The following is a 112,191-nucleotide window of genomic DNA, read 5'->3' on the forward strand; positions in this document are numbered from 1 at the left end:
GCCATTGCCGGGGCCGGCAATCTTGCTGGCCAGCACCCAGTCAGCACGATCACCGCGCTGTTTGAAGTAGTCACCGATGATCTGTTCGGTCTTGCTGTAGGTCTCGGCGCGCGGCGGTACCGGGTACATCTCGGCGGTATCGATGAAATTTACCCCGTAGGCCTTGGCGCGTTCGATCTGGGCGAAGCCCTCGCTAGAGCTGTTCTGTTCGCCCCAGGTCATGGTGCCCAGGCACAGACTGCTGACCTTGAGATCGGTGCGGCCGAGTTGGCTGTAATCCATTGCAAGCTCCTTAAAAATCGATTGGCATAATCGTGTTGAAATTCTCCGCGCAATCTGCATAATTGCGCACCTCTTTCTGCAGTGGAAGTGATGCGCCGCCTGCCGAAGAATCTTGCCGTATTACGGACGCGCTGACCCGAGCCCCCGATAGCGCCTGTTTTCGGCTGCCTTTGACCTTGTCAAAGTACGCACTATTCAGTAAGATCCGCCGTCTTATTTATCAGGGCGGCCCCTGAGGCTATAAAGAATGAAAACTTTTACTGCTAAACCGGAAACAGTTAAGCGCGACTGGTTTGTCGTCGACGCTGCAGGTCAGACCCTGGGTCGTCTGGCTACCGAAGTTGCAAGCCGTCTGCGTGGCAAGCACAAGCCTGAATACACTCCGCACGTCGATACCGGTGACTACATCGTGATCATCAACGCTGAGCAGATTCGCGTTACTGGTGCCAAAACCACTGACAAGATGTACTACTCCCACTCCGGTTTCCCGGGCGGCATCAAGTCGATCAACTTCGAAAAGCTGATCGCTAAAGCTCCTGAGCGTGTGATCGAGACTGCGGTGAAAGGCATGCTGCCGAAGAACCCGCTGGGTCGCGACATGTACCGTAAGCTGAAGGTGTACGCGGGCGCTGCCCATCCGCACACTGCTCAGCAGCCCCAAGAACTGAAGATTTAACGGAATAGTTCATTATGTCGGCGACTCAAAATTACGGCACTGGCCGTCGCAAGACTGCAACCGCTCGCGTTTTCCTGCGTGCGGGCACTGGCAAAATCTCCATCAACAACCGCTCTCTTGACGGTTTCTTCGGTCGTGAAACTGCCCGCATGGTAGTTCGTCAGCCGCTGGAACTGGTTGAGATGACCGAGAAGTTCGATATCTTCGTTACCGTTATCGGTGGCGGTGTAAGTGGTCAGGCTGGCGCAATCCGCCACGGCATCACTCGCGCCCTGATGGACTATGACGAAGCTCTGCGTCCTGCACTGCGTAAAGCTGGCTTCGTGACTCGCGATGCCCGTGAAGTTGAGCGTAAGAAGGTTGGTCTGCGTAAAGCGCGTAAGCGTCCGCAGTACTCCAAGCGTTAATTCGCTACCTGCGTTCACAAAAAAACGCCCAGTTTCCTTTCGGAGCTGGGCGTTTTTTATGGGCGCCTATTTGCTCTGCGGCATCATGCCGCATCCGTGAATGCCCTGATTTGTAAGGGGTTGCGTCCGCTCTGTCAGGGTAATTACCTTGTCAGTAGAGGGGCTTTTCTTTACCATTTGGCAAGTTTTTTGCGCGACTCGATTTTTACCTAGTATAGGCCTGACCAACAGGCCATAAAGCTGATGGGAGACGACTGAATGAGCAATGACGGCGTGAATGCAGGCCGGCGTCGCTTTCTGGTAGCGGCCACCTCTGTGGTGGGCGCTGCAGGAGCGGTGGGTGCCGCGGTCCCGTTCGTAGGGTCCTGGTTCCCAAGCGCCAAGGCTAAAGCTGCCGGAGCACCTGTAAAGGTGAACGTCAGCAAGATCGAGCCTGGCCAGCAGATGGTTGCCGAGTGGCGGGGGCAGCCGGTGTTTATCGTGCGCCGTACCGAGGAAATTCTCAGTAACCTGGTGAAGATCGAAGGTCAGCTTGCTGACTTCGACTCCAAGTCCTCCGAGCAGCCGAGCTACGTCGATCCGAAAACCCGTTCGATCAAGCCAGAAGTGCTGCTGCTGGTAGGCCTGTGCACCCACCTGGGTTGCGCGCCATCCTTCCGTCCGGAAGTTGCACCTGCTGATCTGGGTGCTGAGTGGGTCGGTGGCTATTTCTGCCCATGCCACGGTTCGCGCTACGACCTCGCAGGTCGCGTGTACAAGGCTCAGCCTGCACCCTTGAACCTGCCAGTGCCACCGCACACATACGAGTCGGATGATGTAATCATCATCGGTGTGGATCAGGAGCAAGCATGATGAGTAAATTCATGGAATGGGTCGATGCGCGCTTTCCCGCGACCAAGATGTGGGAAGACCATCTGTCCAAGTACTACGCCCCAAAGAACTTCAATTTTTTCTACTTCTTCGGCTCCCTGGCACTGCTGGTATTGGTCAATCAGATCGTTACCGGCGTTTGGCTGACCATGAGCTACACCCCATCGGCTGAGCAGGCGTTTGCTTCGGTCGAATACATCATGCGTGATGTCGAATACGGCTGGATCCTGCGCTACCTGCACTCCACAGGTGCTTCGGCGTTCTTCGTGGTGGTCTACCTGCACATGTTCCGCGGTCTGCTCTACGGCTCTTACCAGAAGCCGCGTGAGCTGGTGTGGATCTTCGGCATGCTGATCTATCTGATGCTGATGGCAGAAGCCTTTATGGGTTACCTGCTGCCATGGGGCCAGATGTCCTACTGGGGCGCCCAGGTGATCATTTCGCTGTTCGGTGCCATTCCGGTGATCGGTGCGGATCTGACTCAGTGGATCCGTGGTGACTACCTGATTTCCGGCATTACCCTGAACCGTTTCTTCGCCCTGCACGTTGTGGCTCTGCCGATCGTGATTCTGGGCCTGGTAGTGCTGCACATCCTGGCGCTGCATGAAGTCGGTTCGAACAACCCGGACGGCGTCGATATCAAGAAGAAGAAGGACGAGAACGGCATTCCGCTCGATGGCATCGCCTTCCACCCTTACTACACCGTGAAAGATATCGTCGGTGTCGTGGTGTTCCTGTTTATCTTCTGCTTCGTGATCTTCTTCTTCCCGGAAATGGGTGGCTACTTCCTCGAGAAGCCGAACTTCGAAGCGGCCAACCCGTTCAAGACGCCTGAGCACATTGCCCCGGTTTGGTACTTCACCCCGTTCTACGCGATTCTGCGTGCGGTGCCGGACAAGCTGCTGGGTGTAATTGCCATGGGTGCGGCGATTGCGGTCCTGTTCGTGCTGCCGTGGCTGGACCGTAGCCCGGTCAAGTCGATGCGCTACAAGGGCTGGATGAGCAAGGTCTGGCTGCTGATTTTCTGCGTGTCCTTCGTGATCCTCGGCGTGTTGGGCGTATTGTCGCCAACCCCAGGTCGTACGCTGCTGTCGCAGGTGTGTACCTTCCTGTACTTCGCGTACTTCATCCTGATGCCGTTCTATACCAAACACGAGAAGACCAAACCGGTTCCGGAAAGGGTGACTGGCTAATGAAGAAGCTATTTGCTGCACTCGTAATCGCTGCAATGCCGGCGCTGGCTTTGGGCGCTGGCAGTGGTTACCCACTGGATAAAGTGGATATTGATCTGACCGATAAAGTGGCTCTGCAGGATGGCGCGCGTACGTTCGCCAACTACTGCATGGGCTGCCACTCGGCGCAATACCAGCGCTATGAGCGTGTTGCTGATGACATTGGCGTTCCGCATGAAGTCATGCTGGAGAATCTGGTGTTCACTGGCGCGAAGATTGGCGAGCACATGAACATCGGTATGAAGCCGGCTGACGCAAAGGCCTGGTTTGGTGCTGCGCCGCCGGACCTGACCCTGGTTGCGCGTGTGCGTGGTAATGACTGGCTGTACACCTACCTGCGTACCTTCTATGACGATCCAACTCGTCCGCTGGGTGCCAACAACAAGGTATTCCCGAACGTCGGCATGCCGAACGTTTTGGTCGGTCTGCAGGGTAAGCAGGTGATTGGTTGCAAGCAGGTACAAGTGGTTGAAGATGGCAAGAAGCTGTTCGATCCGCTGACCGGTACGCCGATCACTCACGAGGCCTGTGACCAGCTGACTGTTGAGCCGAAGACTGGCCAGCTGAGCAATGAAGAGTTTGACGAGAAGATCCAGAACCTTGTGACCTTCCTTGCCTACTCGGCCAACCCGGTCAAGTTGAAAAGCCAGCGCATCGGTACCTACGTTCTGCTGTATCTTGCCTTCTTCTTCATATTCGCCTATCTGCTCAAGCGCGAGTACTGGAAGGACGTGCATTAATCCGCTGCATCTCCGTTGTTGACCTGCGCGCCCCTTTGGGCGCGCAGGTCTTTCTGCTTCACATAACTCTATAAGCGAGGAGGATCGCCATGGGCGTGACCAATCGGTTGGCCTGTTACTCCGACCCCGCCGACCACTATTCCCACCGCGTACGCATTGTGCTCGCCGAGAAGGGTGTCAGCGCCGATATCATCAGTGTCGAAAAGGACCGTTACCCGGCCAAGCTGCTGGAGGTTAATCCCTACGCCAGCCTGCCGACCCTGGTGGATCGCGATTTGGCTCTGTATGAGTCGACCGTGGTGATGGAATACCTGGATGAGCGTTACCCACATCCGCCATTGCTGCCGGTATACCCGGTAGCCCGCGCCAACAGCCGTCTGCTGATTCATCGCATCCAGCGTGACTGGTGCGCGCAGGTGGACCTGATTCTTGATCCGCGCAGCAAAGAGCCGGCACGTGCCCTGGCGCGTAAAGAGCTGCGCGAGAGTCTGACAGGCGTATCGCCGCTATTTGCTGATAAGGCGTACTTCCTCAGTGAGGAGTTGAGCCTGGTGGATTGTTGCCTGTTACCGATTCTTTGGCGTTTGCCGATTCTGGGGATAGAGTTGCCAAAGCCGGCTAAGCCGTTGCTGGACTATATGGAGCGCCAGTTTGCTCGTGAAGCGTTCCAGGTCAGTCTGTCGCCTGTCGAACGTGATATGCGTTAACCCGAGGAGGTAGTGATGAAGTCGAGTCGTCCTTATCTGGTTCGTGCCCTCTATGAGTGGATCGTGGACAACGACTGCACCCCGCACCTGCTTGTCAATGCCGAGTTTGCCGGCGTGCAGGTGCCTGCCGGTTTTGCCAGTGATGGGCAGATTGTCCTGAATGTCTCGCCGACTGCCGTGCGTCACCTGCATATGGATAACGAGGCGGTGAGCTTCGAGGGACGCTTTGCCGGGGTGCCGCAAAGCCTGTATATCCCTACGGCGGCCGTGCTGGCGATCTATGCGCGAGAGAATGGTCAGGGCATGGTGTTTGATGCGGAGTCGCCGATGCTGGATGGTGATGAGATCGAAGAGCCGGATGAGCAGAGCCCTCCGGATGATGAGCCGCCACGCCCCAGTGGCAGGCCCAGTCTGAAAGTAGTCAAGTAAATATAAAAAAGGCGATCCGAAGATCGCCTTTTTTATGGCCGCCGCACGGGCGGTTTGTTGAAGTTGTCAGTTGGTGTACTGAAACAGCTTCACTATTTTCTGTACGCCAGACACGCTTTGCACCAGGTTGGTGGCGTGAGTGGCCTCGGCGCGCGACACCAGGCCGAGCATATAGACGATGCCGTTCTCGGTGACCACCTTGATGCGCGAGCCTGGCACGGTGCTGTCGGCGAGCATCTGAGTCTTGATGCGGCTGGTCAGTAGCGAGTCATTGCTGCGCACCAGCAGCGAAGTGGGCTGCAGAACCTGCAGTTCGTTGTGCACCTTCTTTACGTTGTTGACGCGGCGGGCGGCCTGTTCGGCCATGCTCTTGAGCTCGTTGCGTGGTGTCTGGCCGGCCAGCAGGACGACGCCGTTGTAGCTGGTGACGACGATGTGTGACTTCGGGCTGCTCAGGTCGATATGCGCGCGGGCAACACTGGAGCTGACTTCCGAGGGGATGAACTGGTCGTCGATCTTGTTGCCGACGCTGCGGTTGCCGCAGCCGGCCAGGGCGAGTGTCAGGGCAAGGGCGGCAAGGATCAGTGGTGAGCGGGTCATTCTTCACTCCCAAACAGTTGGCTGTCGATCAGGTCGCACAGGCAGTGGATGGCCAGCAGGTGAACTTCCTGAATGCGTGCGGTGACTTTCGAAGGTACGCGGATCTCCACGTCTTCCGGCAGCAATAGTGAAGCCATGCCGCCGCCATCGCGGCCGGTGAGGGCGACTACAGTCATCTCGCGGTCGTGAGCGGCCTGGATGGCTTGGATCACGTTGGCTGAATTGCCGCTGGTGGAAATCGCCAGCAGCACGTCGCCCGGTTGGCCGAGGGCACGAATCTGCTTGGAGAACACCTCGTTGTAGCTGTAATCGTTGGCGATCGAGGTGATGGTCGAGCTGTCAGTGGTCAGGGCGATGGCCGGCAGGCTCGGGCGCTCGCGCTCGAAGCGGTTGAGCAGCTCGGAAGAAAAGTGCTGGGCATCGCCGGCTGAGCCGCCGTTGCCGCAGGAGAGGATCTTGCCTTCGCTGAGCAGTGCCTGAACCATGGCCTGGCTGCCTTGCTCGATAAAGGGGATGAGCACTTCCATGGCCTGCTGCTTGGTTTCAATGCTGGCTTGGAACAGGTGGCGAATACGGGCTTGCATGTCCATTGGAGATATAACCTTCAGTGTGGCTTCTGTTCAGGTATCAAAGGCGTTTTGAATCCAGTCCAGTTGCGCGGGGGCTTGGCTGTCGGCGTTTATGGCAATCACATCAAAACGGCATGGGTACTTGGCCCAGCGTGATTCTTGTTGTAGGAAGTGCTGAGCGGCGCGGCTGAGTTTCTCACGTTTGCGTGCATCCACGCTCTCTGCTGCGCCGCCCCAGGCGCTATGGCGTCGATAGCGAACTTCTACGAATACTACTGTATCGGTGTCGAGCATGACCAGATCGAGCTCGCCGAGACGGCAGCGCCAGTTCTGTGCCAGCAGGCGGAGGCCGTGTTGTTCGAGATGCTGCCGTGCCTGGGCCTCGGCAGCGTCTCCGCGCTGTTGCGTGCTAATGCGCTCGCTCAATTGATGCTATCGGGTAGCGGTTGTACCTGGCCATCACGGAACTCGGCCCAAGGCAGCTGGCGCTCGATGCGCTGGCTCGGGTTCAGGCTCAGGTTGCCGGACAGGCCCTGCAGGCGAGTCTCGGGCAAGGCTTTGAGTTGGTTCAGGCGTGGTGCCAGCTGGTAGGCATCGGCGCCCATGGCATACAGGCGGCCGAGGCTGCCACCGGCTTGTGGCCATTGTGTGCTGGCTTGCTGGCGCAGTGGGTCGTTGACGTTCAGCAGCCAGGGGGTTTCACAGAACATGATGCCGTTGAGGTCGATGTACTGTGCCTGGTTGTAGGTGCCGGTAAACAGGTGTGAAGTGGCATATACCGGTACATCGCCGGCGTATTGGAAGGCCAGGGTTGGCTTGATCTGTTGGGCCTGTTGTGGCGTGGCGGCGAGGAAGATGAAGTCGACATCGCGACGGCGCGACGGCGCGGCGGCTACCGAGGTGCCTAGGGTGTTTCGCAGGCGCTTGCTGCGCGTTTCGCTTTCGCGCAGCTGGAACAGATCGGCGATCTGTCGGGCCAGTTCTACGGGCTGATCAACATGTTCTGCCGCAATCAGGGTGCCGCCCTGGGCTTGCCAGCTCTGGCGGAAGGCCGCGAGTACGCGATCACCCCATTCACCATTGGGTACCAGCGCTACGGCGCGACGCATGCCGTCGGCCCAGGCGCGGCGAGCGGCTTCGCGGGCCTCATCCTCGGCGGCGAGGCCGAACTGGAACAGCTGCGCCGGGCCTTCCTGGCTGCCTTCGCTGTAGTTCAGGGCCAGGGTTGTGATGGGTAGCTGTTCGCGGCTGCTCAGCTGGCTGACCAGGTTCTTTTCCAGAGGACCGATCACCAGTTGCACGCCGGCGGCCTGGGCTTGGGTGTAGAAGGCGTCCATCGAGCCGATGCGCGAGCTGTCGAAAATCTGAATATTCGGAGGGTTCTGTCCGGCTTGCTGCGCCTGGTAGTGCGCGGCCAGGAAACCGTCACGCAGGGCGCGAGCCACGCTGGCCAGTTGGCCATCCTGTGGCAGTAGCAGGGCGATCTCGGTCAGTGGTTGGCTGGACAGCTTTTTCAGCTCGACCAGCGCCTGCGGTAGTTGTTGTGCAGCAGGGTGTTGCGGGTTGGCTGCAGCCCAGGCATCGATAGCGCGTTGCTGCTGTTCCAGCGTGCCGGCGCTCTTGGATGAACGGGCCAGCTCCAGCCAGCCGTCGAGGTCAGCGTCGCCGCTGGCTTGCAGTTCGCGTTGTGGCAGGCTGGAAACCAGTGCCCAGATGGCTTCCTGGTTGTCGGTGGCATTGGCACCATTGAGTAATGGGGCGATATAGGCGCGTTCGCGAGCGGCGGCCAGGGTCTGTCCGGTGGCTTGCAGGGCGTTGGCACGTATCAGTTGGCTGCGTACCTGCTGTTCAATAGGCAGCTCGCCGAGACGTTCCATGCTCGGGTGGCTGAGGGCGCGCAGGGCTGCCTTGGGTTTGCTGTGGCTCATGTCCAGTTCAGCGCGCAGGGTGCTGGCGTATATCTGCTGGGCCGGTTTCAGGCTTTCCAGTTGTACTTGCTCCAGAATGCTGCTGGCGCGGGCCAAATCCTTCTGTTTATAGGCCAGGTCTGCCGCCGACAAGCGCAGGGCCGCGGCTTGCTCTGCGGGGCTTTCGGTCGCTTGCTGCAGCAGTTGTTCGATGCTGGCTTGCGGCGTGCGTGGCAGCTCGCCCAGGGTCGATGAGGGCTGGCTGGCGCAGGCGGCGAGCAGGCCGGCAAGGCAGAGGATAAAGATGGGGCGCAGGCAGGCGATCATGTAAGCGTTCCTGATACTTGATCAAATTGAGCGTCGAATTGTACCCAAGCCCGCCGGGTGACGCGATGTTGAAGGTTGGAAGCGGGCTACAATGCGCGCTTTGCTGATTTTGAGAGGCCTGTGCTGTGACCACTTCCGCTGCTGCGAATTCGCCTTTAGGCAGTCTTTATGTGGTGGCAACGCCGATTGGCAACCTTGATGACATCAGTGCGCGCGCGCTGACTATCCTGCGCAGCGTGGCCCTGATCGCCGCAGAAGATACCCGTCATTCCGCGCGGCTGATGCAGCACTTTGGCATCGGCACGCCGCTGGCTGCCTGTCATGAGCACAATGAGCGCGATCAAGGGGGGCGCTTTCTCGCGCGGTTGCTGGCGGGCGACGATGTGGCGTTGATCTCTGACGCGGGTACGCCACTGATTTCCGATCCGGGCTATCACCTGGTGCGCCAGGCGCGTGCTGCTGGCATTGCGGTGGTTCCAGTGCCGGGCGCGTGCGCGCTGATTGCGGCACTGTCGGCTGCGGGTTTGCCGTCGGATCGCTTTATTTTCGAGGGATTTCTGCCCGCCAAGGCAGCAGGGCGGCGCGCTCGGCTTGAGCAGGTAAAGGAAGAACCGCGCACGCTGATCTTCTACGAGGCGCCGCACCGCATTCTTGAGTGCCTGCAGGATATGCAGGCGGTGTTTGGTGAGCAGCGTCCGGCGCTGCTGGCGCGCGAACTGACCAAGACCTTCGAGACGCTAAAGGGTATGCCGCTCTCCGAGTTGGTCGCCTGGGTGGCTGGCGACAGTAATCAGCAGCGCGGCGAATGTGTGGTGCTGGTCGCGGGTTGGCAGGCGCCGGAAGACGAGGAGGCTGTCAGTGCCGAAGCTATGCGCGTGTTGAATCTGCTCTTGGCGGAAATGCCGCTGAAACGCGCGGCAGCGCTGGCGGCGGAGATCACTGGGGTGCGCAAGAACCTGCTCTATCAGGTGGCGCTGGAGCAGCAGAAAGACGTTTAAACCTTGTTCTATAGGGCGCGGGCCGTTAACCTTGCCCGCGGAGAGTCGATCGGACAGTCGCTGCCGTGTTGCGTTCTGCGTAATGCGGGGGAGGAAAGTCCGGGCTCCATAGGGCGGAGTGCCAGGTAACGCCTGGGAGGCGTGAGCCTACGGAAAGTGCCACAGAAAATAACCGCCTAAGCGCTTCGGTGCCGGTAAGGGTGAAAAGGTGCGGTAAGAGCGCACCGCGCGACTGGTAACAGTTCGTGGCTAGGCAAACCCCACTCGGAGCAAGACCAAATAGGGTTCCATTGGCGTGGCCCGCGCTGGAACCGGGTAGGTTGCTAAAGGCGTGCAGTGATGTACGTCGTAGAGGAATGACTGTCCTCGACAGAACCCGGCTTACAGATCGACTCTCCACCTTCCTCATTCATCCGCTTCACTGTTTCGCCTCCTTTCTAAGACCGAAAAAATCTTACTCTTAACAAGTTACTTTAACTTCGTGTTTCAGCGTGCTGTGTTCGCTCATTTTTATATCCATTTCTTCGCGCTATTTCTCCGTTTTGCCCCTCTCAAAGTTCGCTAAATCGCCGTTCTATAAGGATTTTTCCCGCCAAGCGTGCCTTGACGGTGGGGGGCGTGCGTTCCTATAGTGTGCGCGAGTGGTAGGAAGTGGCGCAAAGTGGGTTTCTTGGGCGTGGATAGCCAATAAAAAGGGGTAGCGCGATCGTGTTTCGCGGAGCAAACGCCATCAGTCTCGACGCCAAGGGGCGACTCGCGATGCCAAGTCGGTATCGGGACGAGCTTGTGTCGCGTTGCGCCGGCCAGCTCATCGTCACGATTGATGCCATCGATCCGTGCCTCTGCGTCTATCCACTGTCCGAGTGGGAGCTGATTGAAGCCAAGCTCCGTGAACTCGCCTCCTTCCGCGAAGAAAACCGCCGCCTGCAGCGCTTGCTGATTGGCAACGCTGTTGACCTTGAGCTGGATGCCAGTGGTCGTTTCCTGGTGCCACCACGTCTGCGCGAGTATGCCAAGCTGGACAAGCGCGCGATGCTGGTCGGCCAGCTCAATAAATTCCAACTGTGGGATGAAGATGCCTGGAATGCTGTGGCCGATGCTGATCTGGCCGCGATCAAGCAACCGGGTGCTCTGTCCGACGACCTACGTGACCTGATCCTGTGACCATGACCAGCAATTTCCGCCACATCACTGTGCTACTCGACGAGGCTGTCGAAGGGCTGGCTGTGCGCGCGAATGGTTGCTACCTGGATGGCACCTTCGGGCGCGGCGGGCATAGTCGGCTGATCCTGGAAAAGCTCGGGCCAGATGGTCGCTTGCTAGGGTTTGACAAAGATCCCCTGGCAATCGCGACAGGGAATGCGCTGGCGGCCGAAGACGGCCGCTTTGTCGTTGTGCAGCGCAGCTTTGCCGAACTGGGCGACGAGCTGGCGCAACGCGCTCTAGGCGGCCAGGTCAGCGGCATTCTGCTCGATCTCGGCGTGTCCTCGCCGCAGCTGGATGACGCCGAGCGCGGCTTCAGCTTTATGAGCGACGGCCCGCTGGATATGCGCATGAATCCGGATGCTGGGGTCAGCGCGGCAGACTTCATTGCCAGCGCAACCGAAGAAGAAATTGCCCGGGTATTCAAGGAGTACGGTGAAGAGCGCTTCGCCAAGCGCATGGCCCGTGCCGTGGTGCTGCGTCGCGTCGAGCAGCCGTTTACCCGTACAGCTGATCTGGCTCAGGTGCTGACTGTTGCCAATCCAGCCTGGGAGAAGGGTAAGAATCCGGCGACTCGCGCCTTTCAAGGGCTGCGCATCTATATCAACAACGAGCTGGGTGATCTGGAGAGCGGCCTCGACGCTGCTTTGGAAAACCTCGAGGTGGGCGGCCGCCTGGTGGTGATCAGTTTCCATTCGTTGGAAGACCGCATCGTCAAACTCTTTATGCGCAAGCATGCCAAGGGCGAGATGGACAAGCTGCCGCGTGATCTGCCGATCATCCCGAAAGCTTTCGAGCCGCGCCTGAAACTGATTGGCAAGCCAGTGTTCGCTTCCGAGGCCGAGCTTGCGGCCAATCCGCGTTCGCGCAGCGCTGTGATGCGCATTGCCGAGAAAGTGCGATGAGCGCGCCCTTCGCCAAGCCATTGCCCGGTGGCAGCTTGCTGATGCTGCTGCTGTTTGTGGCTGTGCTGGTGTCTGCGGTAGGGGTTTCCTACAGCGCGCACTGGAACCGTCAACTGCTTAATAAGCTGTATGCCGAACTCAGCGTGCGCGACAAGGTGCAGGCTGAATGGGGGAGGCTGATCCTTGAGCAGAGCACCTGGACGGCGCATAACCGTATTGAAACCCTGGCCTCTGAACGCCTGAGTATGCTTATCCCGGATGCCGCCGAAGTACGCATGGTGGCGCCATGATGGGGCTTGAAGGCGCGCTCTATCCGTGGCGTTTCCGCCTGGTGCTGCTGCTGTTGGCACTCATGGTGGGCGCGATTGCCTGGCGTATTGTCGATCTGCAAGTGTTCGATCAGAGCTTCCTGCAGGCCCATGGCGACGCGCGCAGCGTGCGGCATATCCCGATTCCGGCGCACCGTGGGCTGATTACCGACCGCAATGGCGAACCTTTGGCCGTCAGCACGCCGGTGACCACTTTGTGGGCCAATGGCAAGGAGCTGCAGAGCGGCAAGGCCAAGTGGAATGAGCTGGCGGCCGCCTTGGGTCAAGAGCCAAAAGCCTTCAGCGTGCGCTTGCAGGCCAATGCCGAGCGCGAATTTATGTACCTGGTGCGCGGCCTGACGCCTGAGCAGGGCCAGCGCATTCTCGATCTGAAAGTACCAGGCGTGTACGGAATCGAAGAATTCCGTCGCTTCTATCCGGCTGGTGAGGTGGCCGCCCATGTGGTGGGCTTTACCGACATCGATGACCGCGGCCGCGAAGGCATGGAACTGGCCTTCGAGGATTGGCTGGCCGGCGTGCCTGGCAAGCGTCAGGTACTCAAGGATCGGCGCGGGCGGCTGATCAAGGACGTCCAGGTTGCACAGAATGCCAAGGCCGGTAAGGCCTTGGCATTGTCGATTGACCTGCGCCTGCAATACCTGGCCTACCGCGAACTGCGCAACGCCGTTACCGAGTTCGGCGCCAAGGCCGGCAGCCTGGTGCTGCTCGACGTGCAGACTGGTGAAGTGTTGGCCATGGTCAACCAGCCGACCTACAACCCGAACAACCGTCGCAACCTGCAGCCGGCTGCCATGCGCAACCGGGCGATGATCGATGTGTTCGAGCCTGGTTCGACCGTCAAGCCGTTCTCCATTGCCGCCGCCCTCGGTTCTGGCCGCTGGACCCCGGAAATGACCGTGGACACCGCGCCAGGCAGCCTGCGTATCGGCCGTTACACCATTCGTGACGTGTCGCGCGGCGGCGTGCTCAACCTGACTCAGATTCTGATGAGGTCGAGCAACGTCGGTATCAGCAAGGTGGCTTTCGATATCGGCGCCGAGCCGATTTACGCCGTGATGCAGCAGGTCGGCCTGGGCCAGGACACGGGCCTGAGCTTTCCCGGCGAGCGCGTCGGTAATCTGCCCAACTATCGCGTCTGGAAGCAGGCCGAGACCGCTACCCTGGCTTACGGCTACGGCCTTTCGGTGACCGCCGTGCAGCTGGCGCATGCCTACTCGGTGTTGGCCAATGACGGCAAGAACGTAAACCTGTCGATGGTGCGCCTGGATCGTCAGCCGGTTACTACCCAGGTGATTGACCAGCAGATCGCCAAAACCGTGCTTGGCATGCTCCAGTCCGTGGTTGAAGAACCGGGTGGCGGTGGTGCGCGTGCCAAGGTGCCGGGCTACCACGTCGGTGGCAAGAGCGGCACTGCACGTAAAGCCGCGACTGGCGGCAGCAAGGGCTATGTCGACAAGGCCTACCGGTCGTTCTTTGCCGGTGTTGCGCCCATTGATAACCCGCGTATCGCCGCCGTGATCATGATTGATGAGCCGAGCGAAGGTGGTTACTACGGCGGCCTGGTTTCCGCGCCGGTATTTGGCAAGGTCATGGCCGGTGCGCTGCGACTGATGAACGTCGCCCCGGACAACCTGCCGCCACCTGAGCCGGTCAAAGTTGAAACTGCAGCCGTTGATCCTCTTAAAGGAGGGCGTATCTGATGCCCATGCCCCTTAATCAGTTGCTGCCTGAAGCCGCCAGCTCGGCTCTGATTCGTGAATTGACCCTGGACAGCCGCAAGGTGCGCCCAGGTGACCTGTTTCTGGCCGTACCTGGCACCCAGCAGGATGGCCGCGTGCATATCGCTGATGCGGTTGCCCGTGGTGCTGCCGCCGTGGCCTATGAAGCCGAAGGCGCCGCTGTGATGACCGCGCACAGTGCCGAGCTGGTTGCGCTCAAAGGCCTGGCTAATCAGTTGTCGGCAATTGCCGGACGCTTCTATGGGGAGCCGAGCCGTGGCCTGCACCTGATTGGTATCACTGGCACCAATGGCAAAACCAGCGTCAGTCAGCTACTGGCTCAGGCACTGGATCTGCTTGGCGAGCGCTGCGGCATCGTCGGCACTCTGGGTAATGGTTTCTATGGCGCGCTGGAGCAAGGGCGTCACACCACACCAGACCCGATCGGCGTGCAGGCGACCCTGGCTGACATGAAAAACGCCGGTGCTCGCGCCGTGGCCATGGAGGTGTCGTCCCACGGCCTGCATCAGGGGCGCGTCGCGGCTCTGGCGTTCGATGTGGCGGTACTGACCAATCTGTCGCGCGATCACCTGGATTACCACGGTTCGATGCAGGCGTATGCCGAGGCGAAAGCTGCGTTGTTTGCCTGGTCGGGCCTGCGTTGCCGCGTGCTCAATCTGGACGACGCCTTTGGCCGTGAGCTGGCTGCTGCCGAGCACGAGTCGCGCCTGCTCAGTTACAGCCTGATCGACGCTGACGCCTACCTGTATTGCCGCGACGCACAGTTCGACGAGCAGGGCGTACGCGCGACCTTGGTCACCCCGCGTGGTGAAGGCAGCCTGCGCAGCTCGCTGCTTGGTCGCTTCAATCTGAGCAACCTGCTGGCAGTGGTCGGTGCGCTGCTCGGTCTGGATTACCCGCTGGATGAAATTCTCAAGGTGCTGCCACAGCTGCAGGGCCCGATTGGCCGTATGCAGCGCCTGGGCGGCGGTAAAAAGCCGCTGGTTGTGGTGGATTACGCACACACACCGGATGCTTTGGAAAAAGTCCTTGAAGCCCTGCGCCCGCACGTCAAAGGCCGTTTGCTGTGCCTGTTCGGCTGTGGCGGTGATCGCGACAGTGGCAAGCGCCCGCTGATGGCTGCGGTAGTCGAGCGTCTGGCCGATGGGGTGCTGGTGACCGATGACAACCCGCGCACCGAAGTACCTGCGCAGATTTTCAGCGATATTCGCGCCGGTTTTGCGGTGCCAGAGTCCGTGCAATTCGTCCATGGGCGTGGCCAGGCGATTGCTCAGTTGATTGCCGCTGCCAGTGCCGATGACGTGCTGGTCCTGGCTGGCAAGGGGCATGAGGATTATCAGGAAATCAACGGCGTGCGTCAGCCGTTCTCCGACCTGGTCGAGGCGGCTAACGCTTTGGCGGCATGGGAGGAGGCGCATGCTTAAGTCTCTGCGGTTGAGCGAAGTGGCTGCATCATTGGCTGCCCGGGTGATCGGTGCGGACGTCGCATTCAGCGCAGTCAGCAGTGACAGCCGTGCGATTCAGCCGGGTCAGCTGTTTGTCGCCCTCGCCGGTCCGCGCTTCGATGGCCATGACTACCTGGCTGAAGTCGCCGGCAAAGGCGCAGTGGCGGCCCTGGTCGAGCGTGAAGTCGTCGGTGCACCCCTGCCGCAACTGCTGGTCGCCGATACCCGTCTGGCCCTCGGTCAACTGGGGGAGCTGAATCGTCAGGCGTTCACCGCGCCACTGGTCGCCATTACCGGTTCCAGCGGCAAGACCACCGTGAAAGAAATGCTCGCCAGCATCTTGCGCGAGGGCCTGCAGGGCCCGGTGCTGGCCACCCGCGGCAACCTCAATAATGACCTTGGTGCGCCGTTGACCCTGCTGGAGCTGGCGCCTGAGCATGTCGCTGCAGTGATCGAACTGGGCGCCAACCATGTCGGCGAAATCGCCTACACCGTCGGCCTGACCCAGCCGCAGGTGGCCGTCATCAACAATGCCGGTAACGCTCATGTCGGCGAGTTTGGCGGCCCGGAAAAGATTGTCGAAGCCAAGGGCGAAATCCTCGAAGGCCTGAGCGACAGCGGCGTGGCCGTGCTCAACCTCGACGACAGCGCCTTTGCTATCTGGCAGCTGCGCGCCCAGGGCCGTGCGGTCAGCAGTTTCGCTCTGCGCAATCCGGCTGCTGACGTTTATGCTCGCGAACTCGCTCGCGATGCCCGTGGCTGCTCAGCCTTTACCCTGCACTGCGCCAGCGGTCAGGCACGTATTCAGCTCAATCTGCTCGGCGAGCACAACGTCGCCAATGCCCTGGCTGCTGCGGCTGCTGCCCAGGCGCTGGGCCTGGCCCCTGCGGCGATCAAGGCCGGGCTGGAAAGTCTGCAGCCGGTCAAGGGGCGCGCCGTTGCTCAGATCGCAGCGAACGGCCTGCGGGTTATCGACGACAGCTACAACGCCAATCCGGCATCCGTCTGTGCAGCCATCGATATCCTCGCCGGCTTCCCTGGTCGCCGCGTGCTGGTGCTGGGCGATATCGGCGAGTTGGGCGAATGGGCCGAGCAAGGCCATCGCCAGGTCGGCAGTTATGCCGTTGGCAAGGTTGACGCGCTGTATGCCGTCGGCCCGCTGATGGCTTACGCAGTGGCTGAGTTTGGCGCGGCGGCTCGGCATTTTACCGACCAGGCCAGCCTGATTGCTGCGCTGCAAGGCGAGCAGGGCGGCACCACCCTTCTAATTAAAGGTTCACGCAGTGCGGCAATGGAAAAAGTCGTCGCGGCGCTGTGTGGCACATCCGGGGAGATTCACTAATGCTGCTGCTGCTGGCGGAATACCTGCAACAGTTCCACAAGGGTTTCGCAGTGTTTCAGTACCTGACACTGCGCGGCATCCTCGGCGTGCTCACCGCTTTGGCGCTATCGTTGTGGCTCGGCCCGTGGATGATCCGCACCCTGCAGATTCGCCAGATCGGCCAGTCGGTGCGTAACGACGGCCCGCAGTCGCACCTGTCGAAGAAGGGCACGCCAACCATGGGTGGCGCGCTGATTCTCTCGGCCATCGCCGTCAGCACCCTGCTCTGGGCTGACCTGTCCAACCGCTATGTCTGGGTGGTGTTGGCCGTCACCCTGCTGTTTGGTGCCATCGGCTGGGTCGACGACTACCGCAAGGTGATCGAAAAGAACTCGCGGGGCCTGCCAAGCCGCTGGAAGTACTTCTGGCAGTCGGTGTTCGGTCTGGGGGCAGCCCTGTTCCTTTATATGACCGCGCAAAGCCCGGTGGAAACCACCCTGATCCTGCCGATGCTCAAGGATTTCGGTCTGGAACTGGGGCTGGGCTTCGTGGTGCTGACCTACTTTGTGATCGTCGGCTCGAGCAACGCGGTCAACCTGACTGACGGCCTCGATGGCCTGGCCATTCTGCCCACCGTGATGGTTGGCGGCGCGCTGGGGATCTTCTGCTACCTGTCAGGCAACGTGAAGTTCGCCGAATACCTGTTTATTCCCTATGTACCGGGCGCGGGTGAGCTGATTGTGTTCTGCGCCGCCCTGGTCGGTGCGGGTCTCGGTTTTCTCTGGTTTAACACCTACCCGGCACAGGTGTTTATGGGCGATGTCGGCGCGCTGGCGCTGGGCGCGGCCCTGGGCACCATCGCGGTGATCGTTCGCCAGGAAGTGGTGCTGTTCATCATGGGCGGCATCTTTGTGGTGGAAACCCTGTCGGTGATCATCCAGGTCGCCAGCTTCAAGCTGACCGGCAAGCGCGTGTTCCGCATGGCGCCGATCCATCACCACTTTGAACTGAAAGGCTGGCCCGAGCCGCGCGTAATCGTGCGCTTCTGGATCATCACCGTGATTCTGGTGCTGATCGGTCTTGCCACCCTGAAACTGCGTTGAGGACTGAGGATTTATAACAGCATGACCCTGATCGCTTCTGACCACTTCCGCATCGTTGTCGGCCTCGGCAAGAGCGGCATGTCCCTGGTGCGCTTCCTCGCGCGCCAGGGCCTGCCGTTTGCCGTGGTCGACACCCGTGCCAACCCGCCGGAACTCGCCACCTTGCGTGAGCAGTTCCCGCAGGTGGAAGTGCGTTGTGGCGAACTGGATGTGGAGTTCCTCTGCCGCGCCAGTGAGCTGCTGGTCAGCCCGGGTCTGGCCATCGCCACGCCGGCGCTGCAGGCGGCTGCTGCGCGCGGGGTCAAGCTGTCGGGTGATATCGACCTGTTCGCCCGTTATGCCAAGGCACCGATCGTGGCGATTACCGGTTCCAACGCCAAAAGCACTGTGACCACCCTGGTTGGCGAAATGGCCGCAGCGGCCGGTAAGAAGGTCGCCGTCGGCGGCAATCTGGGCACCCCGGCGCTGGATCTGCTGAATGATGAGATCGAGCTGTATGTCATGGAGCTGTCGAGCTTCCAGCTGGAAACCACCGACCAGCTCAACGCTGAAGTGGCGACCTGCCTGAACATCAGCGAAGACCACATGGATCGCTACGCCGACCTGCCGGCCTATCACCTGGCCAAGCACCGTATCTTCCGCGGCGCGCGGCAGGTGGTGGTGAACCGCGACGACGCGCTGTCGCGTCCGCTGGTGGCCGATCAACTGCCATGCTGGTACTTCGGTCTGGGCAAACCGGACTTCAAGCGTTTCGGTTTGCTTGAAGAAGATGGCGAGAAATCCCTGGCGTACCAGTTCGCTGCGCTGCTGCCGGTGCGTGAACTGAAGATTCGTGGTGCACACAACCAGTCCAACGCCCTCGCAGCGCTGGCTTTGGGCCATGCAGTGGGCCTGCCGTTCGAGCCGATGTTGGCCACTCTCAAGCAGTTCGCTGGCCTGCCGCATCGCTGCCAATGGGTTGGCGAGCGTAATGCCGTGAGCTACTACGACGACTCCAAGGCCACCAACGTCGGCGCAGCGCTGGCTGCCATCGAAGGCTTGGGCGCGGATATCAGCGGCAAGCTGGTGCTGATCGCTGGGGGCGATGGCAAGGGTGCGGATTTCTCGGCGCTGAAGGCACCAGTCGGCAAGTTCTGCCGCGCCGTGGTGCTGCTTGGCCGTGATGCGGAGTTGCTGGCTGAGGCGCTGGGCGACGCCGCCCCGCTGGTCCGGGTCAAGACCCTGGAAGAGGCTGTACAACGTGCCGCCGAGTTGGCTGAACAGGGCGATGCCGTGCTGCTGTCGCCGGCCTGCGCCAGCCTGGATATGTTCAAGAATTTCGAAGAGCGCGGGCGTCTGTTCGCCCAGGCCGTGGAGGGGTTGCAATGATGCTTGCCCGTCTGCTCGCCGCAGCTTCGCCGCTGCATACCCGTCGCGGTATCGACCTGGATTTCCCGCTGTTGGCCGGTTGCCTGGCGCTGCTCGGCTTGGGCCTGGTGATGATTGCCTCGGCCTCTTCGGAAGTGGCAGCTGTGCAGTCGGGTAACCCGCTGTATCACATGATCCGTCACCTGATTTATCTGGCCATTGGTACCGTTGCTGCACTGGCAACCCTGATGGTGCCGATGTCACTGTGGCAGCGTTACAGCGGCATGCTGCTGCTGGCGGCGGTGGTGTTGCTGATTCTGGTACTGCTGCCGGGCATCGGCCGTGAGGTCAACGGTGCCAAGCGCTGGATCGGCCTGGGCGTGTTCAACCTGCAGCCGTCCGAGTTGGCCAAACTGTTTAGTGTGATGTTTATCGCCGCCTACCTGGTGCGCCGTCAGGAAGAAGTGCGTGAGAAGCTCACCGGCTTTATCAAACCGATGCTGGTGCTGGGCCCGATTGCTGCGCTGCTGCTTGCCGAGCCGGACTTCGGTGCCACTGTGGTACTGGTTGGCGCGGCCATCGCCATGCTGTTCCTCGGGGGGGTCAACCTGCTGCGCTTTATTCCGCTGGCGGCCTGCGTACTCGGCCTTGGCGTGCTGGTGATGACCAGTCAGGCCTATCGCCTGGAGCGCCTGACCAACTTTGTCGACCCCTGGGCTGACCAGTACGGCGCCGGTTACCAATTAAGCCAGGCGCTGATTGCCTTCGGTCGTGGCGAGTGGTTCGGCGTTGGCCTGGGTAACAGCGTGCAGAAGCAGTTCTACCTGCCGGAAGCGCATACCGACTTCGTGTTTGCCGTGCTGGCCGAAGAGCTGGGCATGGTTGGCGCACTGATCACCGTAGCCCTGTTCGTTTTCGTTAGTGTGCGCGCCCTGTATATCGGCCTGTGGGCGGAGAAGGCCAAGCAGTTTTTCTCGGCCTATGTGGCCTACGGCCTGGCGTTTCTATGGATCGGCCAGGTGCTGATCAATATCGGCGTGAACGTTGGCCTGCTGCCGACCAAGGGGCTGACCCTGCCATTCCTCAGCTACGGCGGCAGCTCGCTGGTGATCTGCTGCGTCAGTCTGGCGTTGTTGCTGCGTATCGAGTGGGAGCGGCGCACCCAGCTGGGAAGCGAGGACGTCGACTTCAAAGAATCAGATTTCTTCGAAGGCCAGTCCGCCGAGGAGGTTCAGCATGCGCGGTAATGTGCTGATCATGGCCGGTGGTACCGGTGGGCATGTATTCCCGGCGCTGGCCTGCGCCCGCGAGTTCAAGGCGCGTGGTTACAGCGTGCATTGGCTGGGTACGCCGCGTGGTATTGAGAATGAACTGGTGCCGGCGGCTGGTCTGCCAATGCATCTGATCGATGTCACTGGCCTGCGTGGCAAGGGCAAGCTGTCGCTGCTGAAAGCACCGTTCCAGCTGCTTAAGGCGCTGTTCCAGGCGCGCAAGGTCATGCGCGAGCTGCAGCCAGTGTGTGTGCTGGGTATGGGTGGTTATGTCACTGGCCCCGGCGGCCTGGCCGCGCGGATGAGTGGCGCGCCGCTGATCATCCACGAGCAGAACGCCGTTGCCGGTACTGCCAACCGCAGCCTGGTGCCATTCGCCAGCCGTGTGTGCGAAGCCTTCCCGAATACCTTCGGCAACAGCGCCAAGCGCTGCACCACCGGCAACCCGGTGCGTGAAGAGCTGTTCCTGGAAACCCCGCGTGATTCGCTGCGTAATCGTCAGCCGCGTTTGCTGGTGCTGGGCGGCAGCCTGGGCGCCGAACCGCTGAATAAATTGCTGCCCGAAGCCCTGGCGCTGGTGGCGGCTGAGCTGCGCCCTGAAGTCTTCCATCAGGCCGGCAAGCAACATGACGCGATTACCACTGAACGCTATGCCGCGGTTGGCGTCGAAGCGACCGTTGCGCCGTTTATCAAGGACATGGCGCGGGCCTACGCCTGGGCCGACCTGGTGGTGTGCCGGTCCGGCGCGCTGACCGTCAGCGAGCTGGCCGCCGCCGGCCTGCCGGCGTTCCTGTTGCCGCTGCCGCACGCGATCGACGATCACCAGACCCGCAATGCCGATTATCTGGCCAGTGCCGGCGCTGCCGTACTGCTGCCACAACGTTCCACTGACGCCGCCAAGCTGGCCGCGCAGCTGACCGAGGTTTTGATGCACCCCGAACAACTTACTCAAATGGCGCAGACGGCTCGTCGCCTGGCCAAGCCCGATGCAACCTGCACCGTTGTCGATATCTGCCTGGAGGTGGCCCGTGGCTAAGTCTCCCGCCGCTGCACGTTCGGAAATCCGCCGGATGCGCCGCATTCGCCGTATCCACTTCGTTGGCATCGGTGGTGCCGGCATGTGCGGTATCGCCGAAGTGCTGCTCAACCTGGGTTATGAAGTCTCCGGCTCCGACCTCAAGGCCTCGGCCGTGACCGAGCGCCTGGAAACCTTCGGCGCGCAGATCTTTATCGGCCATCGTGCCGAGAACGCTGAACAGGCCGATGTGCTGGTGGTCTCCAGCGCGGTAAATACCAGCAATCCAGAGGTTGCCACGGCCCTTGAGCGTCGCATCCCGGTGGTGCCGCGCGCCGAGATGCTGGCTGAGCTGATGCGCTATCGCCACGGTATTGCCGTGGCTGGTACCCATGGCAAGACCACCACCACCAGCCTGCTGGCCTCGGTGTTCGCTGCTGGCGGCCTGGACCCGACGTTCGTCATCGGTGGCCGGCTGAATGCTGCCGGCACCAACGCCCAGCTGGGCAGCAGCCGTTACCTGATCGCCGAAGCCGATGAGAGTGACGCCAGCTTCCTGCACCTGCAGCCGATGGTCTCGGTGGTCACCAATATCGACATGGACCACATGAGCACCTATGGCGGTGACTTCAACAAGTTGAAGAAGACCTTCATCGAGTTCCTCCACAACCTGCCGTTCTATGGGCTGGCGGTGATGTGTGTGGACGACCCGATCGTGCGCGAAATTCTCCCGCAGGTAGCCCGTCCGACTGTGACCTACGGCTTTGACGAGGGCGCCGATGTGCGTGCAATCAATGTGCGCCAACAGGGCATGCAAACCTTCTTCACCGTGCTGCGCCGCGACCGCGAGCCGCTGGATGTATCGGTGAACATGCCGGGCAACCACAACGTGCTCAACGCCCTGGCCACCATCGCCATCGCCAGCGACGAAGGCATCAGCGATGAAGCCATCGTCCAGGGCCTGTCGGGCTTCCAGGGTGTGGGTCGACGCTTTCAGGTTTACGGTGAACTGCCGGTGGATGGCGGCAGCGTGATGCTGGTCGACGATTACGGCCACCACCCGCGTGAAGTCGCGGCGGTGATCAAGGCCGTGCGTGGTGGTTGGCCGGAGCGCCGGCTGGTGATGGTCTATCAGCCGCACCGCTTCAGCCGCACCCGCGACTTGTATGACGATTTCGTGCAGGTGCTCGGTGATGCCCAGGTGCTGTTGCTGATGGACGTCTACCCGGCCGGTGAGGCGCCGATTCCGGGTGCCGACAGCCGCAACCTGTGCCACAGCATCCGTCAGCGCGGCCAGCTCGACCCGATCTATATCGAGCGCGGTGTGGACCTCGCACCCATCGTCAAGCCGCTGCTACGCGCTGGCGACATTCTTCTCTGCCAAGGTGCCGGCGATATCGGCGGCCTGGCTCCGCAACTGTTGCAAAGTCCGCTGTTCGCGGCAGCTGAAGGTAAGACGAAATGAGTGCTGCCAGTCTGCAATCACAATTTCCGGTCAGCGCCTTCGGACGTGTGGCCGTGCTGTTCGGCGGCAAGAGCGCCGAGCGTGACGTCTCGCTGAAGTCCGGCAATTCCGTACTGCAAGCGCTGTTGGACGCGGGCGTGGATGCGTTCGGCATCGACGCGGGTGATGACTTGCTGCAGCGCCTGACGGCCGAGAAAATTGATCGCGCCTTTATCGTGCTGCACGGCCGTGGTGGCGAAGACGGCTCGATGCAGGGCCTGCTCGAATGCGCGGGGATTCCTTACACCGGCAGCGGGATCCTGGCTTCGGCGCTGGCCATGGACAAGCTACGCACCAAGCGCGTGTGGCTGAGCCTCGGCCTGCCGACCCCGGCCCACGCTGCGCTGGCTTATGAAGCTGATTGCCATGCGGCGGCTGCCGAACTGGGCTTCCCGTTGTTCGTCAAGCCGGCCCATGAGGGCTCGAGCATTGGTATGGCCAAGGTGGGCGATGTCGACGCGCTGATCGCCGCCTGGAAGGACGCCAGCCGTTACGACTCGCAGGTGCTGGTCGAGCAGATGATCGCCGGCCCCGAGTTCACCATCGCCATGCTGCGTGGCCAGGTGTTGCCGCCGATTGCTTTGGGCACGCCGCACAGCTTCTACGACTACGACGCCAAGTACCTGGCCAATGACACCCAGTACCGCATTCCGTGCGGCCTCTCGGCGGAGAAGGAAGCCGAGCTGAAAGACCTCACCGCCCGTGCCTGTGAAGCGGTCGGTACCCAGGGCTGGGCCCGCGCCGACGTGATGCAAGACGCCGACGGCAAGTTCTGGCTGCTGGAAGTCAACACCGTGCCGGGCATGACCGATCACAGCCTGGTGCCGATGGCGGCTCGCGCTGCGGGTCTGGACTTTCAACAACTGGTGTTGGCGATTCTGGCCGACAGCCTTGAGGCACGGGGTTAAGTCATGACGGCCACCTTGCGTCACCAGCCAGGCTCGAACCGCGCTCCCGTGCGCGGCAAGCCTGCGCAGCGCGGCGCCAGCCGTTTGGTGGCCAAGGAACCGATCAGCCTGCGCATGAGCCTGCCGAAAGCCCGTTTCACAGGTATGGGCAGCTGGCTGAAGCGCCTGACCTGGCCGCTGTTGCTGCTGGCGTTGGGCTACGGCACCTATGAGCTGTCGTTGCGCGCGCTGCCCTATGCCGACCAGCCGATTGCGCGGATCAGCGTTGAGGGTGACCTCAGCTACGTCAATCAGCAGGCCGTGCAGGAGCGTATTGCGCCTTATGCCAGTGCGAGCTTTTTCAGTGTCGACTTGCTCAGCCTGCGCCGTGAGCTCGAACTGATGCCGTGGATCGCCAGTGCCCAGGTGCGCCGCGTATGGCCGGATCAGCTGGTGGTGCGTCTGGAAGAACAACTGCCGATTGCCCGCTGGGGCGATGAGGCACTGCTGAATAATCAGGGCGAGGCGTTCGCGCCGCTGGAACTGGCGAATTACCCACACCTGCCGCAGCTGTATGGCCCCAAGCGTGCGCAGCAGCAGGTAATGCAGCAATACCAGGTGCTCAGCCAGATGCTTCGACCCATGGGCTTTTCCGTGGCGCGGCTGGAGTTGCGTGAGCGCGGCAGCTGGTTTCTCTCCACCGGGCAGGGCATCGAACTGCTGCTGGGGCGTGACCATTTGGTGGAAAAAATGCGGCGCTTCACGGCCATTTATGACAAGGCCCTGAAAGAGCAACAAGCGAATATCGCGCGGATCGATCTGCGTTATGCCAACGGCCTGGCCGTGGCATGGCGTGAGCCGGTAGCGCCCACGGCGGCACCAACCGCTGTCGTGCAGTGAATCAGGAGAAGGCAAGAGCCATGGCAAACGTGCAGAGCGGCAAGATGATCGTCGGCCTCGACATCGGTACCTCCAAGGTGGTGGCGCTGGTCGGTGAAGTGAATGCGGACGGCCAACTGGAAATTGTCGGCATCGGCACCCATCCGTCGCGCGGCCTGAAAAAAGGCGTGGTGGTGAATATCGAATCCACTGTGCAGTCGATTCAACGCGCCGTCGAAGAAGCCCAGTTGATGGCCGGCTGCCGTATTCACTCGGCCTTCGTCGGTGTGGCCGGCAACCATATCCGTAGCCTCAACAGTCACGGCATCGTCGCTATTCGTGATCGCGAAGTGAGCCCTGCGGATCTGGAGCGCGTACTCGATGCCGCCCAGGCCGTGGCCATTCCGGCTGACCAGCGTGTGCTGCACACTCTGCCGCAGGATTATGTGATCGATAACCAGGAAGGCGTGCGTGAGCCGCTGGGCATGTCCGGTGTGCGTCTGGAAGCCAAGGTGCACGTGGTCACCTGCGCGGTAAATGCCGCGCAGAACATCGAGAAGTGCGTGCGCCGCTGCGGTCTGGAAGTCGACGACATCATCCTCGAGCAGCTGGCCTCGGCTTATGCGGTATTGACCGACGACGAGAAAGAGCTGGGCGTGTGCCTGGTCGACATTGGTGGCGGCACCACCGACATCTGCATCTTTACCGAAGGCGCGATCCGTCACACCGCGGTTATCCCGATTGCTGGCGATCAGGTCACCAACGACATCGCCATGGCTCTGCGTACGCCGACTCAGTACGCCGAAGAAATCAAGATCCGTTACGCCTGTGCCCTGGCCAAACTGGCCGGTGCCGGCGAAACCATCAAAGTGCCGAGTGTCGGCGACCGTCCGCCGCGCGACCTGTCGCGCCAGTCCCTGGCTGAAGTGGTTGAGCCGCGCTACGACGAGCTGTTCACCCTGATTCAGGCCGAACTGCGCCGCAGTGGCTACGAAGACCTGATCCCGGCGGGCATCGTCCTCACCGGCGGTACGGCGAAGATGGAAGGCGCGGTGGAACTGGCCGAAGAGATTTTCCATATGCCGGTTCGCCTGGGCGTGCCGCAAGGCGTCAAGGGCCTGGCCGATGTGGTGCGTAACCCGATTTATTCCACAGGCGTGGGCCTGTTGCTGTACGGACTGCAGAAGCAGGCTGACGGCATCTCCATGTCTGCGCTTGGCAGCTACAGCGATGAACCCAAACAACCTGTGCTGGAACGGCTGAAACGCTGGGTCCAGGGCAATTTCTGATTTTGCAGTAGGCGTTACAACTAGAAAGTAAAGGAGAGGGAAAATGTTTGAACTCGTAGACAGCGCACCAACAAGTGCAGTCATCAAGGTCATTGGCGTGGGCGGCGGCGGCGGTAATGCGGTCAACCACATGGCGAAAAACAACATTGAAGGTGTGGAGTTCATCTGCGCCAACACGGATGCACAAGCACTGAAAAACATTGGTGCACGTACTGTTCTGCAGCTAGGCACTGCAGTGACCAAAGGCCTCGGCGCGGGTGCCAATCCAGAAGTCGGCCGTCAGGCGGCCATGGAAGACCGTGAGCGTATCGCTGAAGTGCTGCAAGGCACCGATATGGTCTTTATCACCACCGGCATGGGCGGCGGTACCGGTACCGGTGCAGCCCCAGTAATTGCTCAGGTGGCCAAGGAAATGGGCATCCTCACCGTTGCTGTGGTGACCCGTCCGTTCCCGTTCGAAGGCAAGAAGCGCATGCTGATCGCCGAAGAAGGTATCCGCGCGCTGTCGGAAAGTGTCGACTCGCTGATCACCATCCCGAACGAAAAACTGCTGACCATCCTCGGTAAGGATGCCAGCCTGCTGTCGGCTTTCGCCAAGGCTGACGATGTACTGGCCGGTGCCGTGCGCGGTATCTCCGACATCATCAAGCGTCCGGGAATGATCAACGTCGACTTCGCCGACGTGAAAACCGTGATGAGCGAAATGGGCATGGCGATGATGGGCACCGGCTGCGCCAGCGGTCCGAACCGCGCACGTGAAGCTACCGAAGCGGCGATCCGCAACCCGCTGCTGGAAGACGTCAACCTGCAAGGTGCGCGCGGCATCCTGGTGAACATCACCGCCGGTCCTGACCTGTCCCTGGGTGAGTACTCCGACGTGGGTAACATCATCGAGCAGTTCGCCTCCGAGCACGCCACCGTCAAGGTCGGCACCGTGATCGATCCGGACATGCGCGACGAGCTGCACGTCACTGTAGTTGCCACTGGTCTGGGTGCGCGTATCGAGAAGCCGGTCAAGGTTATCGACAATACTGTGCAAGTTTCTGCCAGCACTGGCAGCAACGCAGCAGCCCCGGCGCGCGCCGAACAGAGCGTCAATTACAAGGACTACGAGCGTCCGACCGTTCAGCGTCAAAGCCACGGCGGGGCTGCCACTGCGGCCAAGCTGAACCCGCAGGATGACCTGGATTACCTGGACATCCCGGCGTTCCTGCGTCGTCAGGCCGATTGATGAAATGTATCAGGAGTATTGGGGTGATTGGTGTTCAGCAAAGGCCGGTTCTGCTATCATCGCCGGCCATTGTTGAAAACAATTCGCAACTAGTGCTATAGCGGCCAAAGCCATGATCAGACAACGCACCCTGAAGAACATTATCCGCGCCACTGGCGTCGGCCTGCATTCCGGGGAAAAGGTATACCTGACCCTGAAGCCGGCACCCGTGGACACCGGTATCGTGTTCCGTCGTACCGACTTGAACCCTGTCGTGGAAATTCCCGCGCGCGCAGGTAATGTTGGTGAAACCACCATGTCGACCACGTTGGTCAATGGTGATGTCAAGGTGGATACGGTAGAGCACCTGCTTTCGGCCATGGCTGGCCTGGGCATCGATAACGCCTACGTCGAGCTCTCCGCGTCCGAAGTACCGATCATGGATGGCAGTGCGGGTCCCTTTGTATTCCTGATTCAATCTGCTGGTTTGCAAGAGCAGGATGCCCACAAGCAGTTCATCCGCATCCTTCGTGAAGTGACAGTTGAAGAGGGCGACAAGCGCGCCACCTTCGTGCCTTTCGAAGGGTTCAAGGTGACCTTCGAGATCGATTTCGATCATCCGGTGTTCCGCAATCGCACCCAGTCGGCCAGCGTGGACTTTTCTAGCACCTCGTTTGTGAAAGAAGTCAGCCGCGCTCGCACCTTCGGCTTTATGCGTGATATCGAGTTCCTGCGTTCACAGAACCTGGCACTCGGCGGCAGCGTAGATAACGCCATCGTGGTAGATGAGTTCCGCGTGTTGAACGAAGACGGCCTGCGTTACGAGGACGAGTTCGTCAAACACAAGATTCTCGATGCGATCGGTGACCTTTACCTGCTGGGTAACAGCCTGATTGGCGAGTTCAAGGGGTTCAAATCGGGGCATGCGTTGAATAATCGCCTGCTGCGCACCCTGATCGAGCAGCCTGATGCATGGGAGGTCGTCACCTTTGACGATCCCAACACTGCGCCAATCTCTTACATGCGCCCGGTTGCGGCCGTGTAACGCAATACCCTCCTTACTTTGCTTTTCGAGGCCACCTTCGGGTGGCCTCTTTTTTGCCTAAATCTTAGCGGCCATCCATGCGCTTATTCACTGGCCTTGCCATGTTTGGCGAGGCGCTCCAGGGCCGCACGTAGTTTGGGGTCGCTGATGCCGTCGGCGGTGGCTTGGATGTTTTCTGCGGCGCTGTTGGATAGGCTGATTGTGCGACCCGGTGCACGCCTTTCGGCAGTCGGAGGTTGCACCTTGAACAGAATCTTCGTTAAGGTCGCGAATTCTTCGAGTGCCTGCAGCTGTTTCAATAAGCGTTTTTGTTGATAGCGCAGGCGCGTGGCCCAGTGGCCGTCGGTGATTATCAGCAACAGGCAACCCTCGCGCCATGACGCCACATGGCAGTGTTCGCGAGCAGCAGGTTGCAGCTGGCTTTCCAGTAGGTGCTGCAGACGATCAATGCGTTGCGCTTGATTGAACAGCGCCTTCAGGGGTTTCGCTTCGCGCAACAGCGCGGCGGGAGCCCGGGCCGGCAAAGGACGAAAAGTCATGGCAGGACGCCTGAAAAAGTGGAGCCGCCATGGTAGCAGAATCGCTGCTGCCAACTGACGCTTCACCATTAGGGGAAGGCCGTGCACATCATTCTACTTAGTCGGCATCACGGTGCCGCACGTTCACTCAGTCTGGATCTGCGTTGGTTGTTGCTGGCGTTGCTGGCGTTGCTGCTTGCACTCGGCGCGGCATTGGCCAGCGGTGTGGCTGTGGGGGCCTGGTGGGCTCCGGCCACGGTTGCGGTTCAGGATGACTCGAAAATCAATCAGGTACTGGATGAACAGCGTGCCGAGGTGGGGGCTGTGCGTCTGGATGCGCAGCGCCAGCTGGATGCATTCGCTGTGCACGTGGCCGAGCTGCAGGCGCGTCTGACTCGCCTGGATGCGCTGGGCGCACGTCTGGCCGAGCTGGCTGATCTGGATGCCAGCGAATTCGATTTTTCGCTTAACGTTGGCCAGGGTGGTGCGGAAGATGCCTTGGGCGATGCGGCTTATGCACCGCCACCTTTTATGGATGAGCTGGATCAGCTGAGCCTGCGTCTGGACAGTCGCGAGCAGTTGCTGGAGGTGCTTGAGCAGTTGATTGGTGACCGCCAGTTGAGTGAAGCCGAGTATCTCTCCGGCATGCCGGTGCGGCATGGCTATATGTCCTCGCCATTCGGTCGCCGCGTGCACCCACTGACCGGGCGCAAAACCCAGCATAAAGGTGTCGACTTTGCTGCCAAGCCGGGTAGTGATGTGGTCGCTGTCGCTGCTGGCGTGGTGAGCTTTTCAGGGGTCAAATCGGGCTATGGCAATGTGATAGAGGTCAGTCATGCCGATGGCTATACAACGCTGTATGCGCACAACAAGCAGAATATCGTGCAGATTGGTGATCTTGTGCAGCGCGGCCAGACCATTGCCAAGGTCGGCCGCAGCGGTCGCGCCAGTGGTTACCATGTGCACTTCGAGGTAACCAAGGATGGCCGAGTGGTCAATCCAGCCAGCTATATAGCCCGGGTCAACGACGTCGAATAACGCCGCTTTCCTCGTTTGCGTTTCCGGGTAGAATGCCCCTTCGCACGCAGCCATAAAGGCTGCATGGGTCGCTGTTCAGCCGCCCTCAATCCATACGCCTGGAAGATCCTGTCGATATGTTTGCGCCTTTGTTGAAAAAACTCTTTGGAAGCAAGAACGAGCGTGAAGTCAAACGCATGCTCAAGGCGGTACAAGCCGTCAATGCCTTCGAGGAGCAGATGCTTGCCCTTTCCGATGAGCAACTGCGTGCCAAGACGGAGGAGTTCAAATCCCGTCTGGCCAAAGGCGAAACCCTCGACCAGCTTCTTCCGGAAGCCTTTGCCGTGTGCCGTGAAGCTGGTAAGCGCGTCATGGGCATGCGCCACTTCGATGTGCAGCTGATCGGTGGTATGACCCTGCACGAAGGCAAGATCGCCGAGATGCGCACCGGCGAGGGTAAGACCCTGGTGGCAACCCTGGCGGTGTACCTCAATGCGCTGTCCGGCAAGGGCGTGCATGTGGTCACGGTCAACGATTACCTGGCCCGTCGCGACGCCAACTGGATGCGTCCGCTGTATGAATTCCTCGGAATGAGCGTGGGTATCGTTACCCCCTTTATGCCGCCGGAAGAGAAGCGCGAAGCCTACGCCGCCGATATCACCTACGGCACCAACAACGAATTTGGTTTCGATTACCTGCGCGACAACATGGCCTTCAGCCTGGAAGAAAAATTCCAGCGCGAGCTGAATTTCGCCGTGATCGACGAAGTTGACTCCATTCTGATCGACGAAGCGCGCACCCCGCTGATCATCTCCGGCCAGGCCGAAGACAGTTCGCGCCTGTACACCGAGATCAACAAGCTGATCCCGCGCCTCAAGCTGCACGTTGAGGAAGAGGAAGGCGTGGTCACCCAGGAAGGCCACTACAAGGTCGACGAGAAGGCGCGCCAGGTCGAGCTGAACGAAGCGGGCCACCAGTACGTTGAAGAGATGCTCACCGAAGTCGGCTTGCTGGTCGAGGGCGAGAGCCTGTATTCGGCGCATAATCTGGGCCTGCTGACCCACGTCTATTCGGGTCTGCGTGCGCACAAGTTGTTCAACCGCAACGTTGAATACATCGTGCAGAACAATCAGGTGCTGCTGATCGACGAACACACCGGCCGCACCATGCCCGGCCGTCGTCTGTCTGAAGGCCTGCACCAGGCGATCGAAGCCAAAGAAGGCCTGCCGATTCAGGCCGAGAGCCAGACCCTGGCCTCGACCACCTTCCAGAACTACTTCCGTCTTTACACCAAACTGTCCGGCATGACCGGTACAGCGGATACCGAGGCGTTCGAGTTCCATCAGATTTACGGTCTGGCAGTGATCGTCATTCCGACCAATCGTGCCCTGGCGCGTAAGGACTTCAATGACCTGGTCTACCTGACCGCGGACGAGAAGTACGCCGCCATCGTCACCGACATCAAGGAAAGCATGGCCCTGGGGCGTCCGGTGCTGGTCGGTACGGCCACCATCGAAACCTCCGAGCACATGTCCAAGCTGCTCAGTCAGGAAGGCATCGAGCACAAGGTGCTTAACGCCAAGTTTCATGAGAAGGAAGCGGAAATCATTGCCCAGGCCGGTCGCCCGGGCGCGCTGACCATTGCCACCAACATGGCGGGTCGTGGTACCGACATCCTCCTGGGCGGCAACTGGGAAGTTGAAGTGGCCAGCCTGGAAAACGCCACACCTGAGCAGATCGCGCAGATCAAGGCCGATTGGCAGAAGCGTCATCAGCAGGTGATCGAGTCGGGCGGCCTGCATGTGATCGCCTCCGAGCGTCACGAATCGCGTCGTATCGATAACCAGTTACGTGGTCGTGCCGGCCGTCAGGGTGACCCGGGTTCCAGCCGTTTCTACCTGTCGCTGGAAGACAGCCTGATGCGCATCTTTGCCTCGGATCGGGTGAAGAACTTTATGAAGGCCCTGGGCATGCAGTCCGGTGAAGCCATCGAACACCGCATGGTCAGCAACGCCATCGAAAAAGCCCAGCGCAAGGTTGAAGGGCGTAACTTCGACATGCGTAAGCAGCTGCTGGAATTCGACGACGTGGCCAACGAGCAGCGCAAAGTGATCTATCACATGCGCAACACGCTGCTAGCTGCCGACAACATCGGCGAAACCATTGCCGAGTTCCGTCAGGAAGTGCTGGATCACACCATCAACCAGCATATTGCTCCGCAATCGCTGCCTGAGCAGTGGGATATCGCCGGCCTGGAAGAAACGCTGTACAGCAGCTTCAACCTGCGTCTGCCGATTCAGCAGTGGCTCGATGATGACCACAAGCTGTACGAAGAGACCCTGCGTGCACGGATTCTTGAAGAGCTGGTCAACGCGTACAACGAGAAAGAAAACGAAGCCAGCGCCGAAGCCCTGCGCACTTTCGAGAAGCAGATTCTACTGCGCGTCCTCGACGATCTGTGGAAAGACCACCTGTCGACCATGGATCACCTGCGTCACGGTATTCACCTGCGCGGCTATGCGCAGAAGAACCCCAAGCAGGAATACAAGCGCGAGTCTTTCACCCTGTTCCAGGAACTGCTGGATTCGATCAAGCGCGACACCATCCGCGTGCTGTCGCATGTGCAGGTGCGCCGTGAAGACCCGGCTGAAGAAGAGGCTCGCCTGCGTCGTGAGGCCGAAGCATTGGCCGAGCGCATGCAGTTCCAGCACGCCGAAGCCTCGGCGCTGCTGCCGCAAGCCGCCGAAGAAGAGGGTGATGTAGCGGTTGCCGTGGCGCCGGTGCGCACCGAGCCGAAGATCGGCCGCAATGAGCCGTGCCCCTGTGGTTCCGGCAAGAAGTACAAGCACTGCCACGGCCAGGTTAGTTAAACAGTCCGTGTAGAGCGGGTTGAGCCGACAGTGAAGTTGGCTATGCTTGGCCCAACTTGATTAACGCCGCGAACGGTCTGACCGCTCGCGGCGTTTTACCATCGCAATCAGTCCTACCACCTCAAGGAGCGTTCTCTATGGCTGTTGGTCTTGGCCCGTTGTCTACCCTGCACCCGGTTCCAGGTTTCGAACTGGGCATCGCTTCGGCGGGCATCAAGCGCCCAGGGCGCAAGGATGTGGTAGTGATGCGATGTGCCGAAGGCTCCAGCGTAGCGGGTGTGTTCACCCTCAATGCGTTCTGCGCCGCGCCGGTGATTCTGGCCAAGAAACGTGTGCTGGGCAGCGTGCGTTACCTGCTGACCAATACCGGTAACGCCAACGCAGGCACCGGCGAGCCTGGCCTGCAGAATGCCGCGCGCACTTGTGCTGCTCTGGCTCAGCTGGCTGGTGTGGATGAAGGCGCTGTGCTGCCGTTCTCCACCGGGGTGATTGGTGAGCCGCTGCCGGTCGAGAAGATCGAAGGGGCATTGCAGGCGGCTCTCGACGACTTGTCCGAGAACCACTGGGCCGAAGCCGCCACCGGCATCATGACCACTGACACCCTGCCCAAGGGCGCCAGCCGCCAGTTTGTCCACGATGGCGTCACCGTCACCGTGACCGGCATCAGCAAAGGCGCTGGGATGATCAAGCCGAACATGGCGACCATGCTCGGTTATATCGCCACCGACGCCAAGGTCGCCCAGGCCGTGCTGCAAGACCTGCTGCGCGATGCGGCGAACAAGTCGTTCAACCGCATCACCATCGACGGCGATACCTCGACCAACGACTGCTGCATGCTGATTGCTACCGGCAAGGCCGCCTTGCCGGAAATCAGCCAGGCCAGCGGCGACCTGTTCGCCAAACTCAAGGAAGCGGTATTCAGCGTGTGCATGGATGTGGCCCAGGCCATCGTGCGCGACGGTGAAGGCGCGACCAAGTTCGTCACCGTGCAGGTCAATGGCGGTGCAACCCATCAGGAGTGCCTGGACGTCGGTTATGCCGTAGCCCATTCGCCGCTGATCAAGACCGCACTGTTTGCTTCTGACCCGAACTGGGGGCGCATTCTCGCCGCCGTGGGCCGCGCTGGCGTGGCGCAGCTGGATGTCAGCCTGATCGACGTATTCCTCGGTGACGTGTGCATCGCCAGCCGTGGTTGCCGCGCCACCAGCTACACCGAAGAGCAGGGCGCGGCGGTAATGGCCAAGGAAGAGATCACCATCCGCATCGAGCTGGGCCGCGGTGGTTGCAGTGAGACGATCTGGACCACCGATCTGTCCCACGAGTACGTGAAGATCAACGCCGAGTACCGCACCTGATCCGTCACGTACCGGCTGTTTGACGCCCCGCATTCCCGTTGTTCATGCCCCCATGAGCAACGGGAATTTGCTATTGCGCCAGTCGCCTTTTAAGGTCATTCGACCTTCCCGCAGCGAGCGCAGCCCATGTCACTTACTCTGGTTATCGGCGACAAAACCTATTCGTCCTGGTCGCTGCGTGCGGCGCTGGCCCTGGAGCTGAGCGGCGCGCCCTATACCGAACAGCTGATTACCCTGAACCGGCCTGATACTCGCGCGCGGATTCTGCAGCACTCGCCGACCGGCAAGGTGCCGCTGCTGATCAGCGACGATGGCGCCATCTGGGATTCCCTGGCGATTGGCGAATACCTGGCCGAGTGCTTTCCCGCTGCCCAGTTGTGGCCGCAAGCCCGGGCGGCTCGCGCACTGGCACGCAGTGCCTGCGCCGAGATGCACAGCGGCTTTGTCGCGCTACGCAGCCATCTGCCGATGGATCTCAAGCGCAATCAGGCGTTGACGACGATACCGGCCGATGTCGTGGCCGATATTCAGCGCATCTGTGCGCTGTGGGTCGAGTGCCGGCAGCGCTTTGGAAAGGAAGGCGGCTTCCTGTTTGGCCAGCCAACCCTGGCTGATGCCTTCTTTGCTCCGGTGGCGGCGCGTCTGCGCGGTTATCAGGTGACGCTGCCGGCAGAGGCTGCCGCCTATGTCGAGACGATCTATCAGTGGCCGGCGTTTCAGCGCTGGTACCAAGCTGCCCAGGAGGAACATTTGGCGTGAAACGTATTCATGTGGCCGCAGCAGTTATTCGCGGTGTGGATGGGCAGATACTGCTCGCCAAGCGTCCTGATGATAAGCACCAGGGCGGCCTCTGGGAGTTTCCTGGCGGCAAGGTCGAGGCCGACGAAACGGTACAGGCGGCCCTGGCCCGTGAGCTGGAAGAGGAGCTGGGCATCCACCCAAGCGCCGCACGGCCGCTGATTCAGGTGCGCCACGATTACCCGGACAAGCAGGTGCTGCTGGATGTCTGGGAGGTCTCGGCCTTTACCGGTGAGCCCCATGGCGCTGAAGGTCAACCGCTGGCCTGGGTCAGCCCTCGGCAGTTGGGCGATTATGAGTTTCCCGCCGCCAATCGACCGATTGTCGCGGCCGCACGTTTGCCCGAGCGTTATCTGATTACCCCCGAGGGACTGAGCGGGCCCGAGCTGCTGCGCGGTATCCTGGCTGCCCTGAAGAGCGGCATTCGCCTGCTGCAACTGCGCGCTCCGGCGATGTTCGATGCGCAGTACCGCGACATTGCCGTGGATGCTCTCGGCCTCTGTGCGGGCAAGGCGCAGCTGATGCTCAAGGGACCGTTGGAGTGGCTGGGCGACTTTCCCGCTGCCGGCTGGCACCTGACGGCGCAGCAGTTGCGTGACTTGAGTGCTGGCGGTCGACCATTTCCGGAGCAGCGCTGGCTGGCGGCTTCCTGCCATGGCGCGCAGGAATTGGAGCTGGCCACACAGATGGGCGTGGATTTCATCACCCTGTCACCCGTGCAGCCGACTCAGACTCATCCCGATGCGCAGCCGCTGGGTTGGGCGCAGGTTGCCGAGCTGTTGCAGGGCTTCAATCAGCCGGCCTACTTGCTGGGCGGCGTTACCCCGGCCGATGCAGAGCGCGCCTGGCAGGTCGGGGCTCAGGGTGTGGCGGGGATTCGCGCGTTCTGGCCGGAGTAACTGCCACCTGCGAGTAAAGGGCGTTATAGTCGCGCCCTCAAATGGTGCGTTACAGGTGAGCGGTTGACGGTGCAAAGCATCAAGGCGTGGTTGAAGGGCTTTTGGCCTGCGCCCATGGCGGTCAGTCTGAATGAGCGGGCGCTGAGCTGTGTCGGCGCGGTGCTGGGACTGCTGTTCAGTGGTTGGCTTTGTCATGAGGTGCTGGGCAGTGCCAGCCCCTGGCTGATTGCACCATGGGTGCGTCTGCGGTGCTGCTGTTCGCCGTGCCGGCCAGCCCTCTGGCGCAGCTCTGGTCGGTTCTCGCCGGCAACCTGTTTTCCGCGCTGATTGGGGTGACCTGCGCCACCTGGCTCGGTCACGACGCATGGGTGGCCGCCTTAGCGGGCGGCTTGGCGATTGCCGGAATGTTTGCCTTGCGCTGTCTGCATCCACCCGGAGGCGCGGTGGCGCTGACAGCGGTGCTGGCCGGGCCAGAAGTGGCCCAGCTGGGTTACCACTTTGCCCTCTACCCGGTGGGGTTGAACTCTGTTGGTCTGCTGCTGATCGCGCTGCTGTTCAATAACGCCTTGCGCCGGCAATACCCGCATCGTCCGCTTGAGCATGGCAATGTGCACAAGACCCGTGATCCGATCCCCCGTGATCGTCTGGGCTTCACCCAGGCGGACCTGGATGCGGTGCTCAAGGCGCGCGGCGAGTTGCTCGATATTTCCCGCGAAGACCTGGAAGAGATTCTCCTGCAAACCGAGGCGCGATTGAGCTTGCATCAGCACCGGCTAAGCGCCATGCCTGTGCTCAACGCGCAGGGCGAATTGCAGGGCATGCTCAGCCTGCATGACCTGTTGCTGGCCGACGCCGATACGCAGACGGTCAGTCAATGTATGCAGCGCCAGGTGCCGACCTGTCGCGCCGACTGGCCGGTGACCTATCTGCTGCAGATGCTCGCGGATAGCGACGTGCATCGGCTTCCCGTCGTCGATGATCAGCGCCAGTTGCTGGGCATTGTCAGCCAGTCCGATCTGCTGGCGGCGCTTTTTCGCATGTCATTGCAGGGTTCCGCGCCGGTCGCGGGTTAAGCGCGGGCCTGGGGTATCCTGTGTCCTTCCGCTGCCTGGTTGTTAAGAGTGTTCATGTCTGTAGAAGTCCGTTCCCCGTCGAATATGCGCCCCAGTACCCTGCATTTGCCGCGTGGCAACTGGGCGACGGTGTTCGAGTGCCTGTGTGCGCACTTCCCGGCGATTGCCCCGGCGGTGTGGCAGGAGCGGATCGCCCGTGGCCGGGTGCTGGACGCGCAGGGTCAGCCGTTCGATATGGCCTCGGTTTACCATGAAGGGCTCAAGGTGCATTACTTTCGCGAGGTGCCGGTAGAGACGCCGATTCCTTTTGAAGAAACCGTACTGCATGTCGATGAACACTTGCTGGTGGCGGATAAACCGCATTTTCTGCCGGTGATGCCCGCCGGCGAATACGTCGAGCAGACCTTGCAGGCGCGCTTGGCCAAGCGTCTGGGCAATGCCGATCTGGTGCCACTGCACCGGATTGATCGGCACACCGCCGGTCTGGTGCTGTTTTCCACCAATCGGCAGAGCCGTGGTCAGTACCAGGCGCTGTTTCGCCTGCGGCAGATGAACAAGTGCTACGAGGCGCTGGCGGCGGCCTTGCCGCAGCTGGATTTCCCGTTGCTGCGGGCGACGCGGCTGGAGGGCGCCGAGCCGTTTTTCCGCATGCAGGAAGTGGCCGGGGAGGCCAATACGGAAACCCGTATCGAGGTCGCCCAGCGTCTGGGCGAACACTGGCTGTACCGGTTGTATCCGGTCACCGGCAAGAAGCATCAGCTGCGCGTGCATTTGGCCGCACTGGGCGCGCCGATTCTCAATGACCCGTTCTACCCCGAGGTCACCGATGCGCCCGATGCAGCGGATGACTACAGCAAACCGCTCAAGTTGCTGGCCCGTGGGCTGAGCTTTATCGACCCGCTAAGCGGCGAGCGGCGTAGCTTCGAAAGCCAGCTCAGTCTGCTCTGAAGGCGAAAACAGCGTTATCCACCCTGCGCGCCTACAGGCTTAGCTTTGTGGCTCTTTGGCTGCCGCCTGCCAGAGCACTTCAGCTACCCCCTGACGTTTGGCGATCAGCCGCGCGGCGACAAACAGCAGGTCTGACAGGCGGTTGACATAGGCCAGGCCGACGCCGCGAATCGGCTCCACGGCGTTCAGGTGCTGGCAGCGGCGCTCGGCGCTGCGGGCCAGGCTGCGGCATACATGCGCCTGGGCGATCAGGCGCGAGCCACCGGGCAGGATGAAATTCTCCAGTGGCCCGACCTCTTCGTTCCAGCGGTCTATAGCGGCTTCCAGTCGCTCGATTTCCGGCGTCTGCAGGGCCTGGTACTCGGGCATCGCCAGTTCACCGCCAAGGTCGAACAGGCGGTGCTGGCAGGGCGCGAGCACGTCGATAATCTCGCCCAGCCCCGGGCACTGGGCGTGCTGTTCGGCAAGGTCTGCCAGCAGCAGGCCGATATGGCCGTTCAGCGTGTCCACTTCGCCCATGGCATCCACCCGTGGGTGGTCCTTGGTCACGCGGCGACCATCGGCCAGGCCGGTTTCGCCGGCATCGCCGGTGCGGGTGTAGATTTTCGAGAGACGGTAACCCATGTTCAGAGACCTGTGTCAGGTGTGGCGGTGGTCATAGGCAGGCGCAGGGTGAAGCAGGTGCCCTGGCCGGCTTTGGACTGCACTTCCATCTGCCCTTTGTGGTTATTGGTGATGATGAAATAGGACACCGATAGGCCGAGCCCCGTGCCCTGGCCGACTTCCTTGGTGGTGAAGAACGGCTCGAAAATGCGTTTGCGCACCGATTCGGGCATGCCGACGCCATTGTCTTCCACCTGGATTTCCGCCCAGGGCGGCGCCAGGCGTACGCGCAGGGTGATCTGCCCCGGTGTTGTGTTGTCGTCGCGCTGGTGGATGGCCTGGGCAGCATTCTTCAGCAGGTTGAGCAATACCTGTTCCAGTTCGTTGGCGGTGGCCGGTACGGGGGGGAGATCGGCGGCAAACTCGCGCTGAATGGTCAGGCTCTTGAAGTCGAAACTCTCGGTCAGGTCGAAGTCATTGCTAGCGATTTCGACTGCCTGATCAACCAGCGCCGGCAGCTGGCACGGCGCCAGTTGGCGGTCACTGCGGCGGCTGAAATTGATCATATGGCTGACGATCTTCGCCGCACGGCTGCCGGCCTGCTGGATGCCGTCGAGCAGGCGCGGGATTTCCCGGGCGTTGAGGTAGCGGTCGATGGCTTCCAGGCAGATGCCGGCCTGTGCGGCCTGTTCGCGGTTCTTTTCCAGCTCGGGCGACAGGCGTCGGCGGATGTTCTGCACGTTATGCAGGATAGCGCCCAGGGGATTGTTGATTTCGTGCGCCATGCCGGCGGCCAGGCCCCCGACCGAGAGCATCTTCTCCGATTGCACCATCATTTCTTCCAGGTTGAGGCGCTGGGTGATGTCGTCGATACGGATCACCACGCCACGACCACTGCTGCCCGTCAGTGGATAGAAGGTCAGGGCAAAGTGGCGCGGTTGCTCGTTGCTGCCCCAGGTGACCCGCTCGATCTTTTCCACCTGATGCTGCTCGACGGTGCGCCTTAGCTGCGGCAGGTAGGGCTTGAGCGGCGGGAAGGCGAGGAAGATCGGCTGGTTCAGCGCTTCGTCCAGGCGGGTGCCGGAGAGGCTGCTGGCTTCCTGATTCCACTGGGTGACGTAGAGCTGTTCATCGAGGGCAATCAGTGCCGACGGCATGGAGTCGATGATGCTGTTGAGGTACTTCTGAAAACCAGTAAGTTTCTTCTCGATCTTGCTGCGCACCTGCACTTCCAGTTCCAGTTTTCGGTTGGAATGGCGGGTTTCCTCGGCCAGGTGCTGAGCCTGGTCGAAGGCTTCCTGAGCGTCGTCACGGGCGCGCTTGAGCTGCTGCTCACGGGCTTCGATACGTACCAGCATGGTGTTGAAGGCATCGGCCAGGCTGCCGATCTCGTCGCGGTTGCCGCGGCGCGCGCGCAGGGCGTAGTTCTCTTCACGGGTGACCTGGCGCGAGAGTTCTTCCAGACGGCGGATCGGCCGCGTGATCAGGCGGCGTACCTGACGCGAGACGATCAGCCAGAGCACTACACTCAAGGCCAGAATCACCAGGCTGGCGGTCAGGGTGCCGGTGTAGAACACCCCCGGCAGTTCGCTGGAAGCTACCAGCAGCAGATGGCCGGAGTTGCCCGTGGCCTGCGGCAGTTCGACCAGTTGGTTGAGGCGAAACTCGCTGTGGCGCCAGGACTCGACCTCTTCAACACGCTGCGGCAGCTGCAGTCTGGTGCCGCGCTGCAGCTGTGCCAGGTTCAGGCCTTTGGCGTCATAGATCACGGCCGCACGCAGCGGCGCGTAGTCATCCAGGCGGCGGAGCAGGGCTTCGGCGGCAGCAGGGGAGCTCAGCGCTTCCTTGCTTAGCGGTGGGCTGGCAATCAGCCGGCCGAGGGTATGCAGGGCCTGGGGTGCCACACTTTCTTGGGAGATCCAGTAGGCCGCGCTGATAAAGGCCAGGTTGGCCACCAGCAGCACGGTGGCGAGCAAGGCCAGCAGCGCGACCAGCAGTTTGCGGCCGACCGGTAGGTTTTCGAGGCTCTGACGCAGAGGCATGGCGGCTGTCGCGGTGGCGGAAGTGCGGGCAGGTTAACGCGCCGCTCAGTGGCTGGGCAATCCGCGTGCATCAAGGTGGGCCAGCAGTTGGCTGTGCAGCGCCTGCAGATGTGGCAGCACCAGTTGGTGGCGTTGCGCGGCGTGGCAGGCGTAACCCAGCAGGTAGGCAATTTCCGTGCGGCGGCCCTGGCTGACATCCTGGTGCATGGAGGAATAGTTGGCCGCGGTGGCCTGGATTACCCGTTGCACTTCGTTATGCAGGTCTTCGGCGGCGGCGCTGTGGCCACTGCTGTGCAGCAACTCGCTCAGTTCGCTGCACAGGCAGGCGACCTGCGCCGGGTGTTCACGCAGCCCGCCATTGCGGCAGTCGTGCAACACAGTCAGCGGGTTGATCGCGCAGTTCAGCGCCAGCTTGCGCCACAGACGGCTGAGGATATCCAGGCTCCAGTCGTGAACAATGCCGGCCTGGCGCAAGTCGTCCAGCCAGGCGGGTGGCTGCAGATCCAGTGGGTCGCCGAGCCAGGTATGGCCGTGGCCGGCAAACACCACCTGAAAGTCCGCCTGACGAAACGCGCCTTCGGTGCTGGAAGCAAAGATGCAGCGCGCCTGGGGCGCTACGCGAGCGACTTCGTCCTGGCTGCCCAGGCCATTTTGCAGCAGCAGGATTTCGGCGCCAGGCGCCAGGCGTGGCACCAGTTGGCTGACGGCTGCTGCGGCGTCATAGGCCTTGCAGGCGAGCAGCAGGCGCTGGATCGGTTGGGGGGCATCGACTGTTTGCGCGGGAATGACGTAGTGCTGCGCCTGGCCCTGCTCAATCAGGGTCAGTCCGCCGGCCTGTTGATAGCTGTGCAGGCGTGCCGGGTCGCGCAGGATCAGCTGCACCGACAGGCCGGCTCGCGCCAGACGCGTCGCCCATAAGGTGCCGAGGCTGCCGGCGCCGAGGATATGCCACATGCGAGGTGCGGGTTACTGCGGCAAGGACAGGCGCAGGGCGGTCACCAGTCCGGTGTTGTGTGATTCGGGCAGTATTCTGGTTGCGTGGTCGGTGATCTGGTCCGGGGTAATGGGGAGGCCTTTTGCATCCAGCCCCACCAGGCTGATACCTGCCTTGAGGCTGATAAAGCCTTCGCTGGTCTTGAACGCCTTGAGGTTGATGCCTTCATGCAGGCGTTTGAAGCTGCTGGGGGAACATTCATGCAGATCGGCCAGCAAGGTAATCAGACCGAAGTGGCACTCATCCAGGCGCACCAGAACGTCCAACGGCCGCACCAGTTGTTGCAGGCGTCGTGCTACGCCGGTAAGCAGCTCGTTGTAGAAGGCGTCGCCATGCCGCTGGTGCAGCTCATGCATGTCCTGCAGGCCAATCAGCAGGTAGCACAGCGCGCCGCCACGGGATTCGACCTGGCGCAGGCTGTCGAGCATCTTCTGATGAAGGTAGCGGTTGTTGCCCAGGCCGGTGAGCGGGTCGATCAGGTTGCGCTGTTCCAGGCTGGCGATGTTTTCGGTGAGTAGGCGGTTTTCCTGCAACAGGCGCTGCAGGGTGTTACACAGGCGATCGGCAGCATAGACGCGCGGCACCAGTTGCTCGTTCATCGCGGCCTTGCTGATGAAGTCATCGACACCGCTGTCGAAGGCTTCACCCAATACGTTTTCGCCTTCCTTGCCGGTGAGCAGGATGACGTAGGTGTAGTGGTGGGCCATTTCATCGAACTGGCGTACCTGCACGGTCAGCTCCAGGCCGTTCATCTCCGGCATCAGCCAGTCGGCGAGCAGGACGCTGGTCGGGCGTTGTTCCAGCAGGCTGATGGCTTCGGCGGCGCTGCTGGCAAAACGGAGATCCTGATAGCCCGCCTGGGTCAGGGCGCGCCCGATCATGGCGCTGGAGAACTTGGCGTCATCGACAACCAAAATGCTCAGGTGGGGGTTCGGCATGGGCAGGCTCGCTAGGGGGGAAATCACGTGGGCCCGATACTTCGCCGGGCAGTGTGTGTTGCTACCGCTATATAATGGCCGGGTTTTTTTACCGTCAAGCCAGGCGTGTCCCGTTCGTGATGCAGGGCGCGCCGTCTATCTGGAGTAAGCCCATGCCCTCGTTCGACGTGGTGTCCGAGTTGGACAAACATGAAGTTACCAACGCCATCGACAGCGCTATCAAAGAGCTGGATCGCCGTTATGACCTACGCGGTAAAGGTAGCTTTGAGCTGAAAGAGCTGACTGTCAACCTGACAGCTGATGCGGATTTTCAGTTGGAGCAGATGGTTGAGATTCTCAAGCTCTGTCTGGTCAAGCGCAAGATTGACGTGCAGTGCCTGGAATTCAAGGACGCCTACGCGTCGGGCAAGAGCGTCAAGCAGGAAGTGATCCTGCGTGAAGGGATCGAGAAAGACCTGGCGAAGAAGATCGTTGCGCACATCAAGGACATCAAACTCAAGGTGCAGGCTGCCATTCAGGGGGAGCAGGTGCGTATTACCGGCAAGAAGCGTGATGACCTGCAGGAAGCGATTGCCGCCCTGCGTGCCAAGGACTTCGGCATGCCGTTGCAGTTCAACAATTTTCGCGATTGATGCGTAGGAGTTGAACCTTGCCGCCGTACAGGCGTCGCAACGGTGTAGGTGCAGTTAAACCGCCACGGCTTGCCGTGGCGTTTTATTTTCAAAGGTTTACAAGGATTAACAGATGGATATGAACGTCGAACAACTGGTGAAGATGTCAGAAGCCTGGCTGCCTGTGGTGCTCGAATACAGCGGCAAGCTGACCCTGGCCTTGATCACCATGCTGATCGGTTGGTGGTTGATCAGCAAACTCACCGGCAGCATTGGCCGCTTGCTCAATATGCGTCAGGTCGACCGCGCGCTGAGCAGCTTTATCTGCAGCCTGGTCGGTATCGTGCTGAAAGTGTTGCTGCTGGTCAGCGTGGCTTCGATGATCGGCGTGGAAACCACTTCCTTTATAGCGGTGATCGGTGCTGCCGGTTTGGCTATCGGCCTGGCCTTGCAGGGCAGCCTGGCGAACTTCGCTGGCGGAGTATTGATCATGCTGTTTCGCCCGTTTCGTGCCGGTGACTGGATTGAGGCGCAGGGCGTTTCGGGCAGTGTCGACAGCATCCAGATTTTCCATACCACGCTGAAAACCGCAGACAACAAAGTGGTGATCGTGCCCAATGGCAGCCTGTCGAACGGCCATATCACCAATTATTCGCGCGAATCCACGCGGCGTGTCGATATCAATCTGGGCATCGATTACTCAAGCGACATCAAGCAAGCCCGTGAGGTGTTGCTGGATATCGCCAGGGACCCGCGGGTGCGCCAGGATCCGGCGCCTGTGGTGTTTGTTACCGGCTTGGGTGATAGCGCGATCAACCTGTCACTGCGCATCTGGGTGGCGACGCCGGATTTCTGGCCGGTCACTTTCGCTTTCACCGAGCAGGCCAAGGAGCGTTTGACTGAGGCCGGTATCGGCATCCCATTCCCGCAGCGGGTGGTACATCTGGTGCAGCAATCCACTGCCTGACGGAACGCCGAGTTAGCGACTAGTGGCGTTATAGAGCGTTTTGAAGTTGCGGCCCATCGCCAGCTGGTAGTGGCCGATCAGGCTTTGCCAGTCGGCCTGATCCCACGGCGAATGGCGCCGCAGTTGTAACATGTCGTGCAACGCAGCCTGCTTGCTGGTCAGGCGACGGCGGCATTTCTCGAGGTCGAGCAGTGCTACCTCGGGAGTCAGCGTCTGTCCTTCGCCGCTGATGCGCACAAAGATATGTTTGATGTAGATGCAGCCGTGTTGCCAGCGCGCGGTATGCAAACTCGCCAGGCTTTGCGCTACTTTCTGCAGCAATTGTTGGTGCAGTGCTTCGCCGTACCGCTCGCGGCCATTGCCTGCATACCAGTCATCAATAGATTGAAAACCGTCCAGTGCTTTGGTCACTAACAAGGCGCGCCAGCCCTGGGCGTTATGTTCCGCCGCGCAGTAGATGATCTCCGGGACGGTCACTCCCGCTTTGCGAGCGCCGAGCAGTGCATCGCGTTCGCGCAACACGGTGGGGCGGCCAAAGGGATGGAGCAGGCTGCGGTGGATATGCCCGGTCTGCCCTTTTGCGAATAGCAGGATAGAGCAAGACTCTTGCCAGTTTGTTCAGTCAGGCTGCTCTGCGGTGTTAATCGCGTTGGCATCACAAGCCTGAGGCTGTTCGCGGCGCCATTGCGGAATGATCAGTAGCAGCGTCGGAATACCCAGCAAGGCGGTAATCAGGAAGAAATCGGCGTAACCGAATTTCTCCACCATCACTCCTGAGTAACCACCAATCAGCCGTGGCAGTAGCAGCATGATCGAGCTGAGTAGGGCGTACTGGGTGGCGGAGAACTTCAGGTTGGTCAGGCTCGACAAGTAGGCGACAAATGCCGCTGTGGCCAGACCGGCGCTGAAGTTGTCGGCGGAAATGGTCACGATCAGCATCTGCAGGTCTGCGCCCATGCCGGTAAGCATAAGGAACAGTAGGTTGGTCGCCGCCGAGGCGGCGCCACCGATAAACAGGATCGGCAGAATACCGAAACGCACAATCAGCAGGCCGCCAAAACCTGCACCAATAAGGGTCATCACCAGGCCGAACAGCTTGCTGACGCTGGCGATCTGATCCTTGGTAAAACCCTGGTCGATGTAGAACACGTTGGCCATCACGCCCATCACGGTGTCCGACATGCGGTAGGTGGCGATCAGCCCGAGCAGCAGAAAGGCCTGCCAGCGGTAGCGCACGATAAAGTCGTTGACCGGGGTCAGCACCGGTGCCAGGCCGCGGCGGCCCATGGTGGACAGGCACAGGCTGGTGAGGATGGTGTAGAGCAGGGCGCGCAGGAAGGCGCGGTCTTCCAGTAGCAGGTCGAGCATGCTCGCCTCGCCGTTGATCACGCTGGCAAAGTCGGTGTGATAGAACTGGGTAAACATCGCCGGTACCGATACCAGCAACACAATCAGTACCAGTACCGAGGTGATCTGGTGGCTGAAGCCATAACGCGCAGCGGCCAGTTGCGTGCGCAGTGGCACATCCGGCTCGCGCATCCACAGGCTGGTGAGCAGGCCGGGCAACATCAGCAGGGCAAACAGCAGGTAGGTACCGGCCCATGCGCCGTGCTGATAGAGCAGGGCGGTGGAACCAAAGCCTTCGGCGAAATACAGCGCGCCGGCGGTAGCCAGCAGGGCGGCGACCCGGTAGCCGGCCATATAACTGGCGGCCAGCGCCGCCTGGCGGGTGTCGTCGACGATTTCCAGGCGGTAGGCATCGACGGCGATGTCCTGGGTGGCCGAGGCAAATGCCACCAGTACCGCCAGGGAAATCAGCCAGGTCAGGTGGGTTTGCGGGTCGCACAGGGCCATGCCGGCGAGGCCGATGGCGATCAGAATCTGTGACAGCACCAGCCAGGAGCGGCGGCGGCCGAGCTTGCCCAGCAGCGGCAGGCGCCACTGGTCAAGCAGTGGCGACCAGACCCATTTAAAGGCGTAGGCCAGGCCGATCAGGCTGGCAAAACCAATGGTGTCGCGGGCCACTCCGGCTTCGCGCAACCAGACCGAAAGGGTGGAGAACACCAGCATATAGGGCAGGCCAGCGGCGAACCCTAGAAGCAACAGCACCAGTGTTGAGGGGCTGGAGTAAGCAGCAATGGCATCACGCCAGCTTTTACGGGGCATTGAGCGAGTTTCAGCCTGATTTTGACCTAATAAAGGGCGCACTCTAACCGCTGTGCTCCATTGGGCGCCAGCCATAGCGCGGCATATCCACCCGATCGTTATGGATTTGCACGCCTTCCTCACGTAGACGGCTGCGCTGTTCCGCGCCGGACAGGCTTCCAGCAGGCAAACTGAGGCGGCCACCGGCAGCAATTACCCGGTGCCAGGGCAGGGTGCTGCCGTCTGGCAGCTGGCTGAGGGTGCGCCCGACCCAGCGCGCGGCTTGACCCAGACCTGCGTATGCAGCCAGTTGGCCGTAACTCACCACGCAGCCGGCCGGAATCTGCGCCAGCACCGCATAGAGTGCCGTACGGCGCTCAACCTGGCTTGCTGTTGGCTGGCCTGGCGCTGCATGCTTCGGTACCTGTTTTGGCTCGTTATCCGGCTTTCCCATCATGCTGCTACGTACTCTGTTGTGCTCTCTGGTTCTTGCTCTGGCCACGCCTGCGTGGGCGGACACGGTGTGGTTGAACAATGGTGACCGTCTGAGCGGTGAGATAGTTCTGCTCGATGGCGGCAAACTGGCCTTGAAAACCAAGTACGCCGGCCAGGTGCTGATTGCCTGGAAGGATATCGACACCCTGCGCTCGGAGAAACCCTTGCTGATGCGCCGCCAAGGCCTCGACAGCGAGCACAGCAACCAGCTGGAAGCCGCCGGCAAGGGCATGGTACGGGTGGTCAGTGACAACACGCAGACCGTGCCGCTATCCAGCATCAAGCGTCTGATCCCGCCGCGTCCGGTACTGCAGGATCGCTTCTGGGAGGGCAATCTGGACGCCAAACTGGATATGAAGCGTGACGATAACGACACCGATGAGTGGAAGGTCAAAGGCAATACGCGTGTGGAGCACGGGCGCTGGCGCCACGTGTTGGCCGGCGAACTGGAGCGCAAGGTCAAGAATGATGCGAAGACCGCCGACAATTGGCAGCTGGAATACGACCTCGACCGCTTTATCACGGATCACTGGTTCTGGCGGGTGGGGGCCGAGCAGGATGAGGATGAGTTTGCCTTTTTTACTCGCCAGCGCTCGCTGGGCACCGGGCCGGGTTATCGCTTCTGGGATAACGAACTGGGCCGACTGGATGTGATTGGTCAGTTCAATCGCCTGCAAATAGAGTCCGGTGAAGCTGAGCGCGCATTCAATACCTACTCGCTTGCCTTGGATTACAAGCGTCTGCTGTGGGGCACCCGTTTGGAGCTTTACAGCACGGCCGAGCTGCAATTGCCGGCGATAGAAGAAATTGACTACGTGCTCGACAGTGAAATAGGCCTGCGCTATCGCCTGACAGATTGGGCGCGTCTATCGCTGCTGTATGAGCTGGATCAGGCGCGTGGGCTCGGGCAAACCAGCAGTGAACGCCGCTATCTGTTGGGGGTAGGGGTCGGCTGGTAGGGCACGCCATGGTGAACTCGCGGTAATTCTGTCGGTCAGTGCTTGCTCTGGCGTCGTGCGCACGGATAATGCGCGACCTTCCGCGCACCCGAAGTAGATAAACCATCCCTATGTTTTCCAGAACCCTGCTGTGCCTGGCCCTTTCTGTGGCTGCTACCTCCGCGTTGGCGGATACCGTCTGGCTGAAGAACGGCGACCGCCTGACCGGCAAGATCAAGTTCTATGACGGTGGCAAGCTGTTGCTGGCGACCGATTACGGCGGTGCGATTGCCCTCGACTGGAGCAAGATTGCAACCCTGGAAAGCGATCAGGAGCTGCTGATCAAGGAAAATGCCATCGCTGGTGAGCGCGCCAAGTCCCTGCACTCGGCCGAATCGGGCAAGGTGACCCTGGCCAACGGTGGTGTGCCCAAGACCATCGAGTTGGCCAGCATCAAGCAGATCCTCAAACCCAAGCCCTTGGTTGAGGACTTTGTCTGGAAGGGCAATATCGACGCCTCGCTGGATTACAAACGTGCCGAGCGTGACACCGACGACTACGACGTCAGCCTCAAGACTCAGGCGCGCCATGGCCTGTGGCGGCATAACGCGCAAGCCGACTACAACCGCGAATTTCAGGATGACCTGATCACCACGGATAACTGGGGCGTGGAGTACGCGCTTGACCGCTTTCTGACCGAGCATTGGTTCTGGCAAGGCCGCCTGGAGTACAAGCGCGACATGGTCGAAGAGCTTGAGCGCCAGCGCACCGTGGGTACCGGTCCCGGTTACCAGTTCTGGGGCAACGAGTTGGGCGCCTTCTCCGTGGCCGGCCTGCTTAACCGCACCGACTACGAATATGCCAATGGCGAGAACGACAACTTCTATGCCGTCAGCATGAAGTGGGATTACAACCGTTACCTGGTCGGCAAGAGTGTCGAGCTGTTCAGCGACGGTGAAGTGGGCAAACCGCTGGCCAACGCTGCTGACTACACCCTGGATGCCGCCGTGGGCCTGCGCTACAAGCTGACCGACTGGGCCTCGTTGAACATGAAGGCCGAGAAGGATCTGGTCAGCGGTGCAGAAGGCGAGCTGGATGAAACCCGTTACAGCCTGGGTTTTGGTGTCGGCTGGTAAGTGTTGGGCCGTCGATCTGCTGCGCGTCGGCCCTGCGGCGTTAAAAACAGGCTCGGTAAGCCGCTTGCGGCTAACGCGCTTTGGCGCGGCCCGAAGGGCGAGTGAAACGAGTAATGCTCATGTACAAAAGTACACTCCGCTTCCTCGCCGTTTTGACCAGCCGGAGGCTGTTACTGGCGTAGCGCCTTGCTGGTCTCTAGCTCGCCAGATCTTGAAAAGTTAAAAGCAAAAAAAGCCCCGCGTTTGCGGGGCTTTTTTTTGCAGTGTGTCGATCTAGCGGATCAGAGACGCAGGCCGCCGTCCAGCTCCAGAACACGACCGGTGTAATAGTCGTTTTCCAGGATGTAAGCCACCGAGTGAGCGATCTCGGCGGGTTTGCCCATGCGGCGCAGTGGGATGACCGAGGTCATGCGCTCCAGCGCTTCTGGCTTCATGCTGGCAACCATTTCGGTTTCGATAAAGCCGGGTGCAACTCCGGCGACACGGATGCCGTAGCGCGCCAGTTCCTTGGCCCAGACCACGGTATCAGCCGCTACCCCAGCCTTGGCCGCCGAGTAGTTGGCCTGACCAATATTGCCGGCACGGGAGATGGAAGAGATATTGATGATCGCGCCTTCGTTTTTCAGCTCGATCATCTTCGCGGCCACTTCACGGGTACAGAGGAACACACCGGTGAGGTTGACGTCGATCACCGACTGCCACTGGGCCAGGCTCAGCTTGGTGATTTCGCCGTCCTTGACCTTGATGGTCAGGCCGTCACGCAGGATGCCGGCGTTGTTGACTAGGCCGTTGATTGCACCGAAATCTTCGGCAACTTGTGCCACGGTCTGGGTCACTTGTTCTTCATTGGCGACGTTGCACAGGTAGGCGCGCGCTTCCACGCCCAGCGCCTTGCAGGCGGCCACGGCTTCGTCGAGTTTTTCCTGGTTCAGGTCGACCAGTGCCAGCTTGGCGCCTTTTTCCGCCAGGTATTCGGCCATGGCGCGGCCCAGGCCCTGGCAGCCGCCAGTGATGATGATGACTTTGTCTTTAAGTTGCATCGCGTGTCCCCTCAAATGGTGTCGTGTGGCCTTGCCGGCGGTTAATCTAGGCGCCTGCCGTTCTGTGACGGATTCTATGCAAGGAGTCATAAGGTGAGCGTGAAAGCCGGCAAGCATGCCCGAGAATTGCTGCTCAAGGAATACCGGGGCGTGCTCAGCACCCATTCCAAGGCCATGCCGGGTTTCCCTTTCGGATCAGTGGTGCCCTATTGCCTGGATGTTGACGGTTATCCGCTGATTCTGATCAGCCGCATCGCTCAGCACACCCATAACCTCAAACAAGACGGTAAATGTTCGCTGCTGGTGGGCGAGCGCGGGGCGGAGGATGTGCAGGCGGTCGGCCGTCTTACTTTGCTCGCGCAAGCACGACAATTGGATGACGAGGAACAGATTGCAGCGGCGGCGCAGCGCTATTACCGCTATTTCCCCGATTCGCGCGGCTATCACCAGGCGCATGATTTCGACTTCTGGCGGCTGGAACCGGTGCGCTGGCGCTATATCGGTGGTTTTGGCGCGATTCACTGGCTGGAACAGGTGGCGCTGGCCAATCCCTTTGCCGGCGATGCTGAAATCAGCATGCTCGAACATATGAACAGCGATCATGCCGCAGCCATCGCCCACTATGTCGAGTTGGCCGGGTTGCCCAGTCATGCGCCGGCCGAGCTCGCCGGCCTTGATAGCGAAGGTTTCCACCTGCGTATTGGCCAGAGCCTGTATTGGCTGGCCTTTCCAACATCCTGTAACAGTCCGCTGGAGGTGCGCCAGGCCTTGGTAGCACTGGCCCGCACCGAGATCTGGCCGACCGATGGTCAGGCTTCAGCTTGAATTCAGCTCGACACCCCATACTTCACACTTACTGGAAGCTGATCTTCCGTTAAGGAACCTTTGATGCGCGCCTTTCTGTTTCTGTTTTTACTGTTTCCGATCATTGAGCTGGCCCTGCTGATTCAGGTGGGCAGCGCCATTGGCGTGTTGCCGACGCTGCTGCTGGTCATCGGCACTGCCATTCTCGGCAGTGTTTTGCTGCGTGTAGCCGGCGTTGCCACCGCCTGGCGTGCACGGGAAAAGCTGGCGCGCGGTGAGTTGCCTGAGCAGGAAATGCTCGAAGGCCTGCTGATTGCCGTTGGTGGTGGTCTGCTGCTGCCGGGTTTTATCAGCGACATCTTCGGTGTGTTTTGCCTGATCCCCTTCACCCGCCGTCTGCTGGTCAACAAGGTGCGCCTGCGTGCCGCGGAGCAGGCCATGCGTCAACGTGCCTTTTTCGACGATCAGGCCGCACGCTCCGGGCACGCTCGGTCGGGTGCGGGCCAACCCAATGTGCTGGAAGGCGAATACGAACGCCGCGACTGATTTGCGGCTCGTAAAAAGGCGTCCACATATTAAAAATTTCACCCTCTGCCCTTGAAATCCCCTTGTGCGCCCTTATGTAGCGGTCACCGCAAGGTTTTCTGTCGTATCGGCAGATCAGACTTCAGCGCTACGCCTGGCGTATCGCTACCGGCTTCGCCGGACTTTGCTAACCCGCTGGTGAATATACCAGCCGCTGTAAACCACCTATTGGGAGAGATCGACAATGAAGCTTCGTCCTCTGCATGACCGCGTCGTAATCCGTCGCAGCGAAGGAGAAAAGAAAACCGCAGGCGGCATCGTGCTGCCAGGCTCCGCTGCCGAGAAAGCCAACAGCGGTGAAATCCTCGCTGTCGGTACCGGCCGCGTGCTGGACAACGGTGAAGTGCGCGCCCTGGCCGTCAAAGTCGGCGACAAAGTGGTGTTTGGCCCTTACTCCGGCAGCAACACCGTGAAAGTTGACGGTGAAGACCTGCTGGTAATGAGCGAGAGCGAAATCCTCGCTGTCGTTGAAGGTTGATTTCAGCGCCCCGACGCTACGAATTCCGCTCTATTTGAACGAATTAAGGAATAAACATCATGGCTGCTAAAGAAGTTAAATTCGGCGATTCCGCCCGCAAGAAAATGCTCACCGGTGTCAACGTTCTGGCTGACGCTGTAAAAGCGACCCTCGGCCCGAAAGGCCGTAACGTGATCATCGAGAAGAGCTACGGCGCTCCGACCATCACCAAAGACGGCGTTTCCGTTGCCAAAGAAATCGAGCTGAAAGATCGCTTCGAGAACATGGGCGCTCAGCTGGTTAAAGACGTTGCTTCGCGCGCTAACGATGACGCAGGCGACGGCACCACCACTGCTACCGTTCTCGCTCAAGCCATCGTCAACGAAGGCCTGAAAGCCGTCGCTGCCGGCATGAACCCAATGGACCTCAAGCGCGGCATCGACAAGGCGACCATCGCCATCGTGGCCGAGCTGAAGAACCTGTCCAAGCCGTGCGCTGACACCAAGGCCATCGCTCAGGTTGGCTCGATCTCCGCCAACTCCGACACCTCCATCGGCGAAATCATTGCCGAAGCCATGGAAAAAGTCGGTAAAGAAGGCGTGATCACCGTTGAAGAAGGCTCGGGCCTGGAAAACGAACTGTCGGTTGTTGAAGGCATGCAGTTCGACCGTGGTTACCTGTCCCCGTACTTCATCAACAAGCCAGACACCATGGTCGCCGAGCTCGACGGCCCGCTGATTCTGCTGGTCGACAAGAAGATCTCTAACATCCGTGAGCTGCTGCCAGTTCTGGAAGCGGTGGCCAAGTCCGGTCGTCCGCTGCTGATCGTGGCCGAAGACGTTGAAGGCGAAGCCCTGGCGACTCTGGTTGTGAACAACATGCGTGGCATCGTTAAAGTCGCTGCCGTTAAGGCACCGGGCTTCGGCGATCGTCGCAAGGCCATGCTGCAGGACATCGCTGTTCTGACTGGCGGTACCGTGATCTCCGAAGAGATCGGTCTGAGCCTGGAAAGCGCCACCCTGGAGCACCTGGGTAACGCCAAGCGCGTAATCCTGAGCAAAGAAAACACCACCATCATCGACGGTGCAGGTCAGCAGACTGATATCGAATCGCGCGTTGCGCAGATCCGTAAGCAGGTTGAAGACACCTCGTCCGACTACGACAAAGAGAAGCTGCAAGAGCGTCTGGCCAAACTGGCTGGCGGTGTTGCGGTGATCAAAGTTGGTGCCGGCACCGAAGTTGAAATGAAAGAGAAGAAAGCCCGCGTTGACGACGCCCTGCACGCGACCCGCGCCGCCGTTGAAGAAGGCGTGGTACCTGGCGGTGGCGTGGCACTGGTTCGCGCTCTGCAGGCCATCAGCGAACTGAAAGGCGACAACGCCGATCAGGACGTCGGTATCGCTCTGCTGCGTCGCGCTGTTGAAGCGCCGCTGCGTCAGATCGTTTCCAACGCTGGCGGCGAGCCAAGTGTTGTGGTCGACAAGGTCAAGCAGGGTTCGGGCAACTACGGCTTCAACGCCGCTACCGACACCTACGGCGACATGATCGAGATGGGTATTCTTGATCCGGCCAAGGTCACCCGCTCGGCGCTGCAAGCTGCAGCTTCGATCGGCAGCCTGATGATCACCACCGAAGCGATGATCGCCGAAGTGGCTGAAGACAAGCCGGCCGCTGGCGGTATGCCAGACATGGGCGGCATGGGTGGCATGGGCGGCATGATGTAAGCCAGCCCGGCTCCCACAGGCCATCGCCAGATGGCATGTACGCTGTAAAGGAAACCCCGTGCCTGTCACGGGGTTTTCATTTTTATCGGCTATAACAGTCCCTCGCGGCAAAGCGGTACGCCAATTGCTTTGTGTGATGCGTGCTCCCGGACTGGAGCCTGTCAATTTGCGCCGTGCTGCTGTTCAGCATTGCCGCTTCGTGTTTTGACCTCACCTGGATGTGCTCTACCACGCCGCTTTTGTCGTGTGGCTGGAGGTTGTGCCGGTTACGGTTTTGCCTGTGGCTGTTTTAAAACCGCAGGTTCTATCTCGCACCACACTGATGCAATTGGGCAATTAAGTGACTTTTGGGTTGTTACCTTCGGGTGCGCTGATACGGATCCCAATCCTTGGTTTGTTCGCGTATTGAACCATTGGTGCAAACGTAGCTCGAAGCCTGGCCAGCTAAATGGCTTGCTTGTGGATCAGGATGATCTGGATGGAGTTGCCGGTAGAGTCCGGCAGTAACGACCGCTGGTCGCAAAGCGCGACACTGCGGTTATCAGTGATCTAGGGTCTACAAACAGCGTTTGGCAGCGCTATCAAGAGGTTGCAGTGATGAAGCTAGAAATCGCACGAGGTTTGTTCCTGGTGACCGCGCTCAGCGTGGCCTCGCTCGCGGCGGCGGCCTGGCAGGAAGCCAGCCCCCAGGTCATCACCCTCAATGAGCGCGGCTACTGCCCGTTGCCACCCCAGGCACGAACGGCCGAGGCGCTCAAGCCGGATCACGACCTGCTGCTGTTTATGTTCAGCCTGTCCCAAGGTGCTCGGTCACAAGGTTGAGCCTGTTCGGTGGGTGATTCGACAGATAGAAAAAAGCCCTGCACTGCAGGGCTTTTTTGTTAGTGGGCCTTGGCCGTTGTCGCTGGTGCATCGGGCTGCGCCAGCAGGCTGTACACGCAGGGCAGCACGAACAGGGTAAACAGCGTGCCAATCGACATGCCGGTGGCGATTACCAGGCCGATGTCGAAGCGGCTGACCGCACCTGCGCCGGTGGCCAGGATCAGCGGCACCATGCCGAAGACCATCGCCGCGGTGGTCATCAGCACCGGACGCAGGCGAATTGCCGCCGCTTCTTCGACCGCTTCTCGACGCGACAGGCCTTTCTCACGGCGTAGCAGGTTGGCGAACTCGACGATCAGGATGCCGTGTTTGGTGATCAGACCGATCAGCGTCACCAGGCCCACCTGGGTGTAGATGTTCATGCTCGACAGACCGAGGAACAGCGGAATCAACGCACCACAGATCGACAGCGGCACCGTGACCATGATCACCAGCGGGTCGCGGAAGCTCTCGAACTGTGCCGCCAGTACCAGGAAGATCAACGCCAGGGCCAGGCCGAAGGTGATGTACAGCGCATTGCCTTCCTGCACCAGTTGGCGCGATGCACCGGCGAAGTCGTAGGCGTAACCGGCCGGGGCTTCCTCGCGCATGATCTGCGTCACCGTGTCGACGGCTTCACCCATGCTGACGATTGGTACGCCCTGGATGATCGCCGAGTTGAGCTGCTGGAACTGGTTGAGCTGGGTCGGCCGCGCGCGGTCGCTGACCTTGACCAGCGTCGACAGGGCCAGCATCGCGCCGCTTTCGCTCTTCACGTAGTAGCTGCCGAGCCACTCCGGGTTGTCGCGGTAGGCACGTTCGACCTGGGCAATCACCTTGTAGCTGCGTCCGTCGATGGTAAAGCGGTTGATCTCGCCTTCACCGAGCAGGCTGGCCAGGGTCAGACCGAGGTCTTCCATCGACACACCCATCTGTGCGGCTTTCTCGCGGTCGATTTCCACCACCACTTCAGGCTTGTCGAAGGCCAGGTCGACGTCGAGGAAGGCGAACTTGCCGGACTCCACCGCGCGTTGCTTGATCCGCTCGGCCACTTGCAGCAGCGACTGGTAATCGTTCGGCGTGTTGATCACGAACTGGAACGGCAAACCTTCACCGGTACCCGGCAGGGACGGCAGGTTGAAGCCGAAGATCTGCAGGCCGGCGATCTGCGACAGGCGACCCTGCACCTCCGGCAGCAACTCCATCTGGGTGCGTTCGCGCTCGTTCCACGGCGTCATCAGGAAGCCGCCAATACCCGATTGCACACCGTTGAAACCGTTGATCTGGAACGAGGAGTAGTACTCGGGGAACTCCTTGAAGATGGTCACGAACTCATCGGTGTACTTGTTCAGGTACTCCAGGTTGGTCGGTTGCGGCGCGCTGGCCATCATAAAGATGATGCCCTGATCTTCTTCCGGGGCCAGTTCGCTTTTGGTGAACTTGAGCAGTACCGGGATCAGATACATGACGATCACCGCAAACACCAGGACCACCGGGCGGGTATCCAGTGTGCCGTGCAGGGCGCGCTGATAGCGTTGCTTGAGATTGTCGAATATCTGGTCGAGCTTGTGCGCCAGGCCCGACGGATTCTCCTCATGGCGCAGCAGCTTGGCGCACATCATCGGTGACAGGGTCAGGGCGACGATACCGGAGATGATCACCGCGCCGGCCAGGGTCAGGGCAAATTCCTTGAACAGCGCGCCCGTAAGGCCCTCGAGGAAGCCGATAGGCGCGTACACCGCCGCCAGGGTGATGGTCATCGATACCACCGGCACGGCGATCTCCCGCGCGCCCTCAATGGCCGCATCGAAGGGTGTTTTGCCTTCCTCGATATGCCGGTGGATGTTTTCCACGACGACGATGGCGTCGTCCACCACCAGACCGATCGCCAACACCATCGCCAGCAGGGTCAGCAGGTTGATCGAGTAGCCCATCAGCTGCATAAAGAACATCACGCCGATCATCGACAGCGGGATGGTGATCACCGGGATCAGCACCGAGCGGAACGCGCCGAGGAACAGGAACACTACGACGATGACGATCAGCACCGCTTCGCCGAGGGTTTTCACCACTTCGTCGATGGACGCCTGGATAAACAGCGTGGCGTCATAGGCGATGGAAACTTTCAGGTTGGGTGGCAGCTGCGCTTCCAGGTCTGGCATGACCTTGCGCACTTCCTTGATCACGTCCAGCGGGTTGGCCCCCGGCGTGCCCTTGATGGCGATGTACACCGAGGGGGTGCCATCGAAGGAGCTGATCGAGTCGTAGCTTTCCGCGCCCATTTCCACCCGCGCCACATCGCGGATCAGCACGCGGCTGTCGCCCACGGTCTTCAGCGGGATGGCAGCAAAGGCCTCGGCCGACTTCAAGTCGGTTTCGGCGTTGATGCTGGTGACCACGTACTCGCCTTTTACTTCACCCGCGGCAGCGAGGAAGTTGTACTTGCGCACGGCGTCGTTGACGTCGCCGGCGGTCACGCCGTAGGCGCCCATCTTCACCGGGTCGAGCCACAGACGCATGGCGAACACCTGATTGCCGAGAATCTCGGCCTCGGCCATGCCGGGCAGAGTGGCCAGCTTGGGCTGGATCACCCGCGACAGGTAGTCGGTGATCTGCGGGTTGCTCAGTTCCTCGCTGTAGAAGCTGATGTACATCAGCGCCGTGGAATCGGCAGCTTCCTTGCTCAGTACCGGGTCTTCGGCGTCCTGCGGCAGCTGGTTCTTCACCTCATTGGCCTTGGCCAGCAGTTCGGTGAACAAACGGTCGCTATTGGCGCCGATACGCGCATAGATCGAGATGATCGACACGTTCTGCCGGCTGACCGAGGTCATGTAGTCGATACCGTCGGCGCTGGCCAGGCTCTGTTGCAGCGGCTGGGTGATATAGCCCTGAATGGTCTCGGCGTTGGCCCCGGGGTAAGCCGTGGTCACCGTGATCAGGGCGTTTTCCATCTGCGGGTACTGGCGGATGGTCAGTTTGCTGAATGCCTGGAAGCCAAGCAGGATGATCAACAGACTGACCACGGTCGCCAATACCGGGCGACGGATAAAGGGATCAGTAAAAGCCATAAATAAGTTCCTTTACGCCTGCGCGATTACTCGTCGCTCGGCTTGGCCTGCGCATTGGCGATGCTGACGTGGGCGCCGTTATCCAGCTTCAGCTGGCCGGCGGATACCACCTGCTCACCGGCCTGCAGGCCTTTGAGAATCACCACCTGGCCGTCGCGGCGTTCGCCGGTTTCGACGAAACGGCGCTCGACCACCAGTTCAGCCTGGCCTTTGTCATCTTTGACCACCTGGCCGTCCTCGCCCTTCTTCTCGCCGATCACGGACACCGAGTTGCCGTAGAGGGTGTAGGTGATGGCAGTTTCCGGTACCACGATCAGGTTCTGCTCGCCGGGCAACAGCACTTCCAGGTTGGCGAACATGCCGGGCAGCAGTTTGCTTTCCGGGTTGGCCAGCATGGCGCGCACCTGCACGTTGCGGGTGGTGTCCTCGACCTTGGGGTTGATCGCGGCGATTTCGCCTTCGAACACCTCGTTTGGGTAAGCCGCCACGCTGAAGCGCACGCGCTCGCCAATGGCCAGTTTGGGCACCGCCTGTTCGGGCAGGAAGAAGTCGACGTAGAGTTTGCTCAGGTCCTGCAGAGTGGCAATGGTGGTGCCGGAGGCCAGGTAGTCACCGACATCCACCTGACGGATGCCGATAGTGCCGGCAAAGGGCGCAAGGATGCGCTTCTTCGCCAGTTGTGCCTGCAGCTGGGCGACGCTGGCATTGGCCTTCTGCAGGCTGGCGGAGAGGCGGTCGAACTCGCTTTTCGAGATGCTCTGGCGGGTGACCAGGCTACGACCGCGCTCGTACTCCACGCGGGCCAGGCCCAGTTCGGCCTGCGCAGTGCCCAGGCTGGCCTGCTCGACATCGCTGTCCATCTGGATCAGTGGCTGCTGCAGGGTGACCTGTTCGCCGGAGCGGAACAGCACCTGCTGCACGGTGCCGCCGACCTCCACGGTCAGGTCAACACCCTGGAAGGCCTTGAGTGTGCCGATGGCTGGCAGGCGACCCTGCCACGGCTGTTCTTCTGCTGTCGCGGCATCAATGCTGATGGCCGGCTGCGGTGCCGAGAACATCTGCACTTGTTGGTAGATGGAAAAGCCTTTGTAGGCGGCGAGGGCGAGTACCACGACGAGTACTGCGCCGAGCATGATCAGCATGCGGCGAAGCAACATATTCCGGTTCCTTGGCAAAGCGGATGAGGGCCTGGGAATAGGCAAGAGGGGCACATTAGACCCCTCGCCGTGGCCTGTCAAAGATTCGCATTTGCAAAAGATTGCGGTGCAAAAGTTGCCAGGTTGGTCAAGTGTTTTTAAAGCAAAATGCCAGCATGTGCTGGCATTTTGTGTGTTGCGTTGCGCCGATCAAGTGCTCAGACGCTGGGTCACTTCGTTGAGTTGTCCGGAGAGGATTTGCAGGTTTTGCCCGGCGCTCTCGGTGCGCTTCACGTTCTCCTGATTGGCGGTGGCGATGGCGGTGATTTCGGTGAGGTTGCGCGAGATGTCTTCGGCCACCGAGGTCTGCTCTTCGGCGGCGGTGGCGATCTGCCGGTTCATATCACGAATGGCTTCCACTGCACTGGTGATCAGTTGCAGCGTCGCGCCGGCCTCGGTGACCTGAGTCACGCCTTCCTCGCTGCGGTGCTGACCACTTTCGATGGCGCGCACCGCATTGACCGCGCCGGTTTGCACAGTGTCGATAATCTGGTGGATTTCCGCCGTGGACTCGGCGGTGCGCTGCGCCAGGGTGCGCACTTCATCGGCCACCACGGCAAAGCCGCGGCCTTGTTCGCCGGCGCGGGCAGCCTCGATGGCCGCGTTAAGCGCGAGCAGGTTGGTCTGCTCGGCGATGCCGCGAATCACTTCCAGCACCTTGCCGATGCGCCCGCTGTCGGCTTCCAGGCGGCGAATCACCTCAGAGGTGTTACTGATCTCGCCGCGAATATCGGTGATGGTTTTGATGGTCGCCTGCATCACCGTCTCACCCTGGCGCGCGGCGCTGTCGGCTGCATCGGCCGCGCCGGCGGCTTCGGCTGCGTGACGCGCGACTTCCTGGGCGGTGGCGGACATTTCATGCATGGCCGTGGCGACCTGATCGGTGCGCGAGAACTGCTCGCGAGTGCCTTGGGCCATCAGTGTTGCGATGGAGTTGAGCTCGCCGCTGGCGGTATCCAGATCCGCCGTGCTGCGTTTCAAACGGGTAAAGGTGTCGGCGAGGAAGTCGCGCAGGATATTTGCGGCCACGGCGAGTTTCCCCAGCTCGTCCTGACGCGTGGCGTCTACGTGCTGACCGAAGTTGCCTCGGCTAAGTTGCGCGATATGTTCGATCAGCTCGCGAACCGGGTTGATCAGGTTGCGGTTGATCAACCAGAGGCTGAACAGGGCAATGACCACGGTGGCGCCGAGCATCAGTAGGGTACCGAGGGTGATGGTGCGGTCTGCCGAGGCATTGATCAGGCTGGCCTGATCCAGGCTCTGTTGGTGCAGTTCGCTGGCCAGGGCCTCCATCTGCTGGGTGGTGTTGCGGTCAATGCCGGAGACCGCCTTGCCGCCGACCGCCGCGTCACCGCCGGCAGCGACAAAGGCGTCGCGACCCTTGCGGTAGTTGGCGCCGAGCGCCTGGTGTTCGCTGCGCAACGTATCGACCTTGGTTTTCAGTGCACGGTCGTTGCCGGCCAGCTCGCTCAATTTGCCCAGTAGGTCCTGAACCTTGCGTTCCTGCGCTTCGAACTGGCTCCAGTATTTGTCCAGCTGAGCTTTGTCGCTGCCACGCAGCAGCACGTTCTTCCACTCCTGTACCTGGGTCTTGAAATTCAGGTTGGTCGAGTCGATCAGCGTCGAGGCCTCCAGCGGACCCTCAAGCAGGCCGCGGTAGGCCTGCATGCCGCTGGAGAGGAAACTGAAACAGGCCAGTGCCGTGACCAGTATCAGCGCCAGGCTGCCGCCGAGCAGAGCGAGAATTTGCGCGCGCAAAGATTTTTGCAGAAACATGGGCGATACCCTTGAGTGTGGAAGGCGGGATGCCAGTGACGCTGAGCGCGTCCTAACTGCGAAGATCCTTATCGACTGGTATCAGCTGTGCCGGATTGCCCAAAGGCAGCGGCTAGTTAGGAGTATAGATCGGCTCTGCGGCAGCGTTCTTTAGCGTGCCGCAGGCGTATTACGGATTTAGCGGTGGCGCTAAACCAGACGCAGGTGGTTGTCCCAAAGGCCGGCAGGCAGCTGCAGGGGCTTGCTGCTGATCTGGGGGCTGCGGCAGTCATACAGGCGGCAACGGCCAACGCCGCTGCTGACCACAAAGCCGTCGGCTACCGCGCCTACGCCGGCGCAATCGGCCAGAGGCGCATCCAGGCGCAGTTCGGCGCTGTCCAGATCCCAGATAAACACCCGGTTGCCGCGGGGAGCAGTCAACGCCAGCAGGCGCAGCTCGCTGTGGATCGCCACGCTGGCGGTGTACTGGTTCATCAGTTGGCGCTGCGCATCGGCTACCGGAAAGTACTGGAAGGGCTGGCCAGGGCGTTTGATCGCCAAGAGCGGCACCACATCGCTGATCTCGTCCATATATTGCTGGCCGGTGACCAGGGTGCCGTCGCTGGCCACGGCCATATGGCGCACGCTGTTCATCCGTTCGGGCAGCTGCTCCCGACTGATCAGGCTGCCGTCGCGGCGCAGCAGCACCAGGCTGGACTCCATGGCGTCGAGATTCATTTCCACCCGGCTATCGGCCTCGGTGCGGATGCCGCCGTTGGCCACGGCCAGGGTTTCACCGTCTGGCAGCCAGAGCAGTTGGTGCGGGCCGATGCCGTGGGTCGACAGTTCGCTGCTGCGCAGTAGCTGTTCACCTTGCAGGCGATAGACACCGAGTACGCCGCGACCGGGGTCGGAGGTGTCGTTCTCGGTGGCGTACAGCCATTCGCCGTCCTTGTGGAACACCGCGTGGCCGTAGAAATGGCGCTGCTTGGGTGAGTTCAGGGTCTGCAGCAGACGGCCGTTACGGGTGTCGATCAGGTAGCTCTGGGTGCTCGGGCGACGGCCGACAAACAGCGCCATAGGCAAAAACGGATGGCCGATCACATCGTGGCAGCGCTCGCTGACCTGGGTGGCAAACACCTGGCTGCCATCCAGTCGGTAACCCACCGCGAAGTGCTTGCCAGCGCTGTCGTTGCGCGCCGACAGCAGCAGCGGCTGGGCGCCGCTGTGCATAAGCGTCCAGCCACCATAAGTGCCGGCGGCCGCTGCCGTGGCGGCAACAGCAGCGATGCTCAGCCCTAGAAAGGCGCGGCGATTGATCTGCATGCTTTAGTCGCCGTCATGGGCGTTAAAGCCCAGCTGGATGCCCAGGGTCTTGGCCAGTTCGGATTCATGCAGGCGATGCAGCACATTCAGGCTGTCGTACAGGGCATTCACCTCTCTGCGGCCGGCTTCGTCGCTCAGCAGTTCGCCGAGCGGGCGCTGGGCGGCGGCCAGGCGCTGACGGGTGTCGCTGTAGGCGGCGTTGATGCGTTGTTTCAGTGCGTCTTGATCACTGCCAAGCAGCGCCTGGATGCCATCCTGTTCGGCGCCCAGCCAGATGCGTTCGGCACTGGCCAGACTGGCGGCGAGGTTGGCCAGGCTGGCCTTGCTGCGCCAGGCTTCGGCCTGATAGGGCTGCGGCTGGCCTTTGCTTTGACGGCCGAGGGGCGTGCCGAGTTTCTTCTTCAGCCCGTCGATGGCGCTGACCTGGGTGCGCAGCAGCTCGGCCACCGCTTCCGGGGCTTCGGCGTAGCGGGCGTTGGGGAAGTCCTTGAGCAGCGTGGCCATACCGTCTTTGGCTTGCCACTGGCTCAGCACATCAGCGGCCAGTACTTGCTGGTGCTGACCGATGGCAACGATCAGCGGGCAGTAGCGGGCTTTCTGTTCGGCGACGCTCAGGTCGATAGCTGGGTCGAACAGCAGGTACTCATAGGCGGTGAGGCCTTGCACCACCACGCTGGATTTATCCAGGTCGGCCGGGGTCAGCTCGGGTTTGCTGTTGACCAGCGCTTCAACCTGACGCGCTACCAGGTTCTTCTTGTCTGGCCAGAATTGCACCTGCCAGGCACGGTTGCCCTCTGCCAGTGGGCCGAAGGCCACCGGTTGCACGGCGGCCCAGGCGCTTTGCGCGCTGGCAAAGGCCTGGCGGGCCTCGGCTAGATTCTGTTGGCCGGCGCAGAAGGCCTGACCGCTAACGGCAAGCTGGCGGTCGGCTTCGCTCCAGGCGCTGTAGATTGGCAGCAACACGCCATCGGTGAGCGCGCGGCTGACCTGCTGCTGCGGATCGCTTGGGCTGCAGGCGGTGAGCGTGAGGCTGAGCAGGGCGAGCGTGAGGGGTGAGCGGATCATCTGCGGCTCCTTACAACGAATTCAGGAAAGCCAACAGCGCGCTACGCTCGTCGGCATTGAAAGTCATGACCTGCTGCTTGGCCGCCTCGGCCTCGCCGCCATGCCAGAGGATGGCCTCCAGCAGGTTGCGCGCGCGGCCGTCATGCAGGAACTGGCTGTGACCGTTGACTGTTTCAGTCAGGCCGATGCCCCAGAGTGGCGGGGTGCGCCATTCGCGGCCGCTGGCGAGGAACTCCGGGCGGTTATCTGCCAGCCCGTCGCCCATATCATGCAGCAGCAGGTCGCTGTAGGGGCGGATCAGCTGATTGGCCAGTTCCGGTTCTGCTGCATCGGCCGCGGTGGTGAATTGCGGGGTGTGGCAGCCCTGGCAACCGGCCTGGTAGAACAGGTTTTTGCCGGCGAGCACTTGCGGCGTATCGGCGCCGCGCCGCGCCGGTACACCGAGGTTGCGGCTGTAGAACAGCACGCTGGCGAGGATGGTGTCGCTGACCTCGGGCTCGCCGCCATGGGGCGCGCTGCGGCAATCCGTCTGCGCCGTTGTGCAGTTGTCACGGGCCACCAGCGTGCTGGTAAGGCCCATGTCGTTGGCAAAGGCTTCGGCATTCTGCTGGTTGAGCGTCGGCTGACCGGCCTTCCAGCCAAAACGACCAAGCACCGTGCGTTGCTGCTCGCGGTCCCAGACCTGGTTGGCGCGCCCGGAAATGCCATCGCCATTGCTGTCTTCGGGGTCGGCATTGGCCAGGATGGCCGCTTCGGGAATCGCTTCGAGCAGACCGAGGCCGATCATCGGCGGGGCAATACGCGCGGAGAACAGCGTGTCGGGATGCAGGGCGCCATACCCGAGCTGGCTGATTTCCAGGTTGGGCTTGCGCAGCTCGGCCTGCTGACCATCGGCCAAGCTGACCCGCTGCGTGCTGTAGCTGACGCGTACCTTGCCTTCAGGCGCGACGCCGGGGTTGGCCATGTCCTGCAGTTGACCGCCGTAGGTGGGTTCAGCCAGTACGCCGAGGCGCTGGATAATCTCGGCATGTTCGCTGCCGGCAGGAATCGACAGGCGTACCAGCATCGACACCGAGCTGAGCGCATCAGGCGCTGGCGGATGGCCGCGGCCGTCCTTGATATGGCAGTTCTGGCAGGCGTTGGTGTTGAACAGCGGGCCGAGGCCGTCACGCGCGGTGGTGGTGGCCGGCGCGGTGACCCAGGGATTGCGGAAGAAGCTGTTGCCGACGCTGAAATCCAGGCGGCGCGAAGTCGACAGGTTGGCAGACGGTAGGGAGAAGGCGTTCTGATCCGCCTTGCGTACGGTGGCGCTGCCGGCGGACAGGGCTTCGCCGGGCTCGGCTTGGGTGAACTGTGGGGGGGTATCGCAGGCGGCCAAGCTCAGGCTCAAAGCCAGCAGCAGCGCAACGCGATGCGGCGCAAACATGAAAGGACATCCGCAACAGAAAACAGGCGGCCGATCTTAACAGTCCGCCCCGTTTTAAATAAGACGGATTTGCATTATCGATGGTGGTCAAAGGTCGCAGGGTGCCAAAAAAGGCTATATCCGAGCTGACTGTTACCGGCGATTTCGGCCCTGTAGGGGCGTGCTTGGCCGTGATCGGGGCCAGCCAGCGATCCACTGTGGGAAGCGCTTCCGCGGCGAGCTTTCGGCGGTGCTTGTCGCGGCTGAAGTCCCTCCCACATCAGTCTCGCCATAAAAAGGCTGGCGTAAAAAAGCCGCGACTCGGATAAGGAGTCGCGGCTTTTTTATCGCTACAAGCTAGAACTTGGTGAGTTGCAGCAAGTTCTACGCGGTTAGAAGCTGTGGTCAGCGGTATCCGGGTTGAGATCACTGATACCCAGCTTGCCAGCGGCCTGCTCGATTGCGCCGGTCTGCTTGACCAGTGCGGCGATGGCATCACGAACAATCTGCTGGCCTTCGGCGTTGTCGGCGGCGATCAGCTGATCGAAGTGTTTACCATTGTTGGCACTGTCGACCAGCGCCTGCAGCTTGCCTTCGGTGGCTTCGAGGTCGGCTTTCAGGGCGCTGTCAGCGGCGGCGTCAACCTTGGCTACCAGCGACGACAGGCTTGGGCCGGTCAGAGTGGTGCCATCGACCTTCTTGTATTCGCCCAGGTAGACGTTGCGAATACCTTTGCCGTTGTAGAAGTGCGAGTTGTGGGTGTTGTCGCTGAAGCAGTCGTGCTCGTCTTCGGTGGAATTGGCTTCCAGCGCGACCTTCATGCGCTCGCCGGCCAGCTCGCCGAGTGACAGGCTACCCATGCCGAAGAGCATCTTGCGCAGGCCGTTTTCAGCGGTGTCGGCTTCCAGCGTGGCGCGGTAGTTGTCGGTCTTACCGGCTTGCCACTGCACAACCATCGCATCAAGGTCGCTGACCAGCAGGTCGGCGGCGGCTTTGATAAAGGCGCGGCGGCGCTCGTTGTTGCCGCCAGTGGCGCCTTCACCCACGAGGAAATCGCTGGCTGGGCGCTCGCCGGCGCCTGAATTGGTGCCGTTGAGGTCCTGGCCCCAGAGCAGGAACTCGATGGCGTGGTAACCGGTGGCGACGTTGGCTTCGGAACCGCCCAGCTCATTCAGGCTGGCCAGCAGTTCCGGGGTGATGGTGGTGACGTCGAGCTTGTCTTCGCCGACCTGCAGTTCGGTATTGGCGATGATGTTGGCGCTGGCGCCTGGGTTGCCCAGGGCGTGTTGGTAATCCTTGGCGACGTAGTCGATCAGGCCTTCGTCCAGCGGCCAAGCGTTCAGCTGGCCTTCCCAGTCGTCGACCACGGCGTTGCCGAAGCGGAACACTTCGCTCTGCATGTAAGGCACACGGGCTGCCAGCCAGGCTTCGCGGGCGGTTTTCAGAGTGTCGTCATTCGGGTTGGCGAGCAGGGCATCGATGGCACCTTGCAAGGTTTTTCCGGTGCTGACGGCATCGCTGAATACGGCCAGGGCCAGGTCGGCGTAGTGGCTGACCACCGCTTTGCTGGCCGCTTCATCGACTTGGCTGGTGGCAGCTACCGGGGCGCTGGCGCTGCTGGCGGCAGGTGCGGCAGCTTGGGTGTCGGGTGCTTTGTCTTCACCGCAACCGGCGAGTGAGATGGAGATGGCGAGCAGGCTGGCAGAGGCCAGGGGCATACGGAGCATGGCGGAATCCTTTGCTGGTGAGAGTGGGCACCCACGCAAGCGGGTACAAAAACCGAAACATAATGCGAAAGATTTTCATTTTGCGCAAAGGGTCAATGCAGCTTTTTCACTGCGAGCTGTGGGCAAAGTCTGCGATCGGGCAATTCGATAGGGCTAAAATGCCAGCACAGCTGCCTTCAAGAACCACTCAGGAGTTCCGCATGAGCCTTACCAGTGTTGTCGTCATTGTGTTGTTGGTCCTGCTCGCGGCGTATGTCGTGGTGCTCTACAACGCGCTGGTGCGTTTGAAGCATGGCGTGAGCAAGGCCTGGTCGAATATCGACGTAATGCTCAAGCAGCGCCATGAGGAGCTGCCCAAGCTGGTGGAAACCTGCAAGCAGTACATGCAGCACGAGCGCGGCACTCTGGAAGCAGTGATTGCTGCGCGTCAGGCGGTTTCCAGCGCCCAGGCCAAAGGTGACATGAATGCCCTGGGCAAGGCCGAGACGGGCCTGCGCGTCGGCCTGGGTCAGTTGTTCGCCTTGGCGGAGAACTACCCGGAGCTGAAAGCCAATGAGAGCTTCCAACACCTGCAGCAGCGTATCAGTGGCCTGGAAAACGGTATTGCCGACCGCCGCGAGCTCTACAACGAGGCGGTTAACCTGAACAACGTGCGCATCGAGCAGTTCCCCGATGTGATCATTGCTCGTGCCTTTGCCTTCAAAGAGGCCGCGCTGCTGGAGTTCAGCGAGGGTGAAAAAGCCGACGTCGATCTCAAATCGCTGTTTGGCTAAGCCGTGGATATTCAAGGACAGGTTGTTGGGCTGGCCTGCAGTGTGGCGGTCAGTGCGGGCGGGGCATGGTGGTTCTTGCGGCGCTTCTCCCAGGCGCGGCATCTGCTCGATACGCCGACCTCGAAGATTCGTTCGGCAGCTCAGGGCTATGTTGAGTTTTATGGCGTACTGCATGACAGCACCGAGCCACAGCTGCTCGGCCCGCTGACCAATACGCCGTGCCTGTGGTGGCGTTACAAGATCGAGAATACACCTCAAGCGGCAAGAAACGCAGCTGGCGCACGCTGGAAAGCGGCAGCAGTGAGGCGTTGCTGCGACTCGACGACAGCACCGGCAGTTGTCTGATCGACCCGCGTGGCGCTCAGGTGCGGCCACTGACCCGTGAAGTCTGGAAAGGCAGCCTGCGCCACCCTCTGGGCGCGGCGAAAACCGGTTGGCGTGCGCTGTTCAGCAACGATGAGCGCTACCGCTATACCGAGGAACGTTTGCATGCCGGTCAGCCACTGTACGCCATTGGCGATTTTCGCAGCAGCGGCGGCGGTCGCCAGGGCCTGGATCTATCGGCTGCTCAAGGTGCGGTGATTCGCGAGTGGAAGAGCGACTTTGGCGGCCTGCTGCAGCGCTTCGACAGCGACGGCAATGGTCAGCTGGATGAGCGTGAATGGCAGCGGGTACAGCTGGCCGCAAGCCTGGAGGCCGAAGACCGGCATCGCCAGCAAAGCACCCAGCCGGAGCAGCATCACCTGAGCAAGCCGCGAGAAGCGCAGCCGTTTATTCTCTCCTGCGCCGGTGAGGATGAGCTGGTGCGTCAGTTCTACTGGCAGGCGGCTGGCGGTGTCGTGCTGTGTCTGGCCGGCGCGTTGGCAGCGGCCTGGTTACTGGGTATCAACAGCTTCTAGGTAAAGTGTCCGCATAAAAAAGCCCGCCAATTGGCGGGCTTTTTCGTAGGCGTCTGGCGTCAGAGAGTGGCGGGATTGGCGGCGCTGTTCAGTCGCCGGGCCTGCTTCAGGTAGGTCGTCAGTTCGCGTGCCGGCAGCGGCTTGCTGTACAGGTAGCCCTGACCCTCGTTACAGCCCTCGGCGATGATATAGGCCTCCTGCTCGACGGTTTCCACGCCCTCGGCGATGACCTGCATGCCCAGGCTCTTACCCAGCTGGATGATGGCACGCACGATGGTTGCGTCGTCTTCGTCTTCCAGCAGATCCTGAACGAAGCTCTTGTCGATCTTGATCTTGTCCAGCGGCAGGCTTTTCAGATAGCTCAGCGAGGAGTAGCCGGTACCGAAGTCATCAATCGCGATCAACGCACCGGAGCGACGCAGGCTGAGCAGGTGTTGGGCGGCGGTGTTGATGTCTTCCATCAGGCCGGTTTCGGTGACTTCCAGCTCCAGGCTGCGCAGCGGCAGGCGATAGACCTGCATCAGGTTGTTGACCACCCGTGGCAGCTCGGCGTGGTGCAGCTGTACGGTGGAGAGGTTGACCGCCATGCGCAGCTCGGTGAAGCCCTGATCATGCCATTCGCGCAGCTGACGGCAGGATTGGTCAAGAATCCATTCACCAATCGGGATGATGGTACCGCTCTGTTCGGCAAGCGGGATAAACAGATCTGGCGACACGAAACCATGTTGTGGATGTTGCCAGCGCAGCAGCGCTTCGACGCCAACCACACTGTGGTCGCGGTAGTCGACCTGCGGTTGGTAAACCATGTGCAGTTGGTTCAGGGACAAGGCGTCGCGCAGGTCTTTTTCCAGCTCGCGGCGGCGGCGCATTTCGCTGTCGACGCTGGCGATATAGAACTGGTAGCGGTTGCGTGACCGACTCTTGGCCAGGGTCATGGTCTGCTCGGCTTTCTGCAGCAGCTTCTCGGTGCTGTCGCCATCCTCCGGGAACAGGGTGATGCCGATGGTGGCACGTAGGCGCATTTGCTGCTGGTCGAGCATAAACGGGTTGTCGAGGTCGTCGAGTACGCTCTGCGCCAGCTCGGCGGCCTCGTAAGGCTGCTCGATATCGGCCTGCACCAGGGCGAACTGATCACCACCTAAGCGGGCCAGAGCGCCGAGGCGGCCACTGTGGCTGCGCAAACGGTCGGACAGGGCCAGCAGCAGTTGGTCGCCAGTCTGATAGCTAAACTGCTCGTTGATCTCTTTGAAGTCATCCAGGCCTACGCAGAGCACCGCCACTCGCCGGTTTAGGCGCCCGGCGTCTTCAAGAATCTGATCGAGTTGCTGTTGCAGCTGCTGACGGTTCGGCAGCCCGGTAAGGAAATCGTACTGAGCCATGCGCAGCAGGCTGTTTTCCGCTTCGCGGCGCAGGTGGGTGTTGCGTTCGATGGAGGAGAGCAGCTGGTTGGCGGTATTGATCCACAGCCCCAGTTCATTCTTCTCGTTGCCCTTGAGCATCGGCAGCTTGTGCTCGCTGGGGCGGTCCGGGTTGATATTGGTCAGGTGCTCAATGATCTTCGACAGCGGTTTGGTCAGCAGCCAGTGGTAGACCAGGTACAGCACCAAACCCATGGCCAGGGCACGCAGCACGCCGGAGATAAAGATGATGACTGAGTTGGTGACAAAGCTCTCGCCGTAGGGAGCCGTGTCGAGGGTGATGCTGAGGTCGCCGTAGTATTCGCTGTAGGGGCCACGGCCTACCAGCTGGGTGGTGAAATTCTGTTCTTTGCCAAGGATCGGGTCGGTCAGCCAGCGCGTGGGGATATCGACCTGCTCTCGGGCTTTCTCCGCCAGCATCGGTTCATTGGGGTGACCGATGGCGGCCATGCGCACCGACTCATGTTGGAACAGGCCTTCGATCACCTGCATGCCCATTTCCCGATCCAGGCTGTAGACCGCCTGGGTGGAAGGGTCGCGGAACATGCCGAGAATACGGTGCGCGTCGTTGGCGACTGCCTGACGTGTTTTGTAAACGTCGAAAACAATCTGCGCAAGACTCAAGACCACGCCGACGACCAGCGCTGATAGCAGCACCACGCGGAGCAACTTGAGTGACAGGCTGTTTTTGAGTTCCAGCTTCAAATGACGGTTCCTTGTTCGAGGCCTTCGGCGTCAGACGCTAGTGAGTATTGGCAAAGTCGCGCTTGCAGTCAAAGGGCCATTACCAAAGTTTGTCGAACAAATTATCTGCGCGGCGATGGCGCGACTGCAGGCAGCTGTGTTGCCCGCCTGCACTGTGTCGGTGCGAGTTGCTTGCGGCTTGAGCGCCGTTGGGCGGTTTTTTATGGTCTGCCAGGCCTGGCGACCACCTTTGGGGCCGTTGCTAGGCAACGTTAAAAATGGCGCCCAGCTATTTTTTTGTTTGGCATGAGAGTTGCGAAGCCCCCTCTACTCACCTTTATGGGGGACGCTGCGATGAGAACTCGACTGTTAGGGGTAGCTGCACTGTTGGTTTCACCACTGGCGCAGGCGGCCAGCGATGAGGCGCTCAACACGGCCTGGCTGGTGTTGGCCAGCGTGCTGGTGTTCTTTATGCAGGCCGGCTTTGCCTTGCTGGAAAGCGGCATGTCGCGGGCAAAGAATGCGGTCAATGTGATGATGAAAAATTACATGGACGGCTGCGTCGGTGGCATCACCTTCTGGCTGCTGGGCTTCGGTCTGATGTTCGGCAGCAATATCACCGGCTGGTTCGGCATGAGCCATTTCGCGCCGCATACCGGCGGGCCCTGGGATTTCACCTTTCTGCTGTTTCAGATGATGTTCGCCGCCACGGCAGCGACCATCGCCAGTGGTGCCATGGCCGAGCGCACGCGCTATTCGGCCTACCTGATTGGCGCAGTGGTGATCAGCGGGTTTATCTACCCGGTGTTCGGCAGCTGGGTGTGGAGCGGCATCTATGGCGGCCAGGGTTGGTTGGCGGCCTTGGGTTTTATCGACTTCGCCGGTTCGACCGTGGTGCACAGCGTTGGCGCCTGGTGTGCGCTGGCCGGCATTTTGGTACTGGGGCCGCGTCTGGGCCGCTTTGCTGCGGATGGCACGCCGCGCAGCATTCCCGGGCACAACCTCAGCCTGGTCGCGCTGGGCGGTTTTATTCTCTGGGTCGGCTGGTTTGGCTTTAACGCCGGCAGCAGTCTGGAGATGAATGTCAGCCTCGGCCTGATTGCCCTGAATACCCATCTGGCTGCATCGGCCGGAGCGCTGGGCGCATTTCTGGCGCAGCGCAGTACCTCCAGTCCGGTGCTGCTGACCACTACGGTGAACGGTTCGCTCGGCGGTTTGGTCGGCATCACCGCCGGTTGCGCGAGTATGTCGCCGCTGTTTGCCCTGCTGACCGGGCTGGTATCCGGTTTTGTGGTGGTGTTCGGTATGCGCCTGCTGGAGCGCTGGCAGCTGGATGATGTAGTTGGCGCGGTGCCAGTGCATGGCTTTGCCGGTGTCTGGGGTACGGTGGCGGCCGGGCTGTTCTTCAGTGGCGACCTGTTCAACTGGTCGCGGGTCGGTGTGCAGTTGCTCGGCGCCGGTGTGGCGTTTGTCTGGGCCTTTCCGCTGGCGCTGATGCTCTATCTGTTGCTGGCGAAAACCCTCGGCCTGCGTACCTCCACCCAGCATGAGCAGCGCGGCCTGGATTATGCCGAGCATGCAGAGGTGGGCTATCCCGAGTTCAACCTGGCCGTGACTTTCGACAGCAACGATCTGCCGAGGAGGGTGTGAGATGAGTCTGGCAACTCGCCGACGGGCGATCTACACCGGGCTGGCCGGACACTTTGCCGAGGACGAACTGCTGGCCGTGCTGGCGCTCTGGGAAAGTAAATATGCCGATAAACCACCGTTCGCGCTCAAAGAGTTTCTCGGCGAAGTGGTCGCGACCACTGAACGCAAACTGGAGCGCGCCAAGCTCTACCGCGAACTCGTGGGCGCGCTGACTGGGCCGCTATCGGCCTTGCTGCCCGACCCGGAGCCGCTGTTGCACAGCTGGAGGCAGCGGATGGGCGTGGCGGCGCCGCTAAGGATCCTCTGAAGTAGCCATGCATTTCTGGCTGACGTCAGCCTCTGCTGATTTCGAAAGTGATAAATCGATCAAAAACGATCAGATTACCGGCTCATTTCTGTGTTTTTAGCCGCCGCGAGCACCTCGCGGCAGCCATTTCCAGCATTACGGGCGCACCTCTCCTGCATTCGTCAGTAAATGTCGGCGCGCCATCCACAGATTTGACAGCGCGAATAAAGTCACCAGTTGCGCCGTGTTTTTGACCAGGCCACGGAAGCGCGTCTTCACATAACCGAACTGACGCTTGATCACCCGAAACGGATGCTCGACCTTGGCTCGCACTTGGGCCTTGGCCTTCTCGATTTTGCGCTTGGCTTTGTACAGCGCGCTGCGCTTACCGAGTTTCTTGTAAGTGCTACGCCGTGCTGCAACCTGCCAGATCACTTGACGGCCCTCATGCTCGGGGCGCTTCTCGACACCGGTATATCCGGCATCGGCCCCCACCATGTTTTCCTCGCCGTGCAGCAGCTTATCGACCTGGGTGACATCCGCCACGTTGGCGGCAGTACCCACCACGCTGTGCACCAAGCCAGACTCGTCATCCACCCCGATGTGCGCCTTCATGCCGAAGTAATACTGATTGCCTTTCTTGGTTGAGTGCATCTCAGGGTCACGCTTACCGTTCTTGTTCTTGGTTGAACTCGGCGCGTTGATCAGCGTGGCATCGACGATGGTGCCTTGGCGCAGCGACAAACCACGGTCACCCAGGTAGCCATTGATCACGGCCAGGATGCCGGCAGCCAGTTCGTGTTTTTCCAGCAAGCGGCGGAAGTTGAGGATGGTGGTTTCGTCAGGAATGCGCTCCAGAGTCAGCCCGGCAAACTGGCGTAGGATGGTGGTCTCGTACAGCGCCTCTTCCATCGCCGGATCGCTGTAACCGAACCAGTTTTGCATCAGATGCACTCGCAGCATCGCCATCAGCGGATAGGACGGTCGGCCGCCTTCACCCTTTGGATAATGCGGCTCGATCAAAGCGATCAACCCTTTCCATGGCACTACCCGATCCATCTCGATCAGGAACAATTCTTTGCGGGTCTGCTTGCGCTTGCCGGCGTACTCGGCGTCGGCGAAGGTCATCTGCTTCATCGGAAAACTCGGCGGGTGGAGTGCGGATATTTTGCCAAAATCAGGAAGTCTTTTTCAGACCATCCCTAAGGGTTGGCCCGGATAGCCAGGCACGGCATACTTTCGAGGCGCTGAGTCGGGTGCTGTTGAATGAGCTGGAGGCCGAGTTGGTGCCGCGTTTGCGGCGTTTCGCTGCGGGCAATCTTGCCGGGTTGAGCGTGGCTAACGAGCAGCGCCTGCTGGTGCGTGCCTGGCTGGAGCAGGACGCTGCGCTGGAACCAGCCGGCTTGGGCCTTGAGCACTTACGGCAATTGCTCAACCTGTTGTATATCGGCCTGTGCGAGTACCTTGGGCCGGTCATCGCCGATCAACGTCTGAGTCAGGCCGTGCAGCAGGTGGAGGCGCTGCACCTGGCGTTTCCCCCGCGCAAGCTGCTCTAAAGCACGTATCCACATAACAAGAAACCCGGCACTGGGCCGGGTTTCTTGTGGGTAACGCAGGTACTTAGGCGGCGTAGTTTTTCGCTACGAAGTCCCAGTTAACCAGGTTCCAGAACGCCTCAACATACTTCGGACGCAGGTTGCGGTAGTCGATGTAGTAGGCGTGTTCCCAGACGTCGCAGGTCAGCAGCGGGGTGTCGCCGCTGGTCAGCGGGCAGCCGGCGCCGATGGTGCTGGCCAGAGCCAGGGAACCGTCAGCCTTCTTCACCAGCCAGCCCCAACCGGAACCGAAGGTGCCGATGGAAACTTTGCTGAACTCTTCCTTGAACTTGTCGAAGGAACCGAAGGCCGCGTTGATCGCGTCAGCCAGGGCACCCGTCGGCTGGCCACCGGCGTTAGGCGCCAGGCAGTTCCAGTAGAAGGTGTGGTTCCAGACCTGAGCGGCGTTGTTGAAGATGCCGCCCGAAGAAGTCTTGACGATTTCTTCCAGGGTTTTGCCTTCGAACTCGGTGCCTGGGACCAGGTTGTTCAGGTTCACGACATAGGTGTTGTGGTGCTTGTCGTGGTGGAACTCCAAGGTTTCCTTGGAAATGTGCGGCTGCAGAGCGTCATGTGCGTAGGGCAGCGGCGGCAATTCGAAAGCCATTGTCTATCTCCTAATCAGATCAGGTGCGGTGTGCGCGAGGCCGATCACGGGCGGCCATCTCAGCGGCGTGAGTTATCTCTTTGCGCCGCAAGCCTTTGATCATAGCACCGGCACTGCGCCTTAAACACGCGGCAACTGTGTGGAAAACCACCTCGGCATGTTGCATCAGAGCCGTTCTAGAGCATGCCGGGGTTGCTCAATAGCTGCCAGGCAATGCTGAACATCATCAGGGCCACGCCCAGGTCTATAAAGCGCCAGGTGCTTGGGCGCGCGAGCCAGGGTGCGAGCCAGGCTGCGCCGAGGGCCAGGCAGAAGAACCACATCAATGAAGCGCTTGCCGCACCCAGCGCATAGGCGCCGGGCACCGGCTGTTGGGCGCCGAGTGAGCCGATCAGCAGCACCGTGTCGAGGTACACATGTGGGTTGAGCAAGGTCACTGCCAGGGCTGCCAGCAGTACTGCCTTGCGTGAGCGTGGGCCGCTTTCACTGGCCTGATTCAGTGCCTGCGGGCGGCTGGCGCGGACCAGCGCCTGGGCGCCATACCAGAGCAGAAAGGCTGCACCACCCCAGCGGGCGATGCCCAGCAGCAGCGGGCTTTGCGCCAGTACGGTAGCTAGACCAAAGACCCCAGCGGTCACCAACAGGGCATCGCAGACCACACAGAGCAGCGCCACCGGCAGGTGATGCTCGCGGCGCAGACTTTGTGCGAGGACAAAAGCGTTTTGCGCGCCGAGAGCGATGATAAGCCCGGCGGCGATCAGTAATCCGTTGCTATAGCTCTGCCACATATCGATTATTCCGCCTGCTCACTGAGCTGTTGCAGAACGGCCAGCGCGCGCAGCCCATCAGCGTGGGCGACGAACAGGTGGTCGTGGTAGAAACCGGCGATCACGTTGCAGCTGATTCCGGCTTGCGCCAGTGCGCTGGCAACGGCAGCCGTCAAGCCGACGGCTTCGAGTGCCGAATGCACATGCAGTGTCAGCCAGGCGGCTACGTAGCTGTACGGCAAGCCCTGGTGCTCGGCTTGCTGGCGCTGCACGATGACCGTGAGCCCTTCGGCTTCCTGAAAGCTGCCCAGCGGTTGTATGCCTTGTAGCTGCGCGGTATCGCTTAAACAGCAGAACACGTATGCGCCATCGTTCAGGTGAGGGTTCATGCTGCGCAGCAGGGCTGTCAGTGAGGTTTCGCCGGCCATGCGGATTGCCTTGTTCAGGGTGGGGATGCTGGTCAGTCTGCTGCGGCCGGGTATATAAGAGAAACCAATAATCCTGATTGCTCATTAGGAAATCTTATTTTGCTGGATTACAAACTACTCGCCGCCCTGGCCGCGGTTGTCGAACAGGCCGGCTTCGAGCGGGCGGCGCAGGTGCTGGGGTTGTCGCAATCCGCCGTGTCGCAGCGGATCAAGCTGCTCGAGGCGCGGGTTGGTCAGCCGGTACTGGTGCGTGCGGTGCCGCCGGCGCCGACGGAAATCGGTCGGCGCTTGCTTAACCATGTACAACAGGTGCGTTTGCTGGAACGCGATATTCAGGCGCAGGTGCCGGGGCTGGACGAGGGCGGTTTACCGGAGCGCCTGCGCATCGCACTTAACGCCGACAGCCTGGCCACCTGGTGGGCCGGCGCGGTGGGCGCGTTCTGTACCGAACAGCGTTTGCTGCTGGATCTGGTGGTGGAGGATCAGGAGGTCGGCCTCAAGCGCATGCGCGCCGGCGAGGTGGCGGCCTGCGTATGCGCCAGTGAGCGCCCGGTGGCCGGTGCGCGGGCCATGCTGCTGGGCGCGATGCGTTATCGGGCCATGGCCAGCCCGGCGTTTATCGCCCGGCATTTTCCAAATGGAGTAACGGCGCAGGCGCTGGCTCATGCCCCGGCTATCGTCTTCGGCCCGGATGACCTGTTGCAGCACCTTTATCTGTCCAGCCTGGGCGTCGAAGGTGGTTTTGCCCACCACCTGTGCCCGTCATCCGAAGGTTTTATCCGCCTGGCGCAGGCCGGTTTTGGCTGGGGGCTGATCCCCGAGCTGCAAGTACTGGGGGAGTCGGCCCGTGGCGAGTTGGTTGAGTTGATCAGCGACCGGCCAATCGATGTTCCTCTGTATTGGCATCACTGGCGCAATGGCGGCGAGTTGCTTAATCAGCTGACGCGCCACCTTACCCACGCCGCAAGCCATAGCCTGGTCGCACTCAGGAAATAACCACCTTTCCCGAGCCCGGCAGCTGTTCCACGCAGCGTGCACCGAGCAGTTTTGACGGCGTGAAGTAGCCGCCGGGGCCGCTGTAGTTCAGCAAGTGCCGTACGGCCAGCAAGGCACCGTGCACAGTGACGTCATAGCCGTTGGCGGTTTCCAGGCGCGCGGTTTTTATTACCCCTGCGGCATTGTGCACCTCGCCCCACAGCCAGGTGCGCTGACGTGCGCGGCTGGTTTCATCGGGGCCGCTGACGCGTTTTTCGATCAGCCGCTTGAGCCAGTTCTGCACCGCATCCAGGCCCAGCAGGCCACGCAGCGGGTCGATCAGGCGCATCACGATGGCGGCCGCTGTTGGTGTCGGCAGGTACACCTCGATATTGTCGATACTGGTGGAGTGGTAGGCGGTGGAGACATCGCCCCAGGGAATGGTTACCGCTGGCTTTTCACCGCGGCCAAAGTTGATGGCGCGGCGTTTGTAGCCCAGCGGCACATCGGTGATCACCCCTGCGCGACGTACCTTGCCGCCAAACTTCAGGCCTTCCAGCGAGGTTTTTGCCGTGCCGGGCGACAGCCCGCTGCCAGAGTCGAAGCCCAGCGCCAGGTGCGTGGCATCGGGCAGGGCCTGGTACAGGCAAGCGGCGAGGCAATCGCTGGGGATCACATCGAAGCCCACGCCGGGGCAGACCACCACGCCCAGCTCGCGGGCCTGCTGATCACGCTGGTGAGCGGCTTCGAACACGCTGATCTCGCCAGTGATATCGACGTAGTGGGTGGCGCTGGCCAGGCAGGCGTCGAGCATCGGTGCGCTGGTGGCAGAAAATGGCCCCGCGCAGTGAGCGACCACGGCAATATCGGCCAGGGCTTCCTTGGCGCGATCCAGTTGGTGGATATCGAATATCCGGCATTCCAGGCCCAGCAGGCTGCCCTGGGCGTGTACGGCGGCCGGATTGCGCCCCGCCAGAATGGGCGTGAGGCCCTGACGCTTGGCTTCGGCGGCCAGCAGGTGGCCGGTGTAACCGTTGGCTCCGTAGATCATCCAGTGCGTGGCCATCCCGTGGCTCCTAAGTTGTTATTGGTTTGCGTCTGGCAGCTTAGCCGCTGTGAGCGGTGCTGTTGCCTATCGCAGGGTGTGTGCAGTCGCTGTTCTGGCTTGCAATGCCACGGCGGCGGCTGACATGCGCTGCTAGAGTGGCCTGCAATCATGGCAAAGGGGGCGGCAATGAAGATTCTGGTAACCGGGGCCAGTGGCTTTATCGGTGGGCGTTTCGCTCGCTTTGCCTTGGAGCAGGGCCTGAGTGTGCGGGTCAATGGGCGGCGCGCCGAGGGCGTTGAGCACCTGTGTGCGCGTGGCGCGGAGTTTGTCCAGGGTGATCTGTCCGACCCGGAGCTGGTGCAGCAGCTGTGCCGGGATGTTGAGGCGGTGGTGCACTGCGCCGGCGCGGTCGGCGTCTGGGGGCGTTACGAGCACTTTTATCAGGCCAACGTCACGGTCACCGAAAACGTGGTCGACGCTTGCCTCAAGCAGAAGGTGCGGCGTCTGGTGCACCTGTCTTCGCCGTCGGTGTATTTCGATGGTCAGGCGCATGTCGGCCTGCGTGAAGAACAGCTGCCCAAACGTTTTTCCGATCATTACGGCAAAACCAAGTTTCTCGCCGAGCAGCAGGTGTTTGCCGCTCAGGAGTTCGGTCTGGAGGTGCTGGCGCTGCGTCCGCGCTTTGTCACCGGCGCAGGCGACACCAGCATCTTCCCGCGGCTGATCAATATGCAGCGCAAAGGACGCTTGTCGATTATCGGCAACGGCCTGAATAAGGTCGATTTCACCAGCGTGCACAACCTCAACGAAGCACTGATGAGCTGCCTGCTGGCCGCCGGGCCGGCGCTGGGGCAGGTGTACAACATCAGCAACGGCGCGCCAGTGCCGCTGTGGGACGTGGTCAACTATGTGCTGCACAAACTCGACCTGCCGCCGGTGACCCGCCATCTGCCCTATGGCCTGGCGTATGGCGCTGCGGCGCTGAATGAAGGCGTGTGCAAGCTGTTACCCGGTCGCCCGGAACCGACGCTGTTTCGTCTGGGTGTGGCGGTGATGGCCAAGGACTTCTCTCTGGATATCAGCCGCGCGCAGCAGTATCTGGAGTACGAACCCAAGGCCAGCCTGTGGAGCGCTCTGGATGAGTTCTGCGCCTGGTGGCAGGCGCATCATCCGAGCTGATTGCGGGTAAACAGGCTTCAGGCGTAAACGCGCTGCCCGCGATACATGCGCACCGATGCGCTGGGTGGGCGATGCGCGCTTTCTTCCACCAGCAGCGGGTGTCCGGCCTGCATACGTGGTGTGGTCGCGGGCTCGCCGAAGGGGCGGTCGCTGTACTGGGCCAGCAGTTGCCCCAGTTGGCGGGTTTCCTCACTGCTTGAGGTGAGGCAGGCACTGAGCATGCTGTTGATCGCATCAGGCTGGCTCATGCGAATGTCCACCGTCAGTTCTTCGCGCAGCCTGCGGCGCAGGCTCATCATGCAATCCAGTACTTCTCTGTTCAGCTCCATGGATCTTTCCCCCCTAGGGATGGTCTGAAGTAGCCATGTATTTCTGGCTGACTTCAGCCCCGCCGATTTTGAAAGCGGCAAATCGATCAAAAACGATCAGATTACCCATTCATTTCTGTGTTTTTAGCCGCCGCGAGTAGCTCGCGGCAGCCATTTCCCGCATTACAGGCGCACCTCTCCTGCATTGGTCAGTAAATGTCGGCGTGCCATCCACAGGTTCGACAGCGCGAACAGCGTCACCAGTTGCGCCGTGTTCTTGGCCAAGCCACGGAAGCGTGTCTTTACATAACTGAACTGACGCTTGATCACCCGGAACGGGTGCTCAACCTTGGCGCGCACCTGGGCCTTGGCCTTCTCGATCTTGCGTTTGGCTTTGTACAGCGGGCTGCTCTTACCCAGCTTCTTATAGGTGCTGCGGCGGGCAGCAACCTGCCAGATCACCTCGCGCCCATCATGTTCGGGGCGCTTTTCGACGCCGGTATAACCCGCATCGGCGCACACCACGTTTTCCTCGCCGTGCAGCAACTTGTCGACCTGAGTGACATCCGCCACGTTGGCCGCCGTGCCTACCACGCTGTGTACCAGCCCCGACTCGTCATCCACGCCAATGTGCGCCTTCATGCCGAAGTAGTATTGGTTGCCCTTCTTGGCCTGGTGCATCTCTGGGTCGCGTTTGCCGTCCTTGTTCTTGGTCGAACTCGGCGCATTGATCAGCGTGGCATCGACGATGGTGCCTTGGCGCAACGACAGGCCACGGTCGCCAAGATAGCCATTGATGACGGCCAGGATGCCGGCAGCCAACTCATGTTTCTCCAGCAGACGACGGAAGTTGAGGATGGTGGTTTCGTCGGGGATACGTTCCAGACTCAGCCCGGCGAACTGCCGCAGGATAGTGGTCTCGTACAGCGCTTCTTCCATCGCCGGGTCGCTGTAGCCGAACCAGTTCTGCATCAGGTGCACACGTAGCATCGCCATCAGCGGATAGGCCGGCCGACCGCCTTCACCCTTGGGGTAATACGGTTCGATCAGTGCGATCAAACCCTTCCACGGCACCACCCGATCCATCTCGATCAGGAACAACTCTTTGCGGGTCTGCTTGCGTTTGCCGGCGTACTCGGCATCGGCGAAGGTCATTTGCTTCATCGGAAAACTCGGCGGGTGGCGTCCGGGCATTTTGCCAAAATCAGGAAGTCTTATTCAGAGTTTCCCTAGCTATTACAAGTGGGCATTGCGGCTGGGTGTCACCCAGTCGCAATGCCACCGGCCTGGTCTCGCCGCGTTTCCCGCGTGCGGATCGCGCCTGCAACACCTTTGCTCCCTGGTGCCGCAATAACGTCGCAAATAGACAAGTGCAAAGCGCATACCAGTTCACACTCTGTGGAACTGTGCGGCCTGCAGCGAGTCGATGGCCTGTGCCGTGCCCTTCGTCGGTGCGTTTCGCACTGGCATGGCGCGACACTGAAGCGCTGCGCGCGAACCGTTATACTGCGCGGCAATTTGCTTGGAGCCTGTCGGGCTTTTCCGCCGCCGAGCAATGTTAAGCCCGACTGGCTCCTCACCCCGCGCTTTCTTGAAGGTTGACCCATGCGTAACGATGCCCACGACGAACTCGATCACGTGCCCAGCCTGCGGGCTGATCAGCGCGATCACGATGACTATCAGACGGATCACCCAGAGCCGGCACGCGGCAGCAGCTATGGCCGTGCGGCGAGCGCTGCACCGGTGAGGTCGGCCAGTACCGGCCCACTCTGGGCGCTGGTTGGCGCCTTGATGATCGCCCTGGGCGGGCTCGGCTGGTGGAGCTTTCAGCAGATCAGCCTGATGGAGCAGCAACTGGTCGCCACTCAGGAGAGTTTCGCGCGTATCAGCGAGGAGGCCGCCGGGCGTATTCAGGATATTTCCGGCAAGGTGGTGGCCACCGAGTCGTCGGTCACCAGTGGCAGTGAAGCGCTGAAGCTGCAGGTCAAGCAGCTGGAAAGCAAACTGGCCGAGCTGAGCAAGCAGCAGGGCGTCAGTGGGCAGAATAGCGAGCAGAGCAAGCGCCTTGAGCAGCTGGCCGCGCAGCTGAAAGGCCAGGAAGGTGGGGATGCCAAGCTGGAAGGCATCCTCAACAAACTCAGCGCCGAACAGGCGGTGCTGAAAAATGAGCAAGCCACCCTGAAAAGTACGCTGGCCGGGCAAAGCAAACTCGACGAGAAACTTGCCGGGTTGAGCGGCGAAATTGATGCGCTGAAGAAACAGGGCAACCCCAACCAGGCCATTGCCCGTGTCGAGCAGGACCTGTTGGTGCTGAAAAGCGATCTGGAAACCCGTACCGCTGGCAGCAGCACGGCTGAGTTCGATGCCTTCCGCGCGCAAATGACTCGTAACATCAGCACCCTGCAGGCGCAAGTGCAGAACTTGCAGCAGCAGATCGACGCACGCTGAGTAAGTTGCAACGGAAAAGCCCGCCAATTGGCGGGCTTCTTTTTTGAGGCATTTAAACCTCAGGTTGATACTGGCGAGCCTCTGTGGAAGGCGCTTTAGCGGCGAACGTTCGATAACGCTATCGCGGCTAAAGCGGAATGCCGCCCAGCCCCTCCTACGACAGAGCGGCAGCCTCCGGCTTACAGCGTTGGGTAGTCGAGGTAGCCGACCGGACCTTGGCTGTAGAAGGTTTCCGGGCGTGGCGCATTCAGCTCGGCATCCTGCGCCAGGCGCGCGGGCAGGTCCGGGTTGGCGATAAACGGCACGCCGAAGGCCACTGCATCGGCCTTGCCTTCAGCCAGCCAGGCATTGGCCTGATCCTTGGTGAAGCGTTCGTTGGCGATAAATACGCCGCCGAAGGTTTGTTTCAGACTTGGTGACAGGCTGTCGTCGGCCTCCTGCTCACGGGCGCAGATAAAGGCGATGCCGCGTTTGCCCAGCTCCTGCGCCACGTAGGTGAAAGTCTCGGCGCGGTTGGCGTCGCCCATATCGTGGAGGTCAGCCCGTGGCGACAGGTGTACGCCAACGCGGCCAGCGCCCCAGACTTCGATTGCCGCATCGGTGACTTCCAGCAGCAGGCGTGCGCGGTTTTCCAGGTTGCCGCCATAACGGTCGCTGCGCTGGTTGGTGCTGCTCTGCAGGAACTGGTCGAGCAGGTAACCGTTCGCGCCGTGGATTTCCACGCCATCAAAACCGGCGGCTTTGGCGTTTTCCGCGCCTTGGCGATAGGCCTCGACGATATCAGCAACTTCTTCGGTTTCCAGGGCGCGCGGGGTGACGAATTCCTTCATCGGGCGCACCAGGCTGACGTGGCCCGCCGACTGGATGGCGCTCGGCGCGACCGGCAGTTGACCGTTCAGGTAGATCGGGTCGGAAATGCGTCCAACGTGCCACAGCTGCAGGACGATCTTGCCGCCTGCGGCGTGCACAGCCTTGGTGATATTGCTCCAGCCGCGTACCTGATCAGCCGACCAGATGCCGGGGGTGTCTGGGTAGCCGACGCCCACAGGGGTTACGGAGGTGGCTTCACTGATGATCAACCCGGCGCTGGCGCGTTGTACGTAGTACTCGGCCATCAGCGCATTGGGCACGCGGCCCTCATCGGCGCGGCAGCGGGTCAGCGGAGCCATGATGATGCGGTTGTTGAGTTGCAGGTCGCCAATCTGGATCGGGTCGAAAAGCGTAGTCATGGGACGGTCCTCTCAGGTTATTCGTTGAGTGCAAGTTGTGGTTCAGGGCTACGGGTACTGAAGGTCAGCAGGGTGGCCAGCAGCGCCAGTACCGCCAGGGCGGCAGCGGCCAGGGGCACGCGGGTCAGGCCGAAACCTTCGGCAATCACCAGGCCGCCCACCCAGGCGCCGAGGGCGTTACCGAGGTTGAAAGCGCCAATATTCAAGGTCGACACCAGGTTCGGTGCTCCGCTGCCAAAGGCCACCACATTGACCTGCAAGGCCGGCACGGCCGCGAAGGCGGCGGTGGCCCAGAGGAACAGGGTGAATTCGGCGGGGATCAGCGCCTGGCTGGTCCAGTTGAACAGGGTGGAGATCACCGCCATGGCGATGAATACGCCGACCAGGGTGGCCTTCAGGCTGCGGTCGGCCACGCGCCCGCCGAGCACGTTACCCAACGTCAGACCGAGGCCAATCAGCAGCAGGGTCCAGGTCACACCGTTGGGCGACACGCCCGTGACTTCACCAAGCAGCGGCGCAATGTAGGTGAACAGGGCAAACATCGCCGCGGAGAACAGCGCCGTGGTGCTCAGCGCCAGCCACAGGCCGGCACCGCGCAGGGCGCGCACTTCGCTGGCGAAGTCGGCCTTGGCTTCATCGCTCTTGCTAGGTAACACGCGCCACAGACCGATCAGTGCGATCACGCCAATCAGGGTCACGGCCCAGAAGGTCGATCGCCAGCCAGCGTACTGACCGAGGGCGGTGCCCAGCGGCACGCCGAGCACATTGGCCAGGGTCAGGCCGGTAAACATCAAGGCTACGGCTGAAGCGCGGCGATTGGCCGGCACCAGGCTGGCGGCAACCACCGAGCCGATGCCGAAGAACGCGCCATGGCAAAGGGCGGTGATTACCCGGGCGAGCATCAGCATCTGGTAATCACTGGCCAGGGCGCAGAACAGGTTGCCAGCGATAAAGATGCTCATCAGCGTTAACAGTGAGGCTTTGCGCGGCCAGCTGGCGGTGGCCAGGGCCATAAACGGCGCGCCGATGGCCACGCCCAAGGCGTAACCGGTGACCAGCCAGCCGGCGCCGGGAATCGACACACCGAGGTCGCCCGCGACTTCCGGCAGCAGACCCATGATGACGAATTCCGTGGTGCCGATGGCAAACGCGGACAAAGCGAGGACGAGAAGCGCTGCAGGCATGCCGTCAGCTCCTGAAAAAAGTGAATGTAAAAGTTGGTTTAGAGCGCTTGGCTGATGTGGTTGAGGAACGCCTGGATGGTCTCTTCATTGCGTTTGAAGAAGTTCCACTGGCCAACCTTCTTGCTGCTAATCAGGCCGGCACGTTGCAGGGTTGCCAGGTGCGCGGAGACTGTTGATTGCGACAGCCCGGTGCGCTGATCGATCTTGCCTGCGCACACACCGATCTCCAGCGGGTGATCCTGGTCGGCGAAATACGCCTGCGGGTCTTTCAGCCAATGCAGGATGTCACGCCGCACGGGGTGGGCCAGGGCCTTGATCACTTCATCGATGTCGAGTTGCATGCGGGGTATCCCCTGTGTGCGGTAACGCCATATCGCGATGGGGCGAACTCTATATCGGCTTCTGGCGATATACAGATCGTTCGTGGCGATAGTCATCATCATGGCGGCTGATGTGTAAGCTGTGGCCATGAATTACCTCGCGCACTTACATCTCGGCGGCGACGCGCCGGCACAGCTGCTCGGCAGTCTGTATGGCGATTTCGTCAAAGGGCCGCTGGCTGGGCAGTGGCCGGCGGATATCGAAGCGGCCATCCGCCTGCACCGACGCATCGATGTATTCACCGACAGCCACCCGCTGCAAGCGCAGGCACGGGCGCGCTTCGCCCTAGAGCGGCGACGCTACAGCGGCATCTTGCTGGATGTGTTTTTCGATCACTGCCTGGCGCTGAATTGGGGCGACTATGCCGCCGAGCCGCTGCCGCATTTTACTGGGCGGGTGTATCAGGTGCTGGCCGCCGAGCCACACTTACCCGAGCGCCTGGCACGTATTGCGCCGCGCATGGCCGCGCAGGACTGGCTGGGCAGTTACCGCGAGTTTGCCGTGCTGGAGCAGGTGGTCGCGGGGATTGATCGGCGGCTTTCGCGGCCGGGCTTGCTGGCCGGCGGTGCCGCCGAGCTGGAGCGGCTGTATCAGCCGCTGCTGGAGGATTTTCGCCAGTTCTATCCCGAGTTGCAGGACTTCGTTACTCGCGAGCGTGGGTTAGGCGGTTAGGCGGCCTGGCTTTCTTCCTCGCATAGTTCCGCGACTCCAAATAATGCCTGGCTGATCGCTTGCTGCGCCGCGCGGGCCAGTGCGTTGCGGTTCAGCTCGCTGCTGGCAATTGGTGGCAGCAGCTGGATCTGCACTTCGCTCAGCTCGCTGCTTAGCAGGCGCAGCAGATGCGAGAGCATGTCGTCGTCACCAATAAACGGTGCCACGCTACAGGGCTTGCCGTCGCGCAGGTAGCGGATGGCCACCGGCTGTACTGATACGCCGCTGTCGATCGCGCTACTCAGCAAGCGGCCGTGGAAGGTCCGCAGGCCCAGCCCATCGGTGGTGGTGCCTTCGGGGAAGATCAGCAGGTTACGCCCGCGTTGCAAGTGGTTGCCCAGCTGCTGGCTGAGCAGGCCGCTATCACCCGAACCCCGGCGAATAAACAGGGTGCCGGCCTTGTGCGCCAGCCAGCCGGCCACCGGCCAGGTGCGCACCTCAGCCTTGGACAGAAAGGACAGCGGAGTGAGCATGCCGAGCAGCGGAATATCAGTCCAGGACACATGGTTGCTGACCCACAGCATCGGCTGACGCGGCAGCTCGCCCCGTACCTGCAAGCGGAATGGCAGCGCCCCGGCCAGGCGCGCGAGAAACCAGCGGGTCAGGCGTTGGCGGGTTGGCATCAGGTCATGCCGCACCAGGCGTTCGAGCAGGGTGATGCCCGCCGCCAGCAGGGTGCCGAGGCTGATCACCAGTAGCAGGCGCGTCAGGCGCAGGTACAAACGCACCTTCTTCATCGAACTCTCTCGCTGCAAAAACACAAACGCCGGCACTGTCTACAGAGTGCCGGCGATTTGTGCAACTCTGCTCCGATCTGCTGTTAGTGTGTAGGTTGGGTTGAGAAGCGCAGCGACGAAGCCCAACAAGCGATGACCGGTGCACGTCGATGTCAGACGGACATCGTCCGTTGGGCATCGCTGCGCTCAGCCCAACCTACACGGCGGCCTTAAAGTGCCGGGCGTAGCGCGGGCATAGCTCGTCACGCTTGAGCAGGATAAACACGTCGGCGACCTGGAAATCCTGATCCCAGCACGGCTCGCCGCAGATCTTCGCGCCCAGGCGCATATAGGCCTTGAGCAGCGGCGGCATTTCGGCGATCACGTTGCCCGGCACATCCAGCGCCGGCAGCGGGGTTTTCGGTACGGCGCGCAAATGCTCGGTACATAGGTAGCGTTCACGCAGGCGCTGCATGATCGCCTGGGCCTGGATGCCACCGGCCTGCATGGAGATGCTCGCGCAACCCATCAGGTAGCGGTAAGCGCCTTGGTTGAGTACTTCGGCCAATTCGCCCCAGAGCACGGCGATGGTCGCGCCGTTGCGGTAGGCTGCGTCGACGCAGGTGCGGCCGATTTCCAGCACCGGCCCTTCAAGGTGCGGCAGGCCATGCAGGCTGAATTCTTCTTTGCTGTAGAAGCGCCCCAGGCTGGCGGCCGCGCGGTGGTCGAGCAGGCGGGTGGTGGCCACCAGCTCACCGCTGCCCAGGTCACGCACGCCGATGTGTTGGCAGTGAATGTCGTAGTCATCCATGTCCAGGCCCAGTTCGGCACCCTTGAGCTTGGCATCGAATTCGGCGCTGAATACGCGAAAGCGCAGTGCCTGGGCTTCGCGCAGGGCGGCAGCGCCTTGCAAACGCTCGGCCTGCAGGCGGCGAGCGGGAGTAGCTTTAAGTGCCATCTGGGTCATGCCGTCATCTCCATTAGCCGGCTTTTTGCCTTGCAGCCGGTCGATCTTGTTGGGCAAGCTCAGGCTAGGTAGCGCTGGTGTCACCTCCATGAAGATTTGGTGATGCTTGTGTGACACTGATTTCAATCCCTAGAACAAGGAACAATGCATGCCCTGGCAACAGCTGTTGAGTCCGCAAGCGCGTCTGCCGGTCACGGGGCTGGAGGAGTGGTATGCCAGCCTGCTCGAGCGCATCGGCAACCCAACGCCGTTTCAGCTGGCCCTGCTCGGTGGCCGGTTGGCCGCGACGCCGGGGCTGGCGTTTCTCTCCGGCTATCAAGGCGCGTTACGCGCACTCTGGCCGGCCGCGCCCTGGACCTTGGGCGCGCTGTGTGTAACCGAGAATCGCAGTACCCGTCCGGTGGACATGAGTACGCGGATCGCCGCGCTGACCCTCAATGGCCGCAAGGATTTTGTTACCGCTGCCGATTCCGCCGACTGGTTGCTGGTGGCCGCCCGTGAGGAAACCGACGGCGCGCCGGTGCAGCTTGCGCTTGGGGTGGTGCGCAATGGCGCGCCGGGGGTGAAGATCGAGACACTGCCGGTATTGCCGCTGATGCCGGATGTCAGCCATGGCCGTCTGCATCTACAAGGCGCGCATTGCGAGCGGCTGCCCGGTGACGGTTGGGATGCTTACGTAAAACCCTTCCGCACATTGGAAGACACCCATGTGTTGGCAGCGCTGACGGCCTGGCTGTTTGGCGTGGGGCAGGAGTCGGCCTGGCCGCAGGCCCTGCAGTTGCGCTTGCTTGGTCTGTTGGCCGGCTGCGCGGAAGTGGCTCGGCAATGCCCGAGTGCGGCGGGCAGTCATCTGCTGTTGGCCGGGCTGTTTGCTCAGTTCGACAGCCTGCGCAGTGATCTGGACAACGCCTTTGCTGCCGGCGATGCGCACTGGGCGCAGCTCTGGCAACGCGACAAAGGCCTGCTGGCGATTGCAGGCAGCGCGCGCAGCAAACGTTTGCACAAGGCACAGGCGGTGCTCGGCATCAACCTTTAACTCGGCATGACGTGCCGGCTTGATCCAGATCAGTAAGGCTGAGTTGCTGCGCCAGTAAGCTCGCGGGCTTTCGGGAGAGAGCCTGCCATGCGACGCGAGCCCATAATGCTGTTCGATAACGGCGAGCATCAATGCATGATGTTCGATGACCTGGTTAGCGGGGAGGGCGTGCAGTCCAACCAGTTTCTGATCACCGACAACGAGCAGTACCTGCTGCTCGATCCGGGCGGTGACCTGACCTACACGCCGCTGTCACTGGAGCTGTCCAAGCACATTCCGGTACAGGACCTGACTTACATCTTTGCCTCGCACCAGGACCCGGACATCATCGCCTCGCTGGATAAATGGCTGCTGCACACCCGCGCACGGGTGATCTGCTCCAAACTCTGGGCGCGCTTTCTGCCGCACCTGACGGCCAATTACCTGGCACTCAGTCGTGGCATCAACACCTTTGACCGGATTATCGCGCTGCCGGACCGTGGCCAATCCTTCAGCCTTGGCAAATGCACGCTCAAGGCGGTCCCGGCGCATTTTCTCCACTCGGTGGGCAACTTCCAGTTGTATGACCCAGTGAGCAGAATTCTGTTTTCCGGTGACATGGGCGCCTCGATGGTCGATGACGCACACCCGGTGACGGACTTCGTCAACCATGTGCCGAACATGCTCGGTTTTCACCGGCGCTACATGGCCGGCAACAAGGCCTGCCGTCTGTGGGCGGCGATGGTCCGCGAGATGGATGTGGCGATGATTGTGCCGCAGCACGGCCGACCCTTTGTCGGCGCAGAAATGATCAATGCCTTCCTCTACTGGATCGAGAACCTGGAGTGCGGCATGGATCTGATGGGGCCGGAGGATTACCGCCTACCGAAATAGTGGCCTAAATAAATGCTGTGACTTTTCGCGCCGAATTGCCGGCTAAACCGGCGTGTTCGGCGCTATTTGTCGTCATCGGCAGCATGCTAGGGTGCCGCCTTCGATCCCAGCAGAGGCGGCTCCATGTCCTTCACTCCCTTTCCCGCGCGGCGGCTGATGTTGGCGTGCGTCTTCGCTCTGGGCTGCGCTACGGCGCAGGCCGAGAACTGGCCTGGCAGCGACTGGGACAGTCAGCTGGCTGCGCCGAGCGCCGCCCTCAGCGAGCTGGAAAGCTACGCCTTTCCCGACCGCGATGACGCCACCCGCAAAGGCGTACGCACTGATGCCCTGCTGGTGATCCGCGATGGCCAGGTGGTCTATGAGCGCTATGCCGCACCGACCACTGCCGCCACGCCACACCTGACCTGGTCGATGGCCAAGAGCCTGTTGGCTACTACTATAGGCGTGGCCTACGGCCAGGGCCGCTTCCGTCTGGATGCGCCGGTAGCCGATTACTACCCGCCGTTTGCTGCACACCCGCAGGTCAAGGTTGGCCACTTGCTCAACTGGGCCTCGGGCCTGGACTGGCAGGAAGATTATGAATACGCGCCACTGAAGTCCTCGGTGGTGGCGATGCTCTACACCCGTGGTCGCAGTGATATGGCGGCGTTTACCGCGGCGCATAGCGCCGATGCTGAACCGGGGGCGCGCTTCCGCTATTCCAGCGGCGATACCAACGTGCTGGCCGCCGCCTTGAAGAACATGGTGGGCGAGGCGGCTTACGCTGATTACCCCTGGACCGCACTGTTCGATCCGCTGGGGATCACCACCGCAGTCTGGGAGCGCGATGCCGCCGGCACCTTTGTCGGTTCCTCATACGTCTACATGAGCGCTCGTGACCTGGCTCGTGTCGGCCTGCTGATGCAGCGCGATGGCCGTTGGGGCGAGCAGCAGTTGTTGCCCAAGGCCTGGGTCGACTTCAATCGCACGCCGTTTGCCAGCTACCAACCGCAGGCCGAAAAGCCGGGTGAGGCAGTGCCCGGCGGCCAGTGGTGGCTGAACGCGGCGGTAGCCGGTGCGAGCAGGCCGTGGCCGGATGCGCCGGAAGACACCCTGGTGGCGTCCGGGCACTGGGGGCAGGGGTTGTATGTGATTGCCAGCGAAAACTTGGTGATCGTGCGTTACGCCGATGACCGCGATGGCAGCTTTGATCGCAACTATTTTCTCAAGCTGGTTCTTGCTGCGTTGGCCGATGAGGTGCAGCCATGATCCGTCGTCGTCCGTTCAGCAGCCTGTTGTTGCTGATTGTGATGCTGCTCGCCGCCCTGGCCTGGCAGAATCGCGTACACCTGCAAGCCTTCCCAGGCATCATCGGCGCTTACTCGGCCAAGGAATATTGTTCGTGCCGCTATGTGGCGAACAACCCGGCCGACTACTGCGAAGCGTATGTGGCGCAGTATGTTTCGCTCTCCGGCTTCTTCGATGATCAAGCCAACAAGCGCGTGACCGCGCGCGGCCTGGGCAGCACCCAGAGCGCGCAGTGGCTGGGCCCGCGTCAGGGCTGTCAGCTATTACCACAGGCCGCGCCGCTGCCGTAACAGGGCTGCGTCTGGCTGATCGCTCGGCAGGGTTTGCAAGGCCCTGCCGGGCGGCTATGGTGGCGACTCCATTTCCCATGCGTGAGCCGCAATGCGCAGAGTCAACCGCCGCGTGAACGGTCATGCCGCATAACGTCTTTCCCTGGCGACGCGGTAATGCACTGACCTTGCTGATCGATGGGCCGCAGTTCTTTGTGCAGATGCTGGCGCGCATCGACGTCGCGCAGCGGCAGGTCGAACTGGAACTCTATCTGGTGGAAAGCGGAACCTGCGGGCGCGCCTTGCTGGCGTCGTTGTGCGCGGCTGCCCAGCGTGGCGTCGTGGTGCGTTGTCTGCTGGATGCCTTTGGTGCGCAGGGTTTGCATGCCGCGGATCGGCAGATGCTGCAGGCCGCCGGCGTGCAGGTGCAGTGGTACAACCCACTGCGCTGGAAGCATGGTGTACGCAACTTTCATCGTGATCACCGCAAGCTTCTACTGGTCGATGGGCAATTTGCCTTTGTCGGCGGTACTGGCGCGACCGATGAATTCTGGCAGCCGGAGCAAGACAGCAGCCTTTGGCATGAGGTTATGGTGGAAATCAGCGGGCCGCTGGTGGCCGACTGGCAGCAGCTGTTTGAACGCCAGTGGCAGGCGAGTCAGGCCTGGATTGCCTGGCGACCGCGTATGCCTCTGCGCCTGAAAAACCTGCCGGCATTGCCTGCACTGGGCCAGGGCTTGGGCCGTGTGGCCTTTGCCGATGCTTCGCAGTATCGCGACATCCTGCTTTCGCTGGTGCGCGCACTGCGCGGCTCCAAGCAGCGCATCTGGCTGGCAACGCCCTATTTTCTGCCGACCTGGCGCGTGCGTCGCACCCTGCGTCAAGCCGCCAGGCGTGGCGTCGAGGTGCATCTGTTGCTGGCCGGCCAGAATACCGATCATCCGCCGGTGCGCTTTGCTGGCCAGCGCTACTACGCCAGCCTGCTCAAGGCCGGGGTACGCATCTTCGAGTATCAGCCGCGCTTTCTGCACCTGAAGATGGTGTTGGTGGATGACTGGGTCAGCGTCGGTTCCTGCAACTTCGACCACTGGAACCTGCGCTTCAACCTGGACGCCAACCTCGAAGCGCTGGACCCGCAGTTTACCGCCAGCGTGGCGGCAAGCTTTCAGGCGGACTTTGCCGATAGCCAGGAAATCACCCTGGCCGATTGGCGCGCGCGGCCCTGGTGGCGGCGCGTGCAGCAATCCATCTGGGGCGCGCTGGATCAGTTGCTGGTCAACCTGCTCGATCGTCGCCGCTGACCCGCACTTGTTCGGCCCGCACTTTTGTCTGGTGTGGGGCGAGCAGGGCGCGGCTATGCTCGGCACATAACTCAAATAAGGATGCTGTCGATGCATGGTCTGCCCTGGCTTGCAGTGCTGTTGTTGGTCGCCTTGAGTGGTTGCTCGACCCCAGGGGCATTTTTTGGGGAGACCGAGGGCGAAGCGTTTCGTGAGCACGTGCTCAGTGATGACAACCACGCGCTGGTTTACCTGTACCGCCCACAAAGCGACTGGGCAGACCAGGAGCTGGAAGCGCCTGCGCTGTTTCTGAACAACGCGCGCATCGGCAGCCTGCCGAGCAATGCCTATATGGTGCTGGAGTTCGATATCGCCAGTTACCAGCTGGAGATGCGTCGGCCGCTGTTTGGCACGCACTGGACCTTCTTCGCTGACGGCCCGCTGGACTTCACCCTGATCAGCAGCTTCACCCTGGATGCTGAAGCTGGTGGTATCTACTACCTGCGCTATGACGAGCTCAACCCGCCGCCAGTCAATGAGCAGGCGTCCAGCCAGGGCGATGGTCCGCTGCAACTGGTATCCAAGGCGGTGGCGGACGCGGAAATCGGTGCCACCCGGGAGATTCAGCCTTTCGAACGGATTGCCGCCAGTGGCGAAACCGAGCGCATGCAGCGCAGCTTCTGGCGCAAGGTTGGCAAGTCGCTGGACAAAATCGGCATCTAAAACGCAACGGGCCAGCGCAAGGCTGGCCCGTTACTGCGGCTTTAACATGGCCATTGCGGCCATGCATCGATCCTTTTAAATCAGCTCAACCGCTACAGCAGTGGCCTCGCCGCCACCGATGCACAACGAGGCGATGCCGCGTTTGCCGCCGGTGTTTTTCAGTGCGTTGATCAGGGTCAGGATGATTCGCGAGCCGGTGGAGCCGACCGGGTGGCCTTGGGCGCAGGCGCCGCCGTAGACGTTGACCTTGGCGTGATCCAGGCCGTGCTCACGGATGGCCAGCATGGTGACCATGGCGAAGGCTTCGTTGATCTCGTACAGGTCAACGTCAGCCTTGTCCCAACCGGTTTTTTTCAGCAGGTTAGTGATCGAGCCAATCGGCGCGATGGTGAACTCGCTTGGGTCCTGGCTCTGGGTGGCGTGGGCGACAATCTTCGCCAGTGGCTTGAGGCCACGCTTGGCGGCTTCTTCGGCAGTCATCAGCAGCAGCGCCGAGGCGCCGTCGGAGATCGAGCTGGCGTTGGCCGCCGTGATGCTGCCGTCCTTGCGGAAGGCCGGCTTCAGACCTGGAATTTTCTCCAGGTTGGCGTTCAGCGGCTGTTCGTCATCCTTGACCACGACATCGTCCTTGCGGCCGCTGACGGTGATCGGGACGATTTCCGCATCCAGCGCACCGCTGGCGATGGCGGCTTGGACTCGTTTCAGCGACTCGATGGCGTAGGCGTCCATCTGCTCACGGGTGATGCCGTACTGGTCAGCGGTTTCTTGGGCGAAGGAGCCCATCAGGCGGCCGGTGCGCGCATCTTCCAGGCCGTCGAGGAACATGTGGTCCTTGATCTCGCCGTGGCCCATGCGCAGGCCCGCGCGGGCCTTGGTCATGATGTAGGGCGCGTTGGACATGCTCTCCATGCCACCGGCAATCATCACGTTATTGCTGCCGGCCTTGAGCGAATCAAACGCCATCATCACCGCTTTCATACCCGAACCGCAGAGCTTGTTGATCGTGGTGCAACCGGTAGCAGCGGGCAGGCCGGCGTTCAGCGACGCCTGGCGGGCCGGGCCCTGTTTGAGGCCGGCAGGCAGCACGCAGCCCATGATCACTTCCTGTACGTCGGCAGGGGCAATACCGGAGCGCTCAACTGCCGCGCGAATGGCGGCCGCACCCAGGTCAACCGCGGCAATGCTCGACAGGCTGCCTTGAAAACCACCCATCGGCGTACGTGCGCCGCTGACGATGACGATATCGGACATCAGAAAATTCCTCGTTTTTGTAGTAGATCGTGGGCCAAACACATCGGATGCGAGCCACCGATTCTACTGCGTGACTAAAAATGCCCAAAGAGTCACACGAAAAATCATTCTTTGGGCTGATTTGATCCGGCGGCGGGGGCTCTAGATTGGCCGCACTGAAAAAACCAACAATAGGTACCGCCATGCTGCAGACTCGCCTGATTGCTCCCGCCGACAATGCACACCAAGCGCCGCTGTTGATCAAGCGTCTGCTGCTGTCGGGCATTCGTTACGAGAAAACCCGCGAAATCGTCTACCGAGATCAACTGCGTTACAGCTACGCGACCCTCAACGAGCGCGTGGCGCGCCTGGCCAATGTGCTGACTGAGGCCGGGGTCAAGGCCGGTGACACTGTGGCCGTGATGGACTGGGACAGCCACCGTTACCTGGAGTGCATGTTCGCCATTCCGATGATCGGCGCAGTGCTGCATACCATCAATATCCGCCTATCGGCCGATCAGATTCTCTACACCATGAACCATGCCGACGATAAGTTCGTGCTGGTCAACAGCGAGTTCGTGCCGCTGTACAAGGGTATCGAAAGCCAGCTGACGACGGTGGAGAAGACCATTCTGCTCACCGATGCCGCCGAGAAAACCGCCGACCTGGGCGGCCTGGTCGGTGAATACGAAAACCTGCTGGCCGCCGCCAGCGCGCGTTACGACTTCCCGGATTTTGACGAAAACTCGGTCGCCACCACCTTCTACACCACTGGTACCACCGGCAACCCCAAGGGTGTGTATTTCAGCCATCGCCAGTTGGTGCTACACACCATGGCCGAAGCCAGCGTGCTGGGTAGCCTGGACAGCATCCGCCTGCTGGGCACCAACGATGTGTATATGCCGATCACCCCGATGTTCCACGTGCATGCCTGGGGCATTCCATATGTGGCCACCATGCTGGGGATCAAACAGGTCTATCCCGGCCGTTACGAGCCGGACATGCTTTGCCGCCTGATCAAAGAGGAGAAGGTGACCTTCTCCCACTGCGTGCCGACCATTCTGCAGATGGTATTAGCTGCTCCAGGTGCTCAGGGCCACGACTTTGGCGGCCTGAAGATGATAATCGGCGGCAGCGCGCTCAATCGTTCGCTGTACGAAGCGGCCAAGGCGCGCGGCATTCAGCTGACCGCCGCCTACGGCATGTCGGAAACCTGCCCGCTGATCTCCTGCGCGCATATCAACGATGAGCTGATGGCCGGTAGCGAAGATGAACGTACCACCTACCGGATCAAGGCTGGCGTGCCGGTGCCGCTGGTGGAAGCGGCGATCATGTCCGCTGATGGCACCCTGTTACCGGCCGATGGCGAAAGCCAGGGCGAACTGGTGCTGCGTGCGCCGTGGCTGACCCAGGGTTACTTCCGCGAACCGGAGAAGGGCGCCGAGCTGTGGGAACACGGCTGGCTGCACACTGGTGATGTGGCGACCATCGACGATTTCGGCTTTATCGATATCCGCGACCGTATCAAGGATGTGATCAAGACCGGTGGCGAATGGATTTCCTCTCTGGAGCTGGAAGACCTGATCAGCCGTCACCCCGCTGTACGTGAAGTGGCTGTGGTCGGTGTGGTCGATCCGCAGTGGGGCGAGCGGCCATTCGCCCTGTTGGTATTGCGCGATGGCCAAAGCCTGGATGCCAAGGGTCTCAAGGAACACCTCAAGCCTTTTGTCGATCAGGGCAGCATCAACAAGTGGGCGATACCGTCGCAGATCGCCCTTGTTACCGAAGTTCCCAAGACCAGCGTCGGCAAGCTGGATAAGAAGCGCATTCGCCTGGATATCGTCCAGTGGCAGACCGCGGGCAGCCCGTTTCTGTCGACTGTCTAAGGTGTTGTGCTGCGGGTGAGGCGCAAGCCTCGCCTCTTTGCGTGCTTGCCTTGCAGTACCGCAAAAGCCTGATGATTAGAGCCTTTCAGCTGATTCCGTAGGGTTTTTCTGGAGAGTTTGGCGAAACTCTCTGGGCTGTTCGATTCGCGCCAAGTCAGGGTGCTTTTGGTGACTGATCAGTCAAACAAGCGTTTGGCTTGCTAATTGCTCATTCCAAGCCATTCTTGGCTCTGCCGGCTGTGCCAAACACGCCGAAACCTGCGAGCCAGAGTGCCTGGGGGCTGCAAATCACACTTTAGAGGGATCAAGCAGAAGTACCCGCTGGCTATAGTCCGCACCATCCATAACAAAAAACACATGGAGTAGCGTCGATGACAAAAACAAAACAAACCTGGCTCCTGGCAAAACTGCCACTGGCCGTCAGCCTCGCATCCACCCTCGCCGCACCTGCATTCGGCGTTACTTTCAATATCGGTGAAATCGAAGGTCAGTTCGACTCGTCCCTGTCGGTTGGCGCGAGCTGGTCGGTGCGTGGCGCTGATCCAGACCTGATAGGTTCCAACAATGGTGGTAAAGGACTTTCTCAAACCACCGATGATTCGCGTCAAAATTTCAAACGAGGCGAAACCTTCTCAAAAATTTTCAAGGGTATTCATGACCTTGAATTGAAATACGGTGATACCGGTGTATTTGTGCGCGGTAAATACTGGTATGACTTTGAGCTGAAAGACGAAAGCCGTCTGTTTAAAGACATCAGTGACAGCAATCGCAAAGAAGGTGCTCAGTCATCCGGTGCGCAAATTCTCGATGCCTTCGTTTACCACAACTACGCCATCGGCGATCAGCCGGGTTCCGTTCGTTTGGGTAAGCAAGTTGTAAGCTGGGGCGAAAGTACCTTCATCCGTAACAGCATCAACGAAATTAACCCGGTCGATGTGTCCGCATTCCGTCGCCCAGGTGCTGAAATCAAGGAAGGCTTGATTCCGGTAAACATGTTCTATGTGTCGCAGAGTCTTACCGAAAACCTTTCCATGGAAGCTTTCTACCAGCTTGAATGGGATCAGACCGTGGTTGATAACTGCGGCACTTTCTTTGCCCAGGCCGATATCATTGCCGATGGTTGCAACAACAACCTCCGTGTTCTGAGTAACAACCCCTTGGCTGGCGCAGGCGTGAACAACACCTTGCGTAATCTAGCAGCGCTGACCGGTGGGGCGCTGCCAAACCGACCAGATCTGGTTATTGACCAAAACAGCGAAGGCGTTCTTGTCCGTCGTGTCGCAGACCGCGATGCGCGTGACGATGGTCAGTGGGGTACTGCCTTCCGCTACTTCTCACCAGCCCTGGACACCGAGTTCGGCGCTTACTTCATGAACTATCACAGCCGTACTCCAGCCTTCAGCGCTGCCGGTCCTGCTGCGAATGTTTATTCAACAGCGCAGGCGGCCTTCACCGGCCCTAATGCTCAGTTGCAACCACTGGTTGTGGCGGGTAATTCGACTTATTTCCTGGAGTATCCAGAAGATATCCGGCTCTACGGCCTGAGCTTCTCGACAACGCTGCCCACCGGTACAGCAGTGAGTGGCGAAGTAAGTTATCGCCCGAATGCCCCGGTGCTGTTTAACACCACAGACATCTTGTTTGCTGGGGTAAACCCACTGGGTGGTTTGTTCGGTAATGCTTCCCTGATTGATGGGCAGCCTGGCCAGGAAGTAAACGGTTACCGGCGCAAGGAGGTCACTCAGTTCCAGACCACCTTTACTCACTTCTTTGATCAGGTAATGGGCGCCAGCCGCCTTACCTTGGTCGGTGAGATCGGCGTTGTGCATGTGGGCGGCCTTGAGAACTCCAGCGAAATTCGCTACGGCCGTGATCCGGTTTACGGTCCAGGTCCTCTGCCAGCAACCGGTGCACTGAATACCTGCAGCACGCTGAACGCCAGCACTCTTGGTACTGCAAGTCTCGAGAATCAGTCCAAGTACTGTGAAGACGATGGCTTCGTGACTTCCACTGCTTGGGGCTACCGTGCTCGCGCTATCTGGGATTACCCGGATGTCTTCGCGGGTGTGAACCTGAAACCGAGCGTTTCCTGGTCGCATGACGTTGATGGTTATGGTCCTAATGGTCTGTTCACTGAAGGTGCCAAGGCTGTGAGCCTGGGTCTGGACGCTGATTACCAGAACACTTACACCGCCAGCTTGGCCTACACCGATTTCTTCGGCGGTAAATACAACACTTCAATTGACCGCGACTTCGTTGCGCTCAGCTTTGGCGTGAACTTCTAAGTAAGCGGACGAGATTTTTAAGGACGACTATGACTATGAAAACAACAAAAAGTCTGCTGCAAACTGGCGCCCTGACACTTTCGCTGCTGGCTAGTGAGCTGTCTGTAAAATTCGTTAATCCAATGCCGAGCCAGTATACTGCGCGCTCTATCGTCATGAATTGAGCTCCCATATGGCCCGGCCAGCAGCCCCATTCTTCTTGAGTCCCAGTGATGCCGACATGCTGCAAGGCTGGTTACGCATGGGATCGCTGCCTCAGAGCATCGGCCAGCGGGCCAGAATTCTGTTGCTGCTGGCCAACGGTCTCACGCCCAAGGAGATCAGCGAGCAGCTGCAAGTCTCTGCGCCAGTGGTCTTCAAATGGCGTAAACGCTACCAGGAGACCGGTCTGGAGGGGCTGAGTGACCTGCGGCGCAGTGGAGCGCCTCGCAAGCTCAACGAAGCGAAGATCAAGGAAATCCTGACGCTGACGACCCAGCGAGTCCCGCGCGAAGCTACCCACTGGAGCCTACGGTTGATGGCCAAGTACGCTGGGGTCAGCATCTGGCAGGTCGCACAGGTGTGGGCTGCTGCCGACCTCAAGCCGCACCGGTTGAAAACCTTCAAGATCAGTAACGACCCGCACTTTGCAGACAAAGTGGTCGATGTCGTCGGGCTCTATTTGAATCCGCCCGACAACGCCCTGGTGCTATCTGTTGACGAAAAAACACAGATCCAGGCGCTGGACCGCACACAGCCCATGCTGCCGCTCAAGCCCGGGCAGATTGAGCGGCGGACGCATGACTATAAGCGCCACGGTACGGCCAGTCTGTACGCAGCCTTTGACATCCTGACGGGTAAGGTCATCGGCCGTATCACCCAGCGGCACAGGGCCAAGGAGTTTTTGGAGTTCCTTCGACAGATCGACCGCAGCACCCCCGTCGAGCTGGACCTGCATGTAATTCTGGACAACAGCTCGACTCACAAGATCGCTGCCGTCAGGGAATGGCTGGAGAAGCATCCCCGTTTCAAGCTGCACTTCACACCGACCAGCGCCTCGTGGCTGAACGCCGTGGAGGGCTGGTTTGCGCAACTGGAAAGACGGGCGCTTTATCGTGATGCCTTCAGCAGCGTGGCTGACCTGAGAGCGGCGATACGTCGCTTCATTGAGGCTCATAACGAACATTCGGCTAAGCCGTTCCGCTGGAGCAAAACGGCTGAGTCGATTATCAGCTCCGTGCATCGAGCAAAGCTGGCTGTAATTCGGAATGAGTTATTGGATTAACCAGACAGGCCACTAGTGGTGTGATGGCGGCGGTACCGCCGGATGAAGCTGCCAAACTGGGTACTACGCTGACGCCAGTCGGTGCGGAAATGGCGGGCAATGCGGATGGTTCGATCCCAGCGTGGACTGGCGGCCTGCCAGCCAGCGCCGGTACTGCTGATAGCGCAGGTTTCCTTTCGGATCCGTTCCCGAGCGAGCAGCCGCTGTTTACTATCACCGCGCAAAACGTGGAGCAGTACAAAGACAAACTGACCCCTGGCCAGTTGGCGATGTTCAAGCGTTATCCGGAAAGCTACAAAATGCCGGTGTTCGCCACTCATCGTACGGCGACCATGCCGGACTTTATTCTGGCGGCTGCGAAGAACAACGCAGTCAACACCAAGATGGTCGAAGGCGGCAACGGTCTGGAGAACTTCGAGCAGGCTAACCCCTTCCCGATTCCGAAAGACGGCCTGGAAGCGATCTGGAACCACATCACTCGCTACCGTGGTGGCAGCGTGAAGCGTCTGGTAACTCAGGCGACTCCACAGCCGAACGGCTCCTACAGCCTGGTTTACTTCCAGGATGAGTTCACCTTCCGTGGTGCGCTGAAGGATGCCGATACCAGCAAGCCAAGCAACGTACTGTTCTACTTCAAACAGCGCGTAACCGCCCCTTTGCGTCTGGCAGGTAACGTGCTGCTGGTGCACGAAACCCTCAACCAGGTTAAAGAGCCGCGTCTGGCGTGGCTGTATAACGCCGGTCAGCGTCGCGTGCGTCGTGCACCGCAGGTATCGTATGACGGTCCAGGTACCGCCGCTGACGGTCTGCGTACGTCCGACAACTTCGACATGTACAACGGTGCTCCTGACCGTTACGAGTGGAAGCTCAACGGCAAGAAGGAAATCTACATTCCTTACAACAGCTACCGTCTGGACTCGCCGAAGCTGAAGTATGACCAGATCATCAAGGCTGGCCACATCAACCAGGACCTGACTCGTTACGAGCTGCACCGCGTATGGCACGTGACCGCAACCCTGAAATCGGGCGAGCGTCATATCTATGCCAAACGTGACTTCTACCTCGATGAAGACACCTGGCAAGCTGCTGCCATCGACCACTACGACGGTCGCGGTACCCTGTGGCGTGTGGCTGAAGCCCATACTCAGTACTACTACGACAAACAAGTGCCGTGGTACAGCGTAGAGACCCTGTATGACTTGCTGTCCGGTCGTTACCTGGCTCTGGGCATGAAGAACGAAGAGAAGAGCGCTTACCAGTTCGACTACCCGGCCAAGGAAAGCGATTACACCCCAGCTGCCCTGCGCCAGGCTGGCGTACGCTAAACCTGAGTCACGCTGCATAAAGAACCGGCCCTTGTGGCCGGTTTTTTTATGCATAGAGATTCAGTTTGATGGTCTGGCCGGTAGTGCGATCAGCCTTTGCTGGTATGCCGCTATAAGTCGTCAGTTTGCTTAGCGCACGCCAAGCACCATGCGGCAGATGGATAAGCAATCATTGCAGTTTGCTTCCTGATGGCAGCAAGGGCTTCAAATGCGCGAGTCAAGGCGCTAGGCTGCGGGGCATTGGTAGTGCCTCTGCCTGACTACTACAAGAAACCGGCTGATGACTGATCTGTCCCGCATTCCTGGCTTGGTAGCCGCGCCCAACGTACTGGGTGGGCACTTCTATCGGCCGCCTTTACCTGCCAGTTATGTGCCGCGCCCACGCTTGTGCGAACGGCTACTGGGTGGTTTGGCTGGGCGTCTGTTGCTGGTCAGCGCGCCGGCCGGGTTTGGCAAGAGTTCACTGGCCATCGAGTTCTGCGAGCACCTGCCGGAGCAGTGGCAAAGCCTGTGGTTGGGCCTGAGCCCGCGTGACAGTGATCCGGGGCGTTTTCTTGAGCGTTTGCTCAGTGGGCTGCAGCAGTTCTTCCCTGGCGTGGGGCAGGACGCGCTGGGCCTGTTGCGCCTGCGTCAACGGCATCAGCCGTTTGCCTTTGAGGAGTGGCTTGATGGCCTGCTCGATGAACTGGCTGTGCGCCTCGATCCGCAGCAGCCCTTGCTGCTGGTGCTGGATGACTATCACCTTGCGCAGGGCGCGGTGCTGGATCGTTGTCTGCAGTTTTTTCTCAACCATCTGCCGGCCGGCCTGCTGATTCTGGTGACCAGCCGCCAGCGTCCGGACTGGCACTTGGCACGTTTGCGCCTGTCGCGTCAGTTGTTGGAGTTGCATGAGCAGGATCTGCGCCTGACCGATGCTGAGAGCACGGCGTTGCTCCGCTTGCAGGGTGCCGAGTTGTCGGCAGACGCGCTGGCCGCGCTGCTGCAACGCAGTGAGGGCTGGGTGGCGGGTCTGCGCTTGTGGTCTCTGGCCGTCAGCGAAGTGCAGGAGTCCACAGCGTTACCGGCGTTGGTGCAGGGTGGTGATGGGCTGATTCATGATTACCTGCTTGAAGAAGTGATCGAACGCCAGCCGGCTGACGTGCAGGCCTTTCTCTATGAAACGGCCAGCCAGGAGCGCTTCTGCGCTGAGCTGTGTGATGCCCTGCGTGATGCCCATGACAGCGCCGCGATTCTCCGTCACCTGCAGGCGCACCAGGTATTTCTGGTGCCGCTGGATGAGCAGGGCAAATGGTTTCGCTATCACCACCTGTTTTCCGACCTGCTCCGTAGCCGGCCGCAGCCTACTCCCGGCCTGCATTTGCGCGCGTGTCGCTGGTTCAGCGCGGAGGGTCTGTTGGATGAAGCCATCGAGCAGGCGTTGCGCGCGGGCCAGCCGGACGTGGCAGCCAATCTGGTGCAGAACCTTTCCGAGGAACAATTGCTGGCCGAGCAGAACGTCGCCACCTTGCTGCGCTGGAAGATGGACTTGCCGGATAGCCTGCTGACCAGCACGCCACGCCTGATATTGCTGTACGGCTGGGCGCTGGCGCTGGCCTGTCAGCTAGATGCCTCCGAAGAATTGCTGGCTGAGCTGGGGCGCTTTCTACCCGCTCGTGAGGGCAGCGAGCAGGAAGGTCTGCTGGCCCAGTGGCTGGCGCTGAGTGGGGTGATTGCCCGCGGCCGTGGTGACAGCAGCAAGGCGCAGGCCTATTGCAGTGAGGCGCTGAGCTGTCTGCCGCTGGATCGTTATGGGCAGCGCCTGATGTGCCTGTCCAGCCTGGCCAACCTGGCGATTGTGCATGGTGATCTGTGGCGTGCGCGTGGGCTTAATCGCGAAGCGTTGGAGCTGGCGCAACGGGTCGGTAACCCGCTGTTCGAGGCCCTGGCCCATTACGACCGTGCGCGGGTATTGCAAGCCCGCGGCGAAGTGCTGCGTGCGCTGGATGAGGTGCATCAGGGCCAGCAGCGCCTGGCCAAGCTACCGGCCCAGCGGCAGTACGCCGCACGCGGACGGTTGACCCTCTACGAAGGCTATCTGCTGAGTTTGCGCCTACAACCAGAACAGGCCCGCCAGCGTCTGCTGGCCGGGATTGCCGAGGCGCGTGGCTGCCGAGATATCAGCGTGCTGATCGGTTATTGCGTGCTGGCCAGCCTGGAAGGACGCTGCGGCAACCTGCCGGAGGCCTTTGCTCAGCTGGCCGAGGCCGAGCGGCTGATGCATATCTGGGACATTCCGCCGATCTATTACCTGGCGATGATCACCCTGACCAAATGCGAGTTGTGGCTGCGTCAGGGGCAGACCGAGCTGGCGGGCGTCTGGCTGAGTCGTTTGCTGGATGCCTATGGCGGCGAGCAGGCGGCTGCCGCGCCGGAGTTTCATCCACAGTTGCCGTTGCATGTGCAGCTGCACCTGGCCACTTACGAGCGTTTGCAGGGCGAGGATGAACAGGCCGAGCGGCGTTTACGCGGCTTGAGTCAGCTGGCGCAGAACGCGGGCGGTCAACTGCTGGGGGCTATTGCGCAGATGCAGCTGACAGAATTGCTGCGTGACGCCGGGCGCGAACGGGAAGCGCAGCAACAGTTGCGCAGTGCCCTGCAAGCGGCGGCAGGCGGTGGCTTGCTGCCGTTCCATGGTCTGCTCACGCGACAGTCCGACTGGCTGCGGGAGCAGTTGCTGGGGCTGGACGCCAGCCCGCTGATCGAAGCCTTGCAACAGCATCTGCCGCAGGCGCAGTCGCTGGTCAGTCAGGACGATTATGCCGCTGTGGTCGATGCCCTCAGCTCGCGGGAATTGGCCGTACTGCAACTGATCGCCCAAGGTTGCTCCAACCAGGAGATCAGCGACAGCCTGTTTATCTCCCTGCACACGGTGAAAACCCACGCCCGTCACATCAACAGCAAACTCGGTGTGGAGCGGCGTACCCAGGCGGTGGCGCGGGCCAAGAGCCTCGGCCTACTGCGCTGACTCCGCCGGCACCGATAGATCCAGGCTGCGCGCAGGTGCTTTGCGTGGTTGCGCCGCGGCGTTTGCCAGCTTGGCTTGTACATCCTGCTGGATGCTTAGCAGCACCGGCTGCAGTTCGCGCATGTTTTGCTGCACCTCGGCATAAGCATGCTGCTGCGCCAGTTGTTCGACGCGTTGCAACAGGGTTTCACGCACCTCCCCGCTCAAATGGATAAACAGCTCGGGCAGCTGCTTGCTCAGTTCGGCGCTGTAGAGCACCAGTTCTTCGCGGCCAAACTGTTTGGTCAGGCCCAGATAGTCCAGGGCGCTGGAGGTGAGCATGGCCGCCGCCGCCTTGGTTTCATGCAGGCCTTGCAGGCGCACCGGGTTGCTTTGCTCGCTTTCCGATAGGGTCATCCAGAATTCGGTGGTCAGGGTGAACAGCACGGCTTGCTGGCGTAGCGAATAACTCATCAAGCCCAGTGCTTCGGCGGCATAGGGCTGTTGCACGGCGCGAAAATCAAAATACAGGCGCATCAACTCCTTGAGGCGAAACAGCGCTTCGCGGGCTTCGTTCTGCCGTAGTTCAAGCGGTGCGTAGATGTTCAGCTGCGGGCGGAAATTCTCTTCGCTGACCATGCGCTGGTAGATCGGCCCGGTGAACTCGCCACTGCGGCGGGGCAGGGCGTTGAGCTGAGTGCTGTCGACCTTGTTCAGCGCCTCCAGCAGTTGCTGGTAGTCGGCGCTGTTCCAGGGTTTGTGGATGTCCGGAATCTTCTGCCCAAGGTAGAACAGCTCGGTGGCCTGCACGGGCGCAAGCAGAACCAGCAAAAGGATGGCCAGCGGTAGGGTACGGCGTGATGGTAGCGTGTGCGGCACAAGAACAATCCTGCGGAGTAGGCGTGGCCCAGCGTAACCAGCTTGGCGGCTCGCGTCACCCGCGCCTTGGTTGGGACGTGTGCGATGCAGCAGGCATTGGCAGAACTGGGTGCCGTTCGCGCGGTATTTGAAGACCTCGGCGGTTACGGTGCCGTAGCCCAGCAGCAGGAACAGGACGGCGACGGGCCGCTGATCGGTCATCTACAGCGCACCAATATTCAGTTGGCGGCAATTCCGGTATTTGCCCGCAAGGGCTTGGCGGACACCACGGTGAATGACCTGCTGGCGGCGGCCAATGTGTCGCGGCGTACCTTCTACAAGTACTTCGAGAACAAGATGCAAGTGCTCGAAGGCATCTACCAGACGGCGGTATCCCTGCTGCTGTCGCGCTTCAGTGAAATGCAGAGCATCGCCGGCAGCCCGCAGGCCTGGTTAGAGGGCATGGTCGGGCGCTACTTCGACTATCACCTGGCGGTCGGGCCGATTATCCGCCTGATGCAGGAAGAAGCCCTGCGCGCCGATTCCCCGCTGGCCGCACACCGGCAGCGTGCACATACCGAGATGGCGCGGTTACTGGCCGAGCGTCTGCATGGCGCGACCCGCGCGGCGGACCCACTGACCTACCGTGCGCTGATCTGGGCCATGGAAGCGGCCTCGCTGGAGCTGCTTGGCCGCGCCGCCAAACGCGAAGAGATCGAACAGGCCAAGCGTGTGCTCAGTGAGCTGCTGATCGCCTCGTTGTGTCCTGCGTCCGGCTCAACCTAGGTTAGGCGTCAGCTCTTGGCGTACATGCTCTTATAGCCCGGATGTGTCTTTCTCATAACAACAATCTAGAGGTGCCTGCATGTCTGCTTCCAGTCTCCCGCTGACGCCACCGCTGGCGGCCGGTTTTGCCCGTCTGGGCTTCGGCGCCTTGCCGCTGGAGCGCCTCAAGGCGCGCTATGGCAATGCCGCCAATGGCTCGCGTTATATCGAACTCGACGGCTTCAACCTGCACTACCGCGACGAGGGCAGCCGCGACAAACCGGTGCTGGTCTTGATCCACGGCGTAGTCGCCTCGCTGCACACCTGGGATGACTGGTTGCCAGCCTTTGCCGCTGATTACCGGGTGATTCGTTTCGATGTGCCGGGCTTCGGCCTCACTGGCCCGGCCCGTGATGGCATGTATTCCGCTGAGCGAATGATCAAAGTATTCGGTCTGTTGCTCGACTACCTCGGCGTAAACAAGGCATTGATTGTCGGTAACTCGCTGGGCGGTTATATCGCCTGGAATTTTGCCCTGGCGCAGCCACAGCGGGTGGAGAAGCTGGTGCTGATCGACCCGGCCGGTTATCACATGCACAAGGTGCCTTGGATGATTGCCGCCGCTGCTTTACCCGGTGCCACCGTGGCCATGCCGCTGTGGATGCCGCGCGCGTTGATCGCCCAGGGCATCAAGGAAGTCTACGGCGAACCGGCGCGGATCAAGCCCGGCGTGGTGGACCGTTACAACGACCTGACGCGGCGGCCGGGTAATCGCCGGGCAATGATGGATATCTTCCGCGTGCTGCTCAAGGTCAATAAAGAAGAGCTGCACGGCACTTCGGCACGGGTTGCGCAGATTCAGGCGCCCACCCTGCTGATGTGGGGCGAGCGTGACCGCTGGATTTCACCCAAACACGTTCCGCTGTGGCAGCGCGATCTGCCGGGCATTCAGGTGAAAACCTACCCGGGCGTTGGGCATATTCCGATGGAAGAAATCCCCCAGCAAAGCGCAGCGGATGCCCTGCGTTTTCTTCAGGGCTGATCGAACAGAAGCCGATTGCGGCGGCAACAGCCGTCGCAATCGGTGAACAACAGAAGAATAAAAAAGGGAGCCTTCTGGCTCCCTTGTTGTTTGGCTGCAGTGTCCGGCTCAGGCGGCCTGGCTTTGTACAGGCAGATCGAACTCCGTACGGGTCTGGTAGAGCAGCTCCAGATTGTTGTGCTCCCAGGGGTGGAAGTTGGGCTTGAAGAAGTCGCGGTAGGTGCTGATCAGCGGACGGAACACGCCTTCCTTGCCCCACATCCACTGGATGCCGTCGCGCCATACGCGCCAGTTCCACAGCAGACCGTCCTGCTTGAGCATGTGTGCCAGGCCGCGGGTGGTGTCGAGCACGAAGAAGAAGGTGCCCATGATCATGGCCCTGCGCAGCAGTTTGCGGCTACCGCAGACCTGGTTGTACACGTCGAAGGCCACCGCCTTGTGCTCGGTTTCCTCCAGCGCGTGCCAGCGCCACAGGCGCACCATGGTGGGGTGGGCGCCTGCCAGATGTTTAGGGTCCTTGAGCAGGCCATCGGCCATGATCGCAGTGATATGTTCCAGCGCGGCGGTGGCCGCCAGTTGCCTTTGCGGCGAGAACTTCTTCTGGGTGTAGCGAATCCGCGCCTGGGCGCGTTTCTCGATACGGGTGATGTCGTAACCCCGGTCGCGCAGGCGATTGCTGTATTCCAGGTGCTCGCGGCTGTGGTGGCCTTCCTGACCGATAAAACCACGGATCTGCTCTTTCAGCACCGGGTCATCGATCTGGTCGCGGAAGTGCCGCACCGAGTCGATAAAGAAACGCTCGCCATCGGGGAACAGCACCGACATGGCATCAAACAAATGAGTCTTGAAGGCATCACCGCTGTGCCAATGCCGTGGCAGCGGATTGGGGAAATCGAAATCCATATGCCGTGGACGAATCTGCAAACCTTCCGGGGTAGTGCTGACCATACTGACTCCCTGAGTCTATGACTAAAGCGTGGTTTCACTATGGATTCGCCAAGCGCTTCGGCAAAGGTTCACAACAGCCAATATTTCGGTCATATATGGCCAATATTGCACGGATGTACCAATCTCCGTGGCTCGTCAGCTCAACGGGCTGGGCTGCCAACTCTTCGGGCTAGAGCCTTTACCCGGGCGAGAGAGGCAACAGTGTCCGGCGTGCGCCCAACCTTCGGCTGTGGTGATTGGCTGCTCGAGTCCTGAGTATGGCCAAAGCCTTCGCACACACTACGCAGGCGACTGACCTGACACTGCGGTGCAGGGGTGCCCTTGTCGGCTTTTGTCGAACAAGGTTATCGTCGCTGTCAGTGGTCATATCTGGCCCGATAATAAGAAGCCCATGAAGCAATCACTGAATTTCTCCGCCGAACTGGTTCCTGTCGCCTATGCTGCCGCCTTGCTCGACCTGGTCGAGGAGTTGGGCGTGCCACGCGCGCAGCTGTTTGCCGAGGCGCGGGTGCGACCCGAAGTGCTGGGCAACCCGCAGGGGCGGTTGTCCTTTATCGACTTTACCCAACTCACCAGCAGCGCCTTGCGTTTGTGTGATGAGCCAGCGCTGGGCCTGCTGCTCGGGCAGCGGCTAAATGTCTCGACCCACGGCATTCTCGGCTATGCAGTGCTGTCCAGCGCCAACCTCGGCAAGGCTATGCAGTTTGCCCTCAAGTACTACCGGGTGCTGGGCCTGACCTATGAACTGGAAATGGTCGAACTGGGCGCGCGGATTGAGTTGCGCGCCAGCGAAACCATGCCGCTGGGCCCGCTCAGCCGCTTCGCCGCAGAAGGTTTGCTGACCAGCCTCTACACCATAGCGCGCTTTCTGGTGGGCGAGCGTTTGCAGGAGGTCGAAGTGGGCTTTGCCCATGCCGCGCCGCATTACGCCGAGCGCTACGAACGGTTGTTTGGCGTCGCGGTGGCGTTTGAGCAGCCCTATCACCGCCTGAGCATGCCGATCACCTACCTGGACCGGCCGATGGCCCTGGCCAACCCGGCCACGGTGCAAATGTGCGAGCAACAATGCGAAGCCCTGCTGGCCAGTCTGGATGTACAGGACGGCCTGCTGACCCGCGTGCGCCGCTTGCTGCTGGCGCGCCCAGGCGACTTTCCCGACCTGGCCAGCGCCGCTGAAGCCTTGCACACCAGCGGCCGCAGCCTGCGCCGGCACCTGTCGAATATGGGCACCAGTTACCAGCAAGTGCTCGATGAAGTGCGCAAGAGCCTGGCCCTGCAATATCTCACTACGACCCACCTGCCGCTGTATGAAATCGCCTACCTGCTGGGCTTCAGCGACCCGTCGAATTTTCGCCGTGCGTTCAAGAAATGGACGGGTAAACTGCCCAGCGATTACCGCGCTGAGGAATAACCATGAGTTCTACTGCAACCCCGACCCTGATTCGTGAAACCTTCCCCGTCGGCCCGTTGCAGTGCAAATGCAAAATTTAGCGTCTCCATGGTGGCTGAACGCACAGCCTGTTAGGCCTTAAGCCCTTTGTTTATCTGGTTTAAGCCGGCCTTGGCGATAACTGTCGATCACGCTGAGTCATCATGATCCACAGCTTCAGTGTGACAAAAGTGTGCCAAGTTGGTTGCGCGGATGGCTGCAGATGATTAGGCTAGACCCTGATGCGCCGGCGAGGTAAGACAAATGCCCTGGCCTGAGGCACCCCATCATCTGGTAGTGGTGGATGTCGACGAAGGTTAGCAGGGTTCCTCGATCCGGCACCGCGGCGGCAGTAAGCGGACGAAACTGCTGCGGAAGAAAGGATGCCCACCCCAGGTGGGCAATCGCCTGATGACACCAAACCACCGGCTTTGATGGGGCCGGAAACCAATTGGTACGGTGCGGAGGAGAGCGTCGCGACTGTGGGCACAACCCCGCGTTTGGACGGATCCCATCCAGTAGTTGAACCAGCAGCTACCGATGGTCAATCGCCTGCGCTTCCGCGGACCCATCCAAACCTGACTCCTTTTACGAGTCGGGCGAGGATGAATCATGTCGCTCGAAAAGCTTCTCACAGTTACTGATCTCGCCGAGATCCTAGGTCGGTCTACCGGCACCATCAAAAACCAGCACTCAAAGAATCCCTCGCGCTTGCCTCCTGTTTGCCGCATTCCTGGCGCAGGCAGACTCTTGTGGCGTCGTGCGGATGTTGAGAGTTGGCTGCAGCTGTATGTTGTTCAACTCGACTTAATTGACTCTGCTGGGCCTGTCAAAAAACGAAAGCCTGGTCGACCTCGGAAGTCCGAGCGAATGACTCAGCGAGGAGGCACGGAGATCGCCGGTAAGTCCGCTGGGCTTGACCATAACGTCGTTTCCGCTTTTCTTGACCAATTCATACTCAGATCTCGCCCAAAGTGGGACGAGGTGACAGACGAGTTTGACCTTGCTGATATCTATCCTTGGCGCTTTGGGCTACGCCTGTCAGTAGCATCCCGGCCCTTGTTACAAATAGAGGACAGCCAAGATCCGCTGTTGATCGTATCGCCTGGGCAGCTGGGCAACTCTCTGCGTTACATCTTCAACGGGGCGCACACGGGGCGACTTAAACGGGAGTTTTTCCGGACGGAGGGCATGAGGGACGAATGGCTGGGGGAAGCTCGGGAGGGACACACTTTCGAAAAGTCCTTAGAAAAAGAATTGCTAGATGCAGGATGGACTGTTCGGCGCGGCATCGGCTTCCCGGAGCTACTGAGGCGGAATCTGCCAACAGACCCAGGTGATATTGATCTGTTTGCTTGGCGCACGGACCGCAACCAAGTGCTCATAGTCGAATGTAAGGACCTTTCACTTGCGCGAAACTACTCAGAAGTGGCTTCACAGCTCTCCGAGTATCAGGGTGAAGACATAAAGGGCAAGCCAGACAAGCTCAAAAGGCATCTGAAGCGTGTTGCACTCGCGCAGGAGAACCTTGCTGACTTGGCACGATTCACGTCAATCAAAGATCCCGAGCTGGTGTCCTGGCTTGTTTTCAGTGGCGCGTCCCCTGTCGCCTACGCGCAGTCGCAGATCGCTGCACTGCAAGGTACACATGTCGGGCGATCAAACGACCTTCTCAAATACTGATCGAAAGAAACGAGATTGTTGCTATGTGAGCTGACAGGCAAGCATCTTCTATTGGCTGTTCTCTGCCTATCGTCACTTATTGCGTCAGGGTCGATCTTGCGCGACACTGCGATCCGACAACTAACCCTCATGATCGGCGTGGCACGACCATCTGGTTCGAGGGGGAAAGGCCGGCCTAGTGCCGGTTTTTTCGCTTATGGATCCCGTGAAACTGTCTCGACATGAAGTCCCATAAATACGACATCCGCTATCAGACTTACCGTTCGCAGGCTCGGAATCTGTCAGCTGAGCTGCTCCACGAACAGCCTGACCTGCTACGTGACGGCATCGATCCGCACCAGGTTAGATTCGAGCCGATCACCGATGTGGCTATCGAGGCCTGTCACCTCTGGGGCGAAGAGTCCGAGCTGTATCCATGGGAGGATGTCCCTTCTTGGAAAGCGAAGGATCGCAAAGGCTTCGACCTCGCGCTGTGGTATGGGCCAGAGCTTTGCGGCCTCTGCTATGCAACACCCAAGCAGAGCAGCATCTGCATCAAAATCATTCTCCTTGAGGGCAAGCCCGACCAGTCGCATCCATTGAGGGGCGAAGTCGCGCCATTGGCCCTCTTGGCCATCGACTACTACGCTCGGATGATAAAATGCACGGAGATCGAGGTCCAGGACCCTGAAACCCTGGCAGTTCCCTGGTATCGCGAGCTTGGATTCGACTACACGGAAGATGGCCGACTTGTCATTCAGGTCAATGCCTAATACGATGAACATCAAACCTATCGACACTGAGGTGTCTATGATCGCCACCAAGCGCCAAGCCAAACCGTTGATTGCTAAGCTCGATACCATCGCGCAGTTCGAGGCTGAAGCACGTCGCTTGGCTGGCAGGGTGTCCGAGAATCAGCTCCGTTTCCTCAAGGTTGCCAAAGCCAAGGGCAAGGAAATGGAACCTACCGGCCGGATGGCCGGTGCCCGCGCCTAAAAAGCGAAAGGTTTACAAGAAGCCGCCCACGGGCGGCTTTTTTGCGTCAACGCGGGACGCAAATCGAATGGAGGCTGAAATGTAAGCGCTCCATAAACCTCATCTACAAATGATCCGCAGGCCAGCCAATGCTGAGCTCCAATTTCTTTCTGGAGCCAGCCGTCATGATGCGCCCCGACGCCAAAGTCGAAAAAGTCTATCTATACCCCAAGCCGGTGGATTTCCGAAAATCCATCGATGGCCTGGCCGCCCTGGTCGAGCTGGATATCAAGGTGGCGGTGTTCGACCCGGTGCTGTTCGTCTTCCTCAACCGCGCGCGCAGCCGGGTGAAGATTTTGTATTGGGAGCGCAACGGCTTTTGCCTGTGGCTCAAGCGATTGGAGGCTGAACGCTTCAAGTCGCATCCGGAACCTGGCGAAGATGCGATCGTGCTGACGGCCCAGGAGTTGAACTGGTTGTTGGACGGTATCGACCTGTGGCGCAACCGGCCGCACCAGGTTTTGACCCCTAGGTTCGTCACCTGAGCCGGTATAATCCACGGCATGATTTCTGTGCCCGAAACCCTTCCTGATGACCCCGCCGCGCTCAAGCAATTGCTCGCTGAGGTGTTGTCGTCGGCGCAGGAATTGGCCAAGGACAAGGATGGGCAGATCGAGCGCCTGCGCGAACAAAACGCGCTGTTGATCCAGCGCCTGTTCGGCCGTAAATCCGAGCAGAGCAGCGACCCGGATTCACCGCAGCTAGAGATGTTCAACGAAGCGGAAAGCCTGGCCGAAGCGGCGGCTGAAGCTCCGGCCGCTGAGGTCGAGGAAGAAGTCGTTGCGCCGACCAAGCGCCGCGGCAAGCGCAAGCCGTTACCGGCCGAACTACCGCGTGTCGAGGTCATCCACGAACTGCCCGAACACGAACTGACCTGCGAATGCGGTTGCCGCAAGCAGGCCATCGGCGAAGAAACCAGCGAGCAGCTGGAAATCATCCCGATGCAGGTTCAGGTGATCCGCCACATTCGCAAGACCTATGCCTGCAAGGCCTGCGAAAGCGCGCCGGTCACCGCTGACAAACCGGCCCAACTGATCGAGAAAAGCCTGGCCAGCCCGAGCGTGCTGGCGATGCTGCTGACCAGCAAATACGCCGACGGCATCCCACTGTATCGCTTCGAAAAGATGCTCAGTCGCCATGGCATCGACATCCCCCGGCAGACCCTGGCGCGCTGGGTGATCCAGTGCGGCGAACTGCTACAACCGTTGCTCAACCTGATGCGCGACAGGCTGCTGGACAGTCCGGTGATCCACTGCGATGAAACCCGCGTGCAGGTGCTCAAGGAGCCTGGGCGCGATCCGAGCAGCCACTCCTGGATGTGGGTGCAGACCGGTGGCCCGCCTGGCAAACCGGTGATCCTCTTCGACTACACAACCAGCCGCGCGCAGGAGGTGCCGCTGCGCCTGCTCGACGGTTATCGCGGCTACCTGATGACCGACGATTACGCCGGCTACAACGCCGTGGCCGCACAACAAGGTGTTGAGCGCCTGGCCTGCTGGGCGCATGCGCGGCGCAAGTTCGTCGAAGCGCAAAAGGTGCAACCGAAGGGCAAAACCGGGCGTGCCGACATCGCGTTGGGGATGATCAACAAGCTCTACGGCATCGAGCGCGAACTTAAGGATGCCAGCGATGAACAGCGCTACCGGGGCCGCCAGCAGCACAGCCTACCGCTCCTCGATCAGCTCAAGACCTGGCTGGAGAAAACCCAGCCGCAGGTCACGGCGCAGAATGCCCTGGGCAAAGCAGTGAACTACCTGGCGAGCAACTGGAGCCGACTCGAACGCTACATCGAGGCTGGCCACCTGCCGATCGATAACAACGCTGCCGAGCGCGCGATCCGGCCCTTCGTCATAGGTCGCAAGAACTGGCTGTTCAGCGACACGCCGAAAGGCGCGACCGCCAGCGCCCAACTCTACAGCCTGGTGGAAACCGCCAAGACCAATGGCCAGGAGCCCTACGCCTGGCTGCGCCATGTCCTCGAACGCCTGCCGCTGGCCAACAGCGTTGAAGCCTACGAAGCGCTGCTGCCTTGGAACTGCCAACCAACGACGCCACTGTAAAACGCAAAACCTCTCCAGAGGGAGGTGGGGTCTATGGAGCGCTTACGCATGAGTCAAGTGCGCATCGCCAAACAGCTGGGCGTCCATTCCGCGACAGTCAGT

102 protein-coding genes, 1 other RNA gene and 4 pseudogenes (2 of these 107 only partly in view) are annotated in these 112,191 nt (G+C 60.8%); 70 read left to right on the forward strand and 37 right to left on the reverse strand.

The window, feature by feature from the left end; genetic code table 11:
* On the reverse strand, positions 1–282 hold the beginning of the coding sequence (locus BLW24_RS13870) for an NADP(H)-dependent aldo-keto reductase (RefSeq protein WP_090382249.1). Its footprint begins 756 nt before the window's first position; 282 of the gene's 1,038 nt are visible here — the first part of the coding sequence; it begins with the start codon at positions 280–282; its stop codon lies beyond the left edge, outside the window.
* Positions 283–529: 247 nt separating this feature from the next.
* On the opposite strand from BLW24_RS13870, the gene rplM reads away from it, so the two are divergent.
* From rplM to BLW24_RS13905, 7 genes are all read left to right on the forward strand, one after another.
* On the forward strand, positions 530–958 hold the full coding sequence (rplM, locus tag BLW24_RS13875; protein WP_090382254.1) for a 50S ribosomal protein L13: 429 nt from the start codon (positions 530–532) through the stop codon (positions 956–958).
* 14 nt (positions 959–972) lie between these two features.
* Positions 973–1,365, forward strand: coding sequence for a 30S ribosomal protein S9 (rpsI, locus tag BLW24_RS13880; protein WP_090382259.1), 393 nt, complete (start codon positions 973–975; stop codon positions 1,363–1,365).
* Positions 1,366–1,623: 258 nt separating this feature from the next.
* Positions 1,624–2,217, forward strand: a complete 594-nt coding sequence (petA, locus tag BLW24_RS13885; protein ID WP_090382265.1) for a ubiquinol-cytochrome c reductase iron-sulfur subunit — start codon at positions 1,624–1,626, stop codon at positions 2,215–2,217.
* Positions 2,217–3,428 (forward strand): cytochrome b, encoded by a 1,212-nt coding sequence (locus tag BLW24_RS13890; RefSeq protein ID WP_090382268.1) that lies wholly within the window; start codon positions 2,217–2,219, stop codon positions 3,426–3,428. Before petA ends, BLW24_RS13890 begins: the two co-directional genes overlap by 1 nt.
* A complete protein-coding gene (locus BLW24_RS13895; protein ID WP_090382273.1) occupies positions 3,428–4,207 on the forward strand; it encodes a cytochrome c1 in 780 nt (259 codons plus the stop codon). Before BLW24_RS13890 ends, BLW24_RS13895 begins: the two co-directional genes overlap by 1 nt.
* A gap of 89 nt (positions 4,208–4,296) precedes the next feature.
* Positions 4,297–4,914 carry a glutathione S-transferase N-terminal domain-containing protein gene (locus tag BLW24_RS13900; protein WP_090382278.1) on the forward strand — a complete coding sequence of 206 codons (618 nt, stop codon included), beginning with the start codon at positions 4,297–4,299 and terminating at the stop codon, positions 4,912–4,914.
* A gap of 15 nt (positions 4,915–4,929) precedes the next feature.
* On the forward strand, positions 4,930–5,343 hold the full coding sequence (locus BLW24_RS13905; RefSeq protein WP_090382284.1) for a ClpXP protease specificity-enhancing factor: 414 nt from the start codon (positions 4,930–4,932) through the stop codon (positions 5,341–5,343).
* Between the two features lie 66 nt (positions 5,344–5,409).
* Here BLW24_RS13905 and BLW24_RS13910 read toward each other — a convergent pair whose 3' ends face one another.
* Genes BLW24_RS13910 through BLW24_RS13925 form a run of 4 tightly spaced genes read right to left on the reverse strand, consistent with a single transcriptional unit; the run spans position 5,410 to position 8,746 of the window.
* Complete coding sequence (locus BLW24_RS13910; protein WP_090382289.1) at positions 5,410–5,943, reverse strand: BON domain-containing protein; 534 nt, start codon at positions 5,941–5,943, stop codon at positions 5,410–5,412.
* Positions 5,940–6,533: a phosphoheptose isomerase gene (locus BLW24_RS13915; RefSeq protein ID WP_090249136.1), complete on the reverse strand. Its 594-nt coding sequence runs from the start codon at positions 6,531–6,533 to the stop codon at positions 5,940–5,942. The genes BLW24_RS13910 and BLW24_RS13915 overlap by 4 nt, the downstream gene beginning before the upstream one ends.
* 30 nt (positions 6,534–6,563) lie before the next feature.
* Positions 6,564–6,938, reverse strand: a complete 375-nt coding sequence (locus BLW24_RS13920) for a YraN family protein (RefSeq protein ID WP_208600176.1) — start codon at positions 6,936–6,938, stop codon at positions 6,564–6,566.
* Positions 6,935–8,746: a penicillin-binding protein activator gene (locus BLW24_RS13925; RefSeq protein WP_090382296.1), complete on the reverse strand. Its 1,812-nt coding sequence runs from the start codon at positions 8,744–8,746 to the stop codon at positions 6,935–6,937. Before BLW24_RS13925 ends, BLW24_RS13920 begins: the two co-directional genes overlap by 4 nt.
* A 125-nt stretch (positions 8,747–8,871) precedes the next feature.
* Between BLW24_RS13925 and rsmI the strand changes: the two genes are divergently transcribed.
* From rsmI to lpxC, 18 genes are all read left to right on the forward strand, one after another.
* On the forward strand, positions 8,872–9,744 hold the full coding sequence (gene rsmI, locus BLW24_RS13930) for a 16S rRNA (cytidine(1402)-2'-O)-methyltransferase (RefSeq protein WP_090382303.1): 873 nt from the start codon (positions 8,872–8,874) through the stop codon (positions 9,742–9,744).
* A gap of 41 nt (positions 9,745–9,785) precedes the next feature.
* Positions 9,786–10,144, forward strand: an RNA gene (gene rnpB / locus BLW24_RS13935) — RNase P RNA component class A.
* Positions 10,145–10,452: 308 nt separating this feature from the next.
* Complete coding sequence (gene mraZ, locus BLW24_RS13940) at positions 10,453–10,908, forward strand: division/cell wall cluster transcriptional repressor MraZ (protein WP_090249128.1); 456 nt, start codon at positions 10,453–10,455, stop codon at positions 10,906–10,908.
* Positions 10,909–10,910: 2 nt separating this feature from the next.
* Positions 10,911–11,852, forward strand: coding sequence for a 16S rRNA (cytosine(1402)-N(4))-methyltransferase RsmH (gene rsmH / locus BLW24_RS13945; RefSeq protein ID WP_208600177.1), 942 nt, complete (start codon positions 10,911–10,913; stop codon positions 11,850–11,852).
* Positions 11,849–12,142: a cell division protein FtsL gene (gene ftsL, locus BLW24_RS13950; RefSeq protein ID WP_090382315.1), complete on the forward strand. Its 294-nt coding sequence runs from the start codon at positions 11,849–11,851 to the stop codon at positions 12,140–12,142. Before rsmH ends, ftsL begins: the two co-directional genes overlap by 4 nt.
* Positions 12,139–13,881 (forward strand): peptidoglycan D,D-transpeptidase FtsI family protein, encoded by a 1,743-nt coding sequence (locus tag BLW24_RS13955; protein WP_420874996.1) that lies wholly within the window; start codon positions 12,139–12,141, stop codon positions 13,879–13,881. The genes ftsL and BLW24_RS13955 overlap by 4 nt, the downstream gene beginning before the upstream one ends.
* A complete protein-coding gene (locus BLW24_RS13960; protein WP_090382329.1) occupies positions 13,881–15,344 on the forward strand; it encodes a UDP-N-acetylmuramoyl-L-alanyl-D-glutamate--2,6-diaminopimelate ligase in 1,464 nt (487 codons plus the stop codon). Before BLW24_RS13955 ends, BLW24_RS13960 begins: the two co-directional genes overlap by 1 nt.
* Entirely contained in the window at positions 15,337–16,707 is a 1,371-nt protein-coding gene (locus tag BLW24_RS13965) for a UDP-N-acetylmuramoyl-tripeptide--D-alanyl-D-alanine ligase (RefSeq protein ID WP_090382333.1), read from the forward strand. Before BLW24_RS13960 ends, BLW24_RS13965 begins: the two co-directional genes overlap by 8 nt.
* Entirely contained in the window at positions 16,707–17,789 is a 1,083-nt protein-coding gene (gene mraY / locus BLW24_RS13970) for a phospho-N-acetylmuramoyl-pentapeptide-transferase (RefSeq protein WP_090382339.1), read from the forward strand. The genes BLW24_RS13965 and mraY overlap by 1 nt, the downstream gene beginning before the upstream one ends.
* Before the next feature lie 21 nt (positions 17,790–17,810).
* A complete protein-coding gene (gene murD / locus BLW24_RS13975; protein WP_090382345.1) occupies positions 17,811–19,157 on the forward strand; it encodes a UDP-N-acetylmuramoyl-L-alanine--D-glutamate ligase in 1,347 nt (448 codons plus the stop codon).
* Complete coding sequence (gene ftsW / locus BLW24_RS13980) at positions 19,157–20,383, forward strand: putative lipid II flippase FtsW (protein WP_090387742.1); 1,227 nt, start codon at positions 19,157–19,159, stop codon at positions 20,381–20,383. The genes murD and ftsW overlap by 1 nt, the downstream gene beginning before the upstream one ends.
* Positions 20,373–21,443 carry an undecaprenyldiphospho-muramoylpentapeptide beta-N-acetylglucosaminyltransferase gene (gene murG, locus BLW24_RS13985; protein ID WP_090382351.1) on the forward strand — a complete coding sequence of 357 codons (1,071 nt, stop codon included), beginning with the start codon at positions 20,373–20,375 and terminating at the stop codon, positions 21,441–21,443. The genes ftsW and murG overlap by 11 nt, the downstream gene beginning before the upstream one ends.
* Positions 21,444–21,477: 34 nt before the next feature.
* A complete protein-coding gene (murC, locus tag BLW24_RS13990; protein ID WP_244161279.1) occupies positions 21,478–22,887 on the forward strand; it encodes a UDP-N-acetylmuramate--L-alanine ligase in 1,410 nt (469 codons plus the stop codon).
* Positions 22,884–23,834 carry a D-alanine--D-alanine ligase gene (locus tag BLW24_RS13995; protein ID WP_090382359.1) on the forward strand — a complete coding sequence of 317 codons (951 nt, stop codon included), beginning with the start codon at positions 22,884–22,886 and terminating at the stop codon, positions 23,832–23,834. The genes murC and BLW24_RS13995 overlap by 4 nt, the downstream gene beginning before the upstream one ends.
* Positions 23,835–23,837: 3 nt before the next feature.
* Complete coding sequence (locus BLW24_RS14000; RefSeq protein ID WP_090382364.1) at positions 23,838–24,713, forward strand: cell division protein FtsQ/DivIB; 876 nt, start codon at positions 23,838–23,840, stop codon at positions 24,711–24,713.
* A 20-nt stretch (positions 24,714–24,733) separates the two neighbouring features.
* On the forward strand, positions 24,734–25,981 hold the full coding sequence (gene ftsA / locus BLW24_RS14005) for a cell division protein FtsA (RefSeq protein WP_090251236.1): 1,248 nt from the start codon (positions 24,734–24,736) through the stop codon (positions 25,979–25,981).
* A gap of 43 nt (positions 25,982–26,024) precedes the next feature.
* Positions 26,025–27,212, forward strand: a complete 1,188-nt coding sequence (ftsZ, locus tag BLW24_RS14010) for a cell division protein FtsZ (RefSeq protein ID WP_090382370.1) — start codon at positions 26,025–26,027, stop codon at positions 27,210–27,212.
* A 112-nt stretch (positions 27,213–27,324) separates the two neighbouring features.
* Entirely contained in the window at positions 27,325–28,236 is a 912-nt protein-coding gene (gene lpxC / locus BLW24_RS14015) for a UDP-3-O-acyl-N-acetylglucosamine deacetylase (protein WP_090382376.1), read from the forward strand.
* Positions 28,237–28,319: 83 nt separating this feature from the next.
* Here the strand turns inward: lpxC and BLW24_RS14020 are convergent, their stop codons facing one another.
* On the reverse strand, positions 28,320–28,775 hold the full coding sequence (locus BLW24_RS14020) for a DUF721 domain-containing protein (protein ID WP_090382381.1): 456 nt from the start codon (positions 28,773–28,775) through the stop codon (positions 28,320–28,322).
* An 81-nt stretch (positions 28,776–28,856) separates the two neighbouring features.
* Between BLW24_RS14020 and BLW24_RS14025 the strand changes: the two genes are divergently transcribed.
* From BLW24_RS14025 to BLW24_RS14055, 7 genes are all read left to right on the forward strand, one after another.
* Positions 28,857–29,792, forward strand: coding sequence for a M23 family metallopeptidase (locus tag BLW24_RS14025; RefSeq protein WP_090382388.1), 936 nt, complete (start codon positions 28,857–28,859; stop codon positions 29,790–29,792).
* Between the two features lie 116 nt (positions 29,793–29,908).
* On the forward strand, positions 29,909–32,641 hold the full coding sequence (secA, locus tag BLW24_RS14030) for a preprotein translocase subunit SecA (RefSeq protein ID WP_090382394.1): 2,733 nt from the start codon (positions 29,909–29,911) through the stop codon (positions 32,639–32,641).
* Between the two features lie 137 nt (positions 32,642–32,778).
* Positions 32,779–33,996 carry a bifunctional glutamate N-acetyltransferase/amino-acid acetyltransferase ArgJ gene (gene argJ / locus BLW24_RS14035; protein WP_090382399.1) on the forward strand — a complete coding sequence of 406 codons (1,218 nt, stop codon included), beginning with the start codon at positions 32,779–32,781 and terminating at the stop codon, positions 33,994–33,996.
* 126 nt (positions 33,997–34,122) lie between these two features.
* Positions 34,123–34,755: a glutathione S-transferase family protein gene (locus tag BLW24_RS14040; protein WP_090382406.1), complete on the forward strand. Its 633-nt coding sequence runs from the start codon at positions 34,123–34,125 to the stop codon at positions 34,753–34,755.
* Positions 34,752–35,693: a Nudix family hydrolase gene (locus BLW24_RS14045; RefSeq protein WP_090382413.1), complete on the forward strand. Its 942-nt coding sequence runs from the start codon at positions 34,752–34,754 to the stop codon at positions 35,691–35,693. The genes BLW24_RS14040 and BLW24_RS14045 overlap by 4 nt, the downstream gene beginning before the upstream one ends.
* Before the next feature lie 233 nt (positions 35,694–35,926).
* Positions 35,927–36,766: an HPP family protein gene (locus BLW24_RS14050; protein ID WP_208600178.1), complete on the forward strand. Its 840-nt coding sequence runs from the start codon at positions 35,927–35,929 to the stop codon at positions 36,764–36,766.
* Between the two features lie 54 nt (positions 36,767–36,820).
* Positions 36,821–37,714 carry an RluA family pseudouridine synthase gene (locus BLW24_RS14055; RefSeq protein WP_090382416.1) on the forward strand — a complete coding sequence of 298 codons (894 nt, stop codon included), beginning with the start codon at positions 36,821–36,823 and terminating at the stop codon, positions 37,712–37,714.
* Between the two features lie 39 nt (positions 37,715–37,753).
* Here BLW24_RS14055 and BLW24_RS14060 read toward each other — a convergent pair whose 3' ends face one another.
* The 4 genes and pseudogenes from BLW24_RS14060 to BLW24_RS14075 all read right to left on the reverse strand — a co-directional run.
* Positions 37,754–38,338: a cob(I)yrinic acid a,c-diamide adenosyltransferase gene (locus BLW24_RS14060; RefSeq protein WP_090382425.1), complete on the reverse strand. Its 585-nt coding sequence runs from the start codon at positions 38,336–38,338 to the stop codon at positions 37,754–37,756.
* Positions 38,339–38,340: 2 nt separating this feature from the next.
* Complete coding sequence (locus tag BLW24_RS14065) at positions 38,341–40,359, reverse strand: sensor histidine kinase (protein ID WP_090382430.1); 2,019 nt, start codon at positions 40,357–40,359, stop codon at positions 38,341–38,343.
* Positions 40,360–40,404: 45 nt separating this feature from the next.
* On the reverse strand, positions 40,405–41,313 hold the full coding sequence (locus BLW24_RS14070) for a putative 2-dehydropantoate 2-reductase (RefSeq protein WP_090382439.1): 909 nt from the start codon (positions 41,311–41,313) through the stop codon (positions 40,405–40,407).
* Positions 41,314–41,423: 110 nt separating this feature from the next.
* Positions 41,424–42,348: pseudogene (locus BLW24_RS14075) on the reverse strand (GGDEF domain-containing response regulator); the annotation flags it as partial.
* 95 nt (positions 42,349–42,443) lie between these two features.
* Here BLW24_RS14075 and BLW24_RS14080 point away from each other — a divergent pair.
* On the forward strand, positions 42,444–42,923 hold the full coding sequence (locus BLW24_RS14080) for a YajQ family cyclic di-GMP-binding protein (protein ID WP_090382450.1): 480 nt from the start codon (positions 42,444–42,446) through the stop codon (positions 42,921–42,923).
* Positions 42,924–43,035: 112 nt separating this feature from the next.
* On the forward strand, positions 43,036–43,869 hold the full coding sequence (locus BLW24_RS14085; protein ID WP_090382456.1) for a mechanosensitive ion channel family protein: 834 nt from the start codon (positions 43,036–43,038) through the stop codon (positions 43,867–43,869).
* A 12-nt stretch (positions 43,870–43,881) separates the two neighbouring features.
* On the opposite strand, the pseudogene BLW24_RS14090 reads toward BLW24_RS14085, so the two are convergent.
* The 3 genes and pseudogenes from BLW24_RS14090 to BLW24_RS14100 form a co-directional block, all read right to left on the reverse strand.
* A pseudogene (locus tag BLW24_RS14090) lies at positions 43,882–44,460 on the reverse strand (lipopolysaccharide kinase InaA family protein); the annotation flags it as partial.
* 27 nt (positions 44,461–44,487) lie between these two features.
* Positions 44,488–46,035 (reverse strand): AmpG family muropeptide MFS transporter, encoded by a 1,548-nt coding sequence (locus BLW24_RS14095; RefSeq protein ID WP_090382468.1) that lies wholly within the window; start codon positions 46,033–46,035, stop codon positions 44,488–44,490.
* Positions 46,036–46,078: 43 nt separating this feature from the next.
* On the reverse strand, positions 46,079–46,468 hold the full coding sequence (locus BLW24_RS14100; protein ID WP_090387743.1) for an MGMT family protein: 390 nt from the start codon (positions 46,466–46,468) through the stop codon (positions 46,079–46,081).
* A gap of 1 nt (position 46,469) precedes the next feature.
* On the opposite strand from BLW24_RS14100, the gene BLW24_RS14105 reads away from it, so the two are divergent.
* A complete protein-coding gene (locus BLW24_RS14105; protein WP_090382474.1) occupies positions 46,470–47,468 on the forward strand; it encodes a DUF481 domain-containing protein in 999 nt (332 codons plus the stop codon).
* 110 nt (positions 47,469–47,578) lie between these two features.
* A complete protein-coding gene (locus BLW24_RS14110; RefSeq protein WP_090382476.1) occupies positions 47,579–48,583 on the forward strand; it encodes a DUF481 domain-containing protein in 1,005 nt (334 codons plus the stop codon).
* Between the two features lie 281 nt (positions 48,584–48,864).
* On the opposite strand, the gene BLW24_RS14115 is transcribed toward BLW24_RS14110, so the two are convergent.
* Entirely contained in the window at positions 48,865–49,623 is a 759-nt protein-coding gene (locus tag BLW24_RS14115) for an SDR family oxidoreductase (RefSeq protein ID WP_090382479.1), read from the reverse strand.
* Positions 49,624–49,716: 93 nt separating this feature from the next.
* Here BLW24_RS14115 and BLW24_RS14120 point away from each other — a divergent pair, with 93 nt between their 5' ends.
* From BLW24_RS14120 to BLW24_RS14140, 5 genes are all read left to right on the forward strand, one after another.
* Complete coding sequence (locus BLW24_RS14120) at positions 49,717–50,448, forward strand: HugZ family pyridoxamine 5'-phosphate oxidase (RefSeq protein ID WP_090382482.1); 732 nt, start codon at positions 49,717–49,719, stop codon at positions 50,446–50,448.
* Between the two features lie 63 nt (positions 50,449–50,511).
* Positions 50,512–50,973 carry an FxsA family protein gene (locus tag BLW24_RS14125; protein WP_090382485.1) on the forward strand — a complete coding sequence of 154 codons (462 nt, stop codon included), beginning with the start codon at positions 50,512–50,514 and terminating at the stop codon, positions 50,971–50,973.
* 223 nt (positions 50,974–51,196) lie between these two features.
* Positions 51,197–51,490 carry a co-chaperone GroES gene (locus tag BLW24_RS14130; protein ID WP_090382488.1) on the forward strand — a complete coding sequence of 98 codons (294 nt, stop codon included), beginning with the start codon at positions 51,197–51,199 and terminating at the stop codon, positions 51,488–51,490.
* 59 nt (positions 51,491–51,549) lie between these two features.
* Positions 51,550–53,193, forward strand: coding sequence for a chaperonin GroEL (gene groL, locus BLW24_RS14135; RefSeq protein ID WP_090382494.1), 1,644 nt, complete (start codon positions 51,550–51,552; stop codon positions 53,191–53,193).
* Between the two features lie 597 nt (positions 53,194–53,790).
* Positions 53,791–54,015 carry a hypothetical protein gene (locus BLW24_RS14140; RefSeq protein WP_090382500.1) on the forward strand — a complete coding sequence of 75 codons (225 nt, stop codon included), beginning with the start codon at positions 53,791–53,793 and terminating at the stop codon, positions 54,013–54,015.
* Between the two features lie 59 nt (positions 54,016–54,074).
* Here the strand turns inward: BLW24_RS14140 and BLW24_RS14145 are convergent, their stop codons facing one another.
* The 7 genes from BLW24_RS14145 to BLW24_RS14175 form a co-directional block, all read right to left on the reverse strand.
* Complete coding sequence (locus tag BLW24_RS14145) at positions 54,075–57,122, reverse strand: multidrug efflux RND transporter permease subunit (RefSeq protein WP_090382506.1); 3,048 nt, start codon at positions 57,120–57,122, stop codon at positions 54,075–54,077.
* A gap of 26 nt (positions 57,123–57,148) precedes the next feature.
* Positions 57,149–58,279 (reverse strand): efflux RND transporter periplasmic adaptor subunit, encoded by a 1,131-nt coding sequence (locus tag BLW24_RS14150; protein ID WP_090382511.1) that lies wholly within the window; start codon positions 58,277–58,279, stop codon positions 57,149–57,151.
* A 189-nt stretch (positions 58,280–58,468) separates the two neighbouring features.
* Entirely contained in the window at positions 58,469–60,094 is a 1,626-nt protein-coding gene (locus BLW24_RS14155) for a methyl-accepting chemotaxis protein (protein WP_090382515.1), read from the reverse strand.
* Between the two features lie 189 nt (positions 60,095–60,283).
* The gene (locus BLW24_RS14160) at positions 60,284–61,393 is read right to left on the reverse strand and encodes a DUF1513 domain-containing protein (RefSeq protein WP_090387744.1); all 1,110 of its coding nucleotides are present in this window, start codon (positions 61,391–61,393) and stop codon (positions 60,284–60,286) included.
* Between the two features lie 9 nt (positions 61,394–61,402).
* Complete coding sequence (locus BLW24_RS14165; RefSeq protein ID WP_090382522.1) at positions 61,403–62,464, reverse strand: imelysin family protein; 1,062 nt, start codon at positions 62,462–62,464, stop codon at positions 61,403–61,405.
* A gap of 10 nt (positions 62,465–62,474) precedes the next feature.
* Entirely contained in the window at positions 62,475–63,890 is a 1,416-nt protein-coding gene (locus BLW24_RS14170; RefSeq protein WP_090382526.1) for a di-heme oxidoreductase family protein, read from the reverse strand.
* A gap of 371 nt (positions 63,891–64,261) precedes the next feature.
* On the reverse strand, positions 64,262–65,596 hold the full coding sequence (locus BLW24_RS14175) for an imelysin family protein (protein ID WP_090382533.1): 1,335 nt from the start codon (positions 65,594–65,596) through the stop codon (positions 64,262–64,264).
* A 200-nt stretch (positions 65,597–65,796) separates the two neighbouring features.
* Here BLW24_RS14175 and BLW24_RS14180 point away from each other — a divergent pair, with 200 nt between their 5' ends.
* Both BLW24_RS14180 and BLW24_RS14185 read left to right on the forward strand, forming a co-directional pair.
* Complete coding sequence (locus BLW24_RS14180) at positions 65,797–66,369, forward strand: LemA family protein (RefSeq protein WP_090382537.1); 573 nt, start codon at positions 65,797–65,799, stop codon at positions 66,367–66,369.
* A 3-nt stretch (positions 66,370–66,372) separates the two neighbouring features.
* Positions 66,373–67,268, forward strand: a pseudogene (locus tag BLW24_RS14185) (GIDE domain-containing protein).
* A 59-nt stretch (positions 67,269–67,327) separates the two neighbouring features.
* On the opposite strand, the gene BLW24_RS14190 reads toward BLW24_RS14185, so the two are convergent.
* Positions 67,328–69,391, reverse strand: a complete 2,064-nt coding sequence (locus BLW24_RS14190; protein ID WP_090382541.1) for a putative bifunctional diguanylate cyclase/phosphodiesterase — start codon at positions 69,389–69,391, stop codon at positions 67,328–67,330.
* A 333-nt stretch (positions 69,392–69,724) separates the two neighbouring features.
* Here BLW24_RS14190 and BLW24_RS14195 point away from each other — a divergent pair, with 333 nt between their 5' ends.
* Entirely contained in the window at positions 69,725–71,020 is a 1,296-nt protein-coding gene (locus BLW24_RS14195; RefSeq protein ID WP_090387745.1) for an ammonium transporter, read from the forward strand.
* A gap of 1 nt (position 71,021) precedes the next feature.
* Positions 71,022–71,327, forward strand: coding sequence for a hypothetical protein (locus BLW24_RS14200; protein WP_244161162.1), 306 nt, complete (start codon positions 71,022–71,024; stop codon positions 71,325–71,327).
* 135 nt (positions 71,328–71,462) lie between these two features.
* Here the strand turns inward: BLW24_RS14200 and BLW24_RS14205 are convergent, their stop codons facing one another.
* A complete protein-coding gene (locus BLW24_RS14205; RefSeq protein ID WP_090375326.1) occupies positions 71,463–72,443 on the reverse strand; it encodes an IS5 family transposase in 981 nt (326 codons plus the stop codon).
* 119 nt (positions 72,444–72,562) lie between these two features.
* On the opposite strand from BLW24_RS14205, the gene BLW24_RS14210 reads away from it, so the two are divergent.
* On the forward strand, positions 72,563–72,862 hold the full coding sequence (locus BLW24_RS14210) for a hypothetical protein (protein WP_090382546.1): 300 nt from the start codon (positions 72,563–72,565) through the stop codon (positions 72,860–72,862).
* A 64-nt stretch (positions 72,863–72,926) separates the two neighbouring features.
* Here BLW24_RS14210 and BLW24_RS14215 read toward each other — a convergent pair whose 3' ends face one another.
* From BLW24_RS14215 to BLW24_RS14225, 3 genes are all read right to left on the reverse strand, one after another.
* The gene (locus BLW24_RS14215; RefSeq protein WP_090249029.1) at positions 72,927–73,508 is read right to left on the reverse strand and encodes a superoxide dismutase; all 582 of its coding nucleotides are present in this window, start codon (positions 73,506–73,508) and stop codon (positions 72,927–72,929) included.
* Positions 73,509–73,684: 176 nt separating this feature from the next.
* The gene (locus BLW24_RS14220) at positions 73,685–74,296 is read right to left on the reverse strand and encodes a LysE/ArgO family amino acid transporter (protein WP_090382553.1); all 612 of its coding nucleotides are present in this window, start codon (positions 74,294–74,296) and stop codon (positions 73,685–73,687) included.
* Between the two features lie 5 nt (positions 74,297–74,301).
* Positions 74,302–74,703: an ACT domain-containing protein gene (locus BLW24_RS14225; protein ID WP_090382557.1), complete on the reverse strand. Its 402-nt coding sequence runs from the start codon at positions 74,701–74,703 to the stop codon at positions 74,302–74,304.
* Positions 74,704–74,802: 99 nt separating this feature from the next.
* On the opposite strand from BLW24_RS14225, the gene BLW24_RS14230 reads away from it, so the two are divergent.
* On the forward strand, positions 74,803–75,699 hold the full coding sequence (locus BLW24_RS14230; RefSeq protein WP_090382562.1) for a LysR family transcriptional regulator ArgP: 897 nt from the start codon (positions 74,803–74,805) through the stop codon (positions 75,697–75,699).
* Here the strand turns inward: BLW24_RS14230 and BLW24_RS14235 are convergent.
* The gene (locus tag BLW24_RS14235; protein ID WP_090382568.1) at positions 75,689–76,744 is read right to left on the reverse strand and encodes a saccharopine dehydrogenase family protein; all 1,056 of its coding nucleotides are present in this window, start codon (positions 76,742–76,744) and stop codon (positions 75,689–75,691) included. The two genes, BLW24_RS14230 and BLW24_RS14235, sit on opposite strands and share 11 nt — an antisense overlap.
* Positions 76,745–76,912: 168 nt before the next feature.
* Here BLW24_RS14235 and BLW24_RS14240 point away from each other — a divergent pair, with 168 nt between their 5' ends.
* Complete coding sequence (locus BLW24_RS14240) at positions 76,913–77,905, forward strand: NAD-dependent epimerase/dehydratase family protein (RefSeq protein WP_090382574.1); 993 nt, start codon at positions 76,913–76,915, stop codon at positions 77,903–77,905.
* A gap of 17 nt (positions 77,906–77,922) precedes the next feature.
* On the opposite strand, the gene BLW24_RS14245 is transcribed toward BLW24_RS14240, so the two are convergent.
* Complete coding sequence (locus tag BLW24_RS14245) at positions 77,923–78,234, reverse strand: hypothetical protein (RefSeq protein WP_090382581.1); 312 nt, start codon at positions 78,232–78,234, stop codon at positions 77,923–77,925.
* 162 nt (positions 78,235–78,396) lie between these two features.
* The gene (locus BLW24_RS14250; protein ID WP_090375425.1) at positions 78,397–79,377 is read right to left on the reverse strand and encodes an IS5 family transposase; all 981 of its coding nucleotides are present in this window, start codon (positions 79,375–79,377) and stop codon (positions 78,397–78,399) included.
* 441 nt (positions 79,378–79,818) lie between these two features.
* Here BLW24_RS14250 and BLW24_RS14255 point away from each other — a divergent pair, with 441 nt between their 5' ends.
* Positions 79,819–80,661 carry an ATPase gene (locus BLW24_RS14255; RefSeq protein ID WP_090382585.1) on the forward strand — a complete coding sequence of 281 codons (843 nt, stop codon included), beginning with the start codon at positions 79,819–79,821 and terminating at the stop codon, positions 80,659–80,661.
* A 179-nt stretch (positions 80,662–80,840) separates the two neighbouring features.
* Here the strand turns inward: BLW24_RS14255 and BLW24_RS14260 are convergent, their stop codons facing one another.
* The 3 genes from BLW24_RS14260 to BLW24_RS14270 are packed head-to-tail and all read right to left on the reverse strand — an operon-like array spanning position 80,841 to position 83,415.
* Complete coding sequence (locus tag BLW24_RS14260) at positions 80,841–81,890, reverse strand: alkene reductase (RefSeq protein ID WP_090382587.1); 1,050 nt, start codon at positions 81,888–81,890, stop codon at positions 80,841–80,843.
* A 17-nt stretch (positions 81,891–81,907) separates the two neighbouring features.
* Entirely contained in the window at positions 81,908–83,074 is a 1,167-nt protein-coding gene (locus BLW24_RS14265) for an MFS transporter (RefSeq protein ID WP_090382590.1), read from the reverse strand.
* Positions 83,075–83,112: 38 nt separating this feature from the next.
* The gene (locus tag BLW24_RS14270) at positions 83,113–83,415 is read right to left on the reverse strand and encodes an ArsR/SmtB family transcription factor (RefSeq protein ID WP_090382593.1); all 303 of its coding nucleotides are present in this window, start codon (positions 83,413–83,415) and stop codon (positions 83,113–83,115) included.
* A 127-nt stretch (positions 83,416–83,542) separates the two neighbouring features.
* On the opposite strand from BLW24_RS14270, the gene BLW24_RS14275 reads away from it, so the two are divergent.
* Positions 83,543–84,127, forward strand: coding sequence for an acyl carrier protein phosphodiesterase (locus BLW24_RS14275; protein ID WP_090382598.1), 585 nt, complete (start codon positions 83,543–83,545; stop codon positions 84,125–84,127).
* On the opposite strand, the gene BLW24_RS14280 is transcribed toward BLW24_RS14275, so the two are convergent.
* Both BLW24_RS14280 and olsB read right to left on the reverse strand, forming a co-directional pair.
* The gene (locus BLW24_RS14280; RefSeq protein WP_090382604.1) at positions 84,124–84,903 is read right to left on the reverse strand and encodes a lysophospholipid acyltransferase family protein; all 780 of its coding nucleotides are present in this window, start codon (positions 84,901–84,903) and stop codon (positions 84,124–84,126) included. The genes BLW24_RS14275 and BLW24_RS14280 overlap by 4 nt on opposite strands.
* Before the next feature lie 196 nt (positions 84,904–85,099).
* A complete protein-coding gene (gene olsB, locus BLW24_RS14285; RefSeq protein ID WP_090387746.1) occupies positions 85,100–85,849 on the reverse strand; it encodes an L-ornithine N(alpha)-acyltransferase in 750 nt (249 codons plus the stop codon).
* Positions 85,850–85,997: 148 nt separating this feature from the next.
* Between olsB and BLW24_RS14290 the strand changes: the two genes are divergently transcribed.
* From BLW24_RS14290 to BLW24_RS14315, 6 genes are all read left to right on the forward strand, one after another.
* Positions 85,998–86,885, forward strand: a complete 888-nt coding sequence (locus BLW24_RS14290) for an acyl-CoA dehydrogenase middle domain-containing protein (RefSeq protein ID WP_090382609.1) — start codon at positions 85,998–86,000, stop codon at positions 86,883–86,885.
* An 87-nt stretch (positions 86,886–86,972) separates the two neighbouring features.
* A complete protein-coding gene (locus tag BLW24_RS14295) occupies positions 86,973–87,758 on the forward strand; it encodes an oxygen-binding di-iron domain-containing protein (protein ID WP_090382615.1) in 786 nt (261 codons plus the stop codon).
* 123 nt (positions 87,759–87,881) lie between these two features.
* Complete coding sequence (locus BLW24_RS14300) at positions 87,882–89,006, forward strand: serine hydrolase domain-containing protein (RefSeq protein WP_090382623.1); 1,125 nt, start codon at positions 87,882–87,884, stop codon at positions 89,004–89,006.
* Positions 89,003–89,335 (forward strand): amidase, encoded by a 333-nt coding sequence (locus BLW24_RS14305; protein ID WP_090382626.1) that lies wholly within the window; start codon positions 89,003–89,005, stop codon positions 89,333–89,335. The genes BLW24_RS14300 and BLW24_RS14305 overlap by 4 nt, the downstream gene beginning before the upstream one ends.
* Before the next feature lie 122 nt (positions 89,336–89,457).
* A complete protein-coding gene (locus BLW24_RS14310; protein WP_090382629.1) occupies positions 89,458–90,615 on the forward strand; it encodes a phospholipase D-like domain-containing protein in 1,158 nt (385 codons plus the stop codon).
* 90 nt (positions 90,616–90,705) lie between these two features.
* Positions 90,706–91,317, forward strand: a complete 612-nt coding sequence (locus tag BLW24_RS14315; protein ID WP_090387747.1) for a DUF2846 domain-containing protein — start codon at positions 90,706–90,708, stop codon at positions 91,315–91,317.
* A 75-nt stretch (positions 91,318–91,392) separates the two neighbouring features.
* Here BLW24_RS14315 and BLW24_RS14320 read toward each other — a convergent pair whose 3' ends face one another.
* Positions 91,393–92,568, reverse strand: coding sequence for a thiolase family protein (locus BLW24_RS14320; protein ID WP_090382633.1), 1,176 nt, complete (start codon positions 92,566–92,568; stop codon positions 91,393–91,395).
* 182 nt (positions 92,569–92,750) lie between these two features.
* Between BLW24_RS14320 and BLW24_RS14325 the strand changes: the two genes are divergently transcribed.
* From BLW24_RS14325 to BLW24_RS14345, 5 genes are all read left to right on the forward strand, one after another.
* A complete protein-coding gene (locus BLW24_RS14325; RefSeq protein WP_090382638.1) occupies positions 92,751–94,433 on the forward strand; it encodes a fatty acid--CoA ligase in 1,683 nt (560 codons plus the stop codon).
* A gap of 371 nt (positions 94,434–94,804) precedes the next feature.
* Complete coding sequence (locus tag BLW24_RS14330; RefSeq protein WP_090382642.1) at positions 94,805–96,718, forward strand: DUF1302 domain-containing protein; 1,914 nt, start codon at positions 94,805–94,807, stop codon at positions 96,716–96,718.
* Between the two features lie 172 nt (positions 96,719–96,890).
* Positions 96,891–97,982 carry an IS630 family transposase gene (locus BLW24_RS14335; protein WP_090382645.1) on the forward strand — a complete coding sequence of 364 codons (1,092 nt, stop codon included), beginning with the start codon at positions 96,891–96,893 and terminating at the stop codon, positions 97,980–97,982.
* Between the two features lie 23 nt (positions 97,983–98,005).
* Entirely contained in the window at positions 98,006–99,307 is a 1,302-nt protein-coding gene (locus BLW24_RS14340) for a DUF1329 domain-containing protein (protein WP_090382647.1), read from the forward strand.
* A gap of 280 nt (positions 99,308–99,587) precedes the next feature.
* Entirely contained in the window at positions 99,588–102,311 is a 2,724-nt protein-coding gene (locus BLW24_RS14345) for a winged helix-turn-helix domain-containing protein (protein ID WP_090382649.1), read from the forward strand.
* On the opposite strand, the gene BLW24_RS14350 is transcribed toward BLW24_RS14345, so the two are convergent.
* Positions 102,300–103,169: a hypothetical protein gene (locus BLW24_RS14350; RefSeq protein ID WP_090382655.1), complete on the reverse strand. Its 870-nt coding sequence runs from the start codon at positions 103,167–103,169 to the stop codon at positions 102,300–102,302. The genes BLW24_RS14345 and BLW24_RS14350 overlap by 12 nt on opposite strands.
* Positions 103,170–103,253: 84 nt before the next feature.
* Here BLW24_RS14350 and BLW24_RS14355 point away from each other — a divergent pair, with 84 nt between their 5' ends.
* Both BLW24_RS14355 and BLW24_RS14360 read left to right on the forward strand, forming a co-directional pair.
* Positions 103,254–103,934 carry a TetR/AcrR family transcriptional regulator gene (locus BLW24_RS14355; RefSeq protein ID WP_090382661.1) on the forward strand — a complete coding sequence of 227 codons (681 nt, stop codon included), beginning with the start codon at positions 103,254–103,256 and terminating at the stop codon, positions 103,932–103,934.
* 79 nt (positions 103,935–104,013) lie between these two features.
* Positions 104,014–104,955: an alpha/beta fold hydrolase gene (locus tag BLW24_RS14360; protein WP_090382667.1), complete on the forward strand. Its 942-nt coding sequence runs from the start codon at positions 104,014–104,016 to the stop codon at positions 104,953–104,955.
* Positions 104,956–105,063: 108 nt separating this feature from the next.
* Here the strand turns inward: BLW24_RS14360 and BLW24_RS14365 are convergent, their stop codons facing one another.
* Positions 105,064–105,903 carry a metal-dependent hydrolase gene (locus BLW24_RS14365; RefSeq protein ID WP_090382671.1) on the reverse strand — a complete coding sequence of 280 codons (840 nt, stop codon included), beginning with the start codon at positions 105,901–105,903 and terminating at the stop codon, positions 105,064–105,066.
* 391 nt (positions 105,904–106,294) lie between these two features.
* On the opposite strand from BLW24_RS14365, the gene BLW24_RS14370 reads away from it, so the two are divergent.
* The 7 genes and pseudogenes from BLW24_RS14370 to BLW24_RS14405 form a co-directional block, all read left to right on the forward strand.
* Positions 106,295–107,314, forward strand: a complete 1,020-nt coding sequence (locus BLW24_RS14370; protein ID WP_090387748.1) for an AraC family transcriptional regulator — start codon at positions 106,295–106,297, stop codon at positions 107,312–107,314.
* A 630-nt stretch (positions 107,315–107,944) separates the two neighbouring features.
* Positions 107,945–109,015 (forward strand): helix-turn-helix transcriptional regulator, encoded by a 1,071-nt coding sequence (locus BLW24_RS14380; RefSeq protein ID WP_208600179.1) that lies wholly within the window; start codon positions 107,945–107,947, stop codon positions 109,013–109,015.
* 221 nt (positions 109,016–109,236) lie between these two features.
* Positions 109,237–109,767 carry an N-acetyltransferase gene (locus BLW24_RS14385; protein ID WP_090382673.1) on the forward strand — a complete coding sequence of 177 codons (531 nt, stop codon included), beginning with the start codon at positions 109,237–109,239 and terminating at the stop codon, positions 109,765–109,767.
* A 37-nt stretch (positions 109,768–109,804) separates the two neighbouring features.
* A complete protein-coding gene (locus BLW24_RS14390; RefSeq protein WP_090387749.1) occupies positions 109,805–109,990 on the forward strand; it encodes a hypothetical protein in 186 nt (61 codons plus the stop codon).
* Positions 109,991–110,118: 128 nt separating this feature from the next.
* On the forward strand, positions 110,119–110,514 hold the full coding sequence (tnpB, locus tag BLW24_RS14395) for an IS66 family insertion sequence element accessory protein TnpB (RefSeq protein ID WP_244161054.1): 396 nt from the start codon (positions 110,119–110,121) through the stop codon (positions 110,512–110,514).
* A gap of 18 nt (positions 110,515–110,532) precedes the next feature.
* Entirely contained in the window at positions 110,533–112,089 is a 1,557-nt protein-coding gene (tnpC, locus tag BLW24_RS14400) for an IS66 family transposase (RefSeq protein ID WP_090375474.1), read from the forward strand.
* Between the two features lie 33 nt (positions 112,090–112,122).
* Positions 112,123–112,191 (forward strand): annotated as a pseudogene (locus tag BLW24_RS14405) (IS30 family transposase); its annotated part runs 311 nt beyond the window's last position; the annotation flags it as partial.

This window comes from Pseudomonas anguilliseptica (genome assembly GCF_900105355.1).
GTDB classification, from domain to species: Bacteria; Pseudomonadota; Gammaproteobacteria; order Pseudomonadales; family Pseudomonadaceae; genus Aquipseudomonas; species Aquipseudomonas anguilliseptica.

What these genes read in the sequence shown, in the direction of transcription:
- rplM (WP_090382254.1), top strand. Translation starts at nt 530, where the DNA reads ATGAAAACTTTTACTGCTAAACCGGAAACAGTTAAGCGCGACTGGTTT.
- rpsI (WP_090382259.1), top strand. Translation starts at nt 973, where the DNA reads ATGTCGGCGACTCAAAATTACGGCACTGGCCGTCGCAAGACTGCAACC.
- petA (WP_090382265.1), top strand. Translation starts at nt 1,624, where the DNA reads ATGAGCAATGACGGCGTGAATGCAGGCCGGCGTCGCTTTCTGGTAGCG.
- BLW24_RS13890 (WP_090382268.1), top strand. Translation starts at nt 2,217, where the DNA reads ATGAGTAAATTCATGGAATGGGTCGATGCGCGCTTTCCCGCGACCAAG.
- BLW24_RS13895 (WP_090382273.1), top strand. Translation starts at nt 3,428, where the DNA reads ATGAAGAAGCTATTTGCTGCACTCGTAATCGCTGCAATGCCGGCGCTG.
- BLW24_RS13900 (WP_090382278.1), top strand. Translation starts at nt 4,297, where the DNA reads ATGGGCGTGACCAATCGGTTGGCCTGTTACTCCGACCCCGCCGACCAC.
- BLW24_RS13905 (WP_090382284.1), top strand. Translation starts at nt 4,930, where the DNA reads ATGAAGTCGAGTCGTCCTTATCTGGTTCGTGCCCTCTATGAGTGGATC.
- BLW24_RS13910 (WP_090382289.1), bottom strand. Translation starts at nt 5,943, where the DNA reads ATGACCCGCTCACCACTGATCCTTGCCGCCCTTGCCCTGACACTCGCC.
- BLW24_RS13915 (WP_090249136.1), bottom strand. Translation starts at nt 6,533, where the DNA reads ATGGACATGCAAGCCCGTATTCGCCACCTGTTCCAAGCCAGCATTGAA.
- BLW24_RS13925 (WP_090382296.1), bottom strand. Translation starts at nt 8,746, where the DNA reads ATGATCGCCTGCCTGCGCCCCATCTTTATCCTCTGCCTTGCCGGCCTG.
- rsmH (WP_208600177.1), top strand. Translation starts at nt 10,911, where the DNA reads ATGACCAGCAATTTCCGCCACATCACTGTGCTACTCGACGAGGCTGTC.
- ftsL (WP_090382315.1), top strand. Translation starts at nt 11,849, where the DNA reads ATGAGCGCGCCCTTCGCCAAGCCATTGCCCGGTGGCAGCTTGCTGATG.
- BLW24_RS13955 (WP_420874996.1), top strand. Translation starts at nt 12,139, where the DNA reads ATGATGGGGCTTGAAGGCGCGCTCTATCCGTGGCGTTTCCGCCTGGTG.
- BLW24_RS13960 (WP_090382329.1), top strand. Translation starts at nt 13,881, where the DNA reads ATGCCCATGCCCCTTAATCAGTTGCTGCCTGAAGCCGCCAGCTCGGCT.
- BLW24_RS13965 (WP_090382333.1), top strand. Translation starts at nt 15,337, where the DNA reads ATGCTTAAGTCTCTGCGGTTGAGCGAAGTGGCTGCATCATTGGCTGCC.
- mraY (WP_090382339.1), top strand. Translation starts at nt 16,707, where the DNA reads ATGCTGCTGCTGCTGGCGGAATACCTGCAACAGTTCCACAAGGGTTTC.
- murD (WP_090382345.1), top strand. Translation starts at nt 17,811, where the DNA reads ATGACCCTGATCGCTTCTGACCACTTCCGCATCGTTGTCGGCCTCGGC.
- ftsW (WP_090387742.1), top strand. Translation starts at nt 19,157, where the DNA reads ATGCTTGCCCGTCTGCTCGCCGCAGCTTCGCCGCTGCATACCCGTCGC.
- murG (WP_090382351.1), top strand. Translation starts at nt 20,373, where the DNA reads ATGCGCGGTAATGTGCTGATCATGGCCGGTGGTACCGGTGGGCATGTA.
- murC (WP_244161279.1), top strand. Translation starts at nt 21,478, where the DNA reads ATGCGCCGCATTCGCCGTATCCACTTCGTTGGCATCGGTGGTGCCGGC.
- BLW24_RS13995 (WP_090382359.1), top strand. Translation starts at nt 22,884, where the DNA reads ATGAGTGCTGCCAGTCTGCAATCACAATTTCCGGTCAGCGCCTTCGGA.
- BLW24_RS14000 (WP_090382364.1), top strand. Translation starts at nt 23,838, where the DNA reads ATGACGGCCACCTTGCGTCACCAGCCAGGCTCGAACCGCGCTCCCGTG.
- ftsA (WP_090251236.1), top strand. Translation starts at nt 24,734, where the DNA reads ATGGCAAACGTGCAGAGCGGCAAGATGATCGTCGGCCTCGACATCGGT.
- ftsZ (WP_090382370.1), top strand. Translation starts at nt 26,025, where the DNA reads ATGTTTGAACTCGTAGACAGCGCACCAACAAGTGCAGTCATCAAGGTC.
- lpxC (WP_090382376.1), top strand. Translation starts at nt 27,325, where the DNA reads ATGATCAGACAACGCACCCTGAAGAACATTATCCGCGCCACTGGCGTC.
- BLW24_RS14020 (WP_090382381.1), bottom strand. Translation starts at nt 28,775, where the DNA reads ATGACTTTTCGTCCTTTGCCGGCCCGGGCTCCCGCCGCGCTGTTGCGC.
- secA (WP_090382394.1), top strand. Translation starts at nt 29,909, where the DNA reads ATGTTTGCGCCTTTGTTGAAAAAACTCTTTGGAAGCAAGAACGAGCGT.
- argJ (WP_090382399.1), top strand. Translation starts at nt 32,779, where the DNA reads ATGGCTGTTGGTCTTGGCCCGTTGTCTACCCTGCACCCGGTTCCAGGT.
- BLW24_RS14040 (WP_090382406.1), top strand. Translation starts at nt 34,123, where the DNA reads ATGTCACTTACTCTGGTTATCGGCGACAAAACCTATTCGTCCTGGTCG.
- BLW24_RS14050 (WP_208600178.1), top strand. Translation starts at nt 35,927, where the DNA reads ATGGGTGCGTCTGCGGTGCTGCTGTTCGCCGTGCCGGCCAGCCCTCTG.
- BLW24_RS14055 (WP_090382416.1), top strand. Translation starts at nt 36,821, where the DNA reads ATGTCTGTAGAAGTCCGTTCCCCGTCGAATATGCGCCCCAGTACCCTG.
- BLW24_RS14060 (WP_090382425.1), bottom strand. Translation starts at nt 38,338, where the DNA reads ATGGGTTACCGTCTCTCGAAAATCTACACCCGCACCGGCGATGCCGGC.
- BLW24_RS14065 (WP_090382430.1), bottom strand. Translation starts at nt 40,359, where the DNA reads ATGCCTCTGCGTCAGAGCCTCGAAAACCTACCGGTCGGCCGCAAACTG.
- BLW24_RS14070 (WP_090382439.1), bottom strand. Translation starts at nt 41,313, where the DNA reads ATGTGGCATATCCTCGGCGCCGGCAGCCTCGGCACCTTATGGGCGACG.
- BLW24_RS14080 (WP_090382450.1), top strand. Translation starts at nt 42,444, where the DNA reads ATGCCCTCGTTCGACGTGGTGTCCGAGTTGGACAAACATGAAGTTACC.
- BLW24_RS14085 (WP_090382456.1), top strand. Translation starts at nt 43,036, where the DNA reads ATGGATATGAACGTCGAACAACTGGTGAAGATGTCAGAAGCCTGGCTG.
- BLW24_RS14095 (WP_090382468.1), bottom strand. Translation starts at nt 46,035, where the DNA reads ATGCCCCGTAAAAGCTGGCGTGATGCCATTGCTGCTTACTCCAGCCCC.
- BLW24_RS14100 (WP_090387743.1), bottom strand. Translation starts at nt 46,468, where the DNA reads ATGGGAAAGCCGGATAACGAGCCAAAACAGGTACCGAAGCATGCAGCG.
- BLW24_RS14105 (WP_090382474.1), top strand. Translation starts at nt 46,470, where the DNA reads ATGCTGCTACGTACTCTGTTGTGCTCTCTGGTTCTTGCTCTGGCCACG.
- BLW24_RS14110 (WP_090382476.1), top strand. Translation starts at nt 47,579, where the DNA reads ATGTTTTCCAGAACCCTGCTGTGCCTGGCCCTTTCTGTGGCTGCTACC.
- BLW24_RS14115 (WP_090382479.1), bottom strand. Translation starts at nt 49,623, where the DNA reads ATGCAACTTAAAGACAAAGTCATCATCATCACTGGCGGCTGCCAGGGC.
- BLW24_RS14125 (WP_090382485.1), top strand. Translation starts at nt 50,512, where the DNA reads ATGCGCGCCTTTCTGTTTCTGTTTTTACTGTTTCCGATCATTGAGCTG.
- BLW24_RS14130 (WP_090382488.1), top strand. Translation starts at nt 51,197, where the DNA reads ATGAAGCTTCGTCCTCTGCATGACCGCGTCGTAATCCGTCGCAGCGAA.
- groL (WP_090382494.1), top strand. Translation starts at nt 51,550, where the DNA reads ATGGCTGCTAAAGAAGTTAAATTCGGCGATTCCGCCCGCAAGAAAATG.
- BLW24_RS14140 (WP_090382500.1), top strand. Translation starts at nt 53,791, where the DNA reads ATGAAGCTAGAAATCGCACGAGGTTTGTTCCTGGTGACCGCGCTCAGC.
- BLW24_RS14145 (WP_090382506.1), bottom strand. Translation starts at nt 57,122, where the DNA reads ATGGCTTTTACTGATCCCTTTATCCGTCGCCCGGTATTGGCGACCGTG.
- BLW24_RS14150 (WP_090382511.1), bottom strand. Translation starts at nt 58,279, where the DNA reads ATGTTGCTTCGCCGCATGCTGATCATGCTCGGCGCAGTACTCGTCGTG.
- BLW24_RS14155 (WP_090382515.1), bottom strand. Translation starts at nt 60,094, where the DNA reads ATGTTTCTGCAAAAATCTTTGCGCGCGCAAATTCTCGCTCTGCTCGGC.
- BLW24_RS14165 (WP_090382522.1), bottom strand. Translation starts at nt 62,464, where the DNA reads ATGATCCGCTCACCCCTCACGCTCGCCCTGCTCAGCCTCACGCTCACC.
- BLW24_RS14170 (WP_090382526.1), bottom strand. Translation starts at nt 63,890, where the DNA reads ATGTTTGCGCCGCATCGCGTTGCGCTGCTGCTGGCTTTGAGCCTGAGC.
- BLW24_RS14175 (WP_090382533.1), bottom strand. Translation starts at nt 65,596, where the DNA reads ATGCTCCGTATGCCCCTGGCCTCTGCCAGCCTGCTCGCCATCTCCATC.
- BLW24_RS14180 (WP_090382537.1), top strand. Translation starts at nt 65,797, where the DNA reads ATGAGCCTTACCAGTGTTGTCGTCATTGTGTTGTTGGTCCTGCTCGCG.
- BLW24_RS14195 (WP_090387745.1), top strand. Translation starts at nt 69,725, where the DNA reads ATGAGAACTCGACTGTTAGGGGTAGCTGCACTGTTGGTTTCACCACTG.
- BLW24_RS14200 (WP_244161162.1), top strand. Translation starts at nt 71,022, where the DNA reads ATGAGTCTGGCAACTCGCCGACGGGCGATCTACACCGGGCTGGCCGGA.
- BLW24_RS14205 (WP_090375326.1), bottom strand. Translation starts at nt 72,443, where the DNA reads ATGAAGCAGATGACCTTCGCCGACGCCGAGTACGCCGGCAAGCGCAAG.
- BLW24_RS14215 (WP_090249029.1), bottom strand. Translation starts at nt 73,508, where the DNA reads ATGGCTTTCGAATTGCCGCCGCTGCCCTACGCACATGACGCTCTGCAG.
- BLW24_RS14220 (WP_090382553.1), bottom strand. Translation starts at nt 74,296, where the DNA reads ATGTGGCAGAGCTATAGCAACGGATTACTGATCGCCGCCGGGCTTATC.
- BLW24_RS14225 (WP_090382557.1), bottom strand. Translation starts at nt 74,703, where the DNA reads ATGGCCGGCGAAACCTCACTGACAGCCCTGCTGCGCAGCATGAACCCT.
- BLW24_RS14235 (WP_090382568.1), bottom strand. Translation starts at nt 76,744, where the DNA reads ATGGCCACGCACTGGATGATCTACGGAGCCAACGGTTACACCGGCCAC.
- BLW24_RS14240 (WP_090382574.1), top strand. Translation starts at nt 76,913, where the DNA reads ATGAAGATTCTGGTAACCGGGGCCAGTGGCTTTATCGGTGGGCGTTTC.
- BLW24_RS14245 (WP_090382581.1), bottom strand. Translation starts at nt 78,234, where the DNA reads ATGGAGCTGAACAGAGAAGTACTGGATTGCATGATGAGCCTGCGCCGC.
- BLW24_RS14250 (WP_090375425.1), bottom strand. Translation starts at nt 79,377, where the DNA reads ATGAAGCAAATGACCTTCGCCGATGCCGAGTACGCCGGCAAACGCAAG.
- BLW24_RS14255 (WP_090382585.1), top strand. Translation starts at nt 79,819, where the DNA reads ATGCGTAACGATGCCCACGACGAACTCGATCACGTGCCCAGCCTGCGG.
- BLW24_RS14260 (WP_090382587.1), bottom strand. Translation starts at nt 81,890, where the DNA reads ATGACTACGCTTTTCGACCCGATCCAGATTGGCGACCTGCAACTCAAC.
- BLW24_RS14265 (WP_090382590.1), bottom strand. Translation starts at nt 83,074, where the DNA reads ATGCCTGCAGCGCTTCTCGTCCTCGCTTTGTCCGCGTTTGCCATCGGC.
- BLW24_RS14270 (WP_090382593.1), bottom strand. Translation starts at nt 83,415, where the DNA reads ATGCAACTCGACATCGATGAAGTGATCAAGGCCCTGGCCCACCCCGTG.
- BLW24_RS14275 (WP_090382598.1), top strand. Translation starts at nt 83,543, where the DNA reads ATGAATTACCTCGCGCACTTACATCTCGGCGGCGACGCGCCGGCACAG.
- BLW24_RS14280 (WP_090382604.1), bottom strand. Translation starts at nt 84,903, where the DNA reads ATGAAGAAGGTGCGTTTGTACCTGCGCCTGACGCGCCTGCTACTGGTG.
- olsB (WP_090387746.1), bottom strand. Translation starts at nt 85,849, where the DNA reads ATGACCCAGATGGCACTTAAAGCTACTCCCGCTCGCCGCCTGCAGGCC.
- BLW24_RS14290 (WP_090382609.1), top strand. Translation starts at nt 85,998, where the DNA reads ATGCCCTGGCAACAGCTGTTGAGTCCGCAAGCGCGTCTGCCGGTCACG.
- BLW24_RS14295 (WP_090382615.1), top strand. Translation starts at nt 86,973, where the DNA reads ATGCGACGCGAGCCCATAATGCTGTTCGATAACGGCGAGCATCAATGC.
- BLW24_RS14300 (WP_090382623.1), top strand. Translation starts at nt 87,882, where the DNA reads ATGTCCTTCACTCCCTTTCCCGCGCGGCGGCTGATGTTGGCGTGCGTC.
- BLW24_RS14305 (WP_090382626.1), top strand. Translation starts at nt 89,003, where the DNA reads ATGATCCGTCGTCGTCCGTTCAGCAGCCTGTTGTTGCTGATTGTGATG.
- BLW24_RS14310 (WP_090382629.1), top strand. Translation starts at nt 89,458, where the DNA reads ATGCCGCATAACGTCTTTCCCTGGCGACGCGGTAATGCACTGACCTTG.
- BLW24_RS14315 (WP_090387747.1), top strand. Translation starts at nt 90,706, where the DNA reads ATGCATGGTCTGCCCTGGCTTGCAGTGCTGTTGTTGGTCGCCTTGAGT.
- BLW24_RS14320 (WP_090382633.1), bottom strand. Translation starts at nt 92,568, where the DNA reads ATGTCCGATATCGTCATCGTCAGCGGCGCACGTACGCCGATGGGTGGT.
- BLW24_RS14325 (WP_090382638.1), top strand. Translation starts at nt 92,751, where the DNA reads ATGCTGCAGACTCGCCTGATTGCTCCCGCCGACAATGCACACCAAGCG.
- BLW24_RS14330 (WP_090382642.1), top strand. Translation starts at nt 94,805, where the DNA reads ATGACAAAAACAAAACAAACCTGGCTCCTGGCAAAACTGCCACTGGCC.
- BLW24_RS14335 (WP_090382645.1), top strand. Translation starts at nt 96,891, where the DNA reads ATGGCCCGGCCAGCAGCCCCATTCTTCTTGAGTCCCAGTGATGCCGAC.
- BLW24_RS14340 (WP_090382647.1), top strand. Translation starts at nt 98,006, where the DNA reads ATGGCGGCGGTACCGCCGGATGAAGCTGCCAAACTGGGTACTACGCTG.
- BLW24_RS14345 (WP_090382649.1), top strand. Translation starts at nt 99,588, where the DNA reads ATGACTGATCTGTCCCGCATTCCTGGCTTGGTAGCCGCGCCCAACGTA.
- BLW24_RS14355 (WP_090382661.1), top strand. Translation starts at nt 103,254, where the DNA reads ATGCAGCAGGCATTGGCAGAACTGGGTGCCGTTCGCGCGGTATTTGAA.
- BLW24_RS14360 (WP_090382667.1), top strand. Translation starts at nt 104,014, where the DNA reads ATGTCTGCTTCCAGTCTCCCGCTGACGCCACCGCTGGCGGCCGGTTTT.
- BLW24_RS14365 (WP_090382671.1), bottom strand. Translation starts at nt 105,903, where the DNA reads ATGGTCAGCACTACCCCGGAAGGTTTGCAGATTCGTCCACGGCATATG.
- BLW24_RS14370 (WP_090387748.1), top strand. Translation starts at nt 106,295, where the DNA reads ATGAAGCAATCACTGAATTTCTCCGCCGAACTGGTTCCTGTCGCCTAT.
- BLW24_RS14380 (WP_208600179.1), top strand. Translation starts at nt 107,945, where the DNA reads ATGTCGCTCGAAAAGCTTCTCACAGTTACTGATCTCGCCGAGATCCTA.
- BLW24_RS14385 (WP_090382673.1), top strand. Translation starts at nt 109,237, where the DNA reads ATGAAGTCCCATAAATACGACATCCGCTATCAGACTTACCGTTCGCAG.
- BLW24_RS14390 (WP_090387749.1), top strand. Translation starts at nt 109,805, where the DNA reads ATGATCGCCACCAAGCGCCAAGCCAAACCGTTGATTGCTAAGCTCGAT.
- tnpB (WP_244161054.1), top strand. Translation starts at nt 110,119, where the DNA reads ATGCTGAGCTCCAATTTCTTTCTGGAGCCAGCCGTCATGATGCGCCCC.
- tnpC (WP_090375474.1), top strand. Translation starts at nt 110,533, where the DNA reads ATGATTTCTGTGCCCGAAACCCTTCCTGATGACCCCGCCGCGCTCAAG.